We start from the raw sequence: 115343 nt of genomic DNA, 5'->3' as shown, positions 1-115343 counted from the left end.
GTTGGACGTAGTTTTCTGCTCCACCCCATCCTGTTCGTACATATTTTTTCTTATCCTTTAAGCCTGGTAAAATCTCTTCAAATGTCATGATGTTCTCCTTTGTTATCTAGTTAACTTTCTCCCTTTATTATACCAAAAAAAAAAGCTTCCCCTATACAAAAAGCCAGAGTTCTTCTACTCTAGCTTTCATGTTTTATTGATTTTCTTCTGAGTGGCGATAGCCATAACCGAAATAAATTCCGATCCCAATCAGGAGAGCAACTCCGAAGGCCAGCCAGGTCGATAGGGAATACTGGGTCATAAAGGACAGGCAGACCACAATCGATAGGATTGGCAAGACTGGAACCAAGGGTGTTTTAAATTCACCAGGTCCAGGAGCCCCGTGTTCCTTGCGCAATTTCAAGAGGGCAAAGGCCAACATAACCAGGTAAGCCAAGGTACAGATATTTAAGAAGGAAGCGATACTTGCAAGTGGAAATATTCCACCAGCAATGGCAGCCATTGATCCAGCTACTAGTGTTGCATTTTTGGGAATTCTGGTTTTTGGATCGAGCTGTTTCATAGCTTTTGGCAAAAGCCCATCCCGCGCCAAACTGTATATCATCCGTGAAAGGGCAAAGGTCATGGAAATGCAGACGGTGATTAGGGTCAAAATCGCTACCAGCGATACATAATTTCCAGCCCAGCCAGCTCCGACCTGACGAAGGGCAAAGGCAACCGCGTCTTCTACATTTAAGTTCTTAAAAGGAACCATACCGGTCAAAACCAGGGTGACCAAGATATAAAGAACCGTTGTGATCAAAAGACTAAGGACAATGCCGCGAGGGACGTTCTTTTGTGGTTCCTTGATTTCGTCGACCGCCATTGAAATGGACTCAAAACCAAGAAAGGCAAAGAACATGAGCGAAGCTCCAGCCATAATCCCTGTCTGACCACCATAGATTTCGCCAAATCCATACGGAGCAAAGTTTGCCCAGTTGCCAGGATTTAGGTGAAAAATCCCCACAAGGATAAACAAGGCAAGAGCGGAGAACTTGAGTAAGACTAGCAAGGAATTAAAGCGTAAAACCGCTTTTGCATTCATAAGGACTAAGGCTGTGACGAGGACCATGACCAAAATAGGCAAGAGATCCACATAAGTTCCCTTAGCTGGATCAAAAGTCCCGTTTAAAGCTGTCGGCAGGCTCCAGCCAAGATTGGCCAACAAGCCCTTGAAATAAGCAGCCCAACCTGAAGCCACCCCTGATACAGCTGTCATAAATTCCATCACAGTCAACCAACCTGCAATCCAGGCTGGAAACTCTCCAAAGATGGCATAGAGGTAACTATAGGCTCCACCAGTTGAAGGGATGCGAGAAGCAAACTCTGCAAAGAAAAGGGCAGATAAGCCAACGCAAAAAGCCGCAATCACAATTGAAATGATCAAGGCTGGCCCAGCTAAATTCGCTGCTGCAGTTCCCGTAATCGTGAAGATCCCTGTCCCCACCATGGCACCAATTCCTAAAATGATCAAATCCCATAAACGTAAATGGCGATTTAGACCCGGGTGTACTTGCCCAAGTCCCTTTTTTCGAAATAGATTCATGCATATTCTCCCATCTAATGAGTTTATTCTATCATACTTGGACAAGAAAGGGGAGACTCTTTTTCCCCCTTTTCTTACTATTTATCACTTTCCGTCCTATTCTTTTTCAAAGCACGAATCGTAAACCAATAATAAATAACCAACCCAAAGACGATGATCACTGTGGGCAGAAGAACCGTCATACCAAGATTCTGAACTCCTTGTGCCAAGGTCCAGCGATGTAAGAATCCAACCACTAAAAAGGCGACGATAGGAAAGATGAAAGCTCGTCCAAACTCTTCTTTCCATTGCCAAAGAATGAGAGCTCCGCTAGACCCTGTCATGAGAAGAGCATCCCAAGGACTAGGGACTACAAACCATGCAAGAGCTGGCAAGAAACGGACCCCCACTATTTCACCAACAAAATAGAATCCTAGAACTAGAACAAATGCTACATAAATTGCTTTTTTCGCTTTTTCTTCCGCAAAAATGAGGCGACGAAGGAGATAGAAGATTATCCCAACAGCTAGGAGTCCCAAAATGATGTCGGTTAAATAGACTAGTGGCTTGAGCACAAGGACCGCTTGAGAAGCAAAATCACTTAGGAGGCGATAAAAAATCACAATACCTGAAAAGATAGCCCCATATTTCAAAACAGACCGTGTCGATTCTTTGGGCATATTTTCGATGATTTGGTCTGCCATTCCCTTTGGATCAAGGCCAAAATAATCCTTTGCCGTGAGGCCATCCGCTCCTGCTTGCGAAAAGTCAAGTGCTAGATTATAGACCTGCTCTCTTAAGGCTTTCTCCTCATATAAGAAACCTGCAAGATTGAAATAATCCCAGAGATCTTGGAAATAGGCTTGGTCCTCCTGGCTAAAGGTTTGCATCAAGGCCTGCGTTTCTTCAAAATAAATAGCTGATGTCATTCTTCTCCCTCCTTCTTGATACGTTCTACTTTTGTGACTAGCTCCTGCCACTGGTCCCAAAATTCCTCTAAGCGCTCTCTTCCAGCATCACTGAGTGAAAAATACTTACGATCGGGACCATCTGGAGACGGCCTCATTTCCCCATGAATAATTCCTTGTTTTTCTAATTTTTGAAGCAGGGGATAAATGGTCCCGGCGACAATCTTATCAAATCCCATCTCTTTGAGACTTTGGATCAATTCATAGCCATAGATAGCCTTTTTAGAAATAATCTCAAGTACACAGCCCTCCAAGACTCCCTTTAGTAATTGGGACTCTTTCATCCTTCTCACCTCTTTCTTCACATTTTTTACTAGTTTGTTTTACATACTAGCTGTTTCACTATCAGTATACTCTTTCTCGACTAGTATGCAAAGCATAATAGTAACTTTTTTCAAAAAAATTTTTATTCCTTAAAAATCCCTTAAAATCAAGACTTTCAGTGTATACGGGTGTGTAAATATACAAAAAAAGTTCAAAAAACACTTTATTTTGTAGATTGATTGGAGTATAATAATTTAAATTATTCAAAAGGAGACACGAATATGAAAAAATCGAAGCTTGCTCTTTTAGCAGGTGTCGCCGCGGCTTCAACGCTTTTCCTTGCAGCATGTGGCTCATCTTCTAATGCGTCAAAAGGGACTACTTACAACTACGTGTATGGTACAGACCCTGATTCCTTGAACTATTTGACTTCAAATCGTTCAACTACAAGCGACATTACAACCAACTTGGTCGATGGTTTGTTTGAAAACGATCAATACGGTAACTTAGTGCCTGCTCTTGCTGAGGACTGGTCCGTTTCAAAAGATGGTCTGACTTATACTTACAAGCTTCGAAAAGATGCGAAGTGGTATGATTCAGAAGGAAATGAATACGCTGACGTCACTGCACAAGATTTCGTGACATCTCTAAAATACGTAGCAGATAAAAAATCGGATGCTCTTTACTTGGTTCAAAACTCAGTCAAAGGCTTGGATGACTATGTAAACGGGAAAACCAAAGACTTCTCAACCGTTGGGGTAAAAGCTGTTGATGATCACACTCTTCAATACACTTTGAACCAACCAGAATCTTTCTGGAATTCTAAATTGACGACTGCTACCATGATGCCAGTTAATGAAAAATTCTTGGAATCAGCTGGGAAAGACTTTGGTAGCGTGAAACCAAATGGTATCCTCTACAATGGTCCATACATTTTGAAATCCTTCACTTCAAAATCACAAATCGAGTTGGATAAAAACCCTGATTACTACGACAAGAAAAATGTTCACATCGATACGGTTAAATTGACTTACTTCGATGGATCTGACCAAGACTATCTTGCTCGTAACTTCTCAGATGGGAACCTATCTACTGCTCGTCTCTTCCCAACAAGCTCAACTTACAGTACGATTGAGAAGAAATTCAAGGATAACATCGTTTATTCCCCACAAGATTCTACTGTTTACTACGCTTACTTCAACGTCAACCGTCAAAATTACGGCCATACGAAGAAGACATCTGATGAGCAAAAGAACAGCACGAAGACAGCCCTTCAAAACAAAAACTTCCGTCAAGCTTTGAACTTCGCTTTGGATAGAACTTCCTACAGCGCTCAAGTGAATGGGAAAGACGGAGCATCAAAAACTCTACGTACCCTTCTAGTTCCACCGACATTTGTGCAAGCAGACGGGAAAGACTTCGGTACGCTCGTTGAAGAAAAACTTGCCGCAACAGGAGATGAGTGGAAAGGTGTGAGCTTTGCTGATGCTCAAGATAGCTTGCACAATGTGGATAAAGCAAAAGCAGAACTTGAAAAAGCAAAATCTGAATTGCAATCACAAGGTGTTCAATTCCCAATCCATATCGACTATGTTGTAGACCAATCTTCTAATGCTCTTGTCCAACAAGCCGACTCTATGAAGAGCTCAATCGAAGCTGCTCTTGGTAAAGACAATGTCGTGATCGATGTGCAAAAATTGTCTACAGACGATGCGGATAACGCTACTTACTTTGCCCAATCACCAGACCAAAAAGACTTTGATATGGATATCACAGGTTGGGGACCTGACTTCCAAGATCCATCTACTTACTTGGATATCTTGAACCCAACAGATGGTTCAACCTTGACTGGTATGGGACTTGATCCTAAGAAAGACCAAGCTCTCATCGAAAAAATTGGTTTGAACCAATACAAAGAATTGTTGGATGCTGCCAATGCTGAAAAATTGGATACCAATGCACGTTATGAAAAATACGCTGCTGCCCAAGCTTGGTTGACAGAAAACGCCATTGTTCTTCCAATCTACTCTAAGGGTGGAGTTCCATCTATCACGAAGGTGACGCCATTCTCAGCAGCAAATTCTGCAATTGGTATTAAAGGTGAAACAAGCTTCTTCAAATACCAGAAAGTGCAAGACAAGACAGTCACAACGGCTGACTACGAAAAAACTTATAAGAATTGGTTGAAAGAAAAAGAAGAATCAAACAAAAAAGCGCAAGAAGAACTTGCAAAACACGTGAAATAATCACGAAAGAAAACACCGAGGATAAAATCCTCGGTGTTTTTTGTGCTAACAAAATGTTGTATGTTTCATCTTATTTCTAATCTTTTATAGACTCGAACGCTATCTCACGACAATCTTCCGATAACTTCTAGAAGTCAGAAGAAAGACGAGAACATAAGAGATGAAAAAGACAGCGCAGATGGAAAGAGTTGTTTGAAGGACCAAGCCCGTATTGGTTGCTCCTAAGATGGCAACGATTTTTGCGATCATCTTGTAGGCTACTCCTAGGTACAAGAAGGAGAAGAATAATGGGAGGAAAAAGACGGTGAGAATTTGTTTGCGAATGGTGGTGGCCGTTTGCTTTTGGTCCAATCCTACTTGTTGCAAGATCACAAAATTTTCCCGGTCCTCATAGCCTTCTGAAATCTGTTTGTAGTAAATGACAAGAACTGTAGCTAATAGAAAGATCACCGATAGAAAAATCCCGATAAATAGAAGAGTCCCTGCTGTTTCACGCCAATCTTTCTCTATACTGTATCGATCAAATCCACCAAAATAAGTCGCATCATATTGACTGATTTTGTCTGTCGAATACAGCTCTTTGATCAAGCCAGAAATAAAATCTTGGTTATCTTTATTTTTAGCAGTAATAGAGAATTCCAAATTTTTATCAACTTTTAGTCCCAGTTGGTTCAAGTCAGGGAGGACCAGGTACAAGCCCATTTGGTGTTGAAACAGGTCGGATTGAGGGAGTTTCCCTTGGATAAAATTGGAGTTTAGCTTTTCTTTAATCGTGAAGGTCTTCCCATTGATTTCTAATTGTGCGTCTAATCTTCCAGGATACTGATATCCATAGGCTAAGATTTCATTTTCACCAAGCTCAACTTTTTGCCCGGTCAGTTGCTCATAAGTCGCCTGATCAAAAAAGTAGACTGTTCCTTCTGACTTCAACTCCTGACCAGTTGATGGAGTGGACTGGTCATTCACCTCTAACACCTTTCCATCTATCCTTCGAATTTCAGCAGACCAGTATGTTGTCTGTGCCACCTGATAATCTGACAGATGTGTCGCATCAGCTGTTTTCTTAATTTGAGCTTGAACATCCTCGATAACCGGTTCTATCTCAGCATCTGAAGGCATGTGCCCTACACTAATCATGTAGTCAGAAGGGTAAACAGTATCTAGGTAATTCTGCCCTCCAATAAAGATATTAAGCGACCCGGTTAAGGTGACCAAGACCATGGTGGAAAGAATACTAATGGTCGCGAGGCCCGCTGCATTTTTTCGCATCCGAGCTATTAAGTTAGAGACGGATATAAAATTCTCTGACTTGTAATAATAGGATTTCCGACCTTTGAGAAATTTTAAGAAGGTAATGGATCCTGCGTTGAATAAGAGATAAGTCGCCAGAATGACCAAAATGACAGCAATAAAGAATCCTTGAACAGCCGCTACCGGACGCTCAACGGTTAGCGCTATATAAAACGCAATTCCTAAGAGCCCAAGTCCTAACAGAGTTTGGACCAGCAAGAATCGTCCTTTCTTCTCTCCTGCTTTCTTTTGCTGCATAAGGTGGAGGGAACTGTAGCGCAAGAGGCGGAAAGAATTCAACAAGAGAATGAGGCCAAAAGCTAAGGCTAACCCAAGTAAAGTGTTAAGAACAGCCTCTATCTGGAAGGTTGATTGAATGACGACTGGTAGACCCATACATTTTAGAAGCAAGGCGAAAATCAAGCGATCAAACAAGAGTCCCAAACCCAGTCCTACTCCAACTGTGAGAACATAGAAGAAGAGCAATTCCCATAAGGTCATGATGAGGAGATGCTTCTTCTCCATTCCCAGAACACTGTACAAGCCAAGTTCTTTGGATCGATTTTTCATAACGTAGCCATTGGCATAAGCCACCAAAATGATGACGACCAGCTGGACGACGAAACTACCGAAACCAAGAACAGTTCTCGCCGATCCCCCTCCGTAAGAATCCTCTAAATGAGGGGTCAATGACAGGGCGATAAAACTATAAAGGATCATGGTCGTTAAAATAACAGCCAAGGCAAAGGGATAATAGAGCTTGCGATTTTGTTTGAGGTTGGAAAGAGCTAATTTACTTGTTAATTTAAACATCACGATCCTCCTTCCCCGCCATGACCGTAAGGGTATCCGAGATTTCTTGGAACATCTGACGTTCTGTCTTTTCCCCACGGAAGATCTGGTTGTAAAGAATCCCATCCTTGATGAAGAGCACGCGCTTGGCACGCGCTGCGGCTGCGGTTGAGTGGGTCACCATGAGAATGGTTTGGCCCATGGTATTGATATCTTCAAAGACGTCCAGCAACGCAGCTGAAGACTTGGAATCCAGCGCCCCTGTTGGCTCATCCGCAAGGAGGATTTCAGGGGAGGTGATAATAGCACGCGCTACGGCTACCCGTTGCTTTTGCCCACCAGAGATTTCGTAAGGGTATTTTTCAAGAAGTTGGTGAATGCCCAACTCCCGACTCACGCTATCGACCTTGCTCATCATTTCCTTGACTGGTCTGCGAGAAAGGACCAGAGGGAGAAGGATATTGTCCTTGACAGACAAGGTGTCGAGCAAATTGAAATCTTGAAAGACGAAGCCAAGTTTTTCCCGGCGGAAGCTGGAGGCGTCCTTGTTCTTGATAGTTGAGATATCTGTGCCATTGAGGTAAACCCGCCCTTCGGTCGGCTGATCCAGCATGGCCAGGATGTTGAGGAGGGTTGATTTCCCAGATCCTGATTCCCCCATGATGGCCACGTATTCACCCTTCTCAACAGTGAAGTGAATATCTTTTAGGGCTTCGACCTGCGTTCCTTGAAAGCGGGTTTTGTAGATCTTTTTGATATGTTGAACATCTAGTAGGGTCATGGTCCGTTCCTTTCTAGCTCGAAAAAAGCTTCAATCGTTTTTTACAAATCTATTGTACTAAAACTGAAACGCTTTCACCATAACATAACCTTACATTTTCCCCTTTATTTCTTACATTTTTGTAAGAAAGGAAAAATAGGCTAGGACTTCAAGTCCTAACCTATTTTTTTATTGATTATTCAGCTGATGAAGAGAGCAATGGTGCAATTGATTGATAAGCACCTTCAAGAGCTTTTTGGGCAATATCGCGAGCATTTTTCAATTGTTGTGCGAATTGACTACGAGCTTGTTCAGGAACAACTGTATCATCAGAACCTGCAGCTGAAAGTGTATCGTTAAATGTTTTTCTTGCAGTCTCCATAGATTGGATCGCAGGATCTACTTGCTTATTATAGGCATCTTTACCAGATGCTGGGATCTTGTCACCAATCTCTTTGACATATTTTGTGTAGTTGTCAATCATTTTTCCATAAATGGTTTTCATATCACCAAGTGTTTTGGCGTTGTCGATTTCTTCATCAGTTAACAAGACAATTTCTGGAATTTCAACAGAAGAGGTTGCTGATTTAGATGTTTTTGATGAACTGCTTGATTTGCTTTCTGAAGTAGATGATTTTTCTACTTTGCTAGAAGAAGCTTTTGAATCCTTGCTTGATGATTCTGAAGCAGTTTTACCAGAACATGCTGCTAACGTTGCAACAGACAAAAGAGCCACACCGGCTGTAAGAAGTTTTTTCATATTTTTTCTCCTATAAATAAAGAATGAATATATTTTAAATGATTTTCCTTTAATTGTCAAACATTTTCTGTTTCCAAATGCCTATACACTGCTAATTATCACTAGTTTTTAACATATTTTATGTCCTAAAAATTATTTCTTATATTGTATCTTTATTCATTATTTGAATAAACAAAACCAGAAAAACAGTCCTTTTCTGGTTTATTCTTCTTTTTATTGATGAAGCAGTTGAGTAAATTCTTCTTGAAGTTCCTTGTTATCCGTTGGTTTTAGATACATTTTTCCACCATTGGTCGTTGGAGAATGAAAGACAATGCCTTCTCCTGTATCTGTAATAGCAAAGAAATAACTATGCACATCTGGATACTTGTCCCAATTGCTATAGCGTTCCACGATGCGGTATTTTGCATTTCCCTGACCGGTATCTGTATAAATGGCATCCATCTTACTATTTTCCTCTAGAGTATAGAGGTTGTCTGGTCCTACATCACCGCCAGCGATGCCTTTTTGATAGTTGGGTTGGCCCATCTTTTCGCCCCAGGTCTTCATAAATTCTGCTAATTTTGCTGATTTTTCAGCATTCCAAGGCGTTTTTTCCTGGCTTTGGCTATTTCCCGCTGATGGTGTGCTGTCAAAAGTTTGCCAATCGAAACTCTTGAGATCCAATTTTTCCTCATCCGATTTTCCAAAGAGGCTATTCAGATCTGAACCAGGTACTTGGACTTCTTCTTCCTGGACTTTGGTCGCGGCTTGAGGCGTCTTTTCTATTCGTGAGAGCACAGCTACCCCACGGCCAGTTCCTGACATCCAGCTGACTTCTAAGACTTCTCCTCCCTGATAGAGGGTCGTCGCATTGCGCGCTCCACCGTGTCCAGCGACGAAACCTTCAGCTAGCAGAGTCGGTTTTTGCTCCTTGAGGTAATAGACTCCTGTCACAAAGTAGCTTCCATCGGTCTGCTGATTGGCGATGATCATCTCATCTACCCCATCGTTATTTAAGTCCTTAAAGGCATAGCGAACGGCTTCTGGCTGATTGATCACGGTCTCGATCACCCAGCTATTGATCATCCGATCTTCTTTAGCTAATGCATCATTCAATTTGGAAATGGCATCTAAATCTTTTGAAGCGGCAAAAATCTTTTGGTAGTCTGAAAAAACAGACTGGTATAATTGTTTGTTATCTGCTTTTTTCGTCTGTTTTTTAGTGCTTGTCTGGCTTGTTGCAGCCTCTTTTTTGGGACTGGACTGGCGCTGGTATCTCTGGTAACATCCTGTTAACATGACCATACTTGAAGCCACTAAGCCTAACTGCACCCATTGTTTTCTTTTCATCTTATTTCCTATAGTCTCCCTTATTTTCATACTAAACTTTATTATACTAAAAAAAGAGTGAGGAAGGAATCCCTTCTTCACACTTAGTTTATTTTATTCGGTTTGACTCGACGATCCGTTTGACTTTCAATATGCTCTTTCACCAAGGCAACCACCTCATCATTGGTTGGAAGGTCCGAGTGCTGGGCATCTTCGCCCGTCACCGTAATCTCCGTATAGCTAGCAGCTTGATTTTGGTAGATATATTTCCCAGCAGAGACACTGGCATCCGGGACTAACTCATCTGAATCATAGGTAATGGTCCCTGCTACTGAATACATATGAAGGGTTGTCGGGATGGCTTCTTTTCCCTTGATAAAATCGGCCAACATCTCAGATTTATTTTTGATATTGGTCTCCGTGAAATTGTAAGGAGTCCCGATGGTCATGAGGGTCTTGAGATCTATATCATAATCCCCCAGATAATTTTCAATAAAGGCTGTATAAATCAAGCCACCGTTGGAATGACCCAAGCCCTTAAAATTATTAAAATTATATTTTTCTTGAAGGGCTTCGAAGGCTTGATTAAATAGTTTAGCTTGCTTTTTAATGTTGCTATAGCCATCTTTGTTGTTTTCAAAACCAACCACAATTACTGGCTCATTGTCCTTGGCATCAATACTTCCACTATAGGTGATATGCCCATCATTCCAAACTTTGACCTTGAGCAGGCTGTGTTTAGTTCCTTGGCGGTCTTGGTTGAGCTTGGTCACCAAGCCATCAAAGCGGTTCTCTGTCGCAGAGCTTCCCGGGATCATGATGATGGGAGACAATTTTGAATTATAAAATTTCTCAATTTTTGAAACATTGGTCCGAGTCCAGCTATAAGATGGAATGGCTAAAGCGATTAAGAAAAGACTGACCAAAGTAAGGACGATTGCTGTTTTTTTAGATTGTTTCACCGCTTTCTCCTTTCACTTTTAAATCTTTTCGGATACGATTTCCCATGCGGACAAATGGTAGATAAAGGAGCACATCGACGGCAAAACAAAATATACTTACAGCTAAGGCTCTCAGACTACCTCCTGTTCCAATAAAAGCATAGAGAAGGCTAGGAGTCCCATCTGGCACCGGATAGACGGCTGCTGGCATCAGTTTGAGGCACAAAGCTAGAGCTGCTATCGCCATATTCACCAAAGGGATCAACAAGAAAGGAATCACATAAAGCAGGTTGAGAAGGACCGGTATCCCTACCATGAAAGACGCCCCATTGTTAAAGAGACTTGGAAACAGACTGAGGAGGCTGACTTTCTTGTCCTTTTGACTTCGTGAAACCAGCAGGATCGCTACCAATAAGGCTAGAACTGCACCAATTCCAGCTACCAGACCAAAACTGCGGTACAAATTGGTCAAGGTATAGAGATGAGGAATGCCTGTCGTTGTATGATGCGTCACAGCGTAGGTAAGATTTTCCAAAGCAAAGTTATCATCCGCAATTGAGTTCAAGGCAAAGGATTGACTATTACCAAACCAAGCAGATAGCCCACTAAATAGTCCCATGACAAAGGTGGACAGCAGATGATGACTGCTTACCATTAGAGAAGCCAAGAACTGTCGGATAGTCTGAAAAATATTAAATTGATTTCCAAGAACCAAAAGAAGATTGAGGCTGACCCCTAGAACTAAGGATAAGAAAATGGGACGCACCGTCTTGGGCTGATAGATGAAATCCTTATCCACAATCTGGTCGTCACTGGCCTTGGATAGACGAAAGATCTGTCCGATAAGATAGCCTAAAACAATGGCTAAGAGGATATTGGTCGTCGCAGGTAAGTTGATACGCGTCAGTTGCCCGTCATGGAGTGGACCCACCAATAATTCCTGGGACCCCACCACCAGGCTAACCAAAAGAGCTGTCACTCCAGCTGTTCCTGTACTTCTGCCATAGTGCCCAGCTGTGTATTTTCCAGCGAAGTAGGTTGCTAACGGTCCAGCTAGACCTCCTAGAAAGTTGGAAAAATTGATAAGGACTTGACTAATAGCTTGATCCCACGGCAACCAACTATCCATCGAAAAGAGCTGATGGATATAGCCTCGATCGGAGAAGACCGATAGAGCGATCACCCGAATGATTCCTGAAAATAGGAAAAAAGGAAATAAGGAAACCAGGGTTTTCTGGGAAATTTGAATCAAACTTTTTTCTCGTAACCAGAAAAACTTCTGGACTAAATACTTGGTCATGGGGCCTCCTGTTCGAGTTGATTGACTTATTCACATTGTTTACTTTTCTATTATTATACCATACTGGCGAGCCTTTCCTTTCGTTTGTAGAGACGTCATCAGTTGAGAATGCTATTATTTTCATAACTTTTCAAAAACTCTTTGACAGGGGTCTTCATTTCCTCTATACTATTTGTTAGCTAACAAAACGATGAATCAGGTTACCGTTGGTCTTGCTATGCTCATAGCGATTGGAGCTGACGGAAAATCAGATCGTAACCATGAATTTTCATCCGATTTTATACCAAATTCCATATCTTTAGGAAGATTTAGGAGGAATCAGACACCGATGTCACAAGAAAAAATTTCAGCCAAGGTCCTGTATGCTATTTTTGCAACAGGGATCCTTTCCTTTTGCGGGGTGGCTGGAGAAACTGCCATGAATATCACCTTCCCAATATTGATGAAGGAATTTGAGATCAATACCGCAACCGTCCAGTGGGTCACCACCATCTATCTTCTAGTGGTTGCCTGTGTGGTCCCCTTGTCTGCTTATCTCAAACGCTCTTTTAAAATGAAGTCCATCTTTTTAGTTGGAAATCTCCTATCTGTTTTAGGTGTTCTCATTGACTTCCTAGCTCCAAGTTTTGGCTTTGTGGTTTTGGGTCGATTGGTCCAAGGAATGGGGGTTGGTTTTGCCCTTCCTCTGATGTTTAATATCATTTTAGAGCAGGTCCCAAAACGCAAGATCGGTCTCATGATGGGAGTGGGTACCCTGATAACAGCCATCGCTCCCGCTATTGGGCCTACTGTCGGTGGTCTCTTGACGGCTAACTTCGGTTGGCGGTCCATCTTTTTGGTTCAATTCCCGATCCTTCTAGCTTCTCTGGTTGCAGGACTTCGCTCCATTAAACAAATCAGTACAGTCAAGCGAGAAAGGCTTGATATCATGAGTCTTCTCGCCATTATTGCTTTATTTTTAGGCTTGATTCTAGGCATTCACGGACTCTCTGACCATGCTTTCTTTAGTTTTTCTGTCCTTGGTTGGCTGGTGATCGGATTCTTGGGACTGGTTCTCTTAGTCTGGCGGTCTAATCGCTTGGAGACTCCCATTATCAACCTTGCCATCTTAAAGAACCATCTCCTCACTGGCCATGTTCTTGCCTTTTTCACCTTCCAATTAGGTTCTCTGGCCATGAGTTTCCTCTTGCCCAATTATGTCCAATTGGTCAACCACTCGAGCACCACGCTTGCGGCCTTGATGCTGCTTCCAGGAGCCATCATTGGAGCAGGTTTTGCTCCTTTCTCCGGTCTCATTCTAGATAAGTTGGGCGCCCGTAAACCGATTCTCCTTGGAGCTGCTTTAATCCTTCTGGCCCATTTCCACTTCACCCTTTTTGCCCTGAAGCTGACAAATGGCTTGATTCTTATCTTTTACATGATCTTTATGACTGGTATGGGACTGGCCTTTGGCAATATCATGACCAACGGACAAAAACAACTCTCTCTGGAAGAGCAACCCGATGCGAACGCGATCTTTAACACCCTGCAACAATTTGCAGGCGCTGTCGGAACAACCCTGGCTTCGCTGATCGTTGCCATGAGCCAAGCTAATCAAAAGATGGACTTTACTCAAGCCACTGCTAAAGGAAGTCGCAACGGTTTTATGGTCTTATTTGCCTTGGGCATCTTCCAACTCCTTCTCTTATTTTGGGTTGTTGGGAAAGAACAAGATACGAATTAATTTTTCTCATCAGAAAACAGCAATTTGCTGTTTTTTTGTTATCCTTTTCTGACCCGTGTGACAATGCCATCAGGATCTTCAATGGTAAGACCACTTCCGCTAAATAAACCTTGCTAGAATAGGCGTATGCCCTATTCTTTCTTTTTTGCTTGCAATGTCAAAGATTATAACTTAAATTTCATTAAATTGTCGAACTTTTATCATTTGAGTTAAAATCCTTGCTTTCTTTTTGTATTTTATTTATAATCATTCTAAATAAGACAAAGGAGATATTGTATGACTGAAATAAAACATGGAGTAGATGAATCATTTAACGACCGATTGAATATCTTGAGAGCTGCTGTTCTCGGGGCCAATGATGGAATCATTTCTATTGCTGGGGTGGTGATCGGGGTGGCCAGTGCCACACCAAACATCTGGATCATTTTCCTATCTGGCTTATCGGCGATTCTGGCAGGTGCCTTTTCGATGGCAGGCGGTGAGTATGTCTCTGTTTCCACACAAAAAGACACGGAAGAAGCCGCTGTGAACCGCGAACAAGCCTTGTTGGATCGCGATCCAAAGTTAGCAAGAGACTCTCTCTACCATGCTTATCTTGAAAATGGAGAATGTGAAACTTCAGCAAAAATTCTAACAGAGCGGGCCTTTCTGAAACACCCCCTCAAAGCCTTGGTCGAAGAGAAATACGGCATTGAATACGAAGAATTTACCAATCCTTGGCATGCAGCTGCATCTAGCTTCCTTGCTTTTTCTATTGGTTCCCTTCCTCCAATGCTCTCTATCATTCTCTTTCCAGTTAACTATCGCATTCCAGTGACAGTCTTCGTTGTTGGACTATCCTTGATCTTCACTGGCTATACCAGTGCGAAACTAGGAAAAGCACCAACCAAGCCAGCCATGCTTCGCAACCTGATCATTGGCCTTCTCACCATGGGTGTGACTTACTTCTTCGGACAATTGTTTAGTATTTAAAAAAAGCTGAGACTTCTGTCTCAACTTTTTTTATGCTTTTCTTATGCTTCTAATAAGGCTTGTGCTTGTTTTTCTAATCCTGCGATTGCTTCATCTGTCAAGACTAATTCACCTGTTGCCCAGGCTTCTGGGTTAACAGTTGTTCCTGTGAAGTCTCCCACTACTTGAGTACGAACGAATGGTAAGAGGGCTTGGTAAGCCGCAAACATTGGCTCGTGTCCTGCATTAGCGACTGAAGAGACGGTTACGATCTTGTCTTGGAGGGCAGATGGACCACGAGTTTCTGACAGGTCAAGGGCACGGCTAAGCCAGTCGATCAGGTTTTTCACTACACCTGGAATGGCAAAGTTGTAGACTGGTGAGAAGATCCAGATGGCATCCGCAGCAAGGACCGCATCACGTGCTGCTTGCACAGCTGGCAAGGTTGGCGTTTCCAAATCTTGGTTCATCATTGGGATGTCCTTGTAGTCCAAGTAAGTCACCGTTGCTTTTCCTTCAAGAAGGCTTTCTGCTTTCTGGGCCATTTGATGGTTGAAAGATCCTTGACGAAGGGATCCGACGATAAATAAAATGTTTTTCATAGCTGTTTCCTCTTTCTGTTGTAAGATTATTTATTACAAGTAATATTATACATACCTTAGATGTAATGTCAAGAATTACAACTTGGAATTTACTAAGCTTTATTACATTCACTAAGCAAGGGCTAAGACAATTGAGAGGCTAGGACTTTTGTCCCAGCCTCCTCTCTTTTATGCATGCTCCAGTCCTTTTTTTGTGTTTTCCTTGATGGTTTCGGCTGAATGGAGTAATTTTTCTTTTTCTTCTTCTGTCAAATGCAAGTCCAATCGTTCAATAATTCCTTTTCGACCTACAATCGCTGGATAGCCAAGATAGGTTCCATATTCTGGACGATAGTTAGAGACCGGCATTTCCTCGTGGCTATCATTGATCACAGCTTCTACTAAGCGTTGGGCTGCTGCTGCAATCCCAAAGTTGGTATAGAATTTACCAAAGAAAACCGTGTGACCACCACGCAAGGACTCGTAGTTAATGGCGTCCAGCTCTTCTTGAGAGAAGAGATCGGTAATGGCGTGTCCTTTGACACGGACCTGGCTCCAAGCAACAAATTGGGAATTTCCATGCTCACCAAGGTTATAGCCTGATACACTAGCAGGAGAAACCTGCAAACGATCAGCGACTGCGCGCTTCATCCGAGCTGTATCCAGCAAGGTTCCTGTCCCAATCACCTGCTCTTTTGGAAGGTCGGTATATTGTTGATAGAGTTGAGTGACTGCATCGACCGGATTGGTCACTACCAATAAGACCCCACTAAAGCCAGAAGCCTTCAAATCACGCGCTACTTGCACTACTTGCTTGCTAGTAAAAGGAAGCTCCGCAAAACGGTCATCTGTGTTATTAGCCTGCAACTCGATATTTCCAAGAGTCGATACCACAACATCCGCATCTTTTAAAGCCGCGTAGTCATTGACCGTGATATGAACCGGATACCCCGTATTGGCAACTGTATCACAGAAATCCAAGGCATCTGCCTTGACCTTTTTCTCATTGGTATCAATCAAGACCAAGTGATCACAGGTGTGTTTCAAAATCATGCTGTGGGCCAAGGTCGCACCCACATGCCCCAAACCAATAATACCAATTTTTCTTGTCATCAGAATCCTCTTTTCTAGTATCGATCACACTGTTGGTGAGGATAGCTCTTTGTTGACTCTATTCTACCACAATTCTAGAAAGGCGGATTGAAAAAATGGGAAAATTTTCAAGTTTTTTCAAAAAAGAAAAGAGGCGATGCCTCCGTTAACGACTCAGGAAAGAAGAGTCTCAATTTCTTCAATGGTTAAGCCCGTCATCTCCGATATAAGATCAGGCGACATTCCTCGTGAGACCATCTCGCATACCAACTGTTTACGACCTTGTTCCAGACCTTCTTCACGCGCTTCATCAATCGCCGTCTCCAGGGTCATATCATAATTTTCTTGAATACGAATCCGCTCGTCTATCATGGTCCTCTCCTCCTTGGTCCAGCTAGATTTTACGCTAACATAGATTTGATCTCTTCAATGGACAAACCCGTCATCTCCGAGATAAGCTCAGCCGTCATCCCTCGTGAGACCATCTCGCATACCAACTGTTTACGACCTTGTTCCAAGCCTTTTTCTAAGCCTTGTTCCAGCCCTTGTACTAAACCTTCTTCTCGCGCTTCATCAATCGCTGTCTCCAGGGTCATATCATAATTTTCTTGAATCCGAATACGCTCGTCTATCATGGTCTTCTCCTCCTTGGTCCAGCTAGATGAATCTAGTAATGAATCTGCATGAGCCACAGCCTGACTGGGAGCTTTTGTAAAGGGAAGATTCCCAAAAAACTCCAACCATTGTCTGCCTGCATCTGTCAGGTTCTCATCTTTATTATACTTGTCTAGCTCTAAAAAGGCAACCTGCAGAAGATTTTGGTGCTTGCCATTTTTATAATAGGCCTTGAGTTGCTTCCCGGACCGGCTATTAGTCAGCCAGTATTTGTTGATGGCGGCCTCTTCGTCTAGTAAGAGCGACTTCTCCAAAATCGCAATCCCATAGACGGGCTCCATCTGCTCGTACATCTTATGAGTCTGGCCTTGCTGGCGCAGTTTTTGCACATTCTCCACCAGCTGATTGGCCAAATAGTAGTGGAACCGATTCAAGAAATACTGCTGCTTGCGAATCTGGATCTCGATGATCACCTCGGTCCCGTCGTGGAGCTTGGCTCTCACATCCACCGCAGTGGAGAACAAATCATCCTCCTCATAGGCCATGCTGTGGGGCTGGCTTCCTTCCACAATCTGAGCGTCCGCTACATCCAGCTCCAAAATGTCCCTAATAAATGCTGCCGTCACCTCCGGCAAACTAAAAATCTTCTTGGCCATGATATCCAAGGTCGGCGATACATGCGCGTGTCTTTTCTGCATCCCTGCTCCTTTCCGATAAAAAATAGAGGGGAGGTCCCTCTACTTTTATAATTCGAAAAAAATTTAGGGAATAGTTAAACCTCTTCTGTTTTTCCTATCCACTTATCAATAAGATTCTTAATTATCAAACCCAAACTTTGTTAATGTTGAATCGATCTTTCTATTAGGTTATTTTTCATAGATTAACGATCAAATATCTGAGTATACTTCTACTAATGTTTGTATCTTTTGTAAAACTTCTTGTTTCTTACGTTCACGAGCTCCTTGTCTACGAGAAGTCGGTGGAATAATCGAATCCAAGTCAGCTCCACTATTCTCAGCATAACCACGTTGAATAGATCTATCAATAAATAACTGATAATCTTTCACAAGCTTTTCAGACTCTGCCAATTCACGAATAGCAACTGCTTTACGTTCTTTACCATAAGCGTAGAATGCATTGATAATCTCATCATGGTCTTTCAAACTCGCTAAATCAGTATCATTAATAAAACCAATTACCAACTCTTCCTTAGCACGAATATCAATACTTGAGCGGATGACACGGCTAACTTCAGCTTTCATTGCTTCCTTAGACTCAGAGTTCTTCGATTTTTCGACAATCAAAGCAAGGATATAGTCTAGATTAATCTCATCTGTTTTTAAGAGTTCAATCTCAAATTCAATATCTGAAAGGTCAACACCTAAGTCTTTTGTTCTTTCGTAATTTTTAAGGTTTAAGAATTCATCTCGAATTTCTACATAAGAACTCCTTAAATCTTGGAGATAACCTTCCGAGATAGGTTTATCGATTTCTTGAAACTCATCATAATTTCGAAGGACATTATCAAGCTTCAGAAACTCACCAAATAACTTAACAAATTCTTTTTTATCATGTTCTGTTTCAATTTCTTGTGGATTAGGGAATCTTTCCAGAATTTCCTGACAGACTTCTGTATAACCTTTGACCTTAATACTCGTTACCTGATCCACGAAACCATCCATGTATTCGCTAAAACTTTTTTCTAAGATAATATCAAGTTTATTGGTATCCCCAAAGGTTTTGATAGCTTCTTGCGTAGCCTTTTCTAAATCACGGAAACAAACGATATTACCAAAAGGTTTAACCTCGTTAAAAATTCGATTGGTTCTCGAGAATGCCTGAATCAATCCATGATAACGAAGATTTTTATCTACAAAGAGAGTATTCATGGTTGGAGCATCAAATCCTGTCAAGAACATACCAACGACAATTAGTAAATCCACTTCCTTAGATTTAACACGTTTAGAAAGGTCACGATAGTAATTTTGAAACTCTTTCCCATCAGTCGAAAAGTTGGTCTTGAACATTTGATTATAGTCGTAAATTGCTTTAGAAAGAAACTCTTTAGATGAAAGAGGCATAGCTGCATCTTGAGGATCTAGCTCTTCATCTTGAATATCACCATAAGCTGACTGCTCTTCGTTAGGCGCAAAGCTAAAGATCGTTGCGACCTTCAAACGCTTAGACTCTGGTAATTCTGCTTGTTGTCGTTGAAGTTCTTCATAGTATAATTTCGCAGCTTCAATACTTTGTACTGCTAACATAGCATTAAAACCTTGCATCTTCTTTTGTTTATGAGTGTAATATATACTCCGATGCGTCTTATCATTATAAACTCTCAAAAGGTACTCTGTGATAGTTGCTATCCGTTCTGGATGCAAAAGGAGTTCCTTCTCCATCTTTTTGAGCTTCTTCTCATCAAGCTCTCGGCCTACCGCTTTTTCCGCTTCTCTATACTTATTGATTTCAGGTTTGATATAGTTATAGTCAACCTTGAACTTCAGGACTTTTTTGTCCCGAATAGCATCTGTGATAACGTAGTTATGAAGTTGCTCTCCAAAAACCTCTTGTGTTGTTTCTCCCGTTAAGCTATTTTCTGGGAAAATCGGAGTCCCTGTAAACCCAAATAAGGCATACTGTCTAAAAGCTTTTTTAAGCCGTTTTTGTGCTTTCCCAAACTGAGAGCGATGGCACTCGTCAAAAATCAAGACACATTTCTTACTATAGATCTCATGATTTGGATTTGCTGTTATAAATTTATTTAACTTTTGAATAGTTGTGACAACAATTCGATCATCATTTTCTTCAATACTACGTTGGAGTTCTTTTGTATTGTTACTACCATTGACTGAATTTGGTTGGAATTTTTGATATTCCTTCATGGTTTGATAGTCTAGGTCTTTTCTATCCACCACAAAAATGACTTTATCAATATAGTCCAACTCTGTGGCCAATCGAGCAGTTTTAAAACTAGTCAATGTTTTCCCAGAACCCGTCGTATGCCAGATATAACCACAGGCATTGATCGTACCAAAATTCTTCATTTCATTCGTGGAATGAATCTTTCGTAAAATACTCTCTGTTGCTGCTATCTGATATGGGCGCATGATGAGTAATGTATTATCAGCATCAAACACACAATACTTGGTCAAGACTTCCAAGAGAACTCGTTTGCTCAAAAAGGTAACAGTAAAGTCCTCGAGGTCATGAATGATTTTATTTTTTCTGTCTGCCCATTCACAGGTGAACTCATAATGATTTTTATTTTGAGCTGTCGTGTTGGCAAAGTAGCGTGTATAAGTCCCATTGGAAATAACAAAAATCTGAATATACTTATACAAAGAATTTTCGCTATTGAAGCTTTCCTTGCTATATCTATGGATTTGTTCAAAAGCTTTTTTAAGACTAACCCCTCGTCTCTTTAATTCAATCTGAACTAACGGCAGACCATTCACTAAAATAGTAACATCATAACGGTTGATATGACTACCCACTTGGGTTACCTGATTGATGACCTGCATGCTATTGTTATGAATATTCTTCTTGTCAATGATAAAGATATTCTTAATCCGTCCATCATCGAAGACAAAGTCATAGATATAATTCTCTTGAATTTTTCGAGTTTTTTCAACTAATCCTTCATTGGGACAGTCTAAATACTCTAGCACAAAGCGATCCCACTCAGCATCCGAAAAAGTCACCTTATTAAGTTTTTCTATTTGCACCTTGGCATTTGCTAAGAGCTCTTCAGGTGTATGAATAGTTAAGCGCTCATAGTTGAGATGATTCGACAAGTCAGAAATCAACTGATTTTCTAAATCAGCCTCTGACTGATATTCTCTATCCGTGCGATACTCTGGTTGATACTCAGCCAAGAGAATCCCTTCATTTGTTTCCGCAATTGCTTCATGTACTTTTGAATAATCAACCATTTCCATTTTCCTCTTTTTGGTTAAATTTATATTTCTTCTCAAAACTATTGAATAATTCTATTAAAGTATTTTTTTCTCGTTCTTGCAATTCTCTAAACTCCAAATCTGATTGACGATTATGTGTGAATAAATCAATCCTTTGAGAATATAACTCTATATTTTCTGGAGTAATCTCATCACCAGCCACTTCTAACCCTAATAAAACTTCTTCCCATCTACTATAACCTAAAAATGTAGCTGTTTTCTCTGACAAATTTCTAAACAAAGCATAATGAAATTTTTCTACTCGTCCACTGTCTACAGCTTTACGTAACTCTTCTCTTACCTTTAGGTGATATCCGAAGGGAGAATCTTTCTCAACGTCAGTTAAAATATATCTGACTTTATCCTCCTTATCAACCTCTTTTTTCATAACATAAAAGGACTTTTTTTTATTTGGTATTTCTCTGTCAAACCGTATTTCATTGTACAAAACATTATAAAAAAGTGGTTGGTGAGAAGAAATAATAAACTTTAAATCAGTGCGTTTAGATTTAGCAATAATTTCCTTTAAAAAAATAGCAGAATCAATAGTATTGTTATCATCTAACGAAGAAATTGGATCGTCAATATAAATATACTTAAAGTCCTGAAAATCAGAGTCAATTTCTGAGTCGCTCAATTCTTCAATAATAAGTTCTAAGAGAGTAGTGAATATAGACCAAACAAAAATCCTCTCCTCACCCCTAGAAATTTTGATCGTTTCATCATCTACTGTAAAACGAATACTTTTGAAGTTACTCTCTAATCTTGGTATACGCTGTTCACCAATAATATCAACAATTGGAATACCAAAATCATCAACAGCCTGTTCTTCAATATCCTCAAAAATAGGAACTATTAAATCACCGACAAATTTCTGAAAAGTTAAAATAACCTGATTAAATTGTTGCTGATTCTCCAAAAAGTTACCAAAATAGGTACGTTTGTCATATTTAAGATAACGATTTTCATCATTTTCTAAATCATTTTCCCAAGTAAAAAGATCTTCTGTAAAGGCATTAAAATAAAGTATTTTCTTAATTTCCGACTCTTCGTCATTCTCCGATACATTTAATTTATCCTTTAAAATCATAGAAAGACGTGTTTTCCCCGTAGCATTAAAAGCATAAATTAAATGCAACTTCTTATTACTTGAAATGAGTTCATCTGCAATCTCTTCTAACGTATTAAATACTTTATCATCTGCCATAATTTACTGTTTCCTTATACATGAAAATGAAGTAGTTCATCTCTCCAGTATTCATACTGTTTCTGTCTTAGTTCGATTTCTTTTGGAAGGCCCTCAGAAAGAGAGTTGGTTAAAGTGTTGAAATGATCAAGAATGGAGACAATTCTTTCTTGTTCGGAAAGGGACGGTAAGATAATCTTAATTTTTGCAAGATTTTTAGGATATAGTTCAATTACTTTTGTACCAAGTACTCTTTTTTCCTTTTGAATTTGGAAAAATCCAGTTCTAAAAAAATAGGCTAAAAATTTAGTATTTTGCTCAGTTCTAATTATACATGAATGCCCACCTATACAAACTTCCTCTTTCCCTAACCAAACCAAAGATTTACCAACATCCTCAACATTTTCGGATGTCGTCGCAACAATCAAATCACCAGTTTTAGCTTTTTGAAGTTTTTTTGCTAATTCTGAATTTATAAATGATTTCGTTCGCTCAGTCTCAATTCCATAATATGTATATATCTGTCCGTAATGAATGCACGGAACACCAACATCCTGGAAATCTTTCTTTTGTAGGCCATTGCCTCGAATAATATCTCCCAAAGCTCCTAACTCAACCTTAATCGGTCCAAATACCCAATTTAAGAGCCTAATGATGTCTTGTCTGTACTGTACTGTACTGTCAGTGTACTCGCCTTCGGCGACGAATGTCAAGAGTTTTTCTCGGAAATATTCGTACTGTTTTTGACGCAGTTCAATCTCCTTAGGAAGACCAATGTTTAAGTCGTTACAAACCATATCAAAGTTGTCCAGAACTTGAACAATACGAGATTGGATTTTAAGGGAAGGGACTGGGATTCTAATTTTATCAAGAATTGCTTGGGTTAAACTAGGTCTTGTTGGATTAGTTGCCATTTCTTCTAATTTGACAGTTGTTAAATAATAATAAAAATATTTTGGAATAATCTGTTCTTCATCAATTTCTGTATAGTAAATTGTATCAACATTCCAAAAAGCTTTCTCTAAATAAAACAAATTAGAAATTGAGCCTTTTCTAGGAATTAAAACAGTTGGTTTATCATAAGCATAGTCTGAAACAAACTGTCCCATTTCCCCACCACTTCCATATACTGGTATATCACCACTTGGAAGATTTTTCCAATCTTTTCCATTTTTCAATGTAGCAACATCTTTAAAAACTTTCCACTCAACCCGATAAACCTCATCCTCAAAGGACAAAAGCTTATCTCGATAATATGAATATTGCTTTTTACGTGAGGTCAATTCTGAGGTCAATTCTGAGGTCAATTCTGTAACATACTCTGTCATTTTGTCAAGTTTTTGCACGATTTTTTCTTGAATTTTTAATGGAGGGATGGGAATTTTTATTTTCCCCATAACATTAGACATCAGTTTTGGATTTCCCATTCCAGACGAGACATGATTCTTAGCTGAAGTTGTTAAATAATAATAGACAAACTTTGTAAGGAGTTGGTCATTATTAATTTCTACTAATCCACATACGTTGGTGATACTAAATTTTCCTCGACGATAAAAAACTGTTCCTGCGTTTGCTCCATCAGTAGTCCAAGTTATATACTCTCCATCGTATTCAAAACTTGAAATTCTTCCGATTTCCCCATTATTTGCAGTTTGGGAAGAATATACTGGAAAATTTCCTTTATTCTCTTCTAAAAACTGCTTCGACATCACCTTACCACGAGACAAGTACGCTACATTTTTATCCCCCAACTCTTTCCACTCAACGTGGCAGTTTTGGATTTCTTCTAGAATGTTCATGATTCACCTCCTTCCTTGGCTAGATTTTCAATACTTTTGATTTCCTTGAGGTAATCTTTTTCAACTTGGCTGAGGGTCTTGGCTTGGTAGCTCTTATATTCCTTATCTACCTTCTGATTCATCTGTTCACGAGAAATAGAGCCACTGTTATCCAGTAAGTCTTCTCCAGTAGCCTGAAGGATACGATCTACGTGAGCCACCCAATCCGCCATAGTCATGACTTCTTCTCGCTCTGCCTGTCTTTCAGCAAAGTCTAGATATCCTGATACCAGCTGATTAAGCCCTCGAAGTTCCTTCTCTGTCAGATAGTTCTTGGCAACCTTTGCTTCAGAAAGAGTAGGGAGGTCTCCCTTAAAGGTAGTCAAGCCCATAAACTCCTTTTCACTATCAACACGATTGTAGATGAGTTCGCTCGCAGTATAGTGGTGAATAGCATAATGCATCTTGTTTTGAACCGTCGCAAAGAATTTCTTTGCTTCTGGTGAATTTGCATTGTAATCACTAGATGTCGCGAAAAGATCCAAAACCTGACGGTAAAAGACTTTTTCACTCGAGCGAATGTCTCGGATTCTTTCTAGAAGTTCTTTAAAGTAAGAGCCTCCACCCAAGTTTTTCAAGCGTTCATCATCCATCGCAAAGCCTTTGATCAGATACTCTTTCAAGACTGTAGAAGCATAGTTCCTGAACTGGATTCCACGAGGGGAGCGCACGCGGTAGCCAATTGCTAAAATCATATCGAGATTATAGTAGGCAACATTTCTCTGAACACTTCTACTCCCCTCATTTTGAATTGTCAACTTATAGTTGACAGTTGACTCTTCCAATAATTCACCATCTTCAAATATTGCTTTAATATGTTTACTAATATTTTGCTTGGAAGTTCGAAAGAGCTCAGCTAGTTCTTGTTGAGTCAGCCAAACCGTTCCATTATCCAAGTGAAGTTCAATAGCAGACTCCCCGTCATCAGTTCTATAGAGAATCACATCATTTGCCATGGCTCAATTCCTCTACAATCTTGTCTATCTCTGCACGCAAGTGGTCAATCTTAGCAACAGTCTCTTCTATTTCTTTATTGAGAACATCAATATCAATCTTCTCGCGTGTATCTTCTTGTTCAACATAGGTAGATACGGAAAGGTTATAATCCTGCTCTGAACCAATCACTTCATTATCAACAAGAGCTGATTTGTAGTCCACACTTTGATAATTAGTAAATAATTCAACGATATGGTCGATATTATCATCCGTCAAGATATTGTTATTGGTCTCTTTTTTGAATTCCTTGCTCGCATCAATAAAGAGTGTTTTATTTTCTAGTTTATTCTTCGCCAAAACTAAAATCGTAGTCGCAATAGGAGTCCCAAAGAAGAGATTATCAGGTAGAGCAATCACTGCTTCAACAAAGTTGTTATCTACTAGATACTGACGAATGGTCTTCTCAGCACCACCACGATAGAAAATACCTGGGAAACAGACAATAGCTGCTCGACCTTTGTTAGACAAATGATTGAGACTATGCATGATAAAGGCAAAGTCAGCTTTTGACTTAGGAGCTAGTTTCCCTGCTGGCGCAAAACGGTCATCGTTTATGAGAGTTGGGTCTCCATCTCCTACCCATTTGACAGAGTAAGGAGGGTTAGAAACAATCGCATCAAATGGTTTTTCATCCAAATGCTGAGGATTTAAAAGGGTGTCTCCTCGCTTGATATCGAAGTTATTGTAGTTGATATTGTGCAAGAACATATTCATTCGAGCCAAGTTATAATTGGTCATATTGATTTCTTGACCAAAGAAACCATACTCTAAGATATGGTCTTCGTATTGCTTTTTCATCTGAAGCAAGAGTGAACCCGACCCACATGTTGGATCGTAGACCTTGTTAATTTTCACCTTACCAACCATAACCAAACGAGCCAGTAATTTAGAAACTGTCTGAGGTGTGAAGAATTCACCTCCACTTTTACCAGCATTACTCGCATAGTTTGAAATCAAGAACTCATAGGCATCCCCAAAGGCATCAATGTCATTTTCCTCGAAGTTGCCAAAGTTAATGCTATTGATACCATTAAGAATATCAGAAAGACGTTTATTTTTTTCTGGGACAGTACCACCAAGGACGTTACTTCGTGTGTCCAAATTATCAAATAATCCTTTGATATCATCCTCAGACTTGAATCCAATCGCTGATTTCTCAATATCTTGGAAAATATTGGCTAAATCTTCGTTTAAATTTTCATTTTGTGAAGCATTTTTGACGACATTCTCAAACAATTGACTAGGAAGGATAAAAAATCCCTTATCCTCAACTGTCCCTGGTTTGAAATCTCGCTCAGCTTCTTGGTCACTCAAATCAGCATAACGAAATTCTAAATCTCCAGCCTCGTGCTCAGCATGATCAAAATAGTCAGCCATATGCTCAGAAATAAAGCGATAGAATAGAATTCCAAGTATGTACTGCTTGAAATCCCAACCGTCTACTGCTCCACGAACAGCGTCTGCAATCGCCCAAATTTTACGGTGAAGCTCCTTGCGCTCTGCATTTTCTTTACTTGCCATTTTTACTTTCCTTAATTAATCTATTATCCTTTCTATTTTATCATATTTTAGATACTAAAAACCATTCGTAATAATTTGATTACGAATGGTTTAGCTTACATTTTTACTTAATCAATGATTAATCTAAATAGATCCCTTTTTCTACTAGGTTATCCAGGCACTCCTGTAGGTAAGTGTCCTGATGCTCAGGATAGATGGGAGTGCTCAAGGCTTCCTCTTCCAGTTCTGGATAGGCTGGGCAGGTCTTGCCTCTGTAGGTCGACTCCCACCACTCTGGGCTGACCTTGTAGCCACGAGCGGTCATCTCCTCCATGATCAGGCGGTGATAGGCATAGAGACGATAGGGCGAGTAGTCAAAGACATAGTTGACCGTCGCGTGCTTCTTGCCCCAGCCATTGCCTCGAAGGGCGCAGCATTCTCGGTGTTGGCCCAGGAGCTGAGGACGAGGGAGTTTGGGAATCAAGTCTTGGTGCCACAGTCTCATCTATTGACCTCCTAATAGTGTCGACTCTTGCAAGTAGCGATTGGGATAGCGCTCAAGGAGCGTTTGGATTCCCTTGATCAGATCTTCTTGCTGGGCTTGGCCATGCTGGTACTTCTCAAGTAGCAACATAAAGTCCGCCTTTTCCTCAGGAGTCGCCTGCTTTTTGAAATAGCCCCAGATATGCTGAAAGGCATTGGAGACCTGGCCACGATTTTCTGGCAAGGCCAGCGCTTGCTGGATCAGGTCCTCGACGTGGCTGACCTCCACCTGGTCTCGCTTGAGGTATTCCCGGATTTCCTTGTAGATATTACTCGAACGACTGAGCACCAGGTATTTATTTTTCGCCCATAGGACTTGACAGTGATGTTTTTGCTCCACTTTTGTCTCCTTTTGATCTTCTCTATGAATAGTCCTCCCATTATACCATGGAAATGATTCATTCCATCAAAAAAAGGCTGGGACAAAAGTCCTGGCCTCTTAATTGTTTTTGAATTGTAGAGCAAGACGCAGTGGTTGAGCGGGCTCTACTACGCTGATTTCATCAGCTTTTATAGCCCTACTCAACTGTGCAGAGGTGGGACGACGAAATCGAATTCTAACGAATTACCGATTTCTGTCCTACTCTCTCTTTCATTGATTACAAGGCTGTGATGGCTGTGATCAAACCAAAGATGATCCCTGGTGCATTGGCTGCAGCAAGTGGAATATCGCGTTCTTTTTTGAAGAGTCCGTAGTAAACCCAAAGGCTACAGTTGATGGCTGCGACAAGGGGTTGAACAAAGTTCCCTTTGTGACCTGCGAGGTTATCCATGATTTGTGGGAAGTAAGACACATACATCATAACAGACATAAAGGTCGCAACCCAACCAAGAATTTTCATTTGTTTTTCATTCATTTTGAAACTACCATTTCCTTTTCTTTTTTTAAAGTATGCACTATTCTACCTTTTGTCCTTTACAAATTCAAGTCTTTTTTTCAAATGTTACCGAACTGTAAAGTGTCACAATCTTGTGATTTTGCAGGAAGATGGATTTCTTTTCGAGAGAGTCTTCTCTCTAGTTGCTATTTTTTTGACACATTGTCTAATTTTGTGCGAATGTAATCGTTTTCATCTTGCATAGCATGCAAATTAATTGCATTTTCTTCCTACTTATGCTATTTTGATACACAGAGGTAAAATTTTATGAATAAACAAAAAATCAACCAAATCGTTGGCTCGATCGGTGCCTTTATTGGGATTATCGTTTTCATTGCCTACATCCCACAAATTATTGCTAATTTACAGGGAAATAAGGCCCAACCTTTCCAACCCTTGTCAGCTGCTATTTCTTGCTTGATCTGGGTCATTTATGGTTGGACAAAGGAACCTAAAAAAGACTGGATTTTGATCATTCCAAATTCAGCAGGTGTCATCCTAGGGGGATTGACTTTCCTTACATCACTTTAATAGAAAGTGAACAAAGACTGAACTCTACGGGTTCAGTCTTTTTTGTGTATCCCTTTGAAAAACAAAAACAATCGCAGTCGGTTTTCGTACAAAAAAGCCCGCTATGAGCAAGCTAAAAAAATTGACAATTCTTTTCTTTGAATAACCTATGCTGGATTATTGTGCAAAAATATCCAAATAATATCTGATTATTATTAGAGTATATTGAAACTTTCCGCTGTGAGAAAAGTGCCTGAAATAATTATGTTTCAGGCACTCGGAATTATTGAGACCTTAGGCTCAATAATTAGTCATGGAACTTCTTCGAAGTTCGCTGACGTCCGTGCTCACCTAAGGAAAGTTTCTAATTTAATTTGAGTTTCTTTTCCTAAATCTGCACAATCTTACGATAACTCCGAGAGGTGATCCAAAAGACGATCAGATAGGTGATGAGAAAGACGGCACAGACACTGAGGGTCACGATGAGGACTTGGCCACTATTGATGACACCGAGCACTTTGAGAATGAGGCGGATCATATGGTAGGCAAAGGCCAGGTGGACAAAGGCAAAGATGAGGGGGAGGAAGAAGACAGTCCGCACTTGACGGTTGATGGTCCGTTTGACCTCATCTTCATCAAGCCCTACCTTTTGGAGGATGACGAAGCGGTCACGGTCTTCATAGCCTTCTGAGATTTGCTTGTAGTAGATAACGATGACGGTTCCGACCATAAAGATCAATGACAAGAAAATACCGATAAAGAAGATGCCGCCAAAGAGGCTATTCAACTCTGCCACATCATTGGCTCGGTTGCCTCCATAGATAAATGTTCCTTGGGCCTGTCGGCTACTCAATTCATCGATCATCTTGTCATAGCTGGCTGCCAGCTTGAGTTGCTGGTCTTCGTCAACATTGACATTGAAGCCACCATAGATATTGGTATTGATGGCAAGATCCGGAAACAGAGCGACAAAGGCTGAAAGGTCTGGCACGACCAAGTAATTGAAATCCTCCGTCAGCATATTAAACTGATTTGGAACATGATCGGTGATAAAATCCTTGCTCACTTCTTCCTTGACTTGGAAGTCTTGCCCATTGATAGTGAACTGCTTTTGCCCTATCAGAGCCTTGTTATGAGCAAAGAGGATGACTTGGTTGCCGGTCAGATCGACGTGTTCTCCTGTCATCTGTTCATAACTTTCCGCATCAAAGACCATAAAGACGGTTTTAGGAGTGACGCTGCGTTCATCAGCTGGATAGACGGTGAAATCCGTGCCCTTTTGTGATTTGACCCCAAAGTTGGCATAGGTCATCAGGTCGCGATTTTTGATCTCAAGATGATGCTCAGAAGCAAATTCATCAAATTTCTGATTAATCTGCTCCAGGTCTACCCCTTTTCCTTGGACGGAGAAATCATGAGGAGCCATGATTTTCTTGACCATTTCGCTACCGACATAGATGTTGGTGGCAGCAGAGATCGTCACCAATACCATGGTCGAGAGGATGGCAATAGTCGCAAGGCCCACTGCATTCTTCTTCATGCGATAGATGAGGTTAGAGACCGAGATCATGTTGTTGGGTTGGTAATAATAGCTCTTCTTTTTCTTAAGCAGGTGCAAGAAGACGGTGATCCCCGCATTAAAGAGTAAGTAGGTCCCGATCATAACCAGGATAACGGCTAGAAAGAAGGTCACAAGCGCAATGATGGGGTCTTTGACAGACACAGCTAGGTAGTAGCCAAGACCGAGAGAGGCTAGGCCCAGGATGGTTTGGGGCCACAAAAAGCGGGCTTTCTTTTCGCCACTTGCTTTCTCACGAGTTAGTTGCAGGGCATTCAAACGGAGAATGCGCCAAGCATTGAGAAGAACCAAAAGGCCAAAGATGAGACCAAAGGTGACAAAGACCAGGACGACAATCCCAGGTTGGAAGGTAGATACCAGCTGGACCTTCATTTTCATGAGTTTCAAGAGGAAGGCAAAGATCAGCTTATCAAAGAGGGCTCCGATCAAGACACCGGCTGAGACAGTTACAAATCCAAAGATCAAGAGTTCCTTGAAGACCATGCTGATGAGATGCTGTTTCTCAAGGCCAAGCATGCTGTAGATTCCCAGCTCTTTGGAGCGGTTTTTCATGACAAAGCTATTGGCATAGAGCACAATAATAGCACCCGCAGCATTGACCACGAAGAATCCCAAGCTGAGAGTGAACACTATAGAAGATCCTCCTCGAAGCTCGTGAATGTGGGGATTAAAGGTCAGGGAGTCAAAGAGGTAGGCGATGGTCACTGCGAGAATGACCGCAATCGCAAAAGGATAATAGAGCTTGCGGTTCTTGATCAGATTGGAGCAAGCTAATTTAGTGGTTAATCGTAACATCTACTCCACCTCACTTGCCATGACCGTCAAGGTATCCGAGATTTCTTGGAACATCTGACGCTCTGTTTTTTCCCCGCGGAAGATCTGGTTGTAGAGAATTCCGTCCTTGATAAAGAGCACGCGCTTGGCCCGAGCTGCCGCTGCGGTTGAGTGGGTCACCATGAGGATGGTTTGTCCCATGCTATTGATATCTTCAAAGACATCTAGAAGAGCAGCCGAGGACTTGGAATCCAGCGCCCCTGTTGGCTCATCAGCAAGGAGAATTTCAGGTGAGGTGATGATGGCCCGTGCTACAGCCACCCGTTGTTTTTGCCCACCAGAAATTTCGTAAGGGTATTTCTCAAGGAGTTGGTGAATGCCCAATTCCCGACTGACGCTCTCGACCTTACTCATCATTTCCTTGACGGGTCTGCGTGAGAGGACGAGAGGGAGAAGGATATTGTCCTTGACGGACAAGGTATCGAGCAGGTTGAAGTCTTGAAAGACAAAGCCAAGTTTTTCCCGACGGAAGCTCGAGGCATCCTTGTTCTTGATAGTTGAAGTATCGGTACCGTTGAGGTAGACCCGCCCTTCGGTCGGCTGGTCCAGCATGGCTAGGATATTGAGGAGGGTCGATTTCCCGGACCCTGATTCCCCCATGATGGCGACGTATTCACCCTTTTCCACAGTGAAGTGAATATCCTTTAAGGCTTCAACCTGCGTTCCTTGAAAGCGGGTTTTGTAGATTTTTTTGATATGTTGAACATCTAGCAATGACATACTTTTCTCCTTTTACTAGTAGATCAAGAAAAATTCTTGGGTTTGTTGCAGGACTTGGAGACCAAATTCCGTCTTTTCCAGATCGGTTTGCTCATTTGGTTTCTTAATCTTTTTGGGTTGTTTCATCCATTTCAAGAGTTTCATTTTCTTGACCTCCTTCATTTGATGAGACTATTGTATAAAAAATAAAAGGCGGCTACCATAACCTAACCTTTCATTTTACCGTTTATTTCTTACATTTTTGTAAGATGGAAAAAACTAATCCATCACCAACTTCTTTTCTTCAAAGTGAATAGCGACGGTTGTGCCTTGGCCGACCTCTGAGTGGAGGCTAATCTTGTGGCCCAATTGTTCTGCTATTTTCTTAGACAGATAGAGCCCCAGACCTGAGGATTGCTGGGTCATGTGGCCATTGTAGCCCGAGAAGCCCCGCTCAAAAACACGGAGAACATCGCTATTTTTGATCCCAATCCCGCTGTCTTTTATATAAAGGGTCTGGTCTTTGAAATAGATCTCAATGCCACCTGTGCTAGTGTACTTGAGGCTATTGGACAAGAGTTGCTCGATGATGACCAAGAGCCACTTGCGATCGGTAATGACGGCGACATCCAAATCATGCAGGTCCACTGTCAAGTTCTTTTGGATAAAAAAGAGGGCATATTTGCGGACCACTTCTTTGACCAAGTCCTCTAGCGACACGCGCTTTAGGACCAGATCGTCATGAAAACTCTCCAATCGCAGGTACTGCAAAACCAGATTAGCATAGGAGTCAATCTTAAAGAGCTCCTGCTCCATCTGCTGCTTGACCATAGGGGTCTCGACATCTTGGACCAAGAGCTGGCTAGCTGCAATGGGCGTCTTAATCTGGTGAACCCAGAGGGTGTAGTAATCCATCAGGTCATTGAACTTGGCCTGGGCTGTTTTGCCTTCCTCCAGGCGCGCCTGCTTTTCTTCCATGTATTTTTCATAAAGAAGTTGTTCCAGAGGGGAGGCAACCTCTATTTCCTCATACAGCATGGCTTTGCGGTACTCCTGAAAGGTCATGGCAAAGTCCCAGACCAAGACACAGAGGGCAAAAAAACCTAGCACTAGGGTCGCATAAAGGAAAACCGTCCCAGCCTCTGGAAAGAGATATGCAAAGATCAGATCGACGATCAAAAAGATGACTACTAGAAAGAGCAAGCGCCTGCGGGATACCACATACTGCCAAAAGATGTTTCCAAATTTATTCATGGATCAACCCGTAACCGATGCCTTTCTTGGTTTCGATGAAGTTTGACAAGCCAACCTCTTCTAGTTTCTTTCGCAGGCGAGCTACATTGACAGACAAGGTATTATCATCAATAAAGAAGTCGCTATTCCAGAGCTCTTTCATCATATCATCCCGTGCTACGATACTGCCCGCATGCTCAAACAGGACCCGCAAAATCTGAAATTCATTCTTAGTCAGCTTAATGACTTCTCCTTGATACACCAAGTCTGTAGACTTGAGATTGAGAATAGCCCCACGGTGCTCCAGCAGATTTTGATCTGTCCCAAATTCGTAGGAGCGGCGTAAGAGTCCTTGGACCTTGGCAAGGAGCACATTTTGATCAAAGGGCTTGGTAACAAAGTCGTCTCCACCCATATTGATGGCCATGACAATATCCATGGCTTGATCCCGTGAAGAAAGAAACATGATCGGAACCTTTGACACCTTGCGAATCTCCTGGCACCAGTGGTAACCATTGTAGAGTGGAAGGCCAATATCCATGAGAATCAAGTGGGGGTCACTTGCGACGAAGATCCCAAGGACATCCATAAAATCCTCTACTGCGACCACTTCATAGCCCCATTGTTCCAATAATTGTTTGACCTGTTGGCGAATAATTTCATCATCTTCCACTAAGAGAATTTTATGCATGGCTTTCTTTCCTTCTTTTTTTCTTCTTCCTATTATAACAGATTAAGAAGCAGAGAAAAAGATCGAGCGTAACCTTCTTAACAGGAACTGCTTTTTCTACTCCCATTTTTGTGCTATACTGATAGAAATAAGACACAGGAGGCACAGATGTCGACTATTTTTGATTACCTAAAAGAAGTGACTCACGATTCCATATATGACCGTCCCTTCAGGGAACTAGATGTTTTAGCACTAACGGAGCTGACCTATCTACCCTTTGGACACATTGTGCCTCAAGGAGATACAACAGGGATCCAAGTCCGCCTGTCTGATGCGGCCGGTCTGGTCGATCGAACTACCAATTTCATCGTGACGAATCAACACCTTCACTTAGTCGATGAGCTAGCTAGTTCTAAGCGTTTTAAGAACATCAAACTCCTCAACTATGTCGACGAGTACGATCCTGATGTTCAGAAGCAATTTGCGGCCATGACCTATCGTCTTACCATGGATGTGTATTTAGTTGTCTATAGAGGGACGGATGATACCTTGATCGGCTGGAAGGAAGACTTCCACATGACCTATATGGACCATGTTCCAGCCCAGAAGCGCGCAGCTAGCTACCTGCAAAACGTCATGAAGGAATTTCCAAAAGGGCGATTTATGGTAGCCGGACACTCCAAAGGGGGCAATCTTGCGACCTATGCCTGCACCTACCTGCCGGATCCTTTGTTTGAACGAGTCGATGCTATCTACAGCTACGATGCTCCTGGCCTCAACAAGGCTGTTATTGAAACCCAAGGCTACCAGCGTACATCACCTAAAATTCACCGTTTTGTCCCACAAGGATCCATCGTCGGCATGATGCTAGAAGTTCCTGAGCCTGCTACAATTGTTAAAAGTCGAGCTTTTGGTGGCTTTGTCCAGCACGATGCTTTTACTTGGGAAACGAAGGACCTCAGTTTTGTGACGGTTACTGAGACTAGTCCGGATAGCCAGCAGACGGATCTCACTTTAAAACAATGGGTTCGCGAGACATCGGCAGACGAGCGCAAGAAGTTCTTTGATACCTTCTTCGGCCTCTTCTTAGATGCAGGCATTACTTCAATCAACGATTTGAGGAACTTGAAAAATTTCTCCAAGATCAAAGAGATCTTTCAAAATGCTCAAGACCTAGATCCTACAGAAAGAGAAATGCTAGAACGTCTAGCCAAGCAACTCCTCGACACCCGTGTCCAAGCTTGGAAAAAATGGCAGACCGTTCCCCGTATCCTGGTTCAAATGGCTGCATTTTTCAAGAGAAAAAAAGCCGTCGAGACCACCTTACCACTGCTTCTTGAGCATAAAGAGTGAGGGTCAACTACTGAAAAAGGACCACCTCTTCTATTCACTAAAACGCAAAAATCATCTGAAATATCTTTCAGATGATTTTCTGTTTTCTATTGGTTCTGAGAAGATGGAGCATCTGGCTGGCTGGCTTCTGTAGAAGCTGGGCTTGCAGGCTCTGTTTCTGTCTCCGTTGTGGCGGTGGTATTTCCTTCTGAAGCTGGAGCTTCTGTTTCATCTGGGGTCTTAGCTAGAGGCGTTTCAGTTGTGGTCGTTGGTTTGGTCACTTCGCTTGCAGATGACGCTGCTGCCAACTCTGCCTGAAAGGCTTGGATAGCCTGTAGTAAGGCTGCCTTGTCACTCTTTGGATTCGCCAATTGATCAAAGAGAGCTTCCAAACGATCATACAGAGCATCACTGGCCCCCTTGTCCTGCAATTGTTGGTGCAAGGCCATCAATTGGTTATAGAGCTGTTGATACAGTGCGACATCCCCAATCTGAGGCACTTCCGTTTGCTTTTGTTTTTGCTTTTCAATGGTGTCACTGATTTCACGTAACAGAGCTTTCCCACTTGCAATCACCTGGTCTGGGTCTGTCTCATTTCCAAGCTGAGCCAAACCTGCTTCAAATGCAGTTCGTTTTCCTTGGTCTTCGACTTGTGGCAAGAGCGACTGGATTTGCTCTGAGAGGGCTGTCAGGATGCTGCTTCGTTGACGGGCTTCTGTCGCCTTGTCCAACTCTCCATACAAGCCCTTGAGGAAATCGTAAACCGCTAAGTTATAAGATGGGGCTTGACTTCCTTTTTGATCCAAAACTGTTTTTTCAATAGGATAGGTTTGGCCTTTTTCTTGAGAGAATAGCTGGTCAATTGCCTGTTTGGTTTGGTAGAGTTCCATAAAGTGAGCCTTAGCATCCCAGGCTTCTTCAAAGGCTTGGGCCCGATAGAGTTTCAAGGCTAGATCTGCCGCCTTGGTACGCAGTTCTGGTGTCAAGCGCACATCGCTCAAGCTTTGATAGAAATACTTGAGATAGTCGACCGATGTCACACCCGTCCGATCTTGCATCTCCTGAACAGCCTCTAATAGCTTCCCTTCCTGCTCTAAACGCTTGCTGTCCTTGGCAGCATAGGCTTCCTGCAGTTGTGAGACCAATCCTTCCTTCTTCAGTTGGAAGGCTTCTGTGTCTAGCAAGCGCACTTGTTCCAGCAATTCCTGGTAGCGACGGTCCAAGGCCGTCTCTTCTTTTGGTTTGACAGCTTGAGTCGCATGGATGTATTGCTGGTCAACCTGGTTGAGACTGGATAGGTAGCCTTCCGTCGAGTTGCTTGGGAAACTCTTGACGTTTTCCAAGAAGTGGCCCAAAATGAGCTCAATCCGTCGTTGCTGCAATGGATCAGAAGCGTAAAGAATTCGACTTTCTGCTAAGAGTTGGTTGACTTTGTCTTCTACTGCTTTTTTATCCAAGTCTCCTTTTTTGTATGGCGATTGGATGGTTGGAAGACGGTGGGCTAAGTAGTCTGCTAGTCCCGCTGATTGCACCTTGATATAGTGGTTGTGATCACCATGCGGGATGACAAACTGGCCATTTTCAATCTGAAGGCTATAAGGAGAAATTCCTGAACGAAGCGCTGTTGCATAGAGTTCATTGATAAAGTCTAGTTCAGGATTGCCCGTCTCAAGCGGAATCCGAACATGTTCCTTACGAACAGCATAAGGGTGGATGTGGGTCGGATCGTATTCTTGATCGGGGTTGTTAAAGACAAAGAAACCATTGGAAATCTTAATAGCCTCTCGTGGGACGCCGTAAGTCTTGCTGATGTACTGGATCTTTTCCTCATCTGAGGCATCGCGAGAATAGCTAGCAACATCATCTGTCAGTGGCTGGCCCTTATCCTCTTCCTTCTTGCCCGCTAGAGTGGCTTCCGCTGCTGCAATCTCTTGAGGAGAAAGATCTTTCTTGTAGAAATAATGAGCGTGGTTGCCATGAGCGACCATATAGCCGTCCTCGTCCTTACTGATGACCTTGTCTGCGTGGAAACCATGATCGTGCTCCTCTCCGTGATCGTGGTCCTGACTGTCCCCATGTTCATGCTCGTGATTATGGTCAACTGGTTTTGTACTTGGACTTGAAGGGCGACTTGGACTTATTTCTGCAGGTGTCGTGGCACCCTGGGCCCGAAGCAGTTGGAATTGCCGAGCCAACTCACGCTCTAAAGGAGAGAGGGAACTGTAAGGGATAAAGTGGAAATGATCCCCGTGAGGGTAGACAATTCCTTGATCGGTCCACTTGGTAATCTTACTTGGATCAAAGACAGAACCATCAGACTCCACATGACGAGAAGACAGAGGTGTTTTCTGCAATTCTTCGATCAAGTTGGTCAGGGTTGGACTCGGTTTAGAGGTAGCTGGTTTAGACGTCGTTGGGGTTGTCTGTGTATTGGTTGGACTGGATGACGGCTGGTTGCTCGCTTGCTTCCCAAGGCTTGGAGAGACTTGATCTGGAGTACCTTGCTCTGTGCTTGCTCCAGCTAGGCGTGAGTTCCCAGCCTGATGGCCGGCTTGACCACCTAAGACGGAGAGGGCTGCTGCTAACTCTCCAGCAGATAAGGCACTCTTTGGAATATAATGGAAATGGCCTCCATGGGGCACAATAAAGCCGTCCCCTGTATCTGAAATAACATCTCCAGGGCTAAAGACATAACCATCGTCCGTACGGTAGCCACCACCTGTATGGTTCTTAGCCGTCAACATCTCAAGAGTCTTACCTTCTTTCAGCGCTTGACTCGGTTGACGGAAGTCACGGGTCTTGCCTGCCTTGTGCGAGGAGCTAGCTTGCACCGATCCCGTCTCTCCTTCTTCTTTGGTGCCTCCCTTTTGTTGTTGGGCGATCTCTTCGATCGAGCGCACATTAACTGTATGTTGGGCATCCTTTAAGTAGAGATAGTATTTCCCAGCGCGTTTGATGATATAGCCATCCTTGACCTTGCTCACGATATCTGCTTCTTGCAGCTGATAAGTTGGATCCCGCAAAATCAACTCTTCACTAAAGATGGCATCAAATGGGACCTTGCCGCTGTAGTAATGAAAATGATCCCCATGAGAAGTGACAAAGCCTTCATCTGTAATCTTGATGACAATCTGCTCTGCCTGGGTCTTTTCCTTGGCATTGACCGCTTCGATGCTGTCTTCCTTTTTACTGGAGGCAGACGATGACGATTTCTTGTCCGCTTGCAAATACTGAATCTGATTCTTTTTCTCTTCCTTGACTTGTGGTTGCTGACTGAGCGCATAGGCACAGAGTCCTAGCCCCAAAGTCGCTACAATTCCAATCGTTCCCTTTTTCTTCATTCTTGATTTACTCCTCTAATTCCTTGGCTAAAGTCGCCATATTTTCTTCTAAATTTTCTAATAGATCCTTATCATTTTGTGGATCAGCTTCCAGTGGATCCAGAACCTTAACACGCGCCCCTGTTGCCTTGGCGATACTATCTGCCACCTTTGACGACGTGTGCTTTTCCACAAAGATCGTTTTCACCTTGTAGTCTTTGACAAACTGCTGGATCTCGGCCAATTGCCGAGCGGTCGGTTCTTGCTCTGGGGATATCCCTGCAATCCCTAACTGCTTGAGACCAAAGCGTTTGGCCAGATAAGAAAAGGCCGTATGCTGGGTCACAAAAGTCTTTTGCTTGGCCTTGTCAAAGAGAGGCTGGTAGTGGGCTACTAGGTCCTCACAGCGCTTTTCAAGCTTTTGAGCATTGGCCTGATAGAGCTCCTTGTTCTTTGGATCGATCTCTCCCAAACGCTGGGCGATAACCTTTCCTTCCTCTGCAATTTTTACAGGATCCAACCAAGTATGCGGATCATACAAGTGCTTGGATTCTTTTCCCTGACCAGCATCGACATCCTCTAATCCAGCCACCTTATCAAGGGTCATTCCTTGGCTGCCTTCGATCACTCGCAACTTGGAACCTTGAAGATTGGGATCTAAGCGACCGGCCCAAGATTCCAGGGTCTGAGAATGATAGACAAATACATCCGCATCATAGATCTGGGCCACTTCCTTGGTTGAGGGTTCATAATCATGGATCCCTGCACCTGACTGAACCATCCAGATATCATTTTGATCGCCAGAGATTTCCTTGACCAGGGCATAGATGGGATAAAAACTCGTGACAATTTTAAGACCTTTTTTAGAAGGGGGCTTTGCATTTCCTTGACTAGCACAAGCTGTCAGCAGAAAGAAACTGAGGAACATGAGTCCCAGAACCTTCATTTTTCTCCTAATCATTCTTCACCTCTTTTTCATTTTTGTTAACTAGTTTATTAATCAGTTAATTAACTAGTTAATCATACTGCGAATCATTTGCTTTGTCAAGCTTTTTTTACATTTTTTCCCTTTTAATGTTAGAGACTAACAGTTGCCTAGATTCCACAAGCCTTCCTTGCAGTAAAAAAAGCTTGAGACAAACATGTCTCAAACTTTTTATTGACGGTAGAAATATTGATCGGCCGGATAGTTGCCTGCAGATTGAGTGACCACTAGACGTGGCTTGCTGGTATCAGACTGGTCTCCATCTGGATTTTGGAAACCGATTTTCAGAAGTCCAATCGCAGCACCAGTCTCACCCATCTTCATCTCAACATAAGGGATCTTGCTCTTCTTATCCGAGTCTGCAACAGCCTTGAGGCTGCCTTGGCCCTTGACTTTTCCATCTGCTTGGATGACGATTTCAGCCCCCTTGCCATTGCGCCAGGTTCCAGCTAAGCTTGAGAAATCTCCTCCGTTAATGGCCGCAATATCCAAGTCTTTCTCTTTTTTCGGTTGTGGGTATGCTTTCCACCACTCTAGATGATAATCCCGGTAGGCCGCATCCCCAAAGAGAATCCGACGTTCTTGGGAAGCTACTCCATCAGGACCTGTCACACCCGCTGGGATCAGGTACAAGGTTTGCTCTTGCCCTTGGATCGCAGTCCCGTTTGCCCCAGTGAAATAAACTTCATAATAGCCTTTTCGCTTCTTGGGCTCTTTTTCTTTATTGAGCAGGTAACTCGCCCGAGTGCCTCCACTCCAGAAAGTCCAGCCGGTCTCCCCATTTACAATACTTGGAAAGGCATTGGTCTTGTTTTGGTAATATTCTTCTGGAGTATAGCCATAAAGTTTAAAACCGGAATCTGCGATTTCCTTTTCATAGGTATCATTGGAATAAGCACCTTCAAACGGTGAGAGATTGCCATCAAGGACGACATCATTGGGATCTGTCGATTTGAAAAAATCCTCTCGATTGGCAAAGACCATCTCGTGGTCGGGATTTTTGTCAGACATGGTCACCGTGATCAAAGGCTTCTTATCTGTCTTGTATTTGAAGACACGAACAGTGACTGTAAAGTCTGTATTGCCATCGGATTTTTTCATCTTGCCTGTTGAAATTTTGTTAGATCCTTCGACCTTCCAATTCGTGCTAAATTCAGCAGATACCTTGCCGTCAGCCGTTTGGTAATCGATCTTCCAGGCCTTGCCTTTTTTCTCGATTTTGGCTTCATCCCGTTCATTAGAGACGTAGTCACCACTCAAGTCAATAGCTTTTTCCTTTGGCTTAGTGGCCTTCTTACTGGTCTGGTTAAATTCCTTTTGATGGTCTGGTTGGATGTTGGAGCTAGAGTAGAGATAGACTCCACCGATCAGAACAGCTGCTCCGACCAGCCCCAGAATCGGCCCCAGGTATTTTTTCTTCCACTTAAGATTCATTTTACTACCTCCATGGAATAAGATCTTTACACTAGTATACCCTAAATCGAAAGTATAGTAAAATTCCCCTCTATGTAGTGGTTTCTCCGGCTTAAACCGACTAGTTTTAGCAGAGAATACCTGTTTTTCAAAAATAATATTTTGTTTATCGTTATTTTTTTATCGTTTTTCGATACTTTTTTATTGACTAATTTTTTATAAGGAGTATACTATAAGTGAAAAATAAATAAACTTCAAGGAGGCTTGCGATGAAAAACTCAAAAACCTTAAAAAATGTCATTGAAGTCTTGACGACTTTCATTTACTTCTGTGGCTTTATGACTGTGGCTGCACTGGTCGTCCACCTGCTTTCACGGATGGGAGTGTTTAAAGATCTCATTCAAACTGGACGCTTGTCCTTTGATGTGAATGGCATCCAGCTCTTCCCCAAACATCTGCAACCTCTCTGGCAGTTGCTCTTCCCACTAGCCTCAAGCGCTATCTATATTTACCTTCTCATCACCATTCGCAGCTTCCTCCAAAATCTCTACCAAGAAAAGATCTTTTCTCACTCCAACATTGATCTTTGCAACCGAGCTTGGAAGATTCTCTTGGTATTGTCCTTTATGTCTGGCACACTTGAAACCAGTGGAAATGCTTATCTCCTTCCCTTCACTTTCAAATTCACCTTTAACACAGGGCTTCTCCTTGCCGTTCCAATCGTCTGGGTCTCTGGCAAGATTTTAGAGAGAGGTATTGAGATTGCTGAAGAAAATGAGCTAACCATTTAAGGAGGTTGCCATGATTATCGTCAATCTAGATGTCATGCTAGCCAAGCGAAAGATGAAATCCAACGAGCTAGCCGACAAAATCGGCATCACGACTGCTAACCTCTCCATCCTCAAAACCGGCAAGGCCAAAGCCATCCGCTTCACCACCCTTGAAGCCATCTGCAAAGAACTCGACTGCCAGCCCGGAGATATCCTGGAATATCGACCAGATGAATAGGAACTATATTCGGAGACTTTCCTTAGGTGAGGACGGACAGTAGCGAATCCCTTTGGGATTCCATACCTAAGATTTGAGCCCACTGTCTCAAATCTTCCGAGAGTCTGAAACGAAAATGTTTCAGACTCTTTTCTCACTGCGGAAGTCTCCGTTAACACCCATTACTAATAGGACTCATCTACCATCCTTGTAAAATTCAATGATGGGAACCTTATCGACACAAGAAAAGCACTCCTGCGGGAGTGCTTGAGAGTGTAGACAATCTGTTCTTTCTTACAAATCAAATTAATTCTATAAAAATCAAAAAATTTATTCGTTAGAATTATTCAATCATCTACTGAAACTTTCCGCCGTGAGAAAAGTGCTAGAAACAATTGTATTTCTAGCACTCGGGAGTTTTGGAACCTAGGGTCCAAAACTAAGTCATGGAACTTCTTCGAAGTTCGCTGACGTCCGTACTCACCTAAGGAAAGTTTTTTAGATGATTTTTTCTTTGTCTATCGTTTAGCCAATGATGCTTCCATTTGGTACAGATGGATCAACAGTTAAGACTGTTAATTGATCTCCGTGTTCTGCGGAAAGAATCATACCTTGGCTGACATATTTCTTCATCATCTTACGTGGTTTGAGGTTGGCCACGATTTGGAGTTTCTTACCGACTAATTCTTGTTCATTTGGATAGAATTTCGCAATACCAGAGAGGATTTGACGGTCTTCGCCATCTCCTGCATCTAGGCGGAAGCGAAGCAATTTGTCTGATCCTTCGACGCGTTCCACTTCTTTGACTTCTGCTACACGGATTTCAACCTTGTCAAAGTCTTCAAATTTGATCTCGTCTTTTTCAGACTTGAGCTCCACTTCTTCTGGAATCCATTCTTTTTCTTGTGGTTTTCCAGCAGTCATTTGAGATTGGATGTAGGCAATTTCTTCTTCCATGTCCAGACGTGGGAAGATTGGAGTTCCTTTGGCAACCACTGTGACATTTTCAGGGAAGCCTGCTAAGGTCAAGTTTTCAAGATCGAAGTCCAAGCCCAAGCCAAGTTGTTCCATGATGGCGTTTGAGGTGTTCATCATGAATGGTTGGATCAAGTGAGCCACGACACGAAGGCTAGCTGCCAAGTGAGCCATGACCGCTGCCAATTGTTCCTTGTCACCATCTTCTTTAGCGAGGACCCAAGGCGCTGTCTCATCGATGTACTTGTTGGTACGAGAGATGATGTTCCATACAGCTTCCAAAGCGCGTGGGTAATCCACCGCGTTCATTTGCTTGTGGTATTCAGCGATGTTTTCTTCAACCACCTTTGCCAAATCAGCATCAAATGCAGTAACATTTTCGATATAAGCTGGAACTTGGCCACCAAAGTATTTATTGATCATGGCTACCGTCCGGTTAAGGAGGTTTCCAAGGTCATTAGCCAATTCATAGTTGATGCGGGCTACGTAGTCTTCTGGGGTAAAGGTACCATCTGAACCAACTGGCAAACTGCGCATAAGGTAGTAACGAAGCGGATCCAAGCCGAAGCGTTCCACCAACATTTCTGGGTAGATGACATTCCCTTTAGACTTCGACATCTTGCCGTCTTTCATGACAAACCAACCATGGGCAATCAAACGTTCTGGCAATTTAACATCCAACATCATGAGAAGGATTGGCCAGTAGATGGAGTGGAAACGAAGGATGTCTTTTCCGACCATGTGGAAGACGGTTCCGTTCCAGAATTTGTCAAAGTTTTCATGATCTTCTTGACCGTAACCAAGAGCGGTCACATAGTTAAGAAGGGCATCGATCCATACATAGACCACGTGTTTTGGATTAGATGGGACTGGCACACCCCAGGTAAAGGTGGTCCGAGATACCGCCAAGTCTTCCAAACCTGGCTCGATGAAGTTTTTCAACATTTCATTGAGACGGCCATCTGGCGTGATGAAATCAGGTTGGGATTTGAAAAATTCAACCAAGCGGTCTTGGTATTTGCTGAGACGAAGGAAATAAGATTCTTCAGAAACCCATTCTACTTCGTGGCCTGATGGGGCTACCCCACCGATAACCTTGCCATTCTCATCACGGTAGACCTCAGCCAATTGGCTTTCTGTAAAGAACTCTTCATCAGAGACTGAATACCAGCCAGAGTATTCACCCAGGTAGATGTCGTCTTGCGCAAGCAAGCGTTCAAAGACTTGGGCCACCACTTTTTCATGGTAATCGTCTGTCGTACGGATGAATTTATCATATGAGATATCGAGTAATTGCCAGAGTTCTTTCACTCCAACGGCCATCCCATCTACATAAGCTTGCGGCGTGATCCCAGCTTCTTCTGCCTTCTGCTGGATCTTTTGACCGTGCTCATCAAGACCAGTCAGGTAGAAAACATCGTAGTTCATCATACGTTTGTAACGCGCCAAGACGTCACAGGCGATCGTTGTGTAAGCTGAACCAATATGCAATTTACCAGATGGGTAATAGATAGGGGTTGTGATGTAGAATGATTTTGTCATTTTCTTTTCCTTTCAGGGCTAATGGAACCCAATTTAGTAACACTCTATTATAACATTTTTAGGAGACCCTGAAAACCCAAAACCAGCTAGGATCTAAGGAAGACAAGCAAAAAAGCTGACCGAAGTCAGCTTTCTATGATTGATAACGAATCCTGCTATCTTACTTACCAAGATAGTATTCTTTTACAACGTTCAATTTTTCGTCAAATTCGAATACCAATGGTGGGAAGTTAGGGATTTCCACGTCCATGATTTCGTCGTCTGACAATTGTTTGATGTGTTTAACAAGAGCACGGATTGAGTTACCGTGTGCTCCTACGAATACGTTTTTACCGTCTTTAAGAGCTGGAGCGATTTTATCTTCCCAGAATGGAAGAGCACGTTCCAAAGTAACTTTCAAGTTTTCAGCATCTGGAATCACTGAATCGTCAAGTGAAGCATAACGACGGTCAGTGTGTGCTGAGTGTTCATCATCACGGTCCATTGCAGGAGGCAATACATCGTAAGAACGACGCCAGATGTGAACTTGTTCATCACCAAATTGTTCAGCAGCTTCTGCTTTGTTTTTACCAGTCAAACCACCGTAGTGACGTTCGTTCAAGCGCCATGATTTTTCAACTGGAACCCACAATTGGTCAGAAGCTTCAAGAGCCAAGTTAGTAGTTTTGATCGCACGTTTCAATACTGAAGTGTAAGCTTGGTCAAATTCGATACCAGCTTCTTTGATCAATTTACCAGCGTCGATCGCTTGTTGTGTACCTTTTTCAGACAAATCAACATCAGCCCAACCAGTGAAAAGGTTAGCTTTGTTCCATTCAGACTCACCGTGGCGAGCAAAAACCAATTTTACCATTAGATGGATCTCCTTTTTATTCTCCGAGGTTTCCCCCGTTTATCTATTTTATTCTACTAGATTTTCAGTAAAAAATCTAGTGGCGACCATAGAAAAGTGCAATTTCTCACAAAAAAGAGCCTGACGGCTCTGCTTTCTCTCACATTAATTTTTCTGACAGTCGGGGCAAATGCCATAGACGGTCATCTGAGTCTTGGTGATCTGGTAACCACTTTGACTGGCTGCTTCTTCGCGAAGATCTGGGACTTCAATGTCCACATCTGCGATACGACCACATTTTTCACATACCACATTCAAATGGTCATGCCCCATAAAATCAAAATAGGTCGTGGTATCATTACGAACCTTGATCTCAGAGACAACCCCCTCATCAATTAAAACCTTGATATTGTTGTAGACAGTTGCTAGACTCATGCTTGGAAACTGAGGCAATAAATCGCGATAGATCTTCTCAGCGCTTGGATGTTCATGACTCGCCACTAAATAGGAAAGAACTGCTCTGCGAGTATCGGTTATCCGAATGCCCTTGGCACGCAAACTTTGCAAAACTTCTTCCACGCGCTCTTCTTCATGACGATGCAATGCGTTCACTATGATCCCCCCTTTCCAATATGATTTAATCGATTCGTTACCCTTATTATATCATGTTTCAAAATAAATCACTATTTAGAATGCTTTTAATTAAAAAAAATGTCCGGGGGACATTTTTTTCACGAGCCTGAAAACCGAAAAGCGAGGTTATGTCCGGGGGACATTGATTCACTAGCCTGAAATAGATTCATCTACTCTCAGCCTATCCAACTGGTCATCCAGCGCACGGTTCCCAGGATCATTTTGACCACGAGGATCATAAAACAGAACTCCAGTACAAACCACAGCCCTTTCAGTAGATACAAAATAGGTCGGATAAACAACAAGGCAAAGAGTCCTAAAATGAATCGCATGGTCTCTTCTCTCTCTTTCTTTTTTCCTATTATACCCCTTATCCTATAGAGCTGTCCAACAAAAAAGCCACCCTAGAAATCTAGGATGACTTTTCAAAATGCAATTATTTAACTGCTTCTTTAAGAGCTTTACCAGCTTTGAATGCTGGAACTTTAGAAGCTGCGATTTTGATTTCTTTACCAGTTTGTGGGTTGCGACCTTTACGAGCTGCACGTTCACGAACTTCGAAGTTACCGAAACCGATCAATTGAACTTTTTCACCTTTTGAAAGGTATTCTGAAACTGCTGCAAATACAGCATCTACAGCTGCTGCTGAATCTTTTTTAGTCAATTCTGTAGCTTCTGCCACTTTTGCGATCAAATCTTGTTTGTTAGCCATTTAACAAATCCTCCAATTTTTTTTAGGCTTTACGCCTTAACAGTACTATCATATCTAAAAAAAGCCTTTAGGTCAAGTACTAAACCTGTTTTTTCAAACATTTATTCAGCTTATTCGTAGCGCACCAAAACTGCAAATGCATTCTCACCTGTATGGGTTTGAATAATCGATCCAGTTTCTAGAACTGGGATCGCTTTTTCAACGAGCGATTGCAACTGAGCCTTCATTTCATTGGCCCACTCTGGTGTTCCTGCATAAGAGATTCCGATCTCAGCTACCTTCTTGTGGGATAGTTTCTCTACCAATTCATCCAACCACTTCTTAAAGGTCTTGTTTCCACGGCCCTTGACAATTGGTTCCAACTGATGGTCCTTCATTTGCATCACGACACGGATGTTAAGAAGGGAGCTCAAAAGTCCGGTAACACGGCCAATGCGCCCACCTTTAACCAGATTTTCCAAGGTAGAAACACCGATATACAACTCTGTCTTTTCTTTGACTTCTTCGATGCGAGCCAAGACAGTGTCTAAATCAGCTCCGTCTTTGGCCAACTTGGCTGCCTCAACCACCTGGAACTTCATGGCTTGGTCTGTAAAGCCACTATCAATCACAGTAACATCTGCTCCTGACAAGGTTGCCCCTTGACGAGCCGCCTCTACGGTTCCTGACAAGGCATGAGACATATGAATTGAAACGATATGAGCTCCGTCTGCTGCTAACTTTTCATACACCTCCGCAAAGACTCCAACGGGTGGTTGGCTGGTCTTTGGAAGATTTTTGCTAGACTGCATTAAGCGCAAGAAGTCCCCTTGGCCCAACTCACTGTCAGAATAAAGGACTCCATCCACCATAACAGAAAGCGGCACAATTGTAATGCCATATTCTTCAACCACTTCAGGCTCAATTGTAATAGATGAGTCTGTAACTATTTTAATATTTGCCATATATTCCTATACTCTTCCTAGAATGTTCTGCTTTCATTATATCAAAAAACACGGGGTTTTGCAGTGAAAGATAACTAGTTCGGCTCCCTTAATCATCTGCAGCAGAAAAACCTGTATTGTGAAGGACATGGTCTTGGACAATTCCTTGATCATCCAAGAGCAACCCATGGAGAACCCCTCCATAAACAGCGCCCCCATCAACACCCATTTTTTGATCTGAAATCCAAAGATTTTCAGTACCGACTGGCTCATTGAGCAGTCCATAGACTGGTGTATGACCAAAGACGATCCATTTGCCTGTATGATTCTCCGCTTCATGGAATGGTTTTCGGATCCATACCTTTTGGTAATCACTGGTTTCTCGCCAATTTTCAAGGGTTAGATCCACACCAGCGTGGACAAAATAATAGGTCTCTGTCTCGTAGTCAAAAGGCAAACTACGGATGAAGGCCACCAAGTCAGGAACGGCATTTTCTACTGCTTGCGCATCCGCAATGCCATCTACAGGAGCATCGAGCGGCCGGCCTAACAGAGAGTTGATAGTCGTATCGCCACCATTTCTTCGGTAGTGGTCATAACGCTCTTCTGGATTGTCCAACCAGGCTAAAAACATGTACTCGTGATTCCCGGAAAGGCAAACAGCTCCGTGATGGTCTACGTAGTCCTTTACGATTTCAATTGATCGTTTGCTGTTTTCGCCTCGATCTATCAAATCCCCTAAAAAGACCAATTGAGCTTTTCCATCCCATTCTGTCATGAGCTCTTCTAGCATTTGTGCTTTTCCGTGAATATCTCCGACTACAAAGTATGTTGACATTGTTTCAAACCTTCTTTCTCTTAACGCTTGAGAAGTTGCTCTGCTTGTTGACGGGCAGCTTCCGTTAGATCCTCTCCTGCCAGCATCTTGGCAATTTCTTCAATTCGTTCTTCTCTATTGAGCAAACGCACAGTAGATACAGTTGAGTGTTCATCACTGATTTTCTCAATATAGAATTGATAATCTGCTGCAGCGATGACTTGAGGCAGGTGAGAAATGGCAAGCACTTGGCCATTTTGACCAATCTTATGAATTTTCGCTGCAATGGCTTGAGCCACGCGCCCAGAGACCCCTGTATCCACCTCGTCAAAGACGATACTGGTTTTTCCTTCTTTTCGAGAAAAAGCCGACTTAATGGCCAACATCAAGCGTGACAATTCTCCGCCGGATGCTACCTTGACAAGAGGTTTAAAGTCCTCTCCTGGGTTGGTCGAAATGTAAAATTCGACAGCTTCATTTCCCTCACGATTAAACTTAGACTTGCTGAAGCGCACTTGGAAGCGCGCCTTGTCCATGTAGAGGTCTGCCAATTCTTGCTGGATTTCATTTTCCAAAGCTTGGGCCAGAGTATGCCGCTGATCACTCAAATCTTGAGCCAAGATGACCAAGCTCTTTTCTAGACGTTTGAGTTCTTTTTCCATATCCTCAGACGAGAGGTCACTTCCGGTGAGGAGGCTATATTCTTTGGTGATTTGCGCCAGGTATTCTAAGACGTCCTTGACTTGGCCACCATACTTGCGCGTGATAGAATGGATCAAATCCAAACGCGATTCCACCTGCATGAGGCGATTGCCATCAAACTCCAGACCATCGACCACATCTTCTAAGCGCTTGGTAATATCCTCAAGGGCATAGAAGGTTTCCGATAACTGGCTTGAGAGCTCTTTGTAGGTCGGATCATATTCTTCAATGCTTTCCAGATCATTCATGGCTGAGCGAACATTGGAGAGGCTCGAAAACTCTTCTGCATCCAGCATGGTATAGGCATTGGTTAGGGTATCAGCAATCATCTTGTGATTGAGCAGGCGTTGGCGTTCTTGCTCCAGATGCAGGTCCTCATCCACTTCCAAGGCAGCTGCCTCAATCTCTGCAATTTGAAACTCCAACATCTCGATACGGGCCTTGTTTTCCTGCTGGTTGCGCTGGAGTTCCACCACTTGTTTGCGCAGGCGTTTGTAATCTTCAAAGGTCTGACGATAAGCATCTTTGGTTTGGAAAAAGGCTGCATCCCCAAATTCATCCAGCATGGCGATATGCAATTGGGGCCGCATCAGTTCTTCCTGATCATGCTGGCCATGGATGTCCACCAAATGTTGGCCGACTGCTTTTAAGACAGATAAATTCACCATCTGACCATTGATCCGGCTGACACTTCGTCCATTTTGCAGGATCTCTCGGCGAATGATCAATTCATCGGTCCACTCTAGTCCTTGTTCTTCAAAAAGCGACGTCAAGTGGCGATTGCTCTCAACGGTAAAGAGACCTTCGATTTCTGCTTTTGGAGCTCCGTGTCGAATGACATCCGTCGTTGCACGGCTTCCCAGCATCATGTTCATGGCATCGATAATGATGGATTTCCCTGCACCTGTTTCCCCTGTCAGTACCGTCATTCCCTTTTCAAAATTTAAGGAAATCTCTTCGATAATGGCAAAGTTCTTAATCGAAATTTCTAATAGCATAGGCTCTTACCACCCAAAGATTGATTTGAGGATATTCTCTGCTTCAGGTGCGGAATAGGCGATCAGTAAGATCGTATCATCATCTGCAACAATACTAAAGATATGCTCCTTATAAATCTCCCGCAAGCGACGTTTGACTAAAGGCGCTGTCCCTGGAACCATGGTGAAATTGACATATTCTCCCATGCGACGATGAGACAAAATATTGCTTTCGATCATCCCGATCCCTTGGTGGTGCTTACGTGGCAATTCATAGACATAGGTCATATCTTTCAGAGGGCGTTTTACGATGCCCAATTCTTTGATATCCCGTGATACCGTCGCTTGGGTTGCTGAGATGCCTTCTTCTTTCAAATGTTCGACGATCTCTTCTTGGGTCCCCACTTCATGATCGCGAATGAAGCGGCGAATTTTTTCTAATCTGATATTCTTACTCTTCATGTTTAAATTCCTTGTGTGCCAGCTCCACAACAGCCTCCAGCTGCTCATAAGTTGGCTTTGTTTTCTCTTCTTTTTTTTCTAGATACATCAAAAATTCGATGTTGCCATGGCCTCCTTGGATAGGGGAATAATCCACTCCCATTACCGCAAAGCCATGTATCCCTGCAAATGCAGCGACCTTTTCAAGGACGGCTAAATGAATCTTAGGATCCTTAATGATCCCATTTTTCCCGATCTGTTCGCGTCCTGCCTCAAACTGAGGTTTCACCAAGGCTACGACTTGTCCATTTTCTGCCAAAATCCGGTGAAGGGCTGGCAGAATCAAGTCCAAGGAAATAAAGCTGACATCGATACTCGCAAAGCTCGGTGTCGCTTCAAAATCATCTGGCTCGGCATAGCGGAAATTGAACTGTTCCATCGAGACCACTCGAGGATCATTTCGCAATTTCCAGGCCAACTGATTGGTCCCGACATCCACCGAAAAGACCTGGCTGGCTCCGTTTTGCAGCATGACATCTGTAAAGCCACCTGTAGAAGCTCCGATATCAATGGCAATTTTACCCTCTAAAGATAAACCAAATTGGTTCAGTGCTTTTTCTAATTTAAGACCGCCCCGGCTGACATATTTGAGCTTTTCACCCTTTAATTTCAACTCGGTTGCTTCATCAATTTTTTCACCCGGTTTATCGAAGCGCTCACCATTGATAACGGCAACGACAAGACCTGCCATCACCCCTCTTTTGGCTTGTTCGCGGGTATCAAATAGGCCCTGTTTATAGGCTAATACATCCACTCTTTCCTTAGCCATCTATTCGTAATCCTTCTATTAATTTCTTGATCGCTTGCGGATCAAAGTCACAAGCAGCTGTAATCTGATCCAACAAGTCCTCGCAAGCGTCTAATTCACTTGTCAGTAAAGCTTTTGATTCTTCCAATCCCAACAGGGCTGGATAGGTCGATTTCTCAGCTACTAAGTCCTTTTGAGGAGTCTTCCCCAAAGCTTCAAAATCAGCGACCAAATCCAAAATATCATCCCGTACTTGAAAAGCCAGGCCTAATGTTTTCCCGATTTTTTCTAAGAGCTGAGCAATGTCTGCTTGCAACTCTAAAATCAAACCTGCTGCGATGAAAGGATAGGCAAGGAGGCATCCTGTCTTATTGGCATGGATGGTCTGCAACTCTGCTAGCGTGAGCTGTTTGTGCTCCCCTTCCATGTCAAGGACTTGGCCAGCTACCATTCCACGACTACCGGAAGCATCTGACAATTCAAGAATCAAAGAGACCTTGACCGCATCAGGAAGGGCACTCGCAGCAATCATTCCAAAGGGATCGAGGAAAAGTGCATCTCCTGCTAAAATCGCCAAGTCTTCTCCAAATTTCTTGTGGTTGGTCAATTGCCCCCGACGGTAATCGTCATTGTCCATGGCCGGTAGATCATCATGGATAAGGCTTCCTGTGTGGATCATCTCCAAAGCCCCTGCCACTTGAAAATGAGCCTCTGTCAACTCCTGTCCGAAGGCTTCTAACAATTCTAGAAGAAGCATTGGGCGTAGGCGTTTTCCACCTGCTTGGATCGAATAAAGGACCGACTCCACTAAATGGGGGGCGATGGATGTTTCCTCATAAAAAGAGCGAATCGCTTGCTCTACTCTATTTCGTTTTTCTTCTTGTCTCATGCTAGATCCGCTTCAGTACCATCTGCTTGCATGACCTTGACCAAGGTTTTCTCTGCTTGATCCAAGGTATCTTGCAATTCTTTTGACAACTTCATTCCTTTTTGGAATTCTGTAATCGCTTCTTCAAGAGCCACATCACCACTCTCCAATTTTTGGACGATGGCTTCCAAATCTGCTAAATTTTCTTCAAATTTCTTTTCTTTCGACATGTTTTACCTCTACTTCTAACTGGCCATCTCTCATGATGAGGGACAGCGGGTCTCCTTCTTTTACTTTCGCAACCGAATCTAGGACCTGATCGTCTTGCTTGACCATGGCATAGCCACGCGCAATAATCCGACTGGTATCGAGCATCAAGAGGGCTTCTGATAAGCCTTGGACCTTGATCTTTTGCTCTTTTAGGACTTGTTCCATTCGGTTGGTTAAGAGTCTCTTATCTTGGAGCAGGCGGTCCTGGTAGCGCTCGATGCGATGCAAAGGAGACATGGCCTCTAGACGATGACGCAGACCTTGTAGCTGATTGGCCCCTTGTCCATAAGCATCCCGCATCCCTTGTTTTAATCGCAATTGCAACTGGTCAATCTTTTGCAGGTAGCCATCATAGAGTCTTTCAGGCTGTCTAAAAATGACCGATTGACTTAATTTGGCCAAGCGTTCACGATTATAGGCCAAGCGATTGGACATAGCTGTTGCCATGCGATTTTCCTGCTTTTGTAAATGGGACAAGAGATCCAACTTAGTTACTGGGGTGGCCAATTCAGCAGCGGCTGTCGGAGTAGCGGCTCGTCGGTCTGCTACAAAATCGGCTAGAGTCGTATCTGTCTCATGTCCAACACTGGAGATAATCGGAATCCGCGATTCAAAAATGGCTCGCACCACTGCTTCTTCATTAAAGGCCCAGAGATCTTCAATTGAACCACCCCCACGACCGATAATCAAGACGTCCAAATCATCCCGTTGGTTAGCCCTTTGAATATTAGCAACCACCTCACTTGCAGCGCCTTCTCCCTGGACCTTGGTCGGGTAGAGCACGATATCCACACCAGGAAAACGACGGCTCACCGTTGTGATAATATCGCGAATCACGGCCCCACTTTGACTAGTGATGACCCCGATCTTTCTTGGGAATTGTGGTAGAGCTTGCTTCCACCGATCCTGAAAAAGCCCTTCTTCGGTCAGCTTTTTCTTGAGTTGCTCAAACTGAATAGCTAAGGCCCCTACACCATCTGGCTCCGCCTTTTCGATGACAATGGAATAACTCCCACTTGGCTCATAGAGTTGGATCCGACCAATGACATTGATTTTCATGCCTTCTTCTAGCTCAAAGCCAAAACTCTTATAGATCCCAGCCCAAACAGTCGCCTGAATCACAGCCTTTTCATCCTTTAGAGAGAAATACTGGTGGTTGGGACGTTTTCGGAAATTGGAGACCTGGCCTGTCAGATAAACCCTTTCCAAATAGGGATCCTTATCAAATTTTAATTTCAAATATTTAGTCAAACTTGATACGGATAAATAGTTGGACATAGGAACTCCTTTCTGCAGAATATGATCAAGTTTAATTATACCAAAAAACACCAAAAAAGGCTGGCAGACAAAGCGAAATCATGAATTTCCTTTCTCTACAAGCCTCATTTTATTCAAGTCACTTTCTACTGGTCTATTTTAAACCAGCTTCCCTATTTTTCACACTTCTCTAATCGTTCAATAAAGGAGCTAAGAAGTGTTTGGAGTTCCCCTTCATTAACTCTATGGGAGGAACTGGAAATATCGCCGTTCTCTCTGCATCTGATCGAATGGAAATGATCGCCTTCGCCCAAATAGCCAACCGACTAAGCGGGGCTATCATCCTCATTCTCGGAGGACTCCTCGCTTCCGTCCTATCCTAAAACAAAAAGGCAAGTCCTGCGACTTGTCTTTTTGTTCTTTAGGAGATTGTTATATACCTATTTTTGATATGTTTTTACAACTAAATCGACCCCTTCATCTGCTTTGAAGGTATAGACAGGGTTCTCAGTCGTTTCATAAAAGGTCATTGATAGAGTTTTACCATCCACGAATACTTCAATTGAGTTGGTATCTCGAAGAATCGAGAAATGAAGATCCTTTTCACCATCCAACTGAATCCATCTTGATTGAATTTCTGGGCTTTCTTTTCCAGAAATGAGGTGTCCAAATTGGTCTCGACTCAAGCTAAAGCGTTTATTGGAGGCATCGTAAATCAATTGCAAGGCACTATCAGCATCAGATTCATTCCCATAGCTTAGGATAAAGGAGCGACCTGATTTAGCACCTATCTCAAACAAGGTTTGTTTCCCTCTAGCTGGGATCGTGATTTGATTGCCCTTCACAATGGTTTCTGGCGCATTCTCTACAAGGAAGTGATCTTTCACAGACTCAGGTAATTCCTGAACCAATCTTCCGTCTCTCAAACCTAATTTTCTAGGAACCGTCATGCTTCCTGCCCACCCATGAGCTAAATCATGACTGGGGATAGACCGGTGCCACATTTGCATCCAGGCAACCATGCATCGTTCGCCATTTGACCCTTGACAAGTTTGAGGAGCATAGAAATCCAAACCGCCATCCATTTCATCATAGGAATCGATATGAAAGTGCCCTGTTTCCCAATCCATGTCACCGATAAAGGCAACCGTCGAATTTAAGTTCCAGTATTTTTCTTGCTGCCTTTCCATTTCAATGGGAGACAGGATCAAGACCCATTTGCCATCTAAAGGGAAGAAATCAGGACACTCCCACATAATCCCTTGCCCTTTTTCACCTTCTAAAAGAACAGATGTAAAGGCCCAATCTACTAGATTACTTGATGCAAATAGGAGAATTTGACCTCTGTCATCTGGCGTCTTAGAAGCAACGACAGTGTAATAGCTTCCTTGATATTCAAATACTTTAGGATCACGAAAATCTGCAATATCTGCGATCCCCTCAATATGTTGAGCATGGACCACAGGATTAGTAGGCAATTTTTCAAAGGTAATGCCATCTGTCGACACCGCAAGACACTGAGTCTCTTCTCGCTTTTCCTCATCGTCTACATGACCCGTATACAGCAAATAGAGCTTGTCATCTTTCACAATAGCACTCCCCGAGAAACAACCATCCTTATCATAGCTTTCACTTGGTGCTAAAGCTACTGGCAGTTCTTCCCAATGGAGAAGATCTTTTGATTTGGCATGCCCCCAATGCATGAGACCCCAAACACTATCATAGGGATAGAATTGGTAAAACAAATGGTATTCCCCACGGAAATAAACAAAGCCATTTGGATCGTTCATCCAGCCGATTGGAGGTAACAAATGAAATGCTCCTCTATATTGCTGGTTAACCTTCTTCCTGTTTTCATCGATATACTGATTTGCCTTCCGAATGCTTTCCTTCATCTTTTTTACCTATTTTCTATTTTCAGTGCTGGTAACCTGATCTTTGTCACTCCACTTTTTCATCCATTTTGGGATTTCTTGGCTAATGGTCGTCGGTAGAACCACATAAACCTCCTTGCTCAAGTCTTCTGCAATGGCTGAATGGAGATAGGTCGCAACCACCACACGCTCATAGAGACTGACCTGTGGGAATTGACCCGCAAATCCTGCGATCATCCCTGCCAAGGTATCCCCCATTCCACCTGTGGCTTGATAGGGACCACCAACATCTAGCTTATAGCCCTCATCTTGCCCACTTGTCCAAATGCGGGTGTGAGGCCCTTTTTCTACAATGACAGTCCCTTGAGGAAAGTTCTGTACTGCTCTTCGACTCTTGCCTTCTATCTGGCTTGCTAGATCAAGTCCCGATAGTTTTTCCCATTCTTTTTGATGAGGGGTAAAGACCAACTGAGCCTCTGGCAGGTCAAACTGAGAAGCTGCAAAAAGACTAATAGCTCCGCCATCTAATATCAAGACCTGCTGGCTAGAGACATGCTCAAAAATCATGTGTAAGATCGCTTGGCTTTCTCTTGCTTCCTTTAAGCCCGGTCCTACGAGAATCACACCGGCTTTTTGGAGCTGCTCACAAAGGAGTTCGTGATCGGCTAGATCAAAGCCCATGGCTTCAGGAAGATGGCTATGAAGGGCTGTCAGATTATCAGGATCTGTTGCGACAGTAACCAGCCCCGCTCCACTATGAACCGCAGCAAGGGCTGCCATAATAATAGCTCCTCCATAGGGGTAAGTTCCCCCAATCAAGAGCAGGCGACCAAAATCGCCCTTATAAGAATTCTCCTCTCGCTTCACAATAACACGCTGGATCTCTTCTTTCTGAACTGTTCTCATACCTTCCTCATTTCTAGTGAAAAAGGAGAAGCCACGACTCCCCCTCCATCTTTTATTTTCCTCTGAATTCTGCAAAGACTTGCAAGATCTTAGCAGCCACAGCTTGTGGTTGATTTTGTTTGGCTACCAATTGATCATCCGCATAAGGCTGAAGGGCTGGAAAATCACCAATCTGAACTGCATAAAGAGCTTTTTCAAAGAGCTCGATATCATTTTGATCATTGCCAAAAGCCACGAAATTCTCTCCACAGAGTTCTTCTACGGTTGTCGCTTTATGCGTGTCTGCTGGATTGAGATAGATGCATTTTTCATGCGCATAATATCGGATATGGGCCTTATCTGTCTTTTCGATCCGCTCGATGATCTCATCCACGAGCTCCTCATGGCCACCCATATAGATCACGACCTTAATCGGATCTGTCAACTCCTCTAAAGACCGATACTGGGCTTTCTTGAGGGGATCTACATTAGCAACAAAAGGAATCTTTTCCAAAATCTGTCCGCTATAATCAAAGATATCATCCACAAAAAATGGTAGATTGTAATGGCGACAAAAGCCAAGGACTTCCCGATACACATCCTTGTCCAATTGGTCCTCATATACCAATTGCCCCTGGCGATAGGCCAATCCACCATTTAAACCAATCACGAGTTGCTGACTCAATGGGTCCCCTAAAAGACCCAAGCAGTCCCGGTAAGAACGTGCAGAAGCAAAGGCGACTTCATGGCCAAATTCTTCTGCTCTCAATAAGACCTGTTTGATTTCATCATCGATTGTGACACCATCGAATGACAGGGTTCCATCTAAATCAAATACAAACTTCATCTTGTTCACACTTTCATTTTTTTAAGGCACGAACAGCTGCTTCGTAGGTCTGCTCCATCAGCATGGTGACGGTCATAGGCCCAACCCCTCCTGGTACCGGAGTAATATGACTGGCCAAAGGTGCAACGGATTCAAAATCGACATCCCCACACAATTTGCCATTCTCATCGCGATTCATTCCGACGTCAATAACAACGGCGCCTTCTTTCACGAAGTCTGCTGTTACAAATTTCGCACGACCGATCGCAACAACCAAGATATCTGCTCTTCTAGCAATTTTAGGCAGATGATGGGTCCGGGAATGGGTCAAGGTTACCGTCGCATTTTTGGCGAGGAGCAACTGCGCCATGGGTTTTCCAACGATATTGGAACGACCAATCACGACTGCTCGCTTCCCTTCTAGATCAATCCCGTACTCTTTGAACATCTCCATGATCCCAGCGGGAGTTGAAGGCACCATGAGAGGATTTCCAGCCCACAAGCGTCCCATATTCAATGGATGAAAGCCATCCACATCTTTTGTCGGATCAATGGCTAAAAGGACTGCATCCGCGTCGATATGCTTAGGCAGTGGCAACTGCACCAAAATCCCATGCCAAAGGGGATCTTGATTGTAGTGTTCGATCACTTCTAATAATTCAGCCTGGCTAATGCTTTCAGGAAGTCGTCTCACTTCACTCCGAAAGCCTGCCGCAATAGCAGAACGCTCTTTATTTCTTACATAGATTTTGCTAGCTGGATTATCTCCTACTACGATGACAACGAGGCCAGGCACAACTCCTGTCTCTTCTTTTAATCGTGCTGTTTTCTTCGCAATCTCACCCTGTAATTTTGTAGCGAGCGCCTTCCCATCAATGATTGTCGTCATGTCAATTCTCTTTCTAGTCAAGTAATGAAAATAGTCCTCTCTATTATAGCAGATTTCAACTCTCAAACCTAACTGTTCCTAATTAGAATTTCTTATAGACGAAAACTATAGCCAGATGGACAAAAAATGAGCTTGAGACCACCCCAAACTCATCCACACAGCTGCTTAGTAAAGCAATTCATAAATTTCCATTGCAATTAAATCAATGCTATCAAATGTATAGGTTTCACGCGCTTCAACATCACGAAGTGTAAAGGTTGAACCTTCTTCTTCATTGTGGTTGTAGGCTACTTCAGCGACAACAACACCGTCACGTTCAAAATTACGTTTCAAGTTTCCACCGTCTTTTGTCATCGTCTCCAAACGGTTGATAATCCGTACTAAATGTGATTCCATTTTATTTCTCCTCTTTACTTTCTACTCTCCTATTTTATCATAAAAGAGAAAGCTCTTCCAATAAAAATTCACATTTTTCCATTGATTTGCTCTTTCTTCAATCCTTAGCGACATTCCGTAGCAAATTCTTGCAAACTTCTAGAATACTGATATAATGAAACTATAAATCTTTGACTATTTTTGACCTTTCAAAAATAGGCTCGACTCTTGATGGAAAACCATCAAAAACCTACTGTGAGGTATGTATATGCTTTGTCAAAATTGTAAAATAAATGAATCAACCATCCATTTATATACAAATGTAAATGGACGTCAGCAGCAAGTAGACCTCTGTCAAAATTGCTATAAAATTATGAAAACAGACCCTAATAACAGCTTCTTGAAAGGCATGACCCAACGTAGCCAACTCACTGGAGATCCTTTTGAAGATTTCTTCAATAACCTTGGAAACTTCCAAAGTCCGCAAGAACCTCAAACCCCTCCAACTCAATCCGGAGGCAGTTATGGAGGTGGCGGCTACGGCCAAAACAATAACCGTGGTGGTCAAGACCCTCGTCAAGCCCGTCCTCAAAAGCCAAAAGGTCTTTTAGAAGAGTTCGGCATCAATGTCACAGAAATTGCCCGCAAAGGGGATATTGACCCTGTCATTGGCCGTGATGAGGAGATTATCCGTGTCATCGAAATTCTCAACCGTCGAACCAAGAACAACCCGGTTCTGATTGGAGAACCTGGGGTCGGAAAAACTGCCGTTGTGGAAGGCCTGGCTCAAAAAATCGTCGATGGCGACGTTCCACATAAATTGCAAGGAAAAGAAGTCATCCGCCTAGACGTCGTGAGCCTCGTTCAGGGCACAGGCATCCGTGGTCAATTCGAAGAACGCATGCAAAAATTAATGGATGAAATTCGTCAACGCGAAGATGTTATTCTGTTCATCGACGAAATCCATGAAATTGTTGGCGCAGGATCAGCCGGCGAAGGTAATATGGACGCTGGAAATATCCTCAAACCAGCCTTAGCGCGTGGAGAACTCCAATTAGTTGGGGCTACTACCCTCAATGAATACCGTATCATTGAAAAAGATGCGGCCTTGGAACGTCGGATGCAGCCCGTTAAGGTCGATGAACCAACGGTTGAAGAAACCATCACCATCCTCAAGGGCATCCAGAAAAAATACGAAGACTACCACCACGTCCACTATACAGACGGGGCCATCGAAGCGGCAGCTATTCTTTCAAACCGCTATATCCAAGATCGCTTCCTGCCAGACAAGGCCATTGATCTGTTGGATGAAGCGGGATCTAAGATGAACCTGACCCTAAACTTTGTGGATCCAAAAGTGATCGATCAGCGCTTGATTGAAGCGGAAAACCTCAAAGCTCAAGCGACGCGAGAAGAAGACTTTGAAAAAGCAGCCTACTTCCGCGATCAAATCGCGAAATACAAGGAAATGCAAGGTCAACATGTCACTGATCAGGAGACCCCTGTCATCAGTGAAAAAACGATTGAACACATCGTTGAACAAAAGACCAATATTCCTGTTGGTGATTTGAAAGAAAAAGAACAGTCTCAATTGATCAATCTGGCTTCTGATTTGAAAGCTCATGTGATTGGTCAAGACGATGCAGTAGATAAAATCGCGAAAGCCATTCGACGCAATCGTGTCGGCTTAGGATCGCCTAACCGTCCAATCGGAAGCTTCCTCTTTGTCGGACCAACTGGTGTCGGAAAGACCGAACTGTCTAAACAATTAGCGATCGAGCTCTTTGGCTCTGCAGACAATATGATCCGCTTTGATATGAGCGAATACATGGAAAAACATAGCGTAGCGAAACTAGTCGGAGCTCCTCCGGGCTATGTTGGCTACGATGAAGCTGGACAACTAACTGAAAAGGTTCGTCGCAATCCTTACTCCCTCGTGTTGTTGGATGAAGTGGAAAAAGCCCATCCAGATGTCATGCACATGTTCTTGCAAGTTTTAGATGATGGCCGTTTGACAGATGGTCAAGGCCGTACCGTCAGCTTTAAAGATACCATTATCATCATGACCTCTAATGCTGGAACCGGCAAGGCTGAGGCCAATGTTGGTTTTGGAGCTGCTCGCGAAGGTCGAACCAACTCTGTACTTGGAGAACTCGGGAACTTCTTTAGCCCTGAATTCATGAACCGTTTTGATGGCATCATTGAATTCCAACCTCTATCAAAAGAAAACCTTCTCCAAATCGTTACCCTCATGCTGGATGAAGTCAGTCAACGTCTCGCACAAAATGAGATTCATCTGGATGTGACAGAGAAGGTCAAAGAAAAATTGGTTGATCTGGGATACGATCCAAAAATGGGGGCCCGCCCACTCCGTCGTACCATCCAAGACCATATCGAAGATGCTATTACCGATTATTACCTGGAACATCCAAGTGAGAAACAACTCAAAGCCGTCATGACCAGCAATGGGAATATTAGTATCAAAGCTGTTCACAAAACGGCCGAAAAGAAGTCAGAAGCATAATCAGTAAATGTACATTCAGAGAGTGGGACAGAAATCGGTAATTCGTTAGAATTCGATTTCGTCGTCCCACCTCCGCACAGTTGAGTAGGGCTGTAAAAGCTGATGAAATCAGCGTAGTAGAGCCCACTCAACCACTGCGTCTTGCTCGACAATCCAAAAATAATTGAGAGGCTAGGACTTCTGTCCCACTCTCTTTCTTTTTTCCCTCCAGATTTTTGCTAAAAAATATGATATAATGATGAAAAAATAAGAAAAGAGAAAACCATGACCATTCCAAGTTTTGGTGAAAAAAAACAAGATGTGACCTACGTCAATCGCTATGGTGTCTACGCTGTTATTCCCAATAAGGACAAGGATCAGATCATCCTCGTTCAAGCTCCAAATGGGGCTTGGTTCTTACCAGGCGGGGAAATTGAGGTGGGTGAAGATCACTTGCAAGCTCTGAAACGGGAACTGATCGAAGAATTAGGCTTTACCGCTGTTTTAGGGCAATACTATGGCCAAGCAGATGAGTATTTCTATTCCAGTCATCGCGACACCTACTACTACAATCCTGCCTATATTTATGAAGTGGTAGACTATACAGAGGCTCAAAAACCACTGGAAGATTTTAACAATCTTGCTTGGTTTCCTGTAGATGAAGCTATTGAAAAACTCAAACGTGGCAGTCATAAATGGGGCATTGAACAGTGGAAAAATACCCACAAAAAATAAAGGAATTCTTTCACAAAAAATAAAAAAGTGCTATAATAAATGAAGATAGAGGTTAGGAGGAACTCATATGAAGCTCATTAATACCACAAATAGTCATGCTGCACTGGTCAAAAGCCAACTTGCCAGCACTGACGCCTTGCTTGTCGAGGTTTATTCCGCGGGCAATACCGATGTCGTTTTTACACAGGCCCCAACACACTATGAATTATTGATCAGTAACAAACACCGAGCTATTCGTGAAACTGAAGTAGAAAAAATTCGTGAGTTCTTTTTAAAACGTAAGATTGATCTTCAAATCATTGACCAATCCGCTATTAAAACCCTCTACTCCGATAAACTAATTGAAATTTCCTTTCCAATTACAAAGTAAGGCCAATTTGCCTTACTTTTTTTATTTCCTTAATGCATGAATCTCTACACTATTCTAGCCATTAAAAAAGAAGTTCCTTTATGGAACTTCTTTTTTAATGGCTTTTATTTAGCTTCAAATCCTTCTGCGACTGCGTCCGCAAAGTTCTCTTCGACGATGCTTGCACAGTGATCACAGATGGTTGCGTGGTAGTGACGTTCAGCCGTTGTTGGATCGATGCGACGGCAACGGTCACAAACTTCACCAGCGGCACGTTCAACTGTGAAGGCTACATCTTCAAAGGTCACTGCATCTTCTGGAGCTGGTCCTTCTGCGATCGTCAATTCAGAAACAATCAAGAGTTGAGCAACATTGCTATCAACAGCTCCAAGAAGTGTTTTCACGACTTCGTTTGGATAAACTGTCAAGTGAGCTTCAAGTGATTTACCAATCACTTTTTCATTCCGTGCTTCTTCCAAGGCCTTTTGCGCTTGACCACGGAAGTCCATGAAGGCTGACCAAGTATCCAAGATTTCTTCTTGGTTGGCAAACGTTTCTGCTTCTGGCAATTCTGACAATTGAACGAAGTCTTCTGCTTCAAACTCAAGATAGGACCAGATTTCTTCAGCAGTGTGAGGAAGAATTGGCGTCAAGAGTTTCGTGATTTTCACAAGGATATCATAGAAGACTGTTTGCATTTGACGGCGTTCGAGGGATTTAGCTCCTTCGATGTAAACAACATCCTTGGCAAAATCCAGGTAGAAGGCAGACAAATCAACGTTGATAAAGTTAACCAATGCCTTATAGATTGTCAAGAATTCGAAGTTGGCATAAGCATCACGAATTGTCTTAACAAGTTGGTTAAAGCGAATGGTCATGTACTTGTCCACTGAACGAAGCTCTTCGTAAGCAACTGCATCCTCAGCTGGATTAAAGTCAGAAGTATTAGCAATCAAGAAACGAAGCGTGTTACGAATCTTACGGTAAGTTTCAGAAACTTGACTCAAGATATCCATAGAGATACGTACATCGTTGCTAGAGTCTACACTGGTTACCCAGAGACGCAAGATTTCCGCACCAAATTGTTTTTCAACATCGCTTGGAGCAATGGTGTTTCCAAGAGATTTAGACATCTTCTCACCTTTACCATCAAGGGCAAAACCTTGTGACAAGATTTGTTTGTATGGTGCGACACCATGGTTGGCAACAGATGTGATGAGTGATGAGTTGAACCAGCCACGGTATTGGTCTGAACCTTCTAAATAGAGGTCAGCTGGGTATTTGAGCTCTGAACGGTTCACTACAACCCCATTCCATGATGAACCTGAGTCGAACCATACGTCCATGATGTCTGTTTCTTTCTTGAACTCGCCATTTGGTGAACCCGGATGGGTAAATCCTTCAGGCAAGAGGTCTTTGGCATCACGTTCCCACCAGATGATGGAACCATGTTCTTCAAAGAGTTGAGCCACATGTTCGATGGTTTCAGCTGTCATGATTGGTGTGCCATCTTCTGCGTAGAAGATTGGAAGAGGAACTCCCCAAGCACGTTGACGAGAGATAACCCAGTCACCACGGTCACGAATCATATTGTAAAGACGGACTTTCCCCCACTCTGAGTGGAACTTCACTTTTTCAATTTCATCCAAGATATCTTGACGGAATTTTGATACAGAAGCGAACCACTGTGGCACGGCACGCCAGATGATTGGTTTTTTCGTCCGCCAGTCAAATGGGTAGGAGTGAGAGATTTCTTCTTGAGCAAGGAGCAAATCGCCAAGTTTTTCGATAACTGTTGGAACAACCTTGTCATAGAACTGACCAGCAAAGTCAGGGCCAGCATTTTCCATCATGATTCCGCGTTCGTTAACAGTAACAGCAACTTCGAGGCCATTGGCAATCCCTACATTGTAGTCATCCTCACCAAAACCAGGAGCGGTATGGACGATACCAGTACCTGAATCAAGGGTTACATGCTCACCAAGGATCACCAATTCATCCACTTCAGGATCCCATGGGTGTTCTGTAACGATATGGTTCAATTCTTTTCCTTGGTAAGTCGCAAGGACTTCAGCATTTTCCCAACCGAATTTTTCAGAAAGGCTTGGCAAGAGCTCAGATGCTACGACATACTTGCGGTCAGATCCAGCAGGCTTCACTACGACATAATCAAACTCTGCACCTACTGTCAATCCACGAGAAGCTGTAACCGTAAATGGAGTTCTTGTCCAGACAACGATGTAAGTGTCTGTATCTAGGACACCCTTACCATCTTTAACTTTGTTCGCATAGTAAAGAGACGTTGATACCAAATCATGGTATTCAATCTCTGCTTCAGCGAGGGCTGATTCAGAAGACCAAGACCAGTAAACTGGCTTAGCCCCACGGTAGATATAGCCTTTATTGGCCATTTCACCAAAGACTCGGATCTGTGCTGCTTCATAGTCAGGCGTCAAGGTTACATAAGGATGATCCCAATCACCTGAAACACCTAAGCGTTTGAAGTCTTCGCGTTGTTTATCTACTTGAGAAAGCGCATATTCACGGCAGAGTTTCAAATACTCAACCAAGTCCATTTCTTTACGTTTCACGCCTTGTTTGGCCAAGACTTGCTCAATTGGCAAACCATGAGTATCCCAACCTGGAATATAAGGGGCGTAAAATCCTGACATAGACTTAGAACGAACAATGATATCTTTTGAGATCTTGTTCATGGCATGCCCTACGTGAATATTTCCGTTGGCATAGGGAGGGCCATCATGAAGGGTAAAATGCGGTTTTCCTTCATTCAACTCTTGACGGCGTTGATACAATTTTGCATCTTCCCATTCTTTTTGCCAAACTGGTTCTTTCGTTGGAAGCCCAGCCCGCATTGGAAAAGCTGTTTTCCCAAGATTCAATGTTTCTTTAAGTTTCATTGTGTCTCCTTATTGATTTAAAAAGCTATAAAAAAACACGAGCATCCTAAAAAGGACGATTGCTCGTGGTACCACCTTTGTTCGAGAAGTCGCAAACGACTTTCTCCTCTCATCCCGTAACGAGGGAAACGTCCGTTCTTACTCAATGGTTCAGAACGAATACTGTAAAAGGATCATCCATTAAGAGGGAGTGCAGATCTTCCACCATCATCTGCTCGCTAGACCTATCATTAATGGACCTGTTTTTACAAAATTATAAAATATTGACAGATTCACGATTTGCATCATCTTCAGGTTGAATAGTTTCTTCAACCTCAACAACTTCTTCATTTTCATGACGAGCGTGCTCTGCTTCTTCTAAAGCGGATTGAACTTTTTCATTCAAACCTTCAAACGCTTGTGTTGCACCCAATTCTAAATTAGCAGCTTCGATGCGTTTTTGCAATTCTTCGATTTCAGCTGGAGAGAATTGACGAGTCAAATCAATGTTATCATCTTCTGCATGATGATGGTGAACAGATTCACCCAAAGCTTTCTCAACAATTTCACGGAAAGCTTCATCACTTGTTTGAATATACATAGCTGTTGGGCGAAGAATTTCATCCCATTCAGGCGTATCGATAATGCTCAATTGGCTTTCGATGGTTGATTTCAAACGTTGATGGAAGACGCGTGTCTTGTTCTTCAACTCCTCTGTTTCAACGGCAACCTTCTTGGCGTTATCCGTTGCATGACGAAGGATTTCATTTGCTTTTTGTTTTGCTTCATCTACTAAATGTTGTGCATCTTGTTCAGCTTGACGAACAATATTTTCAGAACGTTCGTTAGCTGCTTGTTTTACACGTTCAGCAGTATCTTGTGCAATCAAAACAGACTGACTCAATGAATCTTTCATTTCATCAAAATAGTTTAAGCGTTCTTCAAGAGCATGAATTTTTGCTTCTTGATCATGATTTAAACGAACAAGATCTTCATAATCGCGAACAACGATATCTAGAAATTCTTCTACTTCGTTCGCATCATATCCTCTAAATTTAACGCCAAAAGTTTTATCTTTAATTTCTAAAGCAGTAAGAGCCATAACTCCTCCTCATTTTTTACTTAAGAGTACTTCAACAGTTACTTTATATTTTCCACTCTTTGAAATACCATTTTCAGAAACAATTTTAAGACGCCCAAAGCGTCGGACACTGACTAAATCATTCAGACCTACAGCATAGCTAACATTGGAAGTAGTCGCATAGTTAACTTTCACTAGACCAGAACTAATCAACTGACTAGCTTGTGAGCGCGAAAGCTTGAAGGTCCCAGCAATCACCTTATCTAACCGATAACTCGACACGAGAATATCTCGCTGCTGGCTTTCTTCCTCTACGATCATTTGTTCAGAGAGAGGAACTTCCCTCAGCTTAACAGGTACCCGAGAAATTTTCTGGATGTGATCCATGAAATAGTGAACAAAACGCTGTTCAACAAATACTTGGATCTTTCCATCACTCGTCAGAATATCTCCAAAGGACTTGCGCTCCACACCTAATTGGTGAACAATGGTCCCCAGTACCTGAGAATGGGTCAAGTGATGAAATTTTGAAGCATAGACCATTTCCAATAAGGCCAGATCAAAGTCACTTGGATCCAATTGGTAATAATCCGGAGCAACAATAACCTTGGCATACTCCATTTTCTGCTCATCACTGGAAGCAAAGACCTGTAATTGGTAGCTTGCCGCGACATTTCGTAAAATAGTGACCTGATGAGGGTTTAAAAAACCCGTCACCTCAACAGAATAGCGTTCCACCACTCTTTCAGACAATTCAATACAGCGATCAATGAATTCGTGATCTTCGCGATTGAAATGTTGATAAATCTCTGTCTGTCCCATCGTATTCTATCCAATCAAAAATAGGAACAAGCGGGCTAATAACTGATTCATCAAGTTCAAGACCAAAAGTGCTACAAGAACCGTAAAATCCAAGCCCCAAAACTGTAATGGTAACTTTCTAAAAAAGGCTCAAAAATGGTTCAACTAGGCGGTGAACCATTTGTCCAAGAGTACTCTGAGGTGCCCCAGGGAACCAAGATAGTAAGGCATAGATGACAAGAATGATGGAATAGATTTGAATGATATTTGATAAGTATTGAAAGATAACCATCTTAACGATTACGTTTCATATCATAGTCAAATTCTGTCACTTCCACATCATTTGGAAGGCGGATATCTTCAATGTTAACGACTACATTAATTGGAGTCAACAAGTACATGGTACTTGCAACACGACGAAGATTTCCTGCTAAAACATAACGAGCCCCATCCAAATAATCTAAACAACGACGTGCTTGTACTTCAGTCATATATTGGAAGTCAATCAAGATACTCTCATTAGATAGTAATAGATCAACAATTTCAGTCGCTTCCTCGTATTTGCGGGGATAGCGTACATCAATGGTAATCTTTTCATCTGTATTCGCACGATTAGCAGCCAATTCACGTTGACGTTCATGCAGGCGAGTAATATTTTCAGATGTATTTTTCGTTGTTGAAACAGGTTCCTTCACTGCCGCTGTAGACACTGGAGTCGTAACAGGTGCGACAGGAGTCGGTTTTGGTTTTACTGGTTCTCTTTGACTAATCTGTGGACGTGGAGAAGTCACTTGAGGAGTCGGCTGTGGCTGTGGAACTGGTTGTGTTTCCGCCCCAGCTGCTTTTGCCTCGCGAACTTCTACTTCTTCACCGTCTTCTGTGAAGTAGTCAATAAAGTTGTTAAATTTATCTTTTAATGACATAGTTCTTTCCTATTTAAAAAATGATGTCCCAATTCTTACATAAGTCGCTCCGTTCGCAATGGCTACTTCAAAGTCACGACTCATACCCATACTTAGTTCTGAAAAAGGCATATTTTTTAATTGTTTCTTTTCTAGTTGTTTCTGAAGTTGGTGAGTTTTTGAAAAAATATCCTGCAACTCTTCTTGACTAGCCTCAAAAGGAGCCATCGTCATTAAACCAACAATTTCAATTTTGTCCAGCTGTGCGATTTCCGCTAAAACATCATCCAGTTCATCGGGTGCAAATCCATGCTTACTTTCTTCACCAGAAATGTTCACTTGGAGGAAACACTTGATCGGGTGTTCTGCTCGCTTTTGAATTTCTTGAGCCAGCTTCACCGAATCCAAGGCATGAAAGTAATCGACGAGATTAATCACGTCTTTTACTTTCCGCCGTTGGAGGCTCCCAATCAAGTGCCAAGTGAGGTCATACTCTTTTAGAGCTTGATACTTTTCTAGGAATTTATCGACACGATTTTCACCGATATGTTGGATACCTGTTTTCACCAGTGCTTCTGTTGTGGCAACATCCACATACTTGGTAACAGCTATCACATTAACTTGATCTTGACGGTTAGCTTTGTTTCTTGCTGTTTCTACTTGTTGCCGAACAAGATCAGCATTCTCTACCAGATTCATGATTAACGATTCCGGAAGAATGGTGGTGTTTCCAATTCATCATCATCTGAAGATGAATCTACGTAACGATCAACTTGATGTGTTGATGTTGGTTCAGTTTGGCGAACGATATTCTCACGACGAATATCCCAATCACCAAAGGCTGAGCCACGGTTTGGTTCTACCGCTGGACGACTTGGAGTTGTTGGCAATTCAACATCTTGTTTCAAATCAAATTCACGGTCAAATGGTGCAGCTTGTGGGCGTTGTTCACGTGGTCCTGTTTTATAAGGACGTTGTGAGGAAGCAATTCCGCTAACGCGTTCTACCTTGTCTTGACGGACACCAGTTGCAACAACCGTCACGCGGATTTCATCTTTAAGAGATTCATCAATAGATGTACCCAACCAGATGTTCACTCCGTGACCTGCAGCTTGGTTCACAATTTCTGAAGCTTCTTCAGCTTCGATCAATGTCATATCCAAACCACCTGTTACGTTGACGATCACGTCTTCTGCACCATCAATTGTAGTTTCAAGAAGTGGAGAGTAAATGGCTTTACGAGCCGCTTCGATAACGCGTTCTTCACCGCTACCAACACCAATACCCATGAGGGCATTTCCTTTGTTTTCCATAACAGTCTTCACGTCTGCAAAGTCAAGGTTGATCAATCCAGGACTTGTGATCAAGTCAGTGATCCCTTGAACACCTTGACGAAGAACGTTATCTGCTTCACTCAAAGCTTCAAGAAGTGGTGTCTTCTTGTCTACAATTTCAAGCAAGTTGTTATTAGAAATAATCAACAAGGTATCTACATGTTCGCGAAGTTCGTTGATCCCTTCAATAGCGAAGTTGCCACGTTTTGAACCTTCAAACCCGAATGGACGAGTGACAACGGCTACTGTCAAAGCACCTACTGCTTTTGCAATACGAGCGATGACTGGTGCAGCACCTGTACCAGATCCTCCACCCATCCCTGCAGTGATGAAGACCATGTCTGCACCTTGCAAAGCTTCTGTTAACACTTCTTCGCTTTCTTCAGCTGCCTTACGACCAACTTCAGGTTGACCTCCAGCACCCAATCCACGAGTCAATTTTGGACCCAATTGGATAACTGTTTCAGCTTTTGCACTTGAAAGTGCTTGAACATCTGTATTAGCTGCGATGAATTCTACACCGGCAACGCCTTCGTCAATCATACGATTGATGGCGTTACCGCCACCGCCACCGACACCGATTACTTTAATTACTGCACCTTGTGCCGCTGCTGTGTCAAATGAAAATGTCATAAATACTTACACTCCTTAATCAAACATATTACCGATCAAATTTTTCATTCGGTCTGTGAATGTAGTTTTTGGTTCTTGTTTGCTATCATTGCTTGCTGCTGGAATTTCTTGAGTATCCACTGGAGATTCAATCTTCTCAGCATTGTATGCAGGTACTACCGGTTGTGCTGGAGCAGCAGGTTGTGGTTGTACTTGTGGTTGCACTGGACGATCAAATTGAATCGGTTGTTGACGCAAGACTTCGTCTCCATGAACCGCAGCTTGAGCAATAATATCCACATCTGTCAAATTGCCTGCATATTCAGACAAGCTAATTACATGGGCAAAAGCTGGATTGCGAATTCCAATTTGATTTGGAACAAACAATTTCACATTTACACCAAAGACTTCTTGAGCCAATTCTTCAACACCAGGAAGGATCGCTCCTCCACCGATAATCACAATACCACCAGGAAGATCCAACAGATGTCTTCTCTCAAGGTCTTGTTTGATTTGCTCAAAGATGTGTTTGATACGTGCTGAAATGATTTCAGCTAAGTACTTCTCAGTCACTTCAACTGGCTCTACTTCACCGATGACTTCTACATGGAAGACTTCGTTTCCAGCAGATGGCACATAGGCTTCACCATAGTTGAACTTCAAGCCTTCTGCCAATTTTTGAGAAGTTTTCAATACTTTAGAAATATCTTTGGTAACATAATCGCCACCTTCTTGGTAGATATTTGTAAATTGAAGTTCTTGGCTACGAACAGATGCCACCGTTGTTTGGCCACCACCCATATCGATCACCGTTGCTCCGAATTCACGTTCGCCTTCATTCAAGACTGTTTTGATCATCGCAAGCGGTGAAATGATGATGTTTTCAACTTGTAAGCCTGCACGTTCGACTGTTTTACGCAAATTGTGCAAGATTGTACGAGGTCCTGTATAAAGAAGGCCACGCATTTCAAGTCGGATCCCCATCATTCCACGTGGATCGCGGATTCCTTGGAAACCATCAACTGTGAATTCCTCAGGAATGAAGGTGATTACTTCACGATCCGGTGTCATACTTTTTGTGAGTGCAGATTTGACAACATTCTCAACATCTGCATCTGTGATTTCTTTCGAATCACTTGTGACTGGAATCATTCCTTGAGTTGCTTCGATTTGTAGTAAGTTTGCAGGCAACCCAACATTGACTAGATTGATTGAAATCCCTGCTTTTTCTTCAGCTTGGCTGATTGCAGTTTTAATTGCATTTGAAGCAGCTTCGATATCTACTATAATTCCATCTTTGACGCCAGCACTTTTTGCATTGCTGACTCCAATTACATTCATTTCTCCATTGACATGTTCTGCCACCAATACTTTTATTGAACTAGTACCGATATCTAAACCTGTAAAAAAGCCGTCTCTAGCCATTACACCAGTCCTCTCTCTTTATTTGTTTTCACTTTACATCTATTTATAGCCCTTTTAGTTGGAACTATCCAAACTTCATTATATCACAAAGAAGCCTAAAATGGACATTTTTTCTTCAATTATTTGAGATAATTTATGGGCTTTACTCATTCCCAGAAGAATTTTCTCCTTCTGGATTCTGTTCTTGATTCTGTTCTTGGCTTGCTTCCTCAGAATGTTCTTCTTGCTTTTCTGTACTTTCAGCCTTTTCTTTTTCAGCTTGCTCTTTGGCATCTGCGATGGATTGTTCACTATAGCTGAAAACTCCAGCCTCCATATCGATAGTCGAATCATCATCTAATTGCTTACTAATGGCTTTATAATAAGGAAGCTTGCGGGTAATTTGGGAAACAGGCACCAAGATTTTATTATCGTTTTTCATGGTGATGGTCACCAGATCCTTGGTGACCTTGCTCGGTGTCAGATCAACCGAAACAATTTTATCCGTAATGGAAGAAGAAATGGATTTCATTTCTTGGACAAATTGTCTAACCAATTCTCGATCTGAGAATTTTAAGCTAATATAGGAGGACGGCAATTCCGAAGCTGGAGTTACTGTCTCAACGACTTCTCCATTTTCCAATACTGGATAGTGGTCTTCTCCGGTCACATAATAGGCAACCACTTTGTGTTCCACGATATTGACTTTAAAGGTCACCGGGAATTGATAATGCATGTGAACCTCTTTGATCCATGGACTAGCCGTTTTCATATTTTGTTCATAGACCGATTTATGAAGGAAGGTCGTCAGAGTATAATCTTCTTCTTTGATGCGACTTTTTTCATACAAAAGTTGCTGATCAACCGCTTTATTCCCTGAAAATTCAATCACTTTCTGTGTGGACAAGGGGCTTAAAAAGTAGATTGAGAGAAGGGCGACAATAGAGCTGATTCCGATAACCGGAAGGGCACGATAGATATGGCATTTTGCCACTGTCGGTTCCTTCTTTGGTTTTTTCGTCTTTAAGCCTTTAAAAAATGAAGGCTTTTTCTCTTGCTTCTCTGAAGGATCTAGCTCCTCTATAGCTGGATCATCCTTTTCTCCTTCTGAACTTTCTCCATCTGCTTCTGGATCCTCTTCGACCTCAGATTCATTTTCCTCTTCAGACTCTTCTATTTCTTCTTCAGATTCTTCCTCTGAGACGGAAGCTGTTTCTTTTTCTGAAAGGTCTTCGTCTGCTTTTGCTTCTTCGCTTTCAGTTTCCTCTGTTTCAGCTTCTTCCGCTTTTTCAAGCGCTTTTTTTTCTAAATATTCTTTGTTTCTTTTTTGCCAGGCTGACAATTCTGTAATTTTGTCATCCGTTGGCGTTTTTTTATTGTCGTCCGTCATCTTTTCCCTTACTGATATCTTTTTGAAGCAGGCCATAAAAATCGTCTAGTGAAAGGAGTTCTGTCGATTTTTCCATTGCTTGGTGGTAGACTTGGCTTTGCTTCAACATTTCTTGAATGGTTTCATTAAAGGTTTCGAGCGTCAATTGATCTTCCTGCAATTGCTCTGCATAACCTTTATCCACAAAATATTGGGCATTTTCAATCTGATCGCCACGGCTGGCTTCTTTTCCTAGCGGTACAATCAAATGGAGTTTGTTCATAGCTAAGAGCTCAAATAAGGTATTGGCTCCACCTCTAGTCACCACTAAATCAGCCTTCTGGAGCATGGGTAAATACTGATCGGTTACATAATCCACTCGATACAAGCCACCCTCAGCCTGATTCAATGTTGAATCACCCGTCAAATTGATGATATTGTAGTGCTGCAAGAGCTCTGCTTGATGCTCTGTCACAAATTCATTAAAGACACGCGCACCGGCTGATCCTCCGACAAAGAGAAGGGTCGGCAAGTCTTTTTGAAATCCTTGTGTTTTTTCTTCTAATTCTTCAGAAGTTGTCGGAATATGATCTGTGACCTTGGTTACCGCACCGATATGCGCACTCTTTGTTAAACCATGAGCTTGCTCAAAAGTCGTGTACATCTTGGTAGCGAATTTATAAGCAATTTTATTGGCCAATCCCATCGAGAGATCCGACTCATGGATATAGACAGGGACACGCGTGAGTCTAGCTGCGATCACCGGCGGCACAGAGACAAATCCCCCTTTTGAGAAGAGAACTTGTGGGCGCACACGAAGCAGGATTGCAATGGACTGGAGCGTTCCCCAAGCCACCTTGAACACATCCATCATATTTTGGAAAGAGAAATAACGGCGCAATTTCCCCGTTGCAATTGAATGGAAGCGTACGTCTAGGCCAGACTTTTTGATCTCTTGGTATTCGATTCCTTTTTTGTCCCCAATATAATGAACTTCCCATCCATCTTCGATAAATTTTGGAATCAAGAGGAGATTAAGGGTCACATGTCCCACGGTTCCCCCACCAGTAAACATTATTTTTTTCATCTTATTTCAACCCTTTTACTGTAGCAAGGAATTCATCCCCACGCACTTCAAAATTCGGATACATATCCCAGCTGGCATTAGCAGGACTTAGTAGCACAACATCTCCGGGGCTAGCCAAGTCGAAGGCTTTCTTTGTAGCATCCGCTACATCTGCCGCATCAACATAAGAGACGCCAGCTTTATCTGCTGCGCGTTTCACTCGAGGAGCTGATTCCCCTAGAATCACCATTTCCTTTAAACCAGTAATGTGAGGCACCAATTCATCAAATTCATTGCCACGATCGAGCCCCCCTGCAATCAAGATCACCTTGCTGTTATCAAAACCAGAAAGAGCTTTTTGTGTTGCTAGAATATTAGTCGATTTGCTATCATTGTAGAATTTGACACCTTGAATCTCATCCACATATTGAAGACGGTGTTTGACACCTCCAAAGGCTGACAAGGTTTCTTTAATGACCTCATTCTCCACACCACGGACTTTTGCAACTGCAATCGTTGCCAAGGCATTTTCTACATTGTGACTACCTGGAACGCCCAGTTCATCTGCACGCATAACAACTTCTCCCTTAAACTTGAGAAGTCCATCTTCCAAATAAGCCCCATCCACTTTTTCGACCGTTGAAAACGGAAGGACACTTGCCTTGGTTTTTGTCGCCAGTTCCTTGGCCAGGTCTTGGTTGAAGTTCAAGACAATGACATCTTTTTCTGTCATATTCTTTTGAAGATTCCATTTGGCAGCTACATAATTTTCAAAAGAACCATGATAGTCGATATGGGTCGGCATGAGGTTGGTAATCACTGCAATCTCTGGATGGAAGGCTTCAATTCCCATCAATTGGAAAGAAGACAATTCCATGACCAGAACATCCTTTTCTGTTGCTGTTTGCGCAACTTGACTAGCTGGAAAACCGATATTCCCAGACAATAAACCACCTTGGCCGGCAGCCGTCAAGACTTCCCCGATCATGGTTGTCGTCGTCGTTTTTCCGTTTGATCCTGTAATCCCAATAATTGGCGCATCCGAAATCAGATAGGCCAATTCCACTTCAGTGAGGACGGGAATGCCCTTTTCAAGCGCTTTTTCGACCATCGGATTCGTATAAGGGATTCCTGGATTTTTGACCATGACGGCAAAGTCTTCATCCAACAGTTCCAGAGGGTGACCTCCTGTCACAACTTTAATCCCTTCTTCCAGTAAACTTTGTGCTGCTGGATTTTCTTCAAAAGGTTTGCCATCATTGACGGTCACAATCGCTCCTAAGCGATCCAACAAACGGGCAGCTGACTCGCCTGACTTAGCCAAACCTAATACAAGAACCTTTTTATTTTCAAATTGTTTCACAAATTTCATGATTTCTTCGCTCCATTTTTATCACTCTCTATTTTACCTTTTTTTAGCAAAATTAAAAAGCCCAAAGGGCTTTAAAAATCACGTCAGCGTTTATTTTTTCTGTTTGGTCGTCATTTTGGAAATATCCACCAAAGCCAGGTAGCCAACAAAGGCGAGAAAGGCACCGACAAAAAACTCAGACGGTAGTTGGAATATCTGAAAAATAGCGAGACAAGTCAGTACGATAATGGAGACGATCAAGACCACCATTGTGACACTGTTTAAGGTACCACGAATACTTTTTGGGGTCATAAAAAGGTAAAAAAGGAGAATCAAAATCCCTAAGATAAAATAGACCATTTTGCTTCTCCTTTCTTTCCGTATTATTCAGCAGCTGCTGATTTTTTCTTTTTATTTGCTTTTTCGCGTTCTGCTTTGTTCAAGATTTGTTTACGCAAACGGATAGATTCAGGTGTTACTTCCATGTACTCATCGTCGTTCAAGAACTCAAGAGATTCTTCCAAGGTCAAGATACGAGGAGTCTTGATAACCGCTGTTTGGTCCTTAGTAGCTGAACGAACGTTGGTCATTTGTTTTGCTTTCGTAATGTTTACGGTCAAGTCGTTCTCACGAGAGTTTTCCCCGATGATCATTCCTTCGTAAACTTCTGTACCTGGATTGACAAAGATCGTACCACGTTCTTCGATAGACATGATAGAGTAAGTGGTTGCTTTTCCGTTATCGATTGAAACAAGAGCACCACGGTGACGTCCACCGATTTCTCCTGGAATCACTGGCAAGTATTGGTCAAAGGTGTGGTTCATGATTCCGTAACCACGTGTCATTGACAAGAACTCTGTTGAGTATCCAATCAAACCACGCGCTGGAACAAGGAAGACCAAACGAGTTTGACCGTTACCAGTTGAGATCATATCCAACATTTCACCTTTACGTTCAGAAAGACTTTGGATAACAGATCCTTGGTATTCTTCTGGTGTATCAATTTGCACGCGTTCAAACGGTTCGCATTTGACACCATCAATTTCTTTGATGATAACTTCTGGACGAGATACTTGCAATTCGTATCCTTCACGACGCATGGTTTCGATCAAGATAGACAAGTGCAATTCCCCACGTCCTGAAACGGTCCATTTATCAGGTGAATCAGTTGGGTCAACACGAAGAGAGACGTCTGTTTGCAATTCCGCTTGCAAGCGTTCTTCAACTTTACGAGAGGTTACCCATTTTCCTTCGCGACCAGCAAATGGTGAGTTGTTAACCAAGAAGGTCATTTGAAGCGTCGGTTCATCGATGTGAAGGATTGGAAGAGCTTCAACTGCGTCTGTCGGTGTGATGGTTTCTCCAACGAAGATATCTTCCATACCAGAGATAGCAATCAAGTCACCCGCTTTAGCTTCTTGAATCTCACGACGTTCTAAACCAAAGAAACCAAAGAGTTTGGTAACACGGAAGTTCTTAGTCGTTCCATCCAATTTAGAAAGGGTTACTTGGTCCCCAACTTTTACAGTACCACGGAAGACACGTCCGATACCGATACGTCCAACGAAGTCGTTGTAATCAAGCAGGGATACTTGGAATTGAAGAGGCTCATCTGAGTTATCAACTGGAGCTGGGATGTGATCAATGATAGTATCAAAGATCGGTGCCATTGTGTGCTCTTGATCAGCTGGATCGTCTGAAAGTGAAGATGTTCCGTTAATCGCTGATGCATAAACAACCGGGAATTCCAATTGGTCATCATCCGCACCCAATTCGATGAAGAGTTCAAGAACTTCGTCTACAACTTCTTCTGGACGAGCAGATGGTTTATCGATTTTGTTGACTACAACGATCGGAACAAGATCTTGTTCCAAGGCTTTTTTCAATACGAAACGCGTCTGAGGCATGGTTCCTTCGTAGGCATCAACGACCAATACAACTCCGTCAACCATTTTCATGATCCGTTCCACTTCTCCACCGAAGTCCGCGTGTCCCGGTGTGTCCATGATATTGATTCGAGTTCCGTTATAAGCAACGGCTGTATTTTTAGCAAGAATCGTGATCCCACGTTCTTTTTCAAGATCGTTTGAGTCCATTGCACGTTCTTGCAATTCTTTACGTTCATCCAAGGTGTGCGATTGTTTCAACAATTCGTCTACCAAGGTTGTTTTACCATGGTCAACGTGGGCAATGATCGCAACGTTACGAATATCTTCTCTTAATTTTGTCATGATTTCCTCTATAAAATTTAAATAATATTTCTAACTGAACAATTATACCACAGTCCTATCTAAAAAACACAGTTCAGCTAGTTGTAAATGTTTTCATCTTTATTTCTTTTCTCCGACTCGATTTCCTTTTCTTTTCATGATACACTGATTATTAGACTTTCAGAAAAAGAGGCTCCCATGAGATTAGATCAATTGATGGCAGACCATCAGTACGCTCGTAAAGACATCAAACAACTTTTGGCCCGAAGGCAAATCTTGGTCGATCACCTACCAGCTCAAAAGCTATCCCAAAACATCGACCCTGGACTCCAACAGATTCAAATCGGAGAACGAATCATTCAAGAACCGCGTCACCACTACTACATGCTCCATAAACCAATTGGAGCCGTGACCGCCAAAAGAGACGCCCACCATCTAACGGTGATCGAGCTAGTAGACCCCCAGCAAGAGTACCTCGACCTCTATCCACTTGGTCGCCTCGATCGCGATACCAGTGGTCTGCTCCTCCTCACAGATAATGGTCCCTTAGGCTTTCAACTGCTCCATCCTCAATACCATGTGGAAAAGGTCTATGAGGTAGAAGTCAATGGTCCGCTCTATACAGCCCACATCGAGCAATTTCAGAATGGGATTTCATTCACAGACGGTCCTATCTGTAAGCCTGCCTCCTTGACCATTCTAGAAAGTACCCCCAGCTACAGCAAGGCCCAGGTCCGAATCTCGGAAGGAAAATACCACCAAGTGAAAAAGATGTTTTTAGCCATTGGGGTCAAAGTAATATCCTTAAAACGCTTGTCTTTTGGTCCCTTCACCTTGGATCCTCAGTTAGCACCTGGCGAAAGCCGACCTTTAAATGAGGTAGAGCTCACATGGGTCAAAGATTTCCTTGAAAAAACGAGATAAAAAGCTCTAACCACACACATTGTGCAGTTAGAGCTCTTTTTATTAGGCGTCTTTTTTCACTTTCCCATTCCAAGAATCAAGACCATAAGACAAGACATAAATGTCTGTATAGCCCTGTTTCTTAAGATAGAGAGCCGCATTGGTTACACGCGAACTACGGCTATTTTCATAGAGCAAAATTGGTTTGTCTTTGCGCAAGGCTGCAAGACTCAACTTCAACTGAGTAGAAGGAATGTTACGAGCTCCTAAAATATGCTTGGCATGAAACTCAGCTGGCTCTCGCAAGTCAATCAACTGCCCTTGACGAATCAGCTCTTCAAAAGTAGCATTGTCCACAAATTTAGCAGCTTTACGGATGCGGAAATAATTAAATGCCATCCATCCAAATACTCCTAAAATAGCCAACCAAACAATGATATTTCCCATTACTCTACCTCACTCTTTTTCAAAAATTCTAATTCTTGCTTGTGTTCTCTTCTTAAAACGGTATCGGCTTCTAAATAATCGAGCCGCTCCATCAGGCCTGCATCATAAAGACGTTGAAGCTCAATTTTCATCAATTCGATGTCATAGAGGCGCTTCCCTACGTAAATGATGATTCCAAAACGTTTTAAAAATTGTTGAACATCATACAGGTTTTTCATGTTCATTATTGTATCAAATTTAGAAAGGCTTTACAAGATTTTCAAGCAAATGATGAAATTTTCCGATTGCTTTACGAATAAATAAGTATGATCAACTTTTATTTTTTTACCATCGGTACTTGTATCGCCTCTTTTTTGGGGCTCGTTGTAGACCGTTTCCCAAACCAATCTATTCTCGCTCCTCGCAGTCATTGTGATCACTGCCAGCACGTCCTTGGCGTTTGGGATCTCATCCCCATTATCTCGCAACTACTCCATCGTTTTCGCTGCCACTATTGTCATCAGACCTACCCATTTTGGTACTGCCTTTTTGAGGTCTGGAGTGGCCTGCTCTTTTTGGCCTGTGCCAATGGTTTTCTTTCTCTGCCTCACCTTCTAACACTACTGGGAGCAGCCGTTTTAGCCATCTATGACCTTCGCTTTATGGAATACCCCTTGGTCATCTGGTGCTGTATACACGCCTTGGTCCTCTTTTTATCCGGTAGTAATCTCCTCATGCTGGTCTTTTTACTCCTTGCGATCGGAGCTCATTTTTTCTTTATCGGAATGGGAGCAGGAGATTTTCTCTTACTCGCCACCTTTTCGCTAAGCTTTTCTTCTACCCAGATCCTCATTCTCATTCAGATCGCATCCATCTTAGGCATTCTCGTCTTTGCTCTCAAAAAAGAAAGAGACCGGATTCCCTTTGTTCCCTGTCTCTTTCTCAGTTATCACGCTTTACTGCTTTATACAATGTTTTGCAGATAAGATTGCTTATTTTGTAGCCTTCGCTTCTAGATAATCAGCGATGGCAGCTACGTCCTTGTCCCCACGTCCGGAAACATTGATGATGATGATCTTGTCTTTATCCAATTGTGGAGCACGTTTAACCGCTTCTGCAATCGCGTGTGAGCTTTCAATGGCTGGGAGGATCCCTTCTGTCTTACTGAGAAGAAGAAGGGCTTCTACTGCTTCATCATCTGTCGCTGCTACATATTCGACACGACCAGAATCTTTAAAGAAAGCATGCTCTGGGCCAACCCCTGGGTAGTCCAAACCAGCAGAGATCGAGTAAACTGGCGCTACTTTTCCATCTTCGCCAAAGACTGCATAGGTCTTCATCCCATCAACCACACCGATAGTCCCTTTGGTCATAGTCGCTGCGTGCTGATCGGTATCCAAGCCATGACCAGCTGCTTCTACCCCAATCAAGCCGACTTCCTCTTCTGCGACATATTCAGAAAAGGCACCGATGGCATTAGAGCCACCACCGACACAGGCAATCACATAGTCTGGCAAACGACCTTCTTTTTCCAAGATTTGACGTTTAGATTCTTCACTGATCACTTTTTGGAATTCATGCACAATGGTTGGGTAAGGGTGAGGGCCAACAGCAGAACCCAAAACGTAAAAGGCATCCAGATCCGCCATCCATGCTCCAAAGGCAGCATCAACAGCGTCTTTCAAGGTCTTAGTCCCGGTTTCAACCGCATGAACGGTTGCCCCCATCATTTCCATGCGGAAGACATTCAAGCGTTGGCGTTCCACGTCTTCTGCCCCCATGTAGACATCACAGGCCATACCGAACTTAGCTGCCGCAGCTGCTGTAGCTACACCGTGTTGACCGGCTCCTGTTTCAGCAATCACGCGCGTTTTGCCCATGCGTTTAGCCAAGAGGATTTGCCCCAAAACGTTATTCAATTTATGCGAACCTAGGTGATTCAAGTCTTCGCGCTTCAAATAAATTTTTGCCCCACCTAAATGCTCTGTCAAACTTTCCGCAAAGTAGAGCGGTGTTTCCCGACCAGAATAATCTTTCAAATAATGTTTGTATTCTGAGATAAATTCTGGATCATTTTTATACTGTTCAAAGGTTTCCTCTAATTGATTGAGCAAGTTTTGAATCGGTTCTGGTACGAAAGATCCACCAAATTGTCCGAAATAGCCTTTTGTTTCTGTCATGATTGTGTCCTCTTTTCTATATCTTCAATCCTGTTTATGATCTTTTTCTCTCGCAGGCCCTTTGAGCTGCAGTCTCACTGGGTTCCTTTGAGATACAAAAAACCTCACACAGAAAAATCTGTGTGAGGACGATTCGATACCGCGGTGCCACCTCAATTGTAGGAAGATATTCTTTCTCCTACATCTCTGACCTGTCTAACAACAGGGTGCACGATAAGGTGTGCTCACCGAATTTTTATTGTTTCAAATTCATTATCATAAACGCATCAGCCCATTTCAAGATTCACCACTGCTTGTTCGCAATCACCACAAGCTCCCTGGAAGTGAGAAAAATCTCTACTTTTCTGATGTCTTGAAGCTATTATAGCTCCCGCTTCTGATTTTGTCAACAAAAATTTCAAAAAGACACTAAAATGTTCGGATTTTACATTTCCCCATTTTTTGCTAGCAATCGTGCTCTGCAATACTGAAAGCCCAGATAGGCTAGGTAAGCTCCTAAGGTATTGGTCCACAAATCATCTAGCTCAAAGACACGATTGGCATCAAACAAGAGATCTAACAGAACTTGGCTGCATTCAATCCACAAGCTCATGGCAAAGCCGAAGCACAAGACCCGTTTTCGACTCCTCAACCAGGGCCATAGCCAGAGAAGTTGAAAGACCAGCGGGCTTAACAAAAAGATATTGGCTATGTTTTGGAGAATGACCTTAATGAGTTGGAGGACACTGGTGATCTGACCAAGGTTCATCACCGAATTAAGAGGAACCAGCAGGACGACGATACGACCGAAATGTTGAATACCCGGTGTTTCCATACCTGGCTCTGGCTGTTGGGGCAAAAAACACATCAGACACAAAAGGATAAAATAGAAGAAGCTGCCACTCCGTAACAGCCTTCTTCCTCTTTTTGTTAGTTCTGTATGATCGATCAGCCCTTGTTTAAGGTTGCGCATGTTCAACAATCGCTTTCTCCCGATCCCGTTTCATGGTATTTGAACGCAATTGGCCACAGGCTGCATCAATATCTGTACCGTGCTCTTGACGCACTACACAGTTAACACCTTGTTTTTTCAAGGTATCATAGAAGGCCATGACCCGTTCTTTTGGACTCCGGCTATATTGGTCATGCTCACTGACAGGATTGTAAGGAATCAAGTTAACATAAGACAATTTCTTGATATTCTTAAGCAATTCTGCCAATTCTAAGGCTTGCTCGACCCCATCATTGACTTCATTGAGCATGATATACTCAAAGGTCACCCGACGGTTCGTAGTCTCAATATAGTATTCAATCGCTGCAAACAATTTTTCAATTGGGAAAGCTCGGTTGATCTTCATAATGCTAGAGCGCAAGTCATTGTTTGGTGCATGAAGAGACACTGCCAAATTGACCTGCACACCTTCATTTGCAAAATCACGAATTTTATGAGCCAAACCAGAAGTAGACACGGTAATATGACGAGCACCAATCGCTAATCCCTTGTCATCGTTGACCGTCCGGATAAATTTCAAGACATTGTTATAGTTGTCAAATGGTTCTCCGATCCCCATGACAACGATATGGCTGACCCGTTCATCTTGGCCACGTTCGTCAAAGTATTTTTGGACCAACATGATTTGAGACACGATTTCCCCATTGTTCAAATCGCGTTGTTTTTTGATCAAACCAGAAGCACAGAAGGTACAACCGATATTGCATCCTACTTGAGTCGTTACACAGACAGATAAACCATAGTGCTGACGCATCAAGACGGTTTCAATCAACATGCCGTCTGGCAATTCAAAAAGATACTTGACCGTTCCATCTGCTGACTCTTGCACGATTCGTTGCTTGAGTGGGTTGACGACAAATTGATCATTTAACTTCGCAATCAAGTCCTTAGAAAGGTTGGTCATTTCTTCGAAAGACTGGACGCGTTTGCGATAGAGCCATTCCCAGATTTGTGCTGCACGGAATTTCTTCTCACCGTTTTCTTCCGCCCAATCAATCATATCTTGGCGTGTTAAACTATAAATGGATGGTTTCATTCTTTCTTACTCCTCTTTTTGTCGAATCACAAAATGACGTTTGTTGTCTGTCTTCGTTGTTTTTTTATTTTCAGCAGACGGTCTTGTTTTTTTCGAGTTTTTGGCTGGTTGTCCCTTGTCGCGCTCTCGTTTTTGGAAACGATCTTTTTGTTTGCGATTGCGCGAACGCTTCTTAGGCTCTCTTTCTTCTGATTGAGCTTTTTTGACCGGTGATTTCTTATCAAAGGAAGCACGATGAGGTTCCTTATTTTCAAGGACAAAATAAGCACAACCATAGCTACAATATTCTAACAAATAATCGTCTAAGCGACTTAGTTTATCCATCGTTGCAACATCGCGCTCTTCCTTATAGAAGCCACGCAAGCGCAACTGCTCATTGCTCCAATCACCAACAATGTAATCAAACTTGGTTAAAATCTCAGAAAATCGCTGACCAAAAACGGTCGCATCAAATGCTTCCTTCTCATTTTTTAACAACTCAAAAGAGAGGTTTTCTGAAAGGATCTGGTCTCCTACCTGACGAAACACAGGTCCAGGAAATTTATTGTAATTATATAATTCAGGGTCAATCTCTTTTCGCATAGTGTTCCTTCATCAAAATCTATTTACTGTAACACTTTATTCTATCATAAATTTGATGACTTGCGTCAGATTTGACTAGAAAAGAGTTGAAATTCCTTTGAGAGCAAAAAGAGAGTGGGACAGAAATCGGTAATTCGTTAGAATTCGATTTCGTCGTCCCACCTCCTCACAGTTGAGTAGGGATGTAAAAGCTGATGAAATCAGCGTAGTAGAGCCTACTCAACCACTGCGCCTTGATCGACAATCCAAAAATAATTGAGAGGCTAGGACTTTTGTCCCAGCCTCTATGAATATTCATTGCCGGATGAACGGGGCAAATAAAGAGTGATTTTCGTATAGCTATTGGCCTTAGAATCAATCTCCATATGATAGGCTTCGCCAAATTGAAGATGCAATCGTTGGTCCACATTTTTCAAGCCAACACCTCCTAAACGAAGAAGGGTTTGGTCTGTTGATCCTGATCGGTCAAAGCCTTGTCCATTGTCAAAAATCGATACGCAGGCGTAGTCTCCACTGACTTCAGTCGTCACTCGAATGAGACCTGGCCGATCGATCTCTTTAATACCATGGTAAATCGCATTTTCCACTAAGGGTTGAAGCACTAATTTGGGAAGCTGATAGTCGCTCAACCGTTCATCTTCTAGAATTTCATAGTTGAGCTTTTCCCCATAACGTTGCTTCTGAATGAAAAGATACTGGCGGACATGGTCGATTTCATCTCTCAGTAGGATTTGCTCCTGGCCTTGGTTGAGAGCCAGTCGAAAATATTGAGCCAGAGACTTTGTGATGTCGACCACGCGCCGACTATCATTAAACTCCGCCATCCAAACAATCGTATCCAAAGTATTGTAGAGGAAATGCGGATTAATCTGAGCCGAAAGTGCCCGCAGCTCGTACCGCCGTGCGTTCTGCTCCTCTTCCTTAACCTGTTGCATAAGGTGATCGATTTGGTCCAACATGGCATTAAAAGTTTGAGCGAGGTCCACCAATTCTGGAGATCCTTTGGCTGCAGCTCTCACGTGAGCATCTCCTGCTCCAATCCTCAAAATGATAGTCTGAAGGTCTCGTAAGGGTTTGATCCACAAACGCAGAACAAAGCCGATCCCTATCAAACACATGATCAAAGCTAGTAATCCTAGACCAATGAAAGAGTATAGGAGCTGCGACTGAAGCATCTGAAGTCCTTCAAGGGAAGCCACTCCAATCAAGGTCCAATCGCTATCTGGAATCGGAACCTGATAGATAAAATTCTCCCCTCCTTTGCCATAACCATCTTTCACAGCAATATAGGGCTGCATGGCCTGCATTTCTTGACTGGAAGAATAAACCGCTTTTTTGGGATGGTAGACAAACTCATGCTTTTGATTAATGATAAAACTAAAGCCTTGTTTCCCTAGTTGCAGGTGATCCAAGTAAGCCTGAAGGCTATCGTAGCCAATATCCAAGCGTACTACTCCGAGATTTTGGCCAGTCTGATCGACCACTTCTTGGGTAATAGAAACCACCCATTTTTCTTTTTCCGAAGTCAAGGATTCCTTTCGAGCTGGCGTCAAAACTGGCATGGCTCTTTCCTTAATCGCCTCTTGATACCAACTTTCATTCATCATATCTGAAGAAGTCTGCATGCTGATTTTGGTATCTGTCGCTACCAGACGTCCGTCCTTAGTCACCAGGACTGCTGAGACCAAGTCCGGATCCGTTTCAATCATCGTTCGCATCAGGTGTTGAACCGTTTCTTGATTCGCACTCTTGTCTTGGGCAAATTGGCGAACAGCCTGTTCCTTGCTAAGAACCGTTGTGGTCTGCTTTAATTTTTTTAGATAGGAGGTGATAAACTGACTGCTTTGATCGATACTATTTCTTGTCGTCCGCTCCGTTAGCTGGCGGATCGTCCCTGAACTCGTTTGATAGTAAAGGCTACCAATAAGACCAAAAAGTAGGAGAATGAAGAGAAAAAAATAGAGGACCAGCTGAATCAGCAAGGGATATCGTTTCATTCATGCTCTCCTTTTTTGTACTGCCTTGGTGTCACCCCAACAACCTGCTTAAAGCGTTGAGAAAAATAGTTCATATCTTCAAAACCAACCTGATCGGCGATCTCATAAATCTTTAAATCCGTCGTGAGAAGCAAGAGTTGAGCCTTCTTCATTCGCTCCTGGATGAGGTAGTCTTGGAAGGGGAGTCCCAATTTTTTCTTGATCAATACACTTAGATAAGAGGCACTGAAACCAAGTTGATAGGCCAGATCCTTTAGAGTTAACTGAGAGTCTGCTAAACGAGCATGAATAGCTTCTTCCAAGTCTGTCGAATAACCATGACTGACCAAATCTTCGACTTGCGCCTTTTTTCGCTCTTGATCGAGTTTTCCCTTCACCTTTGCTAACATCTCTTCAATATCATCTTTTGAAAAAGGCTTCAGCAAATAATCATCTGCACCTAACTTGATGGCTTTTCTCGCAAACTCAAAGTCATCATAACCTGTCAAAAAAATGATATGACAAGACGGAGACTTCTCTTTGACGAGATGGGCCAGATCCAAGCCGTTCATTTGTGGCATATTGATATCAGTTAGAAGGATATCGGCTGGTTGATCTTGAAACTTCTCCCAGGCCTCACGGCCATTTTCTGCCTGGTTGATGACGATCATTCCAAACTGTTCATAATCTACTAAGGAAGTCAGACCCTGCCGGATAAGCTCTTCATCTTCCACAATCATGATCGCATACATGTCTTTCACCTACTTGTCTTTGCTATGCTTATTATAGCAAACTATAGATCGAATTGTCTCAGACATAGTCCAATAAATAACCGTAGCCCTTTTCTTTCATTTCTGCTTTGGGAATGAAGGTAATAGACAAACTATTGATGCAATAGCGAAGGCCACCTTTTTCCTTAGGACCATCGGTAAAAACATGGCCCAGATGAGAATTTCCTACACGGCTCCGAACTTCTGTCCGAGTCATATTGAAACTCTTATCCTCCTTATAGATGGCCACATCAGGACTAATAGGCCGACTGAAACTTGGCCAACCACAACCAGAATCAAATTTATCCTTAGAGGAAAAGAGGGGCTCACCGGTCACGACATCTACATAAATACCTGCATCAAACTGATCCCAGTAACGATTGGAAAAGGCCCGTTCGGTATCATTTTTTTGTGTCACCGCATACTCCTCAGGAGATAACTTCTTTTTGATCTCCTCATCGCTTGGCTTGGAGTAGCGACTAGCATCAATAACAGGATAAGAAGCCTGATTGACATCGATATGGCAATACCCATTCGGATGTTTCTTTAGATAATCCTGGTGGTAGTCCTCAGCCTTGATGAAATTGGTCAGTGGCTCTTTTTCCACTGCTAACGGTTTGTCGTATTTTTTTGCTTCTTCTTCAAAGACTTGGTTAATAGTTGGAAGGTCTTCTTGAGAGACATAATAGACACCTGTTCGGTATTGTGTTCCTTGATCATTTCCTTGTCGATTCTTCGACGTTGGGTCGATAATCCGGAAATAATGCAGGAGCAATTCTTTCAGAGATACCTTCTTGACATTGTAGGTGATGTGAACTGTTTCGGCATGCCCTGTTTGAGGGACTAATTCATACTTGGTCGTTTCTCCCTTTCCATTGGCATATCCTGATACGGCATCAATCACACCTGGAACACGGGAGAAATATTCCTCTACGCCCCAGAAGCAACCACCAGCCAAATAAATTTCACGCTGATCCTTTGGATCAACCGTTTCCTTTGTTTCCTTTTTGGCTACTGGAGTCTGACTCATGGACGCTTTTTTGATCTGCTCAGTCGTCGCATCTGATGTATCCAAGGCCATGGATCCTTTGACAAGGAAAAAGATTCCAAAACAAAATAGCCCCACTAAAAGAATGGAAATGAGTTTCCATTTTGTTTCCATTTTATGTCCTCCTTACTTCATTTCTTTTAGAGTCTGGACGATGTCTTCCTTGCTCATATAACCGATATGGGTCTTAGCGAGAGTTCCATCGCTTGCAATAAAGAGTGCCGATGGATAAGAACGAATCCCATATTCTTTGAGCAGTTCCCCTTTACTATCTAGCAAGACCGTGAAATCCTTGTAATCCAAAGACTGGTACCAGTTTTTGAAATCTGCTTCCGATTTTTCACCATTAAAGGTTGGAGCTACAACGGATAAGACCACATAATCCTTACCCTCCTCTGCCTTTGCTAAATCATTTGTGTCGCCTAATGTTGAAAGACAGATTGAGCACCAGGAAGCCCAAAATTTGAGGTAAACTTTCTTTCCCTTGTAATCGGATAAGCGGTAGGTCTTACCGTCTACTCCTTGCAGGTTAAACTCCTTCACTTTCTTGCCAGATGGTTGCCTAGCCCCAGCTTTGGCTGTTTGTTGGCTCATGTCCTTATTGGAAGTAGCCATTCCTTGACTCGAGCAAGCCCCCAAAAGTCCCGTACACAAGATTCCTGCAGCTACTAAAGCTAATTTCTTCATCATTATTACCTCTTTAAACAAGGAGAAAGTCATCCTCAGATGACCTCTCCCTTCTTTCATTCCTTGTCTGATTTCATATCAGATGATCCACTCTTTTCGTCTTTCATTTCTGAATCGCTGGATTTCATCTCATCCTTTTTCATATCGTCCTTCATTTCAGAACTGCTGTCAGACATCATAGATGAATCTTTCATGTCTTCTTTTTTCATTTTATCATCGGACATGGATGAATCCTTCATGTCATCCTTCTTCATATCGTCCTTCTTCATCATACTACTATCGTCCGTTTTTTTCATGTCTGAATCTGATTTCTGTCCAGAACAAGCTGCTAAAGTGACGATGCTAAGTGTAGCAATAGAAAGTGCAAGAATTTTTTTCATGATTTTTCTCCTTTAATCCCTTAAGATTAGTGAAACAAAGATGCGAGGCTATTAAGATTTCCTAGCATCAGCAAGATGCCCATCAAGATGATGAGGGCACCACCAATTTTTTTCAAGGTTCCCATATGGGGCTTGAGTTTAGCAAAATGTTGTAGAACCCAGCTAGAAGCCAAGGCCAAAAGCAAGAAAGGCAGAGCCAAGCCTAATGTATATACCAGCATCAGGAGAGCGCCTTGCAATGCACCATCTCCTCCAGAAGCTGCAATGGCTAGAACAGAACTCAAAACTGGTCCGACACAAGGGGTCCAACCAAAACTGAAGGTGACCCCTATCAGAAAAGCATTGAAGAATTCATTGCGTTTTTCATCCTTCTTCAGTTGGATACTCTTTTGTTTTTGGAGTTGCTGAAGATTGATGAGGCCCATCTGATGGATTCCCAATAAGATCACAATCCCTCCTAGCAGATAGCGAAACCATGGAGCATAAAGCACCTGGCCAAGAGCCCCTGCACCGTATCCTAGAATCAGGAAAACAGTTGATAGACCTGCGATAAAACAAAGAGTTTTCACCAAGCCATACCAAGAAATATCTCTTCCAAAAATCCGAACAGTTTTCACACGTTCAGAATCCAATAGAATCCCTACATAGACTGGCATCAGTGGCAAAATACATGGGGAGAAAAAGGATAGAACTCCCGCTAAGAATACTGAAATGGAAAACAAACTGGTTTGAATCATTTCACTACCTCCCTTTCTTTCTGATACCAGTATAAAGAAAAAATCCCTCTAAAAATAGAGAGATTGATAAGCAAAAACTTGAATTTGATTAGAAGATGAATCTTCCTATCTGCCAACTCTACCTCGTACTTTCAAGTACGAGACTTATCTAGCAAGATACTTCTACTTCTTCTTCAAATAATCAATGGCATCTTGAAGGGTTTTGACGGGGACAATTTTCATCTTCGAATGAATTTGTTTCGCTGCTTCTTTAGCTGTTTCATAGTTTGATTTGGCCTTGGGATTGGCTTTCTTTTCTTCTTTGGAAACTGGATTATTAGGGGCAAAGAAAATTTCTGCTCCTTCTTTATCGGCTGCGACGACTTTCTTGTCAATCCCACCGATATCGCCAACCGTTCCATCTTGGTTAATGGTTCCTGTCCCTGCAATATGGCGTCCCTGACGAAGATCTGGATCAGCCACTTGGGTGTAGATGGCTAGGCTAAACATCATACCGGCACTTGGTCCACCAATTCCTTGAGTCGCAAATTGGACAGGAACATCGCCTTTGGCTTCAGTCCGGTCGATCAGGCTAATTCCAATTCCGTTTTTCCCGTTGGACAATTTGATGATCTTTCCGTCTGCGGTCTTGGTTTGTCCATCCTCAATATAGGTCACCGAAACAGGGTCGCCAATTTTTTGAGAACCAACATAGTCAATCAATTCTTTGGAACTCTTAAAGGTCTTGCCATTCACACCGGTGACGGTATCTGCAATGTTCAAGATTCCCTTAAAGGTCGAATCATCTGCCACTTGCATGACATAAACACCTAGAAAGTCCATCTGGGTTTCTTTTCCAGCTGTCTTTAGCCCTTGGTAGATGGCCATATTTTGCGAGGTTTCCATATAGAATTGGTTAATCCGCGTAAATTCTTGGCTCGAACTACCACCTGTCATATCCTTGGCAGAGTAGATATCTGTAAAAGGTGTCGCCCAAGCATAGATCAAATCAGCCGGAGTCGCTTCTTTCACTGCTACGGTTACAAAGTCATAGGATCCTGACTTGGTATCCATTTTTCCATCGACTGTCATGACCGATCGAATGTCTTCGGCCGTACCCGGCATCTCAATATAATAGGGAAGGCGAATCACAAAAGCAGCTAGCAAGAGGAGCAAGAAAAGAACGCCTGCAATCGGCCATCGGTATTCTTTCAACAGTCCCTCTTTCTTTTTAGGGGTCAAGCTTGGTTTATTCGCTTGTGTCATCTTTGATTTCCTCCATTACACTCTTTGGTACATAAGGTGAGATATCTTGCTGAAAAGCTAGCAACTCTCGAATACGTGTTGAACTAATGGCCTGGTAAGGAGGCTGGGCATAAAGATAAACCGTCTCCAATTCAGGCGCCAACTGGTGATTAAAATAATCCATATTGGCTTCGTATACCAGATCCTGTGCATTGCGCAAGCCCCGGATCAAGGTGATAACCCCAAGATTGCGCGCCACTGTCACAGCTAACTCTTGAGTTGACGTCACAATTTCAACATTTTCTAAATGAGCCAGGGCCCCTTTCACCATGCGCAAGCGCTGCTCAATGGAAAAGAGTCCGACTTTTTCCGGATTATAAAAAATTCCGACATAGACACGGTCAAACAAGCGACTAGCTCGCTCGATCAATTGCACATGCCCAATGGTAATCGGATCAAACGATCCTGTAAACAATCCACTTCTATCTGACATATACTGTTACCTTACTAATTCCATAGATTTTTTCTTTCCAGATTCCCACTTGTCCGATTTCCTCAGGAAGTTCTACGTGTTTATCAGTTTCGCACACAATCATGACGTCCTCTGACAAGAGTTGACGCTCGCACAAGGTTTCGATATCACGAACAATCTCTTCCTTGGCATACGGAGGGTCCAAGAACACCAAGTCAAAGGTGCCTGTTAGGAGGCCCAAGGCCTGCTTGGCCTCCATTTTTAGCAGTTGAAACCGTTCCTTTTCCTTGGTCATGGCAATATTGGCTGCTACAATCTCCTGCGCTCTACGATCTCTTTCCACTAGAACGGCCTCTGACATGCCTCGAGAAACGGCTTCGATAGAGAGCCCACCGCTTCCAGCATAGAGATCCAGCACTCTTCCACCGTCAAAGTAAGGACCAATCATATTGAACATGGCCCCTCTGACCTTATCAGAAGTCGGCCTGGTTGTTTTTCCTTCAAGTGTTTTGAGGGGACGTCCCCCATAGGTTCCAGATACTATTTTCATAGGGACCATTATACCAAAAAAAATCAGAAAATTGCGATTTGATATGGTCAAGCGACAATTAAAAGAGCCGAGCACTTTGCTCGACTCTTTCTTTCCTTATAGGATATTTTCATATTCATCGCGGACAGATTGAGGCCAGACACTAGTTTGGACTTCACCGATATGTTTCTTACGAAGCAAGAACATAGCCAAACGAGATTGTCCGATCCCTCCACCAATTGTAAGTGGGAAAAGACCATTTAACAAAGCCTTGTGCCACTCTAATTGGAGACGATCCTCGTCCCCTGTGATCGCAACTTGACGGCGAAGCGTATCTTCATCGACACGGATCCCCATTGAAGACAACTCAAAGGCTGAACCTAGAACGTCATTCCAGACGAGGATATCACCATTCAAGCCCTTGTAGCCATTTTCAGACTCTGTTGTCCAGTCATCGTAGTCAGGTGCACGGCCATCGTGTGGTTTGCCATCTGCAAGCTCTCCACCAATCCCGATCAAGAAAACGGCTCCGAATTCTTTGGCAATAGCATTTTCACGCTCTTTTGGAGTTAAATCTGGATAGCGTTCCACCAACTCTTCTGTGTGAACGAAGGTAATTTGTTTTGGAAGAACTGATTCAATATCATAGCGCGCTTCTACTGCTAGTTCTGTCAAACGAATCGCCTTGTAGATCTTTTCAACCGTTTCTTTAAGGTAGGCAATGTTGCGTTGACCATTTGGGATGACTTTTTCCCAGTCCCATTGGTCTACATAAACAGAGTGGATAGCGTCTAGCGAATCTTCATCCGGACGAAGGGCCTTCATATGGACAAAGAGACCTTCTCCTTCGCCAAAACCAAAACGTGCCAAGGTATGGCGTTTCCATTTTGCAAGTGAATGCACGACTTCATAAGTCTCATCAGGAATTTGAAGGACCTTTACAGATACCGGATGTTCAATCCCAGAAAGGTTATCCTGCATCCCGTCTCCGACCTTGCTCAAAATTGGCCCTTGGACTTCAATGATGTCCAATTTATCTTTTAAATATTGTGTAAACGTCGTTTTAACAAACGAAATTTCTTTTTGTTGGTGGATAAAACTTTTTTTCATATAGTTCCTCATTTATAGACATTTTAGAAATGATTATACTCTTTTTTCAATCAAAATCAAGTCTTTTCATTCGTTTTCAACTGAATTTTTCTCTTGCAAAAAGGATTCATTTTTGATAAACTATATGTAACCTTTAAAACGTTACATAGGAGAACTAACATGTTTGATGCAAAAAAACTAAAAGAAAGACGCCTGGAAAAAGGCTTGACCCAAGCTGGTGTCTACGAGAATCTCAAGATTTCTCGCAAGACCTACTCCAGTTGGGAGAATGGCTTAGCGGAGCCACACGAAAAAAATCTCAGGAGGTTGGCCAAGCGCCTCTCCGTTAAAGAGGACTACTTTATTAACAAAGACTCCGCACTCTACACCTACCCTTTATTAACCCCACCTCATCAAAAGAAAGTCGACCAGTTGGCCAGCCAGTTATTGGAACAGCAGCAAAAAGTTGTCTCCTTGACAGCTTATAAGGTTCTTTCGATTGAGCTAGCAGCCGGTTTGGGACACACCTTTTATGACAACGAAACGGACTATGAAACTGTCTATTTTGACCAAGAGATCCAGCACGATTTCGCCTCTTGGGTATCCGGAGATTCGATGGAACCTCTCTATCCCAACGGCTCTGTTGCCCTCATGAAGCAGACTGGATTCGACTACGATGGGGCTGTCTACGCCCTCATGTGGAATGGAAAAACTTACATCAAGAAAGTCTATCGGGAAGCGGAAGGTTTGCGCTTAGAATCCATCAACCCTGACTACGATGATTTATTTGCTCCCTATGAAGACGAGCCCAAAATCGTCGGTATTGTGGTCGGGCATTTTCTTCCACTCGAGGTTTAAATATGCTATTTGATTATTCACGTGAGCCTCATTCTGATATTGCTTTTGTGGATATGAAAAGTTTTTATGCCAGTTGTGAATGTGTCCGTCTAGGGCTCAATCCCTTGACGACTTCTCTTTGCGTCATGAGTCGGAGCGACAATTCTGCTGGTCTGATTTTGGCGAGCTCTCCCGTTTTCAAACAAGTCTTTGGCAAGAAAAATGTCAGCCGTAGCTACGACCTACCTTTTGACCTCAAAACCAGAAAATTTAATAGCTACGCCGCCAAAAAACAAGGATTGCCCACAGATCCAGCCTTTATTGCATCCATTGAATCCTGGGCTAAGAGAACCCTGATTGTGCCTCCACGGATGAATGCTTACATTCAGGTCAATATGGAAATTCAGAAGGTCTTTCAGGAATTTGCGGCACCAGATGATATTTTCCCTTACTCGATTGACGAAGGCTTTATCGATCTGACCTCTTCCTTAAATTATTTTATTCCAGATCCCTCCCTCTCTCGAAAGGAAAAACTGGATCTCCTTTCTGCCAGGATCCAAAAAAGGATCTGGCAGGAAACTGGCATCTACTCTACCATCGGCCTCAGCAATGCCAATCCCCTTCTTGCCAAGCTAGCCTTGGACAATGAAGCCAAGCATTGCCGAAATATGCGCTCCAATTGGTCTTATGAAGATGTAGAAAGTAAGGTCTGGAAACTGCCCCAGCTCACTGATTTTTGGGGCATTGGACGTCGTACTGAAAAACGATTGCAAAAAATCGGGATCACGTCGATTGCTGAACTGGCCCAGGCTCATCCAGATCTCTTAAAGAAAGAATTCGGAGTCATGGGCCTTCAACTGTGGTTCCATTCTCATGGCATTGATGAAAGCAATGTCCACAAGCCTTATCGTCCGAAGTCACGAGGTATTGGTAACTCTCAAATCTTGCCCTATGACTACCATCTACAAGCCGACATTGAACTGGTGTTTCGGGAGATGGCTGAACAGGTGGCTATTCGCTTGCGACGGAAAAAAAAGAAGACCCAACTGGTCTCCATTCATGCCTCCTACTCCAAAATCGAGGGGCTTCCGTCCATTCACTGCCAGCAAAAAATTGAGCCTACCCAATCCACCAAGGTTTTATCCGATACGGTTCTGCGGCTCTTTCGCTCCAAGTACGAAGGAGGCGCCATTCGGCAGATTGGTGTTTTTTATGGAGAACTTGTCGAGGAGTCTCTTCAACTCTTTTCTCTCTTCGATGATCCAGTAGCTCTGGAAAAAGAGGAAAAACTCCAACAGACCATTGACCGCATTCGGGATCAATTTGGCTTTACCTCTCTTCAGAAAGGCTCCTCATTACTAGAAAACTCACGTGCCATTGCACGCAGTAAACTAACAGGCGGACATTCCGCAGGAGGCTTAGATGGATTAACATGATCGACCGTTCTTATCTCCCTTATCAATCCGCCCGTGAATTTCAAGATCGTGGCATGGCCAAATGGGCTGGCTTCTTTTTATCCGAGCACACAACTGTCCTGCAGACAAAAGAAATTGACCGCAGTCAGATCACAATTCTTCCACTTGCTGAACAGATCCAGCTCCTGGAGCAGGCCTTTCAACAACAAACGACGATCTCGATCACAATTCTAGAGGGGAATCAATTTGCAACCTACACAGGTTCGATTCACACCTTATCTGCTTCTGAGGTTCTTCTCAAAAGCGATGGCCACTACCACCGTCTCCTCGTAGACTCTATCATTTTTATTGAATCTGAGGAAACAGCCTATGAAACCTATTCAGACTAAACACGAATTACAATTTGATTATTTTTCGGAGAATTACCACCAATTTGAGATGGACTTTTACAAGTGGGCCGCTACTTCTACGCCGCTCGTCTTTTTAGAAGACGATATTCTCCACTCTATGGCAACAGGCCAGCGAAACTACTTTCGTCTTCACCACACCAAAAGTCGGGATCATCGAGACCATTATTTCTATTTTAAGGTTTCCACACTCTCCCAATCACCCCTGACCCGTATTTACGCTTATACAGGACATCACTTACAAAAGATAGTTCCTCATCAAACAGAGAAAAAGGATAGCTTGATCTGAGAAGCTATCCTTTTTCTTAATTTATGGGATTCACTACAGTCCTTACGAGTGATTAGAATCCATCTACGTTTGTGTAGATTTTTTGTACGTCCTCGTCGTCTTCAAGAACGCTGTAAAGTTTTTCAAATGTTTCCAAATCTTCACCTGACAACTCAACTTCTGATTGAGGAATCATTTCCAATTCAGTTACTTGGAATTCTTCGACACCTGATTCACGCAAAGCAACGATCGCTTTGTGAAGATCAGTTGGTGCAGTGTAGACTGTGATCGTTCCTTCTTCTGCTTCGACATCATCTACATCAACATCTGCTTCAAGCAAAAGTTCAAAGATTGCATCCGCATCATCACCAGCAAAGACGATAACACCTTTGTTGTCAAAGAGGTAAGATACAGAACCTGAAGCTCCCATGTTACCACCATTTTTACCAAAAGCAGCACGGACATTGGCAGCTGTACGGTTGACGTTTGAAGTCAAGGTATCAACGATCAACATCGAACCGTTTGGTCCAAATCCTTCGTAACGTCCTTCTGTAAAGGTTTCGTCAGTGTTTCCTTTTGCCTTATCGATCGCTTTATCAATCACGTGTTTTGGCACTTGTGCTTGTTTCGCACGGTCAATAACGAATCTCAAAGCAGTATTTAGTTCTGGATCTGGTTCACCCTTTTTAGCAGCTACATAGATCTCCACACCAAATTTAGCATACACTTTTGAGTTGGCACCATCTTTGGCAGTTTTCTTGGCAACAATATTGGCCCATTTACGTCCCATGAGGATTCTCCTTAAATTTTTTCAAATTATTTTCAATCTTTTATATTATATCACAAATCACAAGACTTGGAAGAGTTTTTTGCGTATCCTTCCAATTGTAGTTGCTCGACTATTCACCCTTTATTGATCTTCCACTCTCACGGGCACCCGACCCCAGATCTGATCTCGCAATTGGGGATGGCCTAGCTGATACACCTGATCTGCTTGCTGAGTCAAACCATCCCAAGGTTCCTTACCGATTCGAGTCACGATTTCTACTGATTTTTTCAAGCCTTTGAGGTGAGCTTGTCCCTTTGCGGAAAATCCTAAGACATGAATGGCATCGGGAAGAGCTTGATCCATCGCCCCTACCAAGATGTAGGTCAAGATGCGGCGCACACGCGCCTTAGTATAACGCTTGGTTGCGACTTTCTCCACCAGGTCTTCCACAGTGCTAGCACTTCGAACCGCATCCTTTATCCGATTGGCCAGTTCCTCATTGACTTGAAAAATCTGTGTCAGATCCGGATGGGTTAGGATTTGATAACGGAGCAGTTGGTCATAATCCTCCCAAGACACCTGTGGTGCCGACTGAAAGAGTTGACTATTGGGCATGAATTTAGCGACAAAGTCTTGATCTTCCTTGTGTAGGCGTAGACTAGTCGCAGAAGCATAGGCCACCTCTTTTTCTTCTGAATGGTAGCCTGCACCTTGCCGTTGGATAGCCTTGAGCGCAATCCCCTTCCCAGCACAAGCCTTGGCATAGGCCAAGCCCAGAATATGGTTGGGAGTATCTCCTGTGAACTCCACTCCAGCAAAGGTTTCCCACATTTTTTGGGTCTTTTGTGGATAGGATAAATCTTCTGGAAGATTTCGCAAGAAAGCTTCCATTTCCGCCTCTTTCTCCGAATAAACACTCGCAATCGCTTGGTAATCTAAGACCGCTTCTGTCCCAAAAGTCAATTGGTCGATTCCCAGACGGGATAAGATTTCTACCGCTCCCTTGGCAAAATGATCCGCCGATTGAACAGCCACGAGAAAGGGGAGCTCGACCACCAGATCCGCTCCATTTTCCAAAGCCATCTGCGCGCGAATCCACTTGTCTACAATGGCAGGCTCGCCACGTTGAACAAAATTCCCAGACATGACCACAATCTTCAGCCCTTCTGCCTGTTCCAGCAGGTACTTGTGTCCATTATGAAAGGGATTAAATTCTGCAATAATTCCTGTAACTGTCATGTTTTCCTACTTCTGTGCTACAAAAAACCAACGTTTGCTGGTCTTTGTTGGCGCTTTGTCTTCAAAGTCTGCATACAATTTGAAAGATTTAAAGCCAGCCTGCTCCAATAAAATGTCATAGGTTAAAACTTCATAGGTGCGTTCCTCATGAACTTCATCGTGCCGACTAAAGGAGCCATCCTCTTCTTGGACAAAGAAGGTCAGCTCATGGACGATCGAGTGAGGGGCTGCATCCTCATAGGTATCCCAAAGCATGGCAAAGTCTTCTGCGTTTTCGTGGTAAGAATAGCCTGGAAACACCTCATCTGTCTGATAGGTCGAATGGACATCAAAGATAAAGACTCCGTCCTCATTGAGGGCATTATACACTTCTTTAAAGACGTCTCCTACTTCCACCTCATCCTGCATATAACAGATAGAATCCGAGTAGCAGGTTACAAAGTCATAAGTGCCTGCTTGCGATAGGTCCAGCATATTGCCCTCGATAAAATCAATCTTCTGCTTGGCTGAAGCAGCTCTCTTTTCGGCAATCTTCAACATATCCGCACTCAAATCAAGCCCAGTCACATCAAAACCAGCTTGGGAAAAGCGGACAGACTGGATCCCTGTCCCACAAGCCAATTCCAGTAATTTTTTCCGGTCCTTGCTTTTAGGAAGATGCCGGAGAGAAAAATCCGTCCACAAATCATACAGACTGTCATCCATGACCGCATCGTAGACCGCCGCAAACGTTTCATAAGTCGCCATATTCATGATACCAAGTCCGCCCGTAATCCGATAGAAAATTAGGAGCACGACGATGGAGCTAAGCTCCAAGGAGAGCTATCTATTTTCCGAGGATTACAGGACGGGTTCAAATCCTTTCTAAGATACAAAGAGCATTAAAAGCAAAGAGAAAATAGGAAACTTTCTGCCCTATCCTCAGATACAAAGGAAGTTACTCTTTTTCTCACAGCTTTTAGCTCGTGTTCAATTAAGAAAATAACCAAACACGAGGCCCCATCCTTTCTTTCCATAGAATTTCAATTTAACCAACAAAACTCAGTTGCTACCAACTGAGTTTACCTGCTTATGCTAAGGCTGCTGAAAGATTGACAGCACTTGCTTCGTGCCATAGCTTTTCTAGGTTATAGTGGGCACGCATTTCTTCTGAGAAGACATGGACTACTACACCACCTAAGTCAAGAAGGACCCAACCTCCAGCTGAATCACCTTCGACGTGGCTGGCATTGCCACCAGCTTCAACGACCTTCTCGCGAATATTTTCAGCGATAGCCTCCAATTGGCGGCTGTTCATAGAGCTTGCGATGACAAAGTAATCTGTCACGCTGGTTAAGCTTTGAACATCCAAAGCTACAATGTCTTCTGCACGCTTTTCATCTGCTGCTTTGACAACTAGTTCAAGTAGTTCTTTTTCTTTCATGTAATCCTCTTTCCTTAAAAAATTGATTTGTAATCTAAGACATCCGCAAAACGTTCTGCCCAAATATTTTCATAAAATTCATTAAGCGTTTCTGCCGGAATATCCTCTCCATCAAAGGTTGTGACAGCTCCTTCTGGAATGACCAGCTTGTAGCCATATTCAAATCCCACTTTGACGGATGTATCGACACAATATTCTGTCTGCATACCACACAGGACCAGTTGTTCAATCTCTTGTTGATCCAAGTATTCTTTTAATCCTGTCTCTTTAAATATGCTATTGTATCGCTTCTGAAACACCTTTTCATTCTCCTGTCTTTTCAACAGAGGAGATAATTGCCAATCTTCCGAAGTTAAAGCCTCAGGCGTTTCAATATGCTGCATGTAGATAATTTCAATCTGCTCTTTTCTAGCCTGATCTTGCAAATAAGCGATCTTCTCTAAGAGCTTTTCTGTCTCAAAACCTGTTTCCACTAAGATATTTTGTACATCAATAATGATAAAAGCTGTCTTCACTCACTGCTCCTCTTTCAAATACTTCACAAAGGCATTATAGGTTTCGATGGTTTGGGGATAAATGGGCAGTCCTTGGTGGGCCAAGTGTTCGACTGTGCGAGCCGTCTCATAGGCCACCGCACGATCCAAGGAGACTTGGGCGATTTCACGAGCTTGATCTACCCCTGGAAAGGCCCGGTTATGCTCAATGTAATCTGCCACATAGACAATCTTGTCTAAGGTTGACATCTGATCACTCCCAACCGTATGAATCTCAATACTGCGAAGAATGGCTGGATCTGTCAGTCCTAGATCTTCTTGGATCTTATAAATCCCGACCATCCCATGCCAGACATTGTTACCCCAGTTTTTTAATGCTGGATCCAGCTCATAGCGATCAATCAAGTCCAGAAATTCCTGATCTGATAATTTCTTGGCGTAGTCATGTAAGAGACCTGCTAGGCCAGCCTGCTCTTCGTCAGCCCCATAGCGTTTGGCCAAGTCACGCGCAGCCTTCTCAACCCCTAAACAGTGGGTTAACCGTTTTTCTGGCAGGATTTGACGCATTTTTTCAAGCAAGACCTCACGAGAAAAGCCTAGATAGTTTTCATAGGTCATTGATACAATCCTTCTTTCTTGATGTAGTCCAAGACTGGTTTTGGCAACATAAAATTCGGCGTCCGGCCTTTGGCTACAAAATCACGTACCATACTAGAGGAGATGTCCATGAGAGGAACATCCACCCAGATCACCGGATAAGAAGTTCCTGCCTTATAGCGTGGTCGCTGTACTCCGACAAATTGCACAATCTCCACCAATTCATCGATGCGGTGCCATTTTGGTAAATAATCTACCATATCTGCACCAATGATGAAGTAATAATCTGTGTCTGGATCGCGTTCATTGAGCAAGAGCATGGTGTCGTAGGTATAGGAAATCCCTTTCCGCTCGAGTTCAATCGTCTCGATCTCCAGACCTTCAATGCCTTCAATGGCTAATTCCAGCATCTTAAGGCGATGGTGCTCTGCAATCGTCCCCTTGGCATCGACATGCGGCGGCTCATACTCAGGCATCAAGAGCACCTTATCTAACCCTAATTGTTGGCGCACTTGATCCGCAACGACCAAATGGGCATTATGGACCGGATTGAAATTTCCACCCAAAATACCAACTTGTTTGCGTTTCTTGTCTTTGATCTCTGGCTCTAACTCTACCTTGGTAAAGGGAGTCAATAGTTCAATTGCCATAGGTTTGCTCTCCTCGATGTCCTAAATTTCTTTTACCTTCGCTGAAATTTTACGATTTTCTTTTTTGCTCGATTGTTTGAACAAGATGAGAATCCGACCAATCTTTTGGACAGTTTCCACACCGATTTCCTCTTCCAAGATTTCGGCTACTTCATGGATATTCTCATCCGTATTTTGAAGAAGGGTCACTTTGATCAGTTCGCGCGCATCAAGCGCTTGGCGCACACTGGTTTTGATTTGGTCATTGAGCCCATTCTTCCCGATTTGGATAATGGGCTTGAGGCTGTGGGCTTGGCTATTGAGGAAAGCCCGTTGTTTAGATGTTAATGTCATATTTTTACTTCCTTTTTTTGATCGTTATTTTAAGTGGTGGGGACGGCCGGAACTAATTTTTCAAAGATCTCATCTTTGAAAAATGGATTTCCTCACCTCAAAATGGAGCCTTGGTCTCCATTTTGCCCTTGCCAATCGATCGATTGGCAACTACACCACGACAATAACGATCTCTTTATGAGCTCACTTTGTTCGCTCTTCAGATATATTTTTTCCTGTTTTTTAAATAATAGCTTTGCGGGTAACGACGGCGACGCCTTCTGGTGCCCAGACGGCTACTTTGGCTTCTCCATTGACGCGGATCCAGCCGAGTCCTGAGATGACCAGGTCTGTCTTGTCCTTGATGGTAAACTCATGGGAAATCAAAGGCGGGAATTCTTCTTTTTCCTTGCTATTGGGTGGAGTTAATAGGCCGCCGACATGCTTGTCATAAAAGGCGGTCGCGCCCTCTAGCTTGGTTCGGTGAAGCTTGAGTTCGTTATCAAAGAAAGCGGTGAAACCTTGCTTTTCCCCCTTAATAAAGTCAAAACGTCCTAGACCACCCAAGAAGAGGGTTTGCTCTGGATTAAGCTGATAAGTCTTAGGCTTGATTTCCTTTTTAGGGCTGACATACTTGAGATTTTTTGCTGTCAAGTAATGAGCCATCTGGTGGCGATGGATAATCCCTGGGGTATCGTAGATGTAGGATCCATCGTCCAATGGGATTTCGATCTTGTCCAGTGTCGTCCCTGGGAAGCGAGAGGTCGTGATGATATCCTTGTCTCCAGTGATTTCTTGGATGATTGCATTGATGAGGGTCGATTTCCCTACGTTGGTCACACCCACCACATAGACGTCACGGCCCTTACGGTACTGCTCGATCTTTTCCATCAAGTCCTTGATCGCACTCTTATTTTGAGCAGAGGTGAGGACCACATCAACAGGACGCATGCCTTCTTCGTGGGCCCGTTCCATCAACCAGTGGGTCACCTTGCTATCCTTGACAGACTTGGGCAAGATGTCTTTTTTGTTTCCGACCAAGAGGACATCATTTCCTGCTACAAAGCGTGGTAGGCCAGGGATAACGGATCCATTAAAATCAAAAATATCCACTACATTGACCACGAGAGCATCACTATCTCCTACTTCGTGAAGGAGTTTTAGGAAATCATCATCTGTCAGATGCACATCTGTGATTTCATTATAGTGACGCAGACGGAAACAGCGTTGGCAGTATACTTCGCCTGTTTCCAAGCCCTTTTCAAGAGCTGATTGGGGAGTATAGCCTAGCCCCTCTTTGTTTTCTGTCTGAATGGGGGCTCCACAGCCAATACAGAATAATTCTTCCATTCTTAAATTCCTTTTTTGTATACAATCGGACCATATTTCTCGGCCATTTGCTTCATGACTCGGCGTTCACGCGCCCGGTTGATCTGGGTCTTAATCGAGTCATGCTCAACCAAAGGCTTGACCAAAATCGAACGAATGCCTGCACGATGGGCAGCCCGGATATCGGTCATCAGTTGATCCCCGACCATGACCACTTCATTTTTCTCATAGTGGAAACGTTTGAGGGCACGATCAATCCCAAAGGTAAAGGGCTTGAGCGACCAAGCTTCATAGTCAATATCAAATTTCTCAACAGCTCGCTTGACCCGTTTGGGACTATTATTAGACACCACGATAACCCGAATCCCTCCATCACGAAGGTCATGCAACCACTGGCGCATCTCGGGAGTCCCATCCGGATTATTCCAAGCAATCAAGGTATTATCCAAATCCACAAGGACCGCCTTAATACCTTGTTTTTTCAAGTCTGTAACGGTGAGATCATAGGCTGCTTCCACCGCAAAATCTGGTTTGTAATTTTCGATTGACACGTTTTTCTCCATTTTTTATACTCCTTTCATTGTAGCATAAAAAGACCCATTTTGCACTCGCTTCACGACTAAAACAACGACAGACTCCTATCAGGTCAATTTCACTGCTCAAAAAATAGACAAAATCCTTACAAAGTTCCAAAAACATGATATAGTAGAAGAAAAAGAACTCGGAATTTTTTATGAAACAAACAAACTTAAAAGAGGTCTCTCCTCTTCTCCAGCGTATCATTAATTGGTCGTCCATCATTGGAGCTCTTGGGACCTTGGCCTTTTGTATCTGGGCCTACTTTGCTGGCATTCTCCAATCCAAGGAAACCCTGTCTGCTTTTATTCTCCAAGCAGGCATCTTTGGACCACCTCTCTTTATCTTTCTTCAGATCCTTCAGACAGTGGTCCCTATTATTCCCGGTGCCCTGACATCTGTAGCAGGTGTTTTCATCTACGGTCACATCATTGGGACTATCTACAATTACATCGGTATCGTGATCGGCTGTGCCATTATTTTCCACCTTGCGAGAATGTACGGACCTAAGTTCGTCCAATCCATGGTCAGTCAGAAGACCTATGACAAGTACATTGGCTGGCTTAATGAAGGCAAGCGGTTCGATCGCTTCTTTATCTTCATGATGATCTGGCCCGTTAGTCCTGCCGACTTCATCTGTATGCTGGCAGGTCTGACCAATATGACTTTCAAACGCTACATGACCATTATCATCCTCTGCAAACCCATCACCCTGGTCATCTACACCTACGGCCTAACCTATATCATTGATTATTTCTGGAAAATGGTCTAAAGCATGACACCACCTCCTAAAGACTAGGAGGTGGTGTTTTTGTAAAAAAGAGAAACTTAACCAATTTTTTTAAATTACTCTATCTATGGTTATCCCATTCCATCTATGAGCTCATATCAGTAAGTGTAGTAAGCGCTGATACGTTTACATTCATTAATATAAATCTTCCAAACTTCTATATTCAACGACTTCATTTTTAATAACATTTTTTTCAAATTCAAAATGGTTAAGTGGATTATCAATCAATACCAATCTTGGAATATCGTCGAGATTAGTGACTAGAGATAGAATAAAATCTGATTGATATTCCTTAGCTTTCTCAAATTCTTTGGAGGTCAAACGAATACGTCCTTTAGGTTTTCGGATACCTTTAACCTCAGCAAGGTATGAATGTTCTTGAACATCTACTTGGAAATCATATCCATCACCATAAAGACGGGCATCAGTCAATTGGCCACCTTGAAATTTTTCTTCCTTATCAAAATGGTGTATGAAATAATTCTCTGCTTCCATTCCAGTTTCTTGTAGGCGTTTGAATTTCGTACGAACGATTGGCTTTTCAACGATGGTTATACCTGTTTTCTTCCCTTCACTTGCAAGCAGCATTTTGACTATTTCTGCAAAACCGTGAACATCCTCATTTCCAAACATCGTGTCAATTAAATCTTTTCGAAAACGGTAGACTTCAGCTTTTTGCCACCAACCTTTTCGATTGTTATCAAAATAGGGGTCGAATAAATCCATTCTATTTTTGACGACACCCGTTGTTTCTGCAACGCCTAAAGAAACTATGTAACGATAAAACTCGGATTTACTAGAGCATTGAAATTCCTTTATAAAAGTATCATCAAACTTAGCAAGACCATAGCCAATCAAGTTTAACAATTCATAGTGAGGGTGTTTAGACATAACTTTCTCCATCAATAGATATTGATTTCATTATACCAAAAAAACACGGCATACCGCCGTGTTTCTAGGTTTATTTCACCAACTTCTTCATCTCATCGATACGTGCGACTGTCGCGTCGTACTTCGCTTGGTAGTCGGCTTGTTTGTCGCGTTCTTTTTGGACGACTTCTGGTTTGGCATTGGCTACGAAGCGTTCGTTGCTAAGTTTCTTACCAACCATGTCGAGTTCTTTTTGCCATTTGGCTAATTCTTTTTCAAGGCGAGCCAATTCTTCTTCGACATTAAGAAGATCAGCGAGTGGTAAGTAGATTTCTGCGCCTGTGATGATACTTGACATAACCAAGTCAGGAACTTCTACATCTGCTGCAATTTCCAAGTGTTCTGGGTTTGTGAAGCGTTTGATGTAGTTGACATTATCATTAAAGAAAGCATCGAGCTTGCTGTCGCTTGTCTTGATCAAGATAGTGATCGGCTTACTTGGCGCTACGTTCACTTCTGCACGTGAGTTACGAACGGAGCGAATCACATCTTTGAGAGCTTCAACGCCAGCTGCTGCTTCCTCGTTTTCAAACTCTGGACGAACCACTGGGTATTCAGCAGTCACGATCGTTCCTTCAGAGATTTGGCCGTAGATTTCCTCAGTTACGAATGGCATGATTGGGTGAAGGAGACGCAAGATTTGATCCAAGGTGTAAAGAAGAACCGAACGAGTGATGACTTTTTCGTCCTCATTGTCGCTGTAAAGCACTTCCTTAGTCAACTCAACATACCAGTCCGCAAACTCATCCCAGATGAAGTTGTAGAGGATGTGACCAGCCACACCAAATTCGAACTTGTCAAAGTTCTCAGTAACTTTTCCAATGGTTTCATTGAGGTTGTGGAGAATCCAACGGTCTGTGACATTACCTGCTTGACCAGCAGCCACTTTAGCTACATTTTCACGCGCCACATCCAAGGTCAAACCTTCATTGTTCATAAGGATATAGCGAGAGATGTTCCAAATCTTGTTAATGAAGTTCCATGAAGCATCCATTTTCTCATAAGAGAAGCGCACGTCTTGCCCTGGTGCAGAACCGTTTGAAAGGAACCAACGAAGGGCATCAGCACCGTATTTCTCGATAACATCCATTGGGTCGATACCGTTACCAAGAGATTTCGACATCTTGCGTCCTTGCTCGTCACGAATGAGACCGTGGATAAGGACATTTTGGAATGGCTGACGACCTGTGAATTCCAATGATTGGAATATCATACGGGACACCCAGAAGAAGATGATGTCGTAACCTGTAACCAAGGTTGACGTTGGGAAGTAACGTTTGAAGTCTTCTGAGTCGACATCCGGCCAGCCCATAGTTGAGAATGGCCAAAGGGCAGAACTGAACCAAGTGTCCAAGACGTCTTCATCCTGTTTCCATCCGTCACCTTCTGGGGCTTCTTCGCCGACGTACATTTCACCCTCAGCATTGTACCAGGCAGGGATTTGGTGACCCCACCAGAGCTGACGAGAAATAACCCAATCGTGGACATTTTCCATCCATTGAAGGAAGGTATCGTTGAAACGAGGTGGGTAGAATTCTACTTTGTCGTCTGTATCTTGGTTTGCGATAGCATTTTTCGCCAATTGGTCCATCTTCACGAACCATTGCGTAGACAAGCGTGGCTCAACCATAACTCCAGTACGCTCTGAGTGACCAACTGAGTGGGTCATCTTCTCAATCTTAACAAGCGCACCGATTTCTTCTAACTTCTTGATAACAGCCTTACGAGCTTCAAAGCGGTCCATGCCGTTGAATTCACCAGCCAATTCATTCATGGTACCATCATCGTTCATAACGTTCACTTGCGGAAGATTATGACGTTGACCAACCAAGAAGTCATTCGGGTCGTGGGCAGGAGTGATTTTCACCACACCAGTACCGAATTCAGGGTCTGCGTGTTCGTCTCCAACAATTGGGATTGGCTTGTTCAAGATTGGCAAGATAACATTTTTACCAATCAAATCTTTATAACGGTCATCATTTGGGTTAACCGCTACGGCTGTATCCCCAAACATAGTTTCAGGGCGTGTTGTTGCTACTTCAAGGGCACGTGAACCGTCTTCCAACATGTAGTTCATGTGGTAGAAGGCACCTTCCACATCCTTGTGAATAACCTCGATATCAGAAAGGGCTGTACGAGCTTTTGGATCCCAGTTGATGATAAATTCACCACGGTAGATCCAGCCCTTCTTGTAGAGCTCTACAAAGACCTTACGAACGGCTTTTGACAACCCTTCATCAAGGGTGAAACGCTCACGAGAATAGTCTACAGAGAGCCCCATCTTGCCCCATTGTTCCTTGATAGTCGTCGCATATTCGTCTTTCCATTCCCAGACTTTCTCAAGGAATTTTTCACGGCCCAGGTCATAACGAGAGATGCCATCTTCAGCCAAACGCGCTTCTACTTTAGCTTGAGTGGCAATCCCAGCATGGTCCATACCAGGAAGCCAAAGCGTGTCGAAACCTTGCATCCGTTTTTGACGGATGATGATATCTTGCAAAGTAGTATCCCAAGCGTGACCAAGGTGAAGCTTACCAGTTACGTTTGGCGGTGGAATAACGATTGAGTAAGGCTTAGCCTTTTTATCGCCTGAAGGCTTGAAAACATCCTCATCAAGCCATTTTTGGTAACGACCAGCCTCAACCTCGGCTGGATTATATTTAGGTGAAAGTTCTTTAGACATGTGTGTGTCCTTTCTCTATTGTTTTCATTTTTTCTTGAATCTGCTTTGCAACTTCTTCTGCGGACAGATTCGTATTATCAATTTTAAGGTAGTGGTAAAGACCACTCGGTTGCTTTTGGGAATTAAGTTGATCCGTTTTATCAGTCTCTAAAATCTCTCTTTCAGATACCTCAACATACCGTTTCAAGGGTTTGTATTTCAACCGATTCTCTGTCCGATTTCGACGTAATCGCTCCTCCAGAGACGTTTCTAATTCAACAAAAAGAATCTGCTGATGATACTCATTTAACAAATCTTGAATGTCCTTCAAATACATCAAATGGTATTGATTTGAAAAATCAGTTACGCCTGTTAAAATCACCGACCGATGATGCCTGGCGCTTGTTCCAAGAAAAGAAAAGTTAACGCTACGAACAAATTCCCACATTTCTTCCGTAAAATCCTGATAGATTTCGAGTGCGAAATCAATTGGTTGATGGTTGAAAAAGAGAGTCGCACCGGTGAGTTTCGAAAGTTCCTGACCAATGGTCATTTTCCCTGAAGCTGGAGCTCCAATGATGAAAATATGCATCAATCCACCTCCCACTCACTCTTCAGCAATCCATATATCAGACTGTCACAGCGGTTACCTTGAGCATCTTTGCGGTCTCGGATACGAGCTTCAAGGGTAAAGCCAAGCTTTTCCGCGACTCGTTGACTTTGAAGGTTGTAACCAAAGCAAGACAATTCTATCTTGTGAAGGTTCAATTCTTTAAAAGCTAGATCAATCAAAGCACGCGCTGCTTCGGGTACATAACCCCGGCCCCAATAGTCTGGGTGCAAGGTATAGCCAATCTCCAGCACATCGTCTTCGTGGCGATGGTTGAAGTCAACAGAGCCAATGATTTTATCGGTTCCTTTGACCACAATGCCGTAACCAGCTGGAAGATTTTCTTTTTGATTGCGCTCGGGAAGGATATGCTCTAGATAATAAATCTCATCTTCCAAGGTCTTGACGGGTGGGAAGCCTGCTGGGTAAGAGACTTCTGGAAGACTGGCGTAGGCATGGATGTCCTCAGCATCCGCCACTGTTCGGACTCGTAAGACTAGACGCTCCGTTTCGATTCGTTCAGGTAATGTTGCTCTTGTCATTCTTTTTCCTCGCTTTCTTCATAAAGCTTCCCATGGGGTCGACTCGGTCATCTAGATAACGGTAAACGAGCTGATGTCCGTCCCCCATAAAGTAAGTCGGCGCAAAACGGTCATTTTTAAAATGCCCCTTGTCATCTAAGAGCTCTGTATCAGCCAGTCTCTCAAGAATCTTAGCAAAGATATGGCAGATGCCATCTTCCTCGATAATTCGATCTACCTGGCAATCCAAAACGACTGGACAAGCCTCTAAAATCGGAGCCTGGGTCCGTTCAGAAATCTCGTAGTCAAGCCCCAGGTGTTTCAATTTCTCCCGATGACTGATAAAGCCAGCCTGTTCCGTCTCAAGCATGAGATTTTCATCAGGGATGTTGACAGTGAACTGTTGATAATGCTTAATCTGGTCAGCCGCATTTTCCTCACTACCAACCCCGATGACCAGCCAATCGCCCAAGCTATAAGAGGAACTGCAGGTCGTGATATTATGTCCAAAGTTCTTGTCCTGATACCCCAGGATGAAGATAGGAAAGCCATAGTAGAGTTTACTGGTGTTAAAAGATTGTTTCATGACAAGCTCCTTCAGCTAGGGGGATAAAATAAAAATCGTCCCTGTCATTAATCTGACAGGGACGAATGTGTTGATCCGCGGTACCACCCAATTTCGGGCAATGCCCGCAACTTTGTTTATTTCATTTTCATCCATTAGCAACCAGTTTTGACACATTTGTGGACTTCTCAGCACCGCCACTTTCTGTAAAATGTGGAATTCAAAACACCTCTAATAGGTTCATTTTAGCAAGTTTTCCTGGAAATAGCAAGAAATCATAAAAGCAATTATTTAAATTTAACGCCTAGTTCTTTCAATTTCTTGATTGTAGCTGGGCCGATTCCTTTAAGGGCCAACAACTCTTTTTCTGTCCAGTTTGCGAAGTCCGCAACAGAGCGAATACCTTCATCATAGAATGTTTGCGCACGATCAAGTGCCACACCTTCCAAACTTGCAGCAAATTCTTCCACTGAAGAAGCTGCTTGTTTCACTTCTTTCGCCACTGCTTTTGTAGCTTTCTCAACCTTTTTAGGTGCTTCTTTCACAGCTGCAGTTACAGTTGCGACAGCTTTTTTCAAAAGATGTCTATTTTGATGCTTGTATTGTTTCGCACGGTTTACGTTCTTCTTTGCCATTTTTCCTCCTAAATTCAGTGATCAATTCCTAAGGCAACAAGGTTTCATCACTATCATTCCATTCAAAAATCCGTTGATGTCATTTCAACTTTTTTATTGTATCACAATCCCCTAAAAAATCAAGTCATTGCTTAATTTTCAGGTAAATCTAGCTAGTAAAACGCCTTCAATAAGGCCATTTAATATTTTCTTTCACCAAAGAGGCCATCTGGTAAATCATGAAATCCTTTTCCAGCATGGAAATTTTCAAACTTTCCTTGCAAGAACTGATAAGCGTCCAAACGGCTTTCATAGCGAATCATAGCAATTTTAGCTCGCTCATCCTGGTCTTCATCAAAAACCTTCTTACTTTCTTCGAGAGCCATTTCATTGATCATGACCTGGGTCTTGATCCACTCCTCAAACTCCTTCATAAACTCTGTTTCGTAACTCATCTTTACTCCATTCCTCTATAAAAATCCGTATCGATCTCTCGATAAGGTTGAATATCCTGAACATATTCCAAGACACCTTGAAAATCTCCAGCTTCATCACGCACGGCTGCATAGGTGACATGGACAAATTTCCCACGCGATTCTGATTTGAACCACATTTCATACTTGTCTTTTTTCCCTTCACGAAGCCCTTGCATAATCGCTTTGACCTTCTCCAAGTATTTCGGAGGGTGACACAGCTCCACATTGCGTCCTACCTGAGATGGCGTCCTCTTAAAAATCATTTCCTCAAAAGGTGCAGCATCATTGTAATATTGGAAAATATCATCCTTATTGACAAAGGTGATCTCCATTGGTAACTGGTTCAAGATCAAATTTGCTTGCTCAACTGACAAATAGCCATTACCAAATGGTTGTGGTTGTTGGCGATCGAAGCTCTCTTCTTTTTTCTTAGGCGTGAAAGTAATGGTCAATTGTCCCTCAGGGGTCTCAATGACCTGACGGTGCTCGCTTCCATTTGAAGAAGGAAGCGGTTCAGTTAAACCTTTTGACTCTTCAGACGCTTCCTCCTTGAAGTCCACGCGTTTTGGCACCCATTTCTCACTTGGGAGAATAATGGCATAACCATAAGCATCACTTTCTTCTGCAATGGAGAGCCAGTCATCCTGGGTGAAGGACTCCAGCAAAATCATCAAGAGGATCGACTCTTCCTTGAAGATCATGCCCTCAAACTCTTGTGCAAAGGCTTCAAAGAGCTCCTTGACTTCAGAAATACTAGATTCCGGTAATTTCTTGGCCGCATCCAAAGCTTTCGCAAAGAGTTCTCGAATCTGGTCATCCACTCCCCACATCACTTTTGGTGGGGAATCATGCCCGTATTTTTCCATAATCGGAAACATCAACTCTTCCTTACGACGGTAATGCCGGTCAAATTGACCCACCAAGCCCAGCTGACGTAACAAGCCCTTATGAATCTCCTGAATCATCTCAGGATCCTCAGTTGTCTCATAATTGTCTAGCAAGCGGCGTACCCGCATCATAGCCGCACGAAGGGCTAAGTTCTCCTGTTTAAAGATTTGAACAGGATGACCAGGGTGGTCGGTATCTGCTACTTCGACCCCTTGAACCGCATTCTTAAAGAGATTGGCATGGACATCACAAAGCTCCATAACATCTTCAAAAGTAACCCCTGCATCGGAGTTCATCAGTTCATGCTCCATAAGAGAGATTTCAATCGCAGACACCCCTGCAAAGGTCGCATCAAAGCGCTCCTGAACCGACTCAGGGGAAGCTCCATGATGAAGCTCTAATAAGATATCTCTTAAGACATGAATTCGTTCATCACTCATTGATCTAGCCCCACTACTTCATAGCCATTGGCCTCTAGTGTTCGCACAATCTTCTCCATAGGAGTACCTTCTAATTTTGATCCTTGTTTTAAGGAAACCTTGCGCCCAACTGTATTTCGCATGATCGGATTGGCTAAGGGTTTAAAGCCCAACTCCACCAACAAATCCAATACCTCCGGATGTTGATCAATAACTTGAGCAACTGGAATCGATACATCAATAACATTGTCCATTTATTTATTTCCTCTACTCATTCCCTTTATTTTCTCTTTGACGAGCCCGTTCTTCTCCCCACCAAAGAGGCATCAATTCACCTAAAGTAATGGTCTTACGACTCTCATAATCCACCATAAATTCTAGATGACGATTCTCAGCATCTAGCTCAAGGAGAAATTCACGACAGGCTCCACAAGGCATCCCGGAGCCTTCTCCATAAGGAGGCTTGTCTCGAAAAGCAATAATGCGCTTGACCTTGGTTTGTCCTGATTGTTGATACATGTTGAAGAGAGCTGCTCGTTCGGCACATAAATGAAAGACGCCACAGGTTCCTTCCATACAAAAGCCCGTAAAAATCTGACCATCTGCAGCCTCAACAGCAGCAACCACATGTCGAGCATAGACAAAATCTGAAACCTCTTGAGGCGCATAAAGAGCTTTCGCCTCAAGATAAAGTTTTTCCCAAATATCCATTCTTCTTTCACTTCTTCACTAATTTCACAACTGCTTCTGTCCGTGCAGTATGGGGGAACATGTCCACTGATTGAATGTATTCAACCTGATAAACCTTTGTCAAAGCCACTAGATCCCGTGCCAAAGTAGAGACATTACAAGAGACATAGACCATCTTTTCAGGTGCATAGTGCAACAAGGTCTCGATTAATTTTGTACCCAAGCCCGTACGAGGTGGATCCACGATCACAGCATTAGCCCGATAGCCTTCTTGGTACCAGCGAGGAATGATCTCTTCTGCTGTACCAGCCTCATAGTGGGTATTCTCAAATCCCATCCGTTTAGCATTGTATTTGGCATCTTCAATCGCTTCAGGAATAATATCCATCCCCCGAACACTTTTCACTCTATTAGCAAAAGCAAACCCAATCGTTCCAACCCCACAGTAGGCATCAATAAGATGATCCTCTGGAGAAACGTTTAGAGCCTTAACCGCCTCACTATACAATACTTCAGTTTGTTCCGGATTCAACTGGTAAAAGGCTCGAGGAGACAGGGAGAATTCATAATCCAAAACACCTTCCAAAATGGCCTCTTCTCCCCAAATAATCTGCGTTTGTTCCCCATAAATTTCACTGGATCGAGACGTATTTTTGTTAACAGCAACTGTGACAATCTCAGGGTGTTTCGTGACCAAGTCTTGCACCAAATTGTTTAGATTAATCTGACGACTAGTGACCACAATGATCTGAACTTGCCCAGACTTCCGAGCCCGTCGAACCATCATAGTTCTAACGCCCAGTTCTTTACGCTCATCAGCAATCGGAATCTGATAATAGGTCAATAAATCCGCTAGATCGTTGGCGATAGCTTGAATAACCGGATCTTGAACCAAACAATCCTTTAATTCCACCAAATAATGTGAATTTTGAGCATAGAGTCCCGCCTTCACCTGGCCTTTGAATTTCCTTGTTTGAAATTGCAATTTTGCCCGATAGTAAAGCGGCTCCTGCATTCCAATTGTCGGCCGAATATCATACTGTTCAAAGCCTTCAGGTGAGAACTTCTTCAAGGCCTGTTGCAATAAATCTGTCTTAAACTCCAGCTGCTTGTCATACTTCAAATGCATGATTTGGCAACCACCACAGGTCTCATAGATATCACACATGGGCGTCACACGAAACTTAGACGCCTTATTCACAGATAGGAGTTTGGCTTCCGCAAAATTTTTCTTGACACTTGTAATTTGGCAGAAGATATCTTCTCCCTTCAAAGCACCTGGCACAAAGACAAGTGTTTTTTTATAAAAGCCAATCCCTTCTCCGTTAATTCCCATTCGTTTAATTTTCAAAGGAATTTTTTGTTTTACTTTAACGTTCATATCCCTATCTTAACACATTTTTCGGTATAATAAAAACATGAAAATTACAAAACTAGAAAAGAAAAAAAGACTCTACCTCCTGGAATTAGACAATGATCAAAAACTTTATATTACAGAAGACACCATCGTCAAATATTTCCTTTCCAAAGATAAAGAAATCAGTGAAGAAGAACTAAAAGAAATCCAAGAGTTTGCTCAATACTCCTATGGTAAAAACCTGGCCCTGTACCATCTTTCTTTTAAAGCTCGGACAACAAAAGAAGTCAGAGACTACCTGACAAAATATGAGATTGAAAGTGGCATTATTGATAAAGTGGTCCAACACCTAAAAGAAGACAAGTGGTTAGATGATCGTCAATATGCAAGAAACCTGATAGAGGCCAACCTTCTCAGTGGCGATAAGGGCCCTGCCTTATTACAACAAAAAATTCAACAAAAAGGGATCCCAAAATCTCTCCTACAAGAAATACTTGTAGACTATGATTTTTCAGAAGTGATCTACCGTACCGCAATAAAACTCCTAAAAAAATACCAAGGTAAATATCCGTTAAAAGCCATTGAAACGAAAATCATCCAAGCACTCATTTCAAAAGGCTTTACATACAACCAAGCGAAGATAGCATTCCAAAATCTCGAGCTCGAAACAGATGAAGAAACAACCAATGAGCTCATTCTAAAAGAGTTAGAAAAACAATACCGTAAATACAGTAAAAAATATGAAGGCTATGACCTCAAACAACGCTTGACTCAGGCACTAGCCAGAAAAGGCTACGATTATAGTAATATAACATCAGCCATTAGAGAATACTTAGATTCATAAACCAAATTGAAAATTAAATAGAAAAATAAGAAAAAATTTGAAAAAATATGATACAATATAGAGGATATACTTAGATTGTAGAAAGTTGGTAAGTTATGAAACTACCTAAAGAAGGCGACTTTATTACAATTCAAAGTTATAAACATGATGGCAGTTTACACCGTACATGGCGTGACACCATGGTATTAAAGATAACCGAAAATGCAATTATTGGAGTAAATGATCATACACTTGTTACTGAAAGTGATGGTAGACGTTGGATTACACGTGAACCAGCGATCGTATATTTCCATAAAAAATATTGGTTTAACATCATCGCCATGATCCGTGACAATGGTGTGTCTTACTACTGTAACCTAGCAAGTCCTTTTCACATTGACCAAGAAGCCTTAAAATATATCGACTATGATCTCGATGTCAAAGTCTTTACCAATGGTGAAAAAAAATTGTTAGATGTTGAAGAATACGAGCAGCATAAAGAAAAAATGCACTATTCAGATGACATCGACTTTATTTTAAAGGAAAATGTTAAGGTTCTAGTAGATTGGATAAACCAAAACAAAGGTCCCTTTTCTGAGGAATATATCAAAATTTGGTATAACCGTTATGTTGAACTGCGAAATAAATAAAGTTGGAAAGAGCGCAAGCTCTTTTTTCTTGAAAATTAATAAAAAAATAACTACAAAAAAAGTCTAATGTCAACCATTAGACTTTTTCGATACACTATCGGGAAGACAGGATTCGAACCTGCGACACCTTGGTCCCAAACCAAGTACTCTACCAAGCTGAGCTACTTCCCGATCTAAAGCTACCGCTTTATGCACCCTAGAGGAGTCGAACCTCTAACCGCCTGATTCGTAGTCAGGTACTCTATCCAGTTGAGCTAAGGGTGCTCGTTCCTATTCAATTATTACATAGCCTTGCGACCATGCACCCTAGAGGAGTCGAACCTCTAACCGCCTGATTCGTAGTCAGGTACTCTATCCAGTTGAGCTAAGGGTGCTTCTTTCAACCTTTGTCTATGCCGAGGACCGGAATCGAACCGGTACGATCGTTACCAATCGCAGGATTTTAAGTCCTGTGCGTCTGCCAGTTCCGCCACCCCGGCCTCCTCAAGCGAACGACGGGATTCGAACCCGCGACCCCCACCTTGGCAAGGTGGTGTTCTACCACTGAACTACGTTCGCATTGCTTTCTTTATATAAAAAAATGCCGGCTACATGACTTGAACACGCGACCCTCTGATTACAAATCAGATGCTCTACCAACTGAGCTAAGCCGGCTCATTATTATTCTCTTATGCGGGTTAAGGGACTTGAACCCCCACGCCGTAAAGCGCCAGATCCTAAATCTGGTGCGTCTGCCAATTCCGCCAAACCCGCAAAATATGACCCGTACTGGGCTCGAACCAGTGACCCATTGATTAAAAGTCAATTGCTCTACCAACTGAGCTAACGAGTCTTAAAATAATTTTCATTATTTTAACGGTCCCGACGGGAATCGAACCCGCGATCTTCGCCGTGACAGGGCGACGTGATAACCGCTACACTACGGGACCTATGGGAGTTAACGGGATCGAACCGCTGACCCTCTGCTTGTAAGGCAGATGCTCTCCCAGCTGAGCTAAACTCCCAAATGAGCCTAGTATCTACTAGGCTCAATCTCTTGCTAAGCGACTACCTTATCTCACAGGGGGCAACCCCCAACTACTTCCGGCGTTCTAGGGCTTAACTGCTGTGTTCGGCATGGGTACAGGTGTATCTCCTAGGCTATCGTCACTTAACTCTGAATGAT

General features: G+C 42.8%; 114 protein-coding genes, 10 tRNA genes, 1 rRNA gene, 3 pseudogenes and 1 other annotated feature (1 of these 129 running past the window's edge). Of the genes and pseudogenes, 20 read left to right on the top strand and 108 right to left on the bottom strand.

Translation table 11 applies throughout. From position 1 onward, the window contains the following. From QM870_RS02120 to QM870_RS02105, 4 genes are all read right to left on the bottom strand, one after another. Window positions 1-88: the beginning of a DUF2829 domain-containing protein gene (locus tag QM870_RS02120; RefSeq protein WP_000141924.1), read on the bottom strand. Its footprint begins 149 nt before the window's first position; the window shows 88 of its 237 coding nt (coding positions 1-88); its start codon is at window positions 86-88; its stop codon lies beyond the left edge, outside the window. A gap of 105 nt (window positions 89-193) precedes the next feature. Then, the gene (locus QM870_RS02115) at window positions 194-1585 is read right to left on the bottom strand and encodes an APC family permease (protein ID WP_195529386.1); all 1392 of its coding nucleotides are present in this window, start codon (window positions 1583-1585) and stop codon (window positions 194-196) included. A 77-nt stretch (window positions 1586-1662) separates the two neighbouring features. Further along, the gene (locus tag QM870_RS02110; RefSeq protein ID WP_414368394.1) at window positions 1663-2493 is read right to left on the bottom strand and encodes a hypothetical protein; all 831 of its coding nucleotides are present in this window, start codon (window positions 2491-2493) and stop codon (window positions 1663-1665) included. Then, entirely contained in the window at window positions 2490-2816 is a 327-nt protein-coding gene (locus tag QM870_RS02105; RefSeq protein WP_070673795.1) for a PadR family transcriptional regulator, read from the bottom strand. The genes QM870_RS02110 and QM870_RS02105 overlap by 4 nt, the downstream gene beginning before the upstream one ends. Before the next feature lie 261 nt (window positions 2817-3077). Between QM870_RS02105 and QM870_RS02100 the strand changes: the two genes are divergently transcribed. Continuing rightward, window positions 3078-5042 carry a peptide ABC transporter substrate-binding protein gene (locus QM870_RS02100; RefSeq protein ID WP_070589540.1) on the top strand — a complete coding sequence of 655 codons (1965 nt, stop codon included), beginning with the start codon at window positions 3078-3080 and terminating at the stop codon, window positions 5040-5042. A 99-nt stretch (window positions 5043-5141) separates the two neighbouring features. On the opposite strand, the gene QM870_RS02095 is transcribed toward QM870_RS02100, so the two are convergent. The 6 genes from QM870_RS02095 to QM870_RS02070 form a co-directional block, all read right to left on the bottom strand. Next, window positions 5142-7145 carry an FtsX-like permease family protein gene (locus tag QM870_RS02095; RefSeq protein ID WP_195529384.1) on the bottom strand — a complete coding sequence of 668 codons (2004 nt, stop codon included), beginning with the start codon at window positions 7143-7145 and terminating at the stop codon, window positions 5142-5144. Continuing rightward, on the bottom strand, window positions 7138-7905 hold the full coding sequence (locus QM870_RS02090) for an ABC transporter ATP-binding protein (protein WP_049491558.1): 768 nt from the start codon (window positions 7903-7905) through the stop codon (window positions 7138-7140). Before QM870_RS02090 ends, QM870_RS02095 begins: the two co-directional genes overlap by 8 nt. A gap of 175 nt (window positions 7906-8080) precedes the next feature. Continuing rightward, window positions 8081-8644 (bottom strand): hypothetical protein, encoded by a 564-nt coding sequence (locus QM870_RS02085; RefSeq protein WP_024055833.1) that lies wholly within the window; start codon window positions 8642-8644, stop codon window positions 8081-8083. Between the two features lie 213 nt (window positions 8645-8857). Continuing rightward, entirely contained in the window at window positions 8858-9976 is a 1119-nt protein-coding gene (locus QM870_RS02080; protein ID WP_024055834.1) for a DUF4767 domain-containing protein, read from the bottom strand. 83 nt (window positions 9977-10059) lie between these two features. Further along, the gene (locus QM870_RS02075) at window positions 10060-10917 is read right to left on the bottom strand and encodes an alpha/beta hydrolase (RefSeq protein ID WP_024055835.1); all 858 of its coding nucleotides are present in this window, start codon (window positions 10915-10917) and stop codon (window positions 10060-10062) included. Next, window positions 10904-12196: a PTS transporter subunit EIIC gene (locus QM870_RS02070; protein WP_254732662.1), complete on the bottom strand. Its 1293-nt coding sequence runs from the start codon at window positions 12194-12196 to the stop codon at window positions 10904-10906. The genes QM870_RS02075 and QM870_RS02070 overlap by 14 nt, the downstream gene beginning before the upstream one ends. 328 nt (window positions 12197-12524) lie before the next feature. Between QM870_RS02070 and QM870_RS02065 the strand changes: the two genes are divergently transcribed. Beyond that, window positions 12525-13919: an MFS transporter gene (locus QM870_RS02065; RefSeq protein ID WP_118396945.1), complete on the top strand. Its 1395-nt coding sequence runs from the start codon at window positions 12525-12527 to the stop codon at window positions 13917-13919. Window positions 13920-14195: 276 nt separating this feature from the next. Beyond that, on the top strand, window positions 14196-14891 hold the full coding sequence (locus QM870_RS02060) for a VIT1/CCC1 transporter family protein (RefSeq protein ID WP_195623278.1): 696 nt from the start codon (window positions 14196-14198) through the stop codon (window positions 14889-14891). 41 nt (window positions 14892-14932) lie between these two features. Here QM870_RS02060 and QM870_RS02055 read toward each other — a convergent pair whose 3' ends face one another. The 12 genes and pseudogenes from QM870_RS02055 to QM870_RS02000 all read right to left on the bottom strand — a co-directional run bounded on the left by QM870_RS02055 (window position 14933) and on the right by QM870_RS02000 (window position 28034). After that, entirely contained in the window at window positions 14933-15472 is a 540-nt protein-coding gene (locus QM870_RS02055) for an NADPH-dependent FMN reductase (protein ID WP_049514846.1), read from the bottom strand. A gap of 168 nt (window positions 15473-15640) precedes the next feature. After that, window positions 15641-16564, bottom strand: coding sequence for an L-lactate dehydrogenase (locus QM870_RS02050; RefSeq protein WP_223325315.1), 924 nt, complete (start codon window positions 16562-16564; stop codon window positions 15641-15643). Between the two features lie 153 nt (window positions 16565-16717). After that, window positions 16718-16942, bottom strand: a pseudogene (locus tag QM870_RS02045) (hypothetical protein); the annotation flags it as partial. A 2-nt stretch (window positions 16943-16944) separates the two neighbouring features. Next, window positions 16945-17856, bottom strand: a complete 912-nt coding sequence (locus QM870_RS02040; protein ID WP_195623281.1) for an Rpn family recombination-promoting nuclease/putative transposase — start codon at window positions 17854-17856, stop codon at window positions 16945-16947. A 189-nt stretch (window positions 17857-18045) separates the two neighbouring features. Further along, window positions 18046-21090 (bottom strand): type I restriction endonuclease subunit R, encoded by a 3045-nt coding sequence (locus QM870_RS02035; protein ID WP_195623282.1) that lies wholly within the window; start codon window positions 21088-21090, stop codon window positions 18046-18048. After that, window positions 21083-22321 (bottom strand): anticodon nuclease, encoded by a 1239-nt coding sequence (locus tag QM870_RS02030; protein ID WP_195623283.1) that lies wholly within the window; start codon window positions 22319-22321, stop codon window positions 21083-21085. Before QM870_RS02030 ends, QM870_RS02035 begins: the two co-directional genes overlap by 8 nt. Window positions 22322-22335: 14 nt before the next feature. After that, window positions 22336-24099: a restriction endonuclease subunit S gene (locus QM870_RS02025; RefSeq protein ID WP_414368384.1), complete on the bottom strand. Its 1764-nt coding sequence runs from the start codon at window positions 24097-24099 to the stop codon at window positions 22336-22338. Further along, a complete protein-coding gene (locus tag QM870_RS02020; RefSeq protein WP_195623285.1) occupies window positions 24096-25094 on the bottom strand; it encodes a virulence RhuM family protein in 999 nt (332 codons plus the stop codon). The genes QM870_RS02025 and QM870_RS02020 overlap by 4 nt, the downstream gene beginning before the upstream one ends. Further along, window positions 25084-26655, bottom strand: coding sequence for a type I restriction-modification system subunit M (locus QM870_RS02015; RefSeq protein WP_195623286.1), 1572 nt, complete (start codon window positions 26653-26655; stop codon window positions 25084-25086). The genes QM870_RS02020 and QM870_RS02015 overlap by 11 nt, the downstream gene beginning before the upstream one ends. A 118-nt stretch (window positions 26656-26773) precedes the next feature. Continuing rightward, window positions 26774-27139 (bottom strand): TIGR02328 family protein, encoded by a 366-nt coding sequence (locus tag QM870_RS02010; protein ID WP_414368382.1) that lies wholly within the window; start codon window positions 27137-27139, stop codon window positions 26774-26776. Further along, window positions 27140-27517, bottom strand: coding sequence for a YbgA family protein (locus QM870_RS02005; RefSeq protein WP_414368379.1), 378 nt, complete (start codon window positions 27515-27517; stop codon window positions 27140-27142). Window positions 27518-27776: 259 nt separating this feature from the next. Next, window positions 27777-28034 (bottom strand): SemiSWEET family transporter, encoded by a 258-nt coding sequence (locus tag QM870_RS02000; protein ID WP_003006102.1) that lies wholly within the window; start codon window positions 28032-28034, stop codon window positions 27777-27779. 288 nt (window positions 28035-28322) lie between these two features. Between QM870_RS02000 and QM870_RS01995 the strand changes: the two genes are divergently transcribed. Further along, window positions 28323-28586, top strand: coding sequence for a SemiSWEET family transporter (locus QM870_RS01995; RefSeq protein ID WP_003012241.1), 264 nt, complete (start codon window positions 28323-28325; stop codon window positions 28584-28586). 367 nt (window positions 28587-28953) lie between these two features. Here the strand turns inward: QM870_RS01995 and QM870_RS01990 are convergent, their stop codons facing one another. The 5 genes from QM870_RS01990 to QM870_RS01970 all read right to left on the bottom strand — a co-directional run bounded on the left by QM870_RS01990 (window position 28954) and on the right by QM870_RS01970 (window position 33601). After that, window positions 28954-30939, bottom strand: a complete 1986-nt coding sequence (locus tag QM870_RS01990) for an FtsX-like permease family protein (protein ID WP_414368375.1) — start codon at window positions 30937-30939, stop codon at window positions 28954-28956. Beyond that, window positions 30940-31698: an ABC transporter ATP-binding protein gene (locus tag QM870_RS01985; protein WP_049483403.1), complete on the bottom strand. Its 759-nt coding sequence runs from the start codon at window positions 31696-31698 to the stop codon at window positions 30940-30942. 15 nt (window positions 31699-31713) lie between these two features. Then, the gene (locus QM870_RS01980) at window positions 31714-31842 is read right to left on the bottom strand and encodes a hypothetical protein (RefSeq protein ID WP_004219855.1); all 129 of its coding nucleotides are present in this window, start codon (window positions 31840-31842) and stop codon (window positions 31714-31716) included. A gap of 114 nt (window positions 31843-31956) precedes the next feature. After that, window positions 31957-32931, bottom strand: a complete 975-nt coding sequence (locus tag QM870_RS01975) for a sensor histidine kinase (RefSeq protein ID WP_414368371.1) — start codon at window positions 32929-32931, stop codon at window positions 31957-31959. Then, window positions 32924-33601 carry a response regulator transcription factor gene (locus QM870_RS01970; RefSeq protein WP_414368368.1) on the bottom strand — a complete coding sequence of 226 codons (678 nt, stop codon included), beginning with the start codon at window positions 33599-33601 and terminating at the stop codon, window positions 32924-32926. The genes QM870_RS01975 and QM870_RS01970 overlap by 8 nt, the downstream gene beginning before the upstream one ends. A gap of 147 nt (window positions 33602-33748) precedes the next feature. On the opposite strand from QM870_RS01970, the gene QM870_RS01965 reads away from it, so the two are divergent. After that, window positions 33749-34933: a DUF2974 domain-containing protein gene (locus QM870_RS01965; RefSeq protein ID WP_414368366.1), complete on the top strand. Its 1185-nt coding sequence runs from the start codon at window positions 33749-33751 to the stop codon at window positions 34931-34933. A gap of 86 nt (window positions 34934-35019) precedes the next feature. Here the strand turns inward: QM870_RS01965 and QM870_RS01960 are convergent, their stop codons facing one another. The 3 genes from QM870_RS01960 to QM870_RS01950 form a co-directional block, all read right to left on the bottom strand. Continuing rightward, the gene (locus QM870_RS01960) at window positions 35020-38253 is read right to left on the bottom strand and encodes a pneumococcal-type histidine triad protein (RefSeq protein WP_414368363.1); all 3234 of its coding nucleotides are present in this window, start codon (window positions 38251-38253) and stop codon (window positions 35020-35022) included. Window positions 38254-38260: 7 nt separating this feature from the next. Next, window positions 38261-39193 (bottom strand): metal ABC transporter solute-binding protein, Zn/Mn family, encoded by a 933-nt coding sequence (locus tag QM870_RS01955; protein ID WP_155168850.1) that lies wholly within the window; start codon window positions 39191-39193, stop codon window positions 38261-38263. Window positions 39194-39388: 195 nt separating this feature from the next. Then, on the bottom strand, window positions 39389-40651 hold the full coding sequence (locus QM870_RS01950) for a DUF6287 domain-containing protein (protein ID WP_301362461.1): 1263 nt from the start codon (window positions 40649-40651) through the stop codon (window positions 39389-39391). 248 nt (window positions 40652-40899) lie between these two features. Between QM870_RS01950 and QM870_RS01945 the strand changes: the two genes are divergently transcribed. Both QM870_RS01945 and QM870_RS01940 read left to right on the top strand, forming a co-directional pair. Next, window positions 40900-41421 carry a DUF2975 domain-containing protein gene (locus QM870_RS01945; protein WP_195424460.1) on the top strand — a complete coding sequence of 174 codons (522 nt, stop codon included), beginning with the start codon at window positions 40900-40902 and terminating at the stop codon, window positions 41419-41421. A gap of 10 nt (window positions 41422-41431) precedes the next feature. Then, the gene (locus QM870_RS01940; RefSeq protein ID WP_003006064.1) at window positions 41432-41638 is read left to right on the top strand and encodes a helix-turn-helix domain-containing protein; all 207 of its coding nucleotides are present in this window, start codon (window positions 41432-41434) and stop codon (window positions 41636-41638) included. 504 nt (window positions 41639-42142) lie between these two features. Here the strand turns inward: QM870_RS01940 and metG are convergent. The 12 genes from metG to xseA all read right to left on the bottom strand — a co-directional run bounded on the left by metG (window position 42143) and on the right by xseA (window position 53395). After that, window positions 42143-44134 carry a methionine--tRNA ligase gene (gene metG, locus QM870_RS01935; RefSeq protein WP_195424458.1) on the bottom strand — a complete coding sequence of 664 codons (1992 nt, stop codon included), beginning with the start codon at window positions 44132-44134 and terminating at the stop codon, window positions 42143-42145. Between the two features lie 160 nt (window positions 44135-44294). Continuing rightward, a complete protein-coding gene (locus QM870_RS01930) occupies window positions 44295-44987 on the bottom strand; it encodes a phosphoglycerate mutase (protein WP_003012031.1) in 693 nt (230 codons plus the stop codon). A 144-nt stretch (window positions 44988-45131) separates the two neighbouring features. Next, window positions 45132-45578, bottom strand: a complete 447-nt coding sequence (locus QM870_RS01925; protein WP_315378830.1) for a Fur family transcriptional regulator — start codon at window positions 45576-45578, stop codon at window positions 45132-45134. A 457-nt stretch (window positions 45579-46035) separates the two neighbouring features. Then, a complete protein-coding gene (locus QM870_RS01920) occupies window positions 46036-46311 on the bottom strand; it encodes an HU family DNA-binding protein (protein WP_003006038.1) in 276 nt (91 codons plus the stop codon). Window positions 46312-46421: 110 nt separating this feature from the next. Beyond that, a complete protein-coding gene (locus QM870_RS01915) occupies window positions 46422-47255 on the bottom strand; it encodes a DegV family protein (RefSeq protein ID WP_414368360.1) in 834 nt (277 codons plus the stop codon). A gap of 88 nt (window positions 47256-47343) precedes the next feature. Beyond that, window positions 47344-48072 (bottom strand): metallophosphoesterase, encoded by a 729-nt coding sequence (locus QM870_RS01910; RefSeq protein WP_118228431.1) that lies wholly within the window; start codon window positions 48070-48072, stop codon window positions 47344-47346. A gap of 20 nt (window positions 48073-48092) precedes the next feature. Continuing rightward, entirely contained in the window at window positions 48093-49751 is a 1659-nt protein-coding gene (recN, locus tag QM870_RS01905) for a DNA repair protein RecN (protein WP_049486558.1), read from the bottom strand. A gap of 6 nt (window positions 49752-49757) precedes the next feature. Beyond that, window positions 49758-50192: an arginine repressor gene (locus QM870_RS01900; RefSeq protein ID WP_003006022.1), complete on the bottom strand. Its 435-nt coding sequence runs from the start codon at window positions 50190-50192 to the stop codon at window positions 49758-49760. Continuing rightward, the gene (locus tag QM870_RS01895; protein ID WP_414368356.1) at window positions 50182-51000 is read right to left on the bottom strand and encodes a TlyA family RNA methyltransferase; all 819 of its coding nucleotides are present in this window, start codon (window positions 50998-51000) and stop codon (window positions 50182-50184) included. Before QM870_RS01895 ends, QM870_RS01900 begins: the two co-directional genes overlap by 11 nt. After that, a complete protein-coding gene (locus QM870_RS01890) occupies window positions 50993-51868 on the bottom strand; it encodes a polyprenyl synthetase family protein (protein WP_129299590.1) in 876 nt (291 codons plus the stop codon). Before QM870_RS01890 ends, QM870_RS01895 begins: the two co-directional genes overlap by 8 nt. Further along, entirely contained in the window at window positions 51865-52077 is a 213-nt protein-coding gene (locus QM870_RS01885) for an exodeoxyribonuclease VII small subunit (protein WP_003006013.1), read from the bottom strand. Before QM870_RS01885 ends, QM870_RS01890 begins: the two co-directional genes overlap by 4 nt. Next, window positions 52055-53395 carry an exodeoxyribonuclease VII large subunit gene (xseA, locus tag QM870_RS01880; RefSeq protein ID WP_129299591.1) on the bottom strand — a complete coding sequence of 447 codons (1341 nt, stop codon included), beginning with the start codon at window positions 53393-53395 and terminating at the stop codon, window positions 52055-52057. Before xseA ends, QM870_RS01885 begins: the two co-directional genes overlap by 23 nt. A 218-nt stretch (window positions 53396-53613) precedes the next feature. Here xseA and QM870_RS01875 point away from each other — a divergent pair. Continuing rightward, a pseudogene (locus QM870_RS01875) lies at window positions 53614-53757 on the top strand (2-hydroxycarboxylate transporter family protein); the annotation flags it as partial. A 57-nt stretch (window positions 53758-53814) separates the two neighbouring features. Here QM870_RS01875 and QM870_RS01870 read toward each other — a convergent pair. The 5 genes from QM870_RS01870 to QM870_RS01850 form a co-directional block, all read right to left on the bottom strand. Continuing rightward, window positions 53815-55269, bottom strand: a complete 1455-nt coding sequence (locus QM870_RS01870) for a glycoside hydrolase family 32 protein (protein WP_414368352.1) — start codon at window positions 55267-55269, stop codon at window positions 53815-53817. Window positions 55270-55278: 9 nt separating this feature from the next. After that, window positions 55279-56154 (bottom strand): NAD(P)H-hydrate dehydratase, encoded by an 876-nt coding sequence (locus QM870_RS01865; protein ID WP_049506978.1) that lies wholly within the window; start codon window positions 56152-56154, stop codon window positions 55279-55281. Window positions 56155-56206: 52 nt separating this feature from the next. Beyond that, the gene (locus QM870_RS01860) at window positions 56207-56980 is read right to left on the bottom strand and encodes an HAD-IIB family hydrolase (RefSeq protein WP_414368349.1); all 774 of its coding nucleotides are present in this window, start codon (window positions 56978-56980) and stop codon (window positions 56207-56209) included. A gap of 13 nt (window positions 56981-56993) precedes the next feature. Next, a complete protein-coding gene (locus tag QM870_RS01855; protein ID WP_223141275.1) occupies window positions 56994-57848 on the bottom strand; it encodes a bifunctional methylenetetrahydrofolate dehydrogenase/methenyltetrahydrofolate cyclohydrolase in 855 nt (284 codons plus the stop codon). A gap of 165 nt (window positions 57849-58013) precedes the next feature. Then, entirely contained in the window at window positions 58014-58244 is a 231-nt protein-coding gene (locus QM870_RS01850; RefSeq protein ID WP_003005989.1) for a DUF1797 family protein, read from the bottom strand. A gap of 247 nt (window positions 58245-58491) precedes the next feature. Between QM870_RS01850 and QM870_RS01845 the strand changes: the two genes are divergently transcribed. The 3 genes from QM870_RS01845 to QM870_RS01835 all read left to right on the top strand — a co-directional run bounded on the left by QM870_RS01845 (window position 58492) and on the right by QM870_RS01835 (window position 61831). Further along, on the top strand, window positions 58492-60747 hold the full coding sequence (locus tag QM870_RS01845) for an ATP-dependent Clp protease ATP-binding subunit (protein ID WP_254732696.1): 2256 nt from the start codon (window positions 58492-58494) through the stop codon (window positions 60745-60747). 264 nt (window positions 60748-61011) lie between these two features. Then, window positions 61012-61461: an NUDIX hydrolase gene (locus QM870_RS01840; protein ID WP_414368346.1), complete on the top strand. Its 450-nt coding sequence runs from the start codon at window positions 61012-61014 to the stop codon at window positions 61459-61461. 67 nt (window positions 61462-61528) lie between these two features. Beyond that, entirely contained in the window at window positions 61529-61831 is a 303-nt protein-coding gene (locus tag QM870_RS01835; protein ID WP_003012157.1) for a DUF1827 family protein, read from the top strand. 104 nt (window positions 61832-61935) lie between these two features. Here the strand turns inward: QM870_RS01835 and ileS are convergent, their stop codons facing one another. The 13 genes and pseudogenes from ileS to typA all read right to left on the bottom strand — a co-directional run bounded on the left by ileS (window position 61936) and on the right by typA (window position 76858). Further along, window positions 61936-64728: an isoleucine--tRNA ligase gene (gene ileS, locus QM870_RS01830; protein ID WP_414368343.1), complete on the bottom strand. Its 2793-nt coding sequence runs from the start codon at window positions 64726-64728 to the stop codon at window positions 61936-61938. Between the two features lie 253 nt (window positions 64729-64981). Then, complete coding sequence (locus QM870_RS01825; protein ID WP_414368340.1) at window positions 64982-65809, bottom strand: DivIVA domain-containing protein; 828 nt, start codon at window positions 65807-65809, stop codon at window positions 64982-64984. A gap of 9 nt (window positions 65810-65818) precedes the next feature. After that, window positions 65819-66610, bottom strand: a complete 792-nt coding sequence (locus QM870_RS01820) for a YlmH family RNA-binding protein (protein ID WP_129824405.1) — start codon at window positions 66608-66610, stop codon at window positions 65819-65821. A 6-nt stretch (window positions 66611-66616) separates the two neighbouring features. Continuing rightward, a pseudogene (locus QM870_RS01815) lies at window positions 66617-66881 on the bottom strand (YggT family protein). Between the two features lies 1 nt (window position 66882). Then, entirely contained in the window at window positions 66883-67512 is a 630-nt protein-coding gene (locus QM870_RS01810; RefSeq protein ID WP_003005962.1) for a cell division protein SepF, read from the bottom strand. A gap of 9 nt (window positions 67513-67521) precedes the next feature. Beyond that, window positions 67522-68190 (bottom strand): YggS family pyridoxal phosphate-dependent enzyme, encoded by a 669-nt coding sequence (locus QM870_RS01805; RefSeq protein ID WP_003011742.1) that lies wholly within the window; start codon window positions 68188-68190, stop codon window positions 67522-67524. A 2-nt stretch (window positions 68191-68192) separates the two neighbouring features. Continuing rightward, entirely contained in the window at window positions 68193-69458 is a 1266-nt protein-coding gene (gene ftsZ, locus QM870_RS01800; RefSeq protein WP_003005955.1) for a cell division protein FtsZ, read from the bottom strand. Between the two features lie 15 nt (window positions 69459-69473). Beyond that, a complete protein-coding gene (gene ftsA / locus QM870_RS01795) occupies window positions 69474-70862 on the bottom strand; it encodes a cell division protein FtsA (RefSeq protein ID WP_070450325.1) in 1389 nt (462 codons plus the stop codon). A gap of 142 nt (window positions 70863-71004) precedes the next feature. Then, window positions 71005-72231: a cell division protein FtsQ/DivIB gene (locus tag QM870_RS01790; protein ID WP_070450322.1), complete on the bottom strand. Its 1227-nt coding sequence runs from the start codon at window positions 72229-72231 to the stop codon at window positions 71005-71007. Then, on the bottom strand, window positions 72215-73297 hold the full coding sequence (locus QM870_RS01785) for a UDP-N-acetylglucosamine--N-acetylmuramyl-(pentapeptide) pyrophosphoryl-undecaprenol N-acetylglucosamine transferase (RefSeq protein ID WP_070450319.1): 1083 nt from the start codon (window positions 73295-73297) through the stop codon (window positions 72215-72217). The genes QM870_RS01790 and QM870_RS01785 overlap by 17 nt, the downstream gene beginning before the upstream one ends. A 1-nt stretch (window position 73298) precedes the next feature. After that, window positions 73299-74648 carry a UDP-N-acetylmuramoyl-L-alanine--D-glutamate ligase gene (murD, locus tag QM870_RS01780; RefSeq protein ID WP_070450316.1) on the bottom strand — a complete coding sequence of 450 codons (1350 nt, stop codon included), beginning with the start codon at window positions 74646-74648 and terminating at the stop codon, window positions 73299-73301. Between the two features lie 90 nt (window positions 74649-74738). After that, window positions 74739-74987: a DUF3165 family protein gene (locus QM870_RS01775; protein WP_004219693.1), complete on the bottom strand. Its 249-nt coding sequence runs from the start codon at window positions 74985-74987 to the stop codon at window positions 74739-74741. A gap of 23 nt (window positions 74988-75010) precedes the next feature. Beyond that, window positions 75011-76858 (bottom strand): translational GTPase TypA, encoded by a 1848-nt coding sequence (gene typA, locus QM870_RS01770; RefSeq protein ID WP_003017941.1) that lies wholly within the window; start codon window positions 76856-76858, stop codon window positions 75011-75013. Between the two features lie 177 nt (window positions 76859-77035). On the opposite strand from typA, the gene QM870_RS01765 reads away from it, so the two are divergent. Beyond that, entirely contained in the window at window positions 77036-77761 is a 726-nt protein-coding gene (locus QM870_RS01765; RefSeq protein WP_414368335.1) for a 16S rRNA pseudouridine(516) synthase, read from the top strand. Between the two features lie 42 nt (window positions 77762-77803). Here the strand turns inward: QM870_RS01765 and QM870_RS01760 are convergent, their stop codons facing one another. Together QM870_RS01760 and QM870_RS01755 are read right to left on the bottom strand one after the other, a co-directional pair. Continuing rightward, window positions 77804-78187: a rhodanese-like domain-containing protein gene (locus tag QM870_RS01760; RefSeq protein WP_070666476.1), complete on the bottom strand. Its 384-nt coding sequence runs from the start codon at window positions 78185-78187 to the stop codon at window positions 77804-77806. Continuing rightward, a complete protein-coding gene (locus tag QM870_RS01755; RefSeq protein WP_003017930.1) occupies window positions 78187-78405 on the bottom strand; it encodes a YqgQ family protein in 219 nt (72 codons plus the stop codon). The genes QM870_RS01760 and QM870_RS01755 overlap by 1 nt, the downstream gene beginning before the upstream one ends. Window positions 78406-78492: 87 nt before the next feature. Between QM870_RS01755 and QM870_RS01750 the strand changes: the two genes are divergently transcribed. Further along, on the top strand, window positions 78493-79152 hold the full coding sequence (locus QM870_RS01750; RefSeq protein WP_414368332.1) for a prepilin peptidase: 660 nt from the start codon (window positions 78493-78495) through the stop codon (window positions 79150-79152). 6 nt (window positions 79153-79158) lie between these two features. Here QM870_RS01750 and trpB read toward each other — a convergent pair whose 3' ends face one another. From trpB to asnA, 14 genes are all read right to left on the bottom strand, one after another. After that, the gene (gene trpB, locus QM870_RS01745; protein ID WP_414368330.1) at window positions 79159-80346 is read right to left on the bottom strand and encodes a tryptophan synthase subunit beta; all 1188 of its coding nucleotides are present in this window, start codon (window positions 80344-80346) and stop codon (window positions 79159-79161) included. A gap of 121 nt (window positions 80347-80467) precedes the next feature. Then, window positions 80468-80703 (bottom strand) — a binding site (T-box leader). A 67-nt stretch (window positions 80704-80770) separates the two neighbouring features. Further along, window positions 80771-81298, bottom strand: a complete 528-nt coding sequence (locus QM870_RS01740; RefSeq protein WP_045759157.1) for a VanZ family protein — start codon at window positions 81296-81298, stop codon at window positions 80771-80773. Further along, complete coding sequence (rlmN, locus tag QM870_RS01735) at window positions 81285-82373, bottom strand: dual-specificity RNA methyltransferase RlmN (RefSeq protein ID WP_003005918.1); 1089 nt, start codon at window positions 82371-82373, stop codon at window positions 81285-81287. The genes QM870_RS01740 and rlmN overlap by 14 nt, the downstream gene beginning before the upstream one ends. A 6-nt stretch (window positions 82374-82379) precedes the next feature. Then, window positions 82380-82955 carry a YutD family protein gene (locus tag QM870_RS01730; protein ID WP_414368328.1) on the bottom strand — a complete coding sequence of 192 codons (576 nt, stop codon included), beginning with the start codon at window positions 82953-82955 and terminating at the stop codon, window positions 82380-82382. Window positions 82956-83239: 284 nt separating this feature from the next. After that, complete coding sequence (locus QM870_RS01725; protein ID WP_414368325.1) at window positions 83240-84952, bottom strand: cache domain-containing sensor histidine kinase; 1713 nt, start codon at window positions 84950-84952, stop codon at window positions 83240-83242. Beyond that, entirely contained in the window at window positions 84949-85683 is a 735-nt protein-coding gene (locus tag QM870_RS01720) for a response regulator transcription factor (protein WP_414368557.1), read from the bottom strand. Before QM870_RS01720 ends, QM870_RS01725 begins: the two co-directional genes overlap by 4 nt. A 58-nt stretch (window positions 85684-85741) precedes the next feature. Beyond that, the gene (msrB, locus tag QM870_RS01715) at window positions 85742-86863 is read right to left on the bottom strand and encodes a peptide-methionine (R)-S-oxide reductase MsrB (RefSeq protein WP_287311491.1); all 1122 of its coding nucleotides are present in this window, start codon (window positions 86861-86863) and stop codon (window positions 85742-85744) included. Window positions 86864-86875: 12 nt separating this feature from the next. Continuing rightward, the gene (locus tag QM870_RS01710) at window positions 86876-87436 is read right to left on the bottom strand and encodes a TlpA family protein disulfide reductase (protein ID WP_414368555.1); all 561 of its coding nucleotides are present in this window, start codon (window positions 87434-87436) and stop codon (window positions 86876-86878) included. Window positions 87437-87492: 56 nt separating this feature from the next. Beyond that, on the bottom strand, window positions 87493-87816 hold the full coding sequence (locus QM870_RS01705) for a hypothetical protein (RefSeq protein WP_004219828.1): 324 nt from the start codon (window positions 87814-87816) through the stop codon (window positions 87493-87495). A gap of 26 nt (window positions 87817-87842) precedes the next feature. Beyond that, window positions 87843-88553: a thiol-disulfide oxidoreductase-associated membrane protein CcdA2 gene (gene ccdA2 / locus QM870_RS01700; RefSeq protein WP_134974443.1), complete on the bottom strand. Its 711-nt coding sequence runs from the start codon at window positions 88551-88553 to the stop codon at window positions 87843-87845. Window positions 88554-88715: 162 nt separating this feature from the next. Beyond that, the gene (locus QM870_RS01695) at window positions 88716-89798 is read right to left on the bottom strand and encodes a SepM family pheromone-processing serine protease (protein ID WP_414368321.1); all 1083 of its coding nucleotides are present in this window, start codon (window positions 89796-89798) and stop codon (window positions 88716-88718) included. Further along, window positions 89782-90270, bottom strand: a complete 489-nt coding sequence (gene coaD, locus QM870_RS01690; RefSeq protein ID WP_414368318.1) for a pantetheine-phosphate adenylyltransferase — start codon at window positions 90268-90270, stop codon at window positions 89782-89784. Before coaD ends, QM870_RS01695 begins: the two co-directional genes overlap by 17 nt. Continuing rightward, a complete protein-coding gene (rsmD, locus tag QM870_RS01685; protein WP_037599242.1) occupies window positions 90260-90799 on the bottom strand; it encodes a 16S rRNA (guanine(966)-N(2))-methyltransferase RsmD in 540 nt (179 codons plus the stop codon). The genes coaD and rsmD overlap by 11 nt, the downstream gene beginning before the upstream one ends. Window positions 90800-90895: 96 nt before the next feature. Beyond that, window positions 90896-91888 (bottom strand): aspartate--ammonia ligase, encoded by a 993-nt coding sequence (gene asnA / locus QM870_RS01680; RefSeq protein WP_003005888.1) that lies wholly within the window; start codon window positions 91886-91888, stop codon window positions 90896-90898. A 159-nt stretch (window positions 91889-92047) separates the two neighbouring features. Between asnA and QM870_RS01675 the strand changes: the two genes are divergently transcribed. From QM870_RS01675 to QM870_RS01660, 4 genes are read left to right on the top strand one after another with little or no spacing between them, the layout of a single operon-like run. After that, on the top strand, window positions 92048-92725 hold the full coding sequence (locus QM870_RS01675) for a helix-turn-helix domain-containing protein (RefSeq protein WP_414368314.1): 678 nt from the start codon (window positions 92048-92050) through the stop codon (window positions 92723-92725). 2 nt (window positions 92726-92727) lie between these two features. Further along, window positions 92728-94140: a Y-family DNA polymerase gene (locus QM870_RS01670; protein WP_151191038.1), complete on the top strand. Its 1413-nt coding sequence runs from the start codon at window positions 92728-92730 to the stop codon at window positions 94138-94140. Then, entirely contained in the window at window positions 94137-94508 is a 372-nt protein-coding gene (locus QM870_RS01665) for a hypothetical protein (protein ID WP_151191039.1), read from the top strand. The genes QM870_RS01670 and QM870_RS01665 overlap by 4 nt, the downstream gene beginning before the upstream one ends. Beyond that, complete coding sequence (locus QM870_RS01660; protein ID WP_151191040.1) at window positions 94489-94815, top strand: DUF5960 family protein; 327 nt, start codon at window positions 94489-94491, stop codon at window positions 94813-94815. Before QM870_RS01665 ends, QM870_RS01660 begins: the two co-directional genes overlap by 20 nt. 52 nt (window positions 94816-94867) lie before the next feature. Here QM870_RS01660 and QM870_RS01655 read toward each other — a convergent pair whose 3' ends face one another. The 10 genes from QM870_RS01655 to QM870_RS01610 form a co-directional block, all read right to left on the bottom strand. Then, entirely contained in the window at window positions 94868-95584 is a 717-nt protein-coding gene (locus QM870_RS01655; protein ID WP_003005873.1) for a YebC/PmpR family DNA-binding transcriptional regulator, read from the bottom strand. A gap of 120 nt (window positions 95585-95704) precedes the next feature. Continuing rightward, window positions 95705-96802 carry a nucleotidyltransferase gene (locus QM870_RS01650; RefSeq protein ID WP_414368309.1) on the bottom strand — a complete coding sequence of 366 codons (1098 nt, stop codon included), beginning with the start codon at window positions 96800-96802 and terminating at the stop codon, window positions 95705-95707. A 6-nt stretch (window positions 96803-96808) separates the two neighbouring features. Beyond that, window positions 96809-97549 carry a class I SAM-dependent DNA methyltransferase gene (locus tag QM870_RS01645; protein ID WP_320911329.1) on the bottom strand — a complete coding sequence of 247 codons (741 nt, stop codon included), beginning with the start codon at window positions 97547-97549 and terminating at the stop codon, window positions 96809-96811. A 322-nt stretch (window positions 97550-97871) separates the two neighbouring features. After that, the gene (gene rsfS / locus QM870_RS01640; RefSeq protein WP_155167943.1) at window positions 97872-98225 is read right to left on the bottom strand and encodes a ribosome silencing factor; all 354 of its coding nucleotides are present in this window, start codon (window positions 98223-98225) and stop codon (window positions 97872-97874) included. A gap of 14 nt (window positions 98226-98239) precedes the next feature. Continuing rightward, complete coding sequence (locus tag QM870_RS01635; protein WP_118396855.1) at window positions 98240-98740, bottom strand: cysteine hydrolase family protein; 501 nt, start codon at window positions 98738-98740, stop codon at window positions 98240-98242. Next, window positions 98741-99337: a bis(5'-nucleosyl)-tetraphosphatase (symmetrical) YqeK gene (yqeK, locus tag QM870_RS01630; RefSeq protein ID WP_155200245.1), complete on the bottom strand. Its 597-nt coding sequence runs from the start codon at window positions 99335-99337 to the stop codon at window positions 98741-98743. Beyond that, window positions 99334-99966, bottom strand: coding sequence for a nicotinate-nucleotide adenylyltransferase (locus QM870_RS01625; protein WP_003012335.1), 633 nt, complete (start codon window positions 99964-99966; stop codon window positions 99334-99336). Before QM870_RS01625 ends, yqeK begins: the two co-directional genes overlap by 4 nt. Window positions 99967-99987: 21 nt before the next feature. Then, window positions 99988-100299, bottom strand: coding sequence for a ribosome assembly RNA-binding protein YhbY (yhbY, locus tag QM870_RS01620; protein ID WP_003005853.1), 312 nt, complete (start codon window positions 100297-100299; stop codon window positions 99988-99990). A 222-nt stretch (window positions 100300-100521) separates the two neighbouring features. Beyond that, window positions 100522-101628, bottom strand: a complete 1107-nt coding sequence (gene yqeH, locus QM870_RS01615; RefSeq protein WP_031575855.1) for a ribosome biogenesis GTPase YqeH — start codon at window positions 101626-101628, stop codon at window positions 100522-100524. A 2-nt stretch (window positions 101629-101630) separates the two neighbouring features. After that, window positions 101631-102158, bottom strand: a complete 528-nt coding sequence (locus QM870_RS01610) for a YqeG family HAD IIIA-type phosphatase (RefSeq protein WP_118095844.1) — start codon at window positions 102156-102158, stop codon at window positions 101631-101633. A gap of 182 nt (window positions 102159-102340) precedes the next feature. Between QM870_RS01610 and QM870_RS01605 the strand changes: the two genes are divergently transcribed. Continuing rightward, entirely contained in the window at window positions 102341-102955 is a 615-nt protein-coding gene (locus QM870_RS01605) for a TVP38/TMEM64 family protein (RefSeq protein WP_155200247.1), read from the top strand. A 153-nt stretch (window positions 102956-103108) separates the two neighbouring features. On the opposite strand, the gene QM870_RS01600 is transcribed toward QM870_RS01605, so the two are convergent. From QM870_RS01600 to rlmD, 11 genes are all read right to left on the bottom strand, one after another. After that, window positions 103109-103864 carry a protein NO VEIN domain-containing protein gene (locus tag QM870_RS01600; protein ID WP_173019418.1) on the bottom strand — a complete coding sequence of 252 codons (756 nt, stop codon included), beginning with the start codon at window positions 103862-103864 and terminating at the stop codon, window positions 103109-103111. 70 nt (window positions 103865-103934) lie between these two features. Further along, window positions 103935-106586: a valine--tRNA ligase gene (locus QM870_RS01595; RefSeq protein WP_070594362.1), complete on the bottom strand. Its 2652-nt coding sequence runs from the start codon at window positions 106584-106586 to the stop codon at window positions 103935-103937. Further along, a complete protein-coding gene (locus QM870_RS01590; RefSeq protein WP_070594361.1) occupies window positions 106579-107157 on the bottom strand; it encodes an AAA family ATPase in 579 nt (192 codons plus the stop codon). Before QM870_RS01590 ends, QM870_RS01595 begins: the two co-directional genes overlap by 8 nt. Next, entirely contained in the window at window positions 107157-107717 is a 561-nt protein-coding gene (locus QM870_RS01585; protein ID WP_195486985.1) for a GNAT family N-acetyltransferase, read from the bottom strand. Before QM870_RS01585 ends, QM870_RS01590 begins: the two co-directional genes overlap by 1 nt. After that, window positions 107695-108282, bottom strand: a complete 588-nt coding sequence (locus QM870_RS01580) for a flavin reductase family protein (protein WP_195486984.1) — start codon at window positions 108280-108282, stop codon at window positions 107695-107697. Before QM870_RS01580 ends, QM870_RS01585 begins: the two co-directional genes overlap by 23 nt. Window positions 108283-108548: 266 nt before the next feature. After that, window positions 108549-108896 (bottom strand): helix-hairpin-helix domain-containing protein, encoded by a 348-nt coding sequence (locus QM870_RS01575; RefSeq protein WP_003011968.1) that lies wholly within the window; start codon window positions 108894-108896, stop codon window positions 108549-108551. A 179-nt stretch (window positions 108897-109075) separates the two neighbouring features. Further along, window positions 109076-109330, bottom strand: coding sequence for a DUF1912 family protein (locus tag QM870_RS01570; RefSeq protein ID WP_013903179.1), 255 nt, complete (start codon window positions 109328-109330; stop codon window positions 109076-109078). A gap of 2 nt (window positions 109331-109332) precedes the next feature. Then, window positions 109333-110679 (bottom strand): DUF438 domain-containing protein, encoded by a 1347-nt coding sequence (locus tag QM870_RS01565; protein ID WP_214260133.1) that lies wholly within the window; start codon window positions 110677-110679, stop codon window positions 109333-109335. Beyond that, the gene (locus QM870_RS01560; protein WP_003014300.1) at window positions 110676-110912 is read right to left on the bottom strand and encodes a DUF1858 domain-containing protein; all 237 of its coding nucleotides are present in this window, start codon (window positions 110910-110912) and stop codon (window positions 110676-110678) included. Before QM870_RS01560 ends, QM870_RS01565 begins: the two co-directional genes overlap by 4 nt. A 13-nt stretch (window positions 110913-110925) precedes the next feature. Next, window positions 110926-111369: a cytidine deaminase family protein gene (locus tag QM870_RS01555; RefSeq protein ID WP_021152718.1), complete on the bottom strand. Its 444-nt coding sequence runs from the start codon at window positions 111367-111369 to the stop codon at window positions 110926-110928. Window positions 111370-111376: 7 nt separating this feature from the next. Next, complete coding sequence (rlmD, locus tag QM870_RS01550) at window positions 111377-112729, bottom strand: 23S rRNA (uracil(1939)-C(5))-methyltransferase RlmD (RefSeq protein WP_414368302.1); 1353 nt, start codon at window positions 112727-112729, stop codon at window positions 111377-111379. 37 nt (window positions 112730-112766) lie between these two features. On the opposite strand from rlmD, the gene recX reads away from it, so the two are divergent. Both recX and ntdP read left to right on the top strand, forming a co-directional pair. After that, window positions 112767-113549 carry a recombination regulator RecX gene (recX, locus tag QM870_RS01545; protein WP_155200251.1) on the top strand — a complete coding sequence of 261 codons (783 nt, stop codon included), beginning with the start codon at window positions 112767-112769 and terminating at the stop codon, window positions 113547-113549. Window positions 113550-113644: 95 nt separating this feature from the next. Beyond that, window positions 113645-114178, top strand: a complete 534-nt coding sequence (ntdP, locus tag QM870_RS01540) for a nucleoside tri-diphosphate phosphatase (protein WP_003005798.1) — start codon at window positions 113645-113647, stop codon at window positions 114176-114178. 97 nt (window positions 114179-114275) lie between these two features. On the opposite strand, the gene QM870_RS01535 is transcribed toward ntdP, so the two are convergent. The 11 genes from QM870_RS01535 to rrf all read right to left on the bottom strand — a co-directional run bounded on the left by QM870_RS01535 (window position 114276) and on the right by rrf (window position 115332). Further along, window positions 114276-114349: transfer RNA gene (locus QM870_RS01535), tRNA-Pro, on the bottom strand. A 19-nt stretch (window positions 114350-114368) separates the two neighbouring features. Then, window positions 114369-114442, bottom strand: a tRNA-Arg gene (locus tag QM870_RS01530). Window positions 114443-114478: 36 nt separating this feature from the next. Further along, a tRNA-Arg gene (locus QM870_RS01525) sits at window positions 114479-114552 on the bottom strand. 19 nt (window positions 114553-114571) lie between these two features. Next, window positions 114572-114657, bottom strand: a tRNA-Leu gene (locus tag QM870_RS01520). A 7-nt stretch (window positions 114658-114664) separates the two neighbouring features. Beyond that, window positions 114665-114736, bottom strand: a tRNA-Gly gene (locus QM870_RS01515). A gap of 23 nt (window positions 114737-114759) precedes the next feature. Further along, window positions 114760-114832, bottom strand: a tRNA-Thr gene (locus QM870_RS01510). Window positions 114833-114849: 17 nt separating this feature from the next. Then, window positions 114850-114931 (bottom strand) — tRNA-Leu (locus QM870_RS01505). Window positions 114932-114937: 6 nt separating this feature from the next. Next, window positions 114938-115010: transfer RNA gene (locus QM870_RS01500), tRNA-Lys, on the bottom strand. Window positions 115011-115034: 24 nt separating this feature from the next. Then, window positions 115035-115107: transfer RNA gene (locus tag QM870_RS01495), tRNA-Asp, on the bottom strand. 2 nt (window positions 115108-115109) lie between these two features. After that, window positions 115110-115182 (bottom strand) — tRNA-Val (locus QM870_RS01490). 34 nt (window positions 115183-115216) lie between these two features. Further along, window positions 115217-115332 (bottom strand): 5S ribosomal RNA (rrf, locus tag QM870_RS01485). Window positions 115333-115343 lie beyond the last annotated feature (11 nt).

Origin of the sequence: Streptococcus parasanguinis (assembly GCF_047463195.1) — a bacterium.
Classification (GTDB): domain Bacteria; phylum Bacillota; class Bacilli; order Lactobacillales; family Streptococcaceae; genus Streptococcus; species Streptococcus parasanguinis_R.
The sequence above is the reverse complement of the archived record's forward strand: the minus strand, read 5'-3'. Positions and strand labels throughout refer to the sequence as shown.

Excerpts from the sequence above, each read along its gene's own strand:
- QM870_RS02010 (WP_414368382.1), bottom strand. The coding sequence starts at position 27,139 with ATGAGACTGTGGCACCAAGACTTGATTCCCAAACTCCCTCGTCCTCAG.
- coaD (WP_414368318.1), bottom strand. The coding sequence starts at position 90,270 with ATGTCAGATAGAAGTGGATTGTTTACAGGATCGTTTGATCCGATTACC.
- QM870_RS01940 (WP_003006064.1), top strand. The coding sequence starts at position 41,432 with ATGATTATCGTCAATCTAGATGTCATGCTAGCCAAGCGAAAGATGAAA.
- QM870_RS01885 (WP_003006013.1), bottom strand. The coding sequence starts at position 52,077 with ATGTCGAAAGAAAAGAAATTTGAAGAAAATTTAGCAGATTTGGAAGCC.
- QM870_RS01985 (WP_049483403.1), bottom strand. The coding sequence starts at position 31,698 with ATGTCATTGCTAGATGTTCAACATATCAAAAAAATCTACAAAACCCGC.
- QM870_RS01660 (WP_151191040.1), top strand. The coding sequence starts at position 94,489 with ATGAAACCTATTCAGACTAAACACGAATTACAATTTGATTATTTTTCG.
- QM870_RS02000 (WP_003006102.1), bottom strand. The coding sequence starts at position 28,034 with ATGAATGAAAAACAAATGAAAATTCTTGGTTGGGTTGCGACCTTTATG.
- QM870_RS02105 (WP_070673795.1), bottom strand. The coding sequence starts at position 2,816 with ATGAAAGAGTCCCAATTACTAAAGGGAGTCTTGGAGGGCTGTGTACTT.
- QM870_RS01585 (WP_195486985.1), bottom strand. The coding sequence starts at position 107,717 with ATGACAAGAGCAACATTACCTGAACGAATCGAAACGGAGCGTCTAGTC.
- QM870_RS01855 (WP_223141275.1), bottom strand. The coding sequence starts at position 57,848 with ATGACGACAATCATTGATGGGAAGGCGCTCGCTACAAAATTACAGGGT.
- ftsZ (WP_003005955.1), bottom strand. The coding sequence starts at position 69,458 with ATGACATTTTCATTTGACACAGCAGCGGCACAAGGTGCAGTAATTAAA.
- QM870_RS01865 (WP_049506978.1), bottom strand. The coding sequence starts at position 56,154 with ATGAGAACAGTTCAGAAAGAAGAGATCCAGCGTGTTATTGTGAAGCGA.
- QM870_RS02050 (WP_223325315.1), bottom strand. The coding sequence starts at position 16,564 with ATGACAAGAAAAATTGGTATTATTGGTTTGGGGCATGTGGGTGCGACC.
- QM870_RS01730 (WP_414368328.1), bottom strand. The coding sequence starts at position 82,955 with ATGCGAAAAGAGATTGACCCTGAATTATATAATTACAATAAATTTCCT.
- QM870_RS02070 (WP_254732662.1), bottom strand. The coding sequence starts at position 12,196 with ATGACCAAGTATTTAGTCCAGAAGTTTTTCTGGTTACGAGAAAAAAGT.
- QM870_RS01850 (WP_003005989.1), bottom strand. The coding sequence starts at position 58,244 with ATGGAATCACATTTAGTACGGATTATCAACCGTTTGGAGACGATGACA.
- QM870_RS01870 (WP_414368352.1), bottom strand. The coding sequence starts at position 55,269 with ATGAAGGAAAGCATTCGGAAGGCAAATCAGTATATCGATGAAAACAGG.
- QM870_RS01750 (WP_414368332.1), top strand. The coding sequence starts at position 78,493 with ATGATCAACTTTTATTTTTTTACCATCGGTACTTGTATCGCCTCTTTT.
- QM870_RS01890 (WP_129299590.1), bottom strand. The coding sequence starts at position 51,868 with ATGAGACAAGAAGAAAAACGAAATAGAGTAGAGCAAGCGATTCGCTCT.
- QM870_RS01600 (WP_173019418.1), bottom strand. The coding sequence starts at position 103,864 with ATGTCTAAACACCCTCACTATGAATTGTTAAACTTGATTGGCTATGGT.
- yqeK (WP_155200245.1), bottom strand. The coding sequence starts at position 99,337 with ATGACCTATGAAAACTATCTAGGCTTTTCTCGTGAGGTCTTGCTTGAA.
- QM870_RS02095 (WP_195529384.1), bottom strand. The coding sequence starts at position 7,145 with ATGTTTAAATTAACAAGTAAATTAGCTCTTTCCAACCTCAAACAAAAT.
- metG (WP_195424458.1), bottom strand. The coding sequence starts at position 44,134 with ATGACAAAATCATTCTACATCACAACCCCTATCTATTACCCATCTGGT.
- QM870_RS01960 (WP_414368363.1), bottom strand. The coding sequence starts at position 38,253 with ATGAAGAAAAAGGGAACGATTGGAATTGTAGCGACTTTGGGGCTAGGA.
- QM870_RS02055 (WP_049514846.1), bottom strand. The coding sequence starts at position 15,472 with ATGAAAAACATTTTATTTATCGTCGGATCCCTTCGTCAAGGATCTTTC.
- QM870_RS01920 (WP_003006038.1), bottom strand. The coding sequence starts at position 46,311 with ATGGCTAACAAACAAGATTTGATCGCAAAAGTGGCAGAAGCTACAGAA.
- QM870_RS01555 (WP_021152718.1), bottom strand. The coding sequence starts at position 111,369 with ATGGATATTTGGGAAAAACTTTATCTTGAGGCGAAAGCTCTTTATGCG.
- QM870_RS01755 (WP_003017930.1), bottom strand. The coding sequence starts at position 78,405 with ATGAAAAACCTGTATGATGTTCAACAATTTTTAAAACGTTTTGGAATC.
- yhbY (WP_003005853.1), bottom strand. The coding sequence starts at position 100,299 with ATGACATTAACATCTAAACAACGGGCTTTCCTCAATAGCCAAGCCCAC.
- QM870_RS01945 (WP_195424460.1), top strand. The coding sequence starts at position 40,900 with ATGAAAAACTCAAAAACCTTAAAAAATGTCATTGAAGTCTTGACGACT.
- trpB (WP_414368330.1), bottom strand. The coding sequence starts at position 80,346 with ATGACAGAAACAAAAGGCTATTTCGGACAATTTGGTGGATCTTTCGTA.
- QM870_RS01825 (WP_414368340.1), bottom strand. The coding sequence starts at position 65,809 with ATGGCTCTTACTGCTTTAGAAATTAAAGATAAAACTTTTGGCGTTAAA.
- QM870_RS01710 (WP_414368555.1), bottom strand. The coding sequence starts at position 87,436 with ATGAAGAAATTAGCTTTAGTAGCTGCAGGAATCTTGTGTACGGGACTT.
- QM870_RS01765 (WP_414368335.1), top strand. The coding sequence starts at position 77,036 with ATGAGATTAGATCAATTGATGGCAGACCATCAGTACGCTCGTAAAGAC.
- QM870_RS01760 (WP_070666476.1), bottom strand. The coding sequence starts at position 78,187 with ATGGGAAATATCATTGTTTGGTTGGCTATTTTAGGAGTATTTGGATGG.
- QM870_RS01670 (WP_151191038.1), top strand. The coding sequence starts at position 92,728 with ATGCTATTTGATTATTCACGTGAGCCTCATTCTGATATTGCTTTTGTG.
- QM870_RS01675 (WP_414368314.1), top strand. The coding sequence starts at position 92,048 with ATGTTTGATGCAAAAAAACTAAAAGAAAGACGCCTGGAAAAAGGCTTG.
- QM870_RS01720 (WP_414368557.1), bottom strand. The coding sequence starts at position 85,683 with ATGTATGCGATCATGATTGTGGAAGATGAAGAGCTTATCCGGCAGGGT.
- QM870_RS01695 (WP_414368321.1), bottom strand. The coding sequence starts at position 89,798 with ATGACACAAGCGAATAAACCAAGCTTGACCCCTAAAAAGAAAGAGGGA.
- typA (WP_003017941.1), bottom strand. The coding sequence starts at position 76,858 with ATGACAAAATTAAGAGAAGATATTCGTAACGTTGCGATCATTGCCCAC.
- QM870_RS01845 (WP_254732696.1), top strand. The coding sequence starts at position 58,492 with ATGCTTTGTCAAAATTGTAAAATAAATGAATCAACCATCCATTTATAT.
- xseA (WP_129299591.1), bottom strand. The coding sequence starts at position 53,395 with ATGTCCAACTATTTATCCGTATCAAGTTTGACTAAATATTTGAAATTA.
- QM870_RS01650 (WP_414368309.1), bottom strand. The coding sequence starts at position 96,802 with ATGACAGTTACAGGAATTATTGCAGAATTTAATCCCTTTCATAATGGA.
- QM870_RS01965 (WP_414368366.1), top strand. The coding sequence starts at position 33,749 with ATGTCGACTATTTTTGATTACCTAAAAGAAGTGACTCACGATTCCATA.
- QM870_RS01570 (WP_013903179.1), bottom strand. The coding sequence starts at position 109,330 with ATGAGTTACGAAACAGAGTTTATGAAGGAGTTTGAGGAGTGGATCAAG.
- asnA (WP_003005888.1), bottom strand. The coding sequence starts at position 91,888 with ATGAAAAAAAGTTTTATCCACCAACAAAAAGAAATTTCGTTTGTTAAA.
- QM870_RS02025 (WP_414368384.1), bottom strand. The coding sequence starts at position 24,099 with ATGAACATTCTAGAAGAAATCCAAAACTGCCACGTTGAGTGGAAAGAG.
- QM870_RS01590 (WP_070594361.1), bottom strand. The coding sequence starts at position 107,157 with ATGCATATTTTCATCATTGGAGCTCCAGCTTCAGGGAAAATGACCATT.
- ileS (WP_414368343.1), bottom strand. The coding sequence starts at position 64,728 with ATGAAACTTAAAGAAACATTGAATCTTGGGAAAACAGCTTTTCCAATG.
- QM870_RS02020 (WP_195623285.1), bottom strand. The coding sequence starts at position 25,094 with ATGGCAAATGATGTGATTCTCTATAGAACTGATGACGGGGAGTCTGCT.
- QM870_RS02085 (WP_024055833.1), bottom strand. The coding sequence starts at position 8,644 with ATGAAAAAACTTCTTACAGCCGGTGTGGCTCTTTTGTCTGTTGCAACG.
- QM870_RS02100 (WP_070589540.1), top strand. The coding sequence starts at position 3,078 with ATGAAAAAATCGAAGCTTGCTCTTTTAGCAGGTGTCGCCGCGGCTTCA.
- QM870_RS01785 (WP_070450319.1), bottom strand. The coding sequence starts at position 73,297 with ATGAAAAAAATAATGTTTACTGGTGGGGGAACCGTGGGACATGTGACC.
- rlmD (WP_414368302.1), bottom strand. The coding sequence starts at position 112,729 with ATGAACGTTAAAGTAAAACAAAAAATTCCTTTGAAAATTAAACGAATG.
- QM870_RS01595 (WP_070594362.1), bottom strand. The coding sequence starts at position 106,586 with ATGTCTAAAGAACTTTCACCTAAATATAATCCAGCCGAGGTTGAGGCT.
- QM870_RS01810 (WP_003005962.1), bottom strand. The coding sequence starts at position 67,512 with ATGTCATTAAAAGATAAATTTAACAACTTTATTGACTACTTCACAGAA.
- QM870_RS01645 (WP_320911329.1), bottom strand. The coding sequence starts at position 97,549 with ATGGCGACTTATGAAACGTTTGCGGCGGTCTACGATGCGGTCATGGAT.
- QM870_RS01950 (WP_301362461.1), bottom strand. The coding sequence starts at position 40,651 with ATGAATCTTAAGTGGAAGAAAAAATACCTGGGGCCGATTCTGGGGCTG.
- rsfS (WP_155167943.1), bottom strand. The coding sequence starts at position 98,225 with ATGAAAGAAAAAGAACTACTTGAACTAGTTGTCAAAGCAGCAGATGAA.
- QM870_RS02060 (WP_195623278.1), top strand. The coding sequence starts at position 14,196 with ATGACTGAAATAAAACATGGAGTAGATGAATCATTTAACGACCGATTG.
- QM870_RS01930 (WP_003012031.1), bottom strand. The coding sequence starts at position 44,987 with ATGGTAAAATTGGTTTTTGCTCGCCACGGTGAGTCTGAATGGAACAAA.
- QM870_RS01575 (WP_003011968.1), bottom strand. The coding sequence starts at position 108,896 with ATGGCAAAGAAGAACGTAAACCGTGCGAAACAATACAAGCATCAAAAT.
- murD (WP_070450316.1), bottom strand. The coding sequence starts at position 74,648 with ATGAAATTTGTGAAACAATTTGAAAATAAAAAGGTTCTTGTATTAGGT.
- recN (WP_049486558.1), bottom strand. The coding sequence starts at position 49,751 with ATGCTATTAGAAATTTCGATTAAGAACTTTGCCATTATCGAAGAGATT.
- QM870_RS01725 (WP_414368325.1), bottom strand. The coding sequence starts at position 84,952 with ATGAAACGATATCCCTTGCTGATTCAGCTGGTCCTCTATTTTTTTCTC.
- QM870_RS01995 (WP_003012241.1), top strand. The coding sequence starts at position 28,323 with ATGAATAAACAAAAAATCAACCAAATCGTTGGCTCGATCGGTGCCTTT.
- ftsA (WP_070450325.1), bottom strand. The coding sequence starts at position 70,862 with ATGGCTAGAGACGGCTTTTTTACAGGTTTAGATATCGGTACTAGTTCA.
- QM870_RS01980 (WP_004219855.1), bottom strand. The coding sequence starts at position 31,842 with ATGAAACTCTTGAAATGGATGAAACAACCCAAAAAGATTAAGAAACCA.
- QM870_RS01900 (WP_003006022.1), bottom strand. The coding sequence starts at position 50,192 with ATGAAGAGTAAGAATATCAGATTAGAAAAAATTCGCCGCTTCATTCGC.
- QM870_RS01665 (WP_151191039.1), top strand. The coding sequence starts at position 94,137 with ATGATCGACCGTTCTTATCTCCCTTATCAATCCGCCCGTGAATTTCAA.
- QM870_RS01820 (WP_129824405.1), bottom strand. The coding sequence starts at position 66,610 with ATGGGACAGACAGAGATTTATCAACATTTCAATCGCGAAGATCACGAA.
- QM870_RS01915 (WP_414368360.1), bottom strand. The coding sequence starts at position 47,255 with ATGGCAAATATTAAAATAGTTACAGACTCATCTATTACAATTGAGCCT.
- QM870_RS01955 (WP_155168850.1), bottom strand. The coding sequence starts at position 39,193 with ATGATTAGGAGAAAAATGAAGGTTCTGGGACTCATGTTCCTCAGTTTC.
- QM870_RS02065 (WP_118396945.1), top strand. The coding sequence starts at position 12,525 with ATGTCACAAGAAAAAATTTCAGCCAAGGTCCTGTATGCTATTTTTGCA.
- QM870_RS01705 (WP_004219828.1), bottom strand. The coding sequence starts at position 87,816 with ATGAAAAAAATTCTTGCACTTTCTATTGCTACACTTAGCATCGTCACT.
- QM870_RS02040 (WP_195623281.1), bottom strand. The coding sequence starts at position 17,856 with ATGCAGAAAAGACACGCGCATGTATCGCCGACCTTGGATATCATGGCC.
- QM870_RS02015 (WP_195623286.1), bottom strand. The coding sequence starts at position 26,655 with ATGGCAAGTAAAGAAAATGCAGAGCGCAAGGAGCTTCACCGTAAAATT.
- QM870_RS01975 (WP_414368371.1), bottom strand. The coding sequence starts at position 32,931 with ATGAATAAATTTGGAAACATCTTTTGGCAGTATGTGGTATCCCGCAGG.
- QM870_RS01580 (WP_195486984.1), bottom strand. The coding sequence starts at position 108,282 with ATGAAACAATCTTTTAACACCAGTAAACTCTACTATGGCTTTCCTATC.
- rsmD (WP_037599242.1), bottom strand. The coding sequence starts at position 90,799 with ATGAAAATAGTATCTGGAACCTATGGGGGACGTCCCCTCAAAACACTT.
- QM870_RS01910 (WP_118228431.1), bottom strand. The coding sequence starts at position 48,072 with ATGTCAACATACTTTGTAGTCGGAGATATTCACGGAAAAGCACAAATG.
- QM870_RS01775 (WP_004219693.1), bottom strand. The coding sequence starts at position 74,987 with ATGGTCTATTTTATCTTAGGGATTTTGATTCTCCTTTTTTACCTTTTT.
- yqeH (WP_031575855.1), bottom strand. The coding sequence starts at position 101,628 with ATGGAAGAATTATTCTGTATTGGCTGTGGAGCCCCCATTCAGACAGAA.
- QM870_RS01805 (WP_003011742.1), bottom strand. The coding sequence starts at position 68,190 with ATGAATCTGGTAGAGAATGCTGATCTTGTTCGGCAACAAGTAGAAACA.
- QM870_RS01970 (WP_414368368.1), bottom strand. The coding sequence starts at position 33,601 with ATGCATAAAATTCTCTTAGTGGAAGATGATGAAATTATTCGCCAACAG.
- QM870_RS01860 (WP_414368349.1), bottom strand. The coding sequence starts at position 56,980 with ATGAAGTTTGTATTTGATTTAGATGGAACCCTGTCATTCGATGGTGTC.
- QM870_RS02110 (WP_414368394.1), bottom strand. The coding sequence starts at position 2,493 with ATGACATCAGCTATTTATTTTGAAGAAACGCAGGCCTTGATGCAAACC.
- QM870_RS02080 (WP_024055834.1), bottom strand. The coding sequence starts at position 9,976 with ATGAAAAGAAAACAATGGGTGCAGTTAGGCTTAGTGGCTTCAAGTATG.
- QM870_RS01835 (WP_003012157.1), top strand. The coding sequence starts at position 61,529 with ATGAAGCTCATTAATACCACAAATAGTCATGCTGCACTGGTCAAAAGC.
- recX (WP_155200251.1), top strand. The coding sequence starts at position 112,767 with ATGAAAATTACAAAACTAGAAAAGAAAAAAAGACTCTACCTCCTGGAA.
- QM870_RS01565 (WP_214260133.1), bottom strand. The coding sequence starts at position 110,679 with ATGAGTGATGAACGAATTCATGTCTTAAGAGATATCTTATTAGAGCTT.
- QM870_RS02115 (WP_195529386.1), bottom strand. The coding sequence starts at position 1,585 with ATGAATCTATTTCGAAAAAAGGGACTTGGGCAAGTACACCCGGGTCTA.
- QM870_RS02090 (WP_049491558.1), bottom strand. The coding sequence starts at position 7,905 with ATGACCCTACTAGATGTTCAACATATCAAAAAGATCTACAAAACCCGC.
- QM870_RS01895 (WP_414368356.1), bottom strand. The coding sequence starts at position 51,000 with ATGGCTAAGGAAAGAGTGGATGTATTAGCCTATAAACAGGGCCTATTT.
- QM870_RS01560 (WP_003014300.1), bottom strand. The coding sequence starts at position 110,912 with ATGGACAATGTTATTGATGTATCGATTCCAGTTGCTCAAGTTATTGAT.
- QM870_RS01990 (WP_414368375.1), bottom strand. The coding sequence starts at position 30,939 with ATGTTACGATTAACCACTAAATTAGCTTGCTCCAATCTGATCAAGAAC.
- rlmN (WP_003005918.1), bottom strand. The coding sequence starts at position 82,373 with ATGAAACCATCCATTTATAGTTTAACACGCCAAGATATGATTGATTGG.
- ntdP (WP_003005798.1), top strand. The coding sequence starts at position 113,645 with ATGAAACTACCTAAAGAAGGCGACTTTATTACAATTCAAAGTTATAAA.
- QM870_RS01840 (WP_414368346.1), top strand. The coding sequence starts at position 61,012 with ATGACCATTCCAAGTTTTGGTGAAAAAAAACAAGATGTGACCTACGTC.
- QM870_RS01790 (WP_070450322.1), bottom strand. The coding sequence starts at position 72,231 with ATGACGGACGACAATAAAAAAACGCCAACGGATGACAAAATTACAGAA.
- msrB (WP_287311491.1), bottom strand. The coding sequence starts at position 86,863 with ATGGAAACAAAATGGAAACTCATTTCCATTCTTTTAGTGGGGCTATTT.
- QM870_RS01655 (WP_003005873.1), bottom strand. The coding sequence starts at position 95,584 with ATGGGACGTAAATGGGCCAATATTGTTGCCAAGAAAACTGCCAAAGAT.
- QM870_RS01625 (WP_003012335.1), bottom strand. The coding sequence starts at position 99,966 with ATGGCAATTGAACTATTGACTCCCTTTACCAAGGTAGAGTTAGAGCCA.
- QM870_RS01605 (WP_155200247.1), top strand. The coding sequence starts at position 102,341 with ATGAAACAAACAAACTTAAAAGAGGTCTCTCCTCTTCTCCAGCGTATC.
- QM870_RS01740 (WP_045759157.1), bottom strand. The coding sequence starts at position 81,298 with ATGCGCAACCTTAAACAAGGGCTGATCGATCATACAGAACTAACAAAA.
- QM870_RS02030 (WP_195623283.1), bottom strand. The coding sequence starts at position 22,321 with ATGGCAGATGATAAAGTATTTAATACGTTAGAAGAGATTGCAGATGAA.
- ccdA2 (WP_134974443.1), bottom strand. The coding sequence starts at position 88,553 with ATGATTCAAACCAGTTTGTTTTCCATTTCAGTATTCTTAGCGGGAGTT.
- QM870_RS02035 (WP_195623282.1), bottom strand. The coding sequence starts at position 21,090 with ATGGTTGATTATTCAAAAGTACATGAAGCAATTGCGGAAACAAATGAA.